The organism is Bacillus sp. JUb11 (assembly GCF_024807925.1).
GTDB classification, from domain to species: Bacteria; Bacillota; Bacilli; order Bacillales; family Bacillaceae; genus Bacillus; species Bacillus altitudinis.
On sequence record NZ_JANUEZ010000001.1, the window covers coordinates 173015 to 288357 of the forward strand.

113 protein-coding genes, 1 other RNA gene, 1 pseudogene, 1 riboswitch and 5 other annotated features (2 of these 121 running past the window's edge) are annotated in these 115343 nt (G+C 42.0%); of the genes and pseudogenes, 98 read left to right on the forward strand and 17 right to left on the reverse strand.

What is annotated here, in order from left to right:
- On the reverse strand, window positions 1-319 hold the 5' portion of the coding sequence (locus tag M2369_RS00840) for a cupin domain-containing protein (RefSeq protein WP_259253282.1). 227 nt of this gene lie to the left of the window's left edge; 319 of the gene's 546 nt are visible here — the first part of the coding sequence; its start codon is at window positions 317-319; its stop codon lies off the left edge, out of view.
- A 140-nt stretch (window positions 320-459) separates the two neighbouring features.
- Between M2369_RS00840 and M2369_RS00845 the strand changes: the two genes are divergently transcribed.
- The 10 genes and pseudogenes from M2369_RS00845 (at window position 460) to M2369_RS00890 (ending at window position 9288) form a co-directional block, all read left to right on the forward strand.
- The gene (locus tag M2369_RS00845) at window positions 460-1791 is read left to right on the forward strand and encodes a D-serine ammonia-lyase (protein ID WP_259253283.1); all 1332 of its coding nucleotides are present in this window, start codon (window positions 460-462) and stop codon (window positions 1789-1791) included.
- A 232-nt stretch (window positions 1792-2023) separates the two neighbouring features.
- Complete coding sequence (locus M2369_RS00850; RefSeq protein WP_259253284.1) at window positions 2024-2155, forward strand: hypothetical protein; 132 nt, start codon at window positions 2024-2026, stop codon at window positions 2153-2155.
- Window positions 2156-2388: 233 nt separating this feature from the next.
- Window positions 2389-2735: pseudogene (locus tag M2369_RS00855) on the forward strand (DUF4241 domain-containing protein).
- Window positions 2736-2981: 246 nt separating this feature from the next.
- A complete protein-coding gene (locus M2369_RS00860; protein WP_483861611.1) occupies window positions 2982-4241 on the forward strand; it encodes a Kelch repeat-containing protein in 1260 nt (419 codons plus the stop codon).
- A gap of 254 nt (window positions 4242-4495) precedes the next feature.
- Window positions 4496-4645, forward strand: coding sequence for a teichoic acid D-Ala incorporation-associated protein DltX (locus tag M2369_RS00865; RefSeq protein WP_024427820.1), 150 nt, complete (start codon window positions 4496-4498; stop codon window positions 4643-4645).
- A gap of 14 nt (window positions 4646-4659) precedes the next feature.
- A complete protein-coding gene (gene dltA / locus M2369_RS00870) occupies window positions 4660-6165 on the forward strand; it encodes a D-alanine--poly(phosphoribitol) ligase subunit DltA (protein ID WP_259253286.1) in 1506 nt (501 codons plus the stop codon).
- On the forward strand, window positions 6162-7346 hold the full coding sequence (gene dltB, locus M2369_RS00875) for a D-alanyl-lipoteichoic acid biosynthesis protein DltB (RefSeq protein ID WP_035391213.1): 1185 nt from the start codon (window positions 6162-6164) through the stop codon (window positions 7344-7346). Before dltA ends, dltB begins: the two co-directional genes overlap by 4 nt.
- A gap of 21 nt (window positions 7347-7367) precedes the next feature.
- Window positions 7368-7604 carry a D-alanine--poly(phosphoribitol) ligase subunit 2 gene (gene dltC, locus M2369_RS00880; RefSeq protein ID WP_003216498.1) on the forward strand — a complete coding sequence of 79 codons (237 nt, stop codon included), beginning with the start codon at window positions 7368-7370 and terminating at the stop codon, window positions 7602-7604.
- Window positions 7604-8770, forward strand: a complete 1167-nt coding sequence (dltD, locus tag M2369_RS00885) for a D-alanyl-lipoteichoic acid biosynthesis protein DltD (protein ID WP_259253287.1) — start codon at window positions 7604-7606, stop codon at window positions 8768-8770. The genes dltC and dltD overlap by 1 nt, the downstream gene beginning before the upstream one ends.
- A 98-nt stretch (window positions 8771-8868) precedes the next feature.
- Window positions 8869-9288: a YkvA family protein gene (locus tag M2369_RS00890; protein WP_008342863.1), complete on the forward strand. Its 420-nt coding sequence runs from the start codon at window positions 8869-8871 to the stop codon at window positions 9286-9288.
- Window positions 9289-9483: 195 nt separating this feature from the next.
- On the opposite strand, the gene M2369_RS00895 is transcribed toward M2369_RS00890, so the two are convergent.
- Window positions 9484-10527, reverse strand: a complete 1044-nt coding sequence (locus M2369_RS00895) for a lactonase family protein (protein WP_024718416.1) — start codon at window positions 10525-10527, stop codon at window positions 9484-9486.
- Between the two features lie 432 nt (window positions 10528-10959).
- Here M2369_RS00895 and ilvE point away from each other — a divergent pair, with 432 nt between their 5' ends.
- The 14 genes from ilvE to yihA all read left to right on the forward strand — a co-directional run bounded on the left by ilvE (window position 10960) and on the right by yihA (window position 29312).
- On the forward strand, window positions 10960-11874 hold the full coding sequence (gene ilvE, locus M2369_RS00900; protein ID WP_008342856.1) for a branched-chain-amino-acid transaminase: 915 nt from the start codon (window positions 10960-10962) through the stop codon (window positions 11872-11874).
- Between the two features lie 8 nt (window positions 11875-11882).
- Window positions 11883-12130, forward strand: a binding site (T-box leader).
- 122 nt (window positions 12131-12252) lie between these two features.
- Entirely contained in the window at window positions 12253-13977 is a 1725-nt protein-coding gene (gene ilvB, locus M2369_RS00905) for an acetolactate synthase large subunit (RefSeq protein WP_259253288.1), read from the forward strand.
- The gene (ilvN, locus tag M2369_RS00910; protein ID WP_007501584.1) at window positions 13974-14492 is read left to right on the forward strand and encodes an acetolactate synthase small subunit; all 519 of its coding nucleotides are present in this window, start codon (window positions 13974-13976) and stop codon (window positions 14490-14492) included. The genes ilvB and ilvN overlap by 4 nt, the downstream gene beginning before the upstream one ends.
- A gap of 18 nt (window positions 14493-14510) precedes the next feature.
- Entirely contained in the window at window positions 14511-15539 is a 1029-nt protein-coding gene (ilvC, locus tag M2369_RS00915) for a ketol-acid reductoisomerase (RefSeq protein WP_007501581.1), read from the forward strand.
- On the forward strand, window positions 15526-17079 hold the full coding sequence (locus M2369_RS00920) for a 2-isopropylmalate synthase (protein WP_008342850.1): 1554 nt from the start codon (window positions 15526-15528) through the stop codon (window positions 17077-17079). The genes ilvC and M2369_RS00920 overlap by 14 nt, the downstream gene beginning before the upstream one ends.
- An 18-nt stretch (window positions 17080-17097) precedes the next feature.
- Window positions 17098-18195, forward strand: a complete 1098-nt coding sequence (gene leuB / locus M2369_RS00925) for a 3-isopropylmalate dehydrogenase (protein WP_259253290.1) — start codon at window positions 17098-17100, stop codon at window positions 18193-18195.
- A 42-nt stretch (window positions 18196-18237) separates the two neighbouring features.
- Entirely contained in the window at window positions 18238-19653 is a 1416-nt protein-coding gene (gene leuC / locus M2369_RS00930; RefSeq protein ID WP_135009362.1) for a 3-isopropylmalate dehydratase large subunit, read from the forward strand.
- Window positions 19654-19668: 15 nt separating this feature from the next.
- The gene (gene leuD, locus M2369_RS00935) at window positions 19669-20268 is read left to right on the forward strand and encodes a 3-isopropylmalate dehydratase small subunit (protein ID WP_008342843.1); all 600 of its coding nucleotides are present in this window, start codon (window positions 19669-19671) and stop codon (window positions 20266-20268) included.
- Between the two features lie 123 nt (window positions 20269-20391).
- The gene (gene ddcA, locus M2369_RS00940) at window positions 20392-21399 is read left to right on the forward strand and encodes a DNA damage checkpoint antagonist DdcA (protein WP_007501571.1); all 1008 of its coding nucleotides are present in this window, start codon (window positions 20392-20394) and stop codon (window positions 21397-21399) included.
- A 240-nt stretch (window positions 21400-21639) separates the two neighbouring features.
- Window positions 21640-22914, forward strand: a complete 1275-nt coding sequence (gene tig, locus M2369_RS00945) for a trigger factor (RefSeq protein WP_017358146.1) — start codon at window positions 21640-21642, stop codon at window positions 22912-22914.
- A gap of 251 nt (window positions 22915-23165) precedes the next feature.
- Complete coding sequence (gene clpX, locus M2369_RS00950; RefSeq protein WP_017358145.1) at window positions 23166-24431, forward strand: ATP-dependent protease ATP-binding subunit ClpX; 1266 nt, start codon at window positions 23166-23168, stop codon at window positions 24429-24431.
- A 139-nt stretch (window positions 24432-24570) separates the two neighbouring features.
- Window positions 24571-26232: an ATP-dependent protease LonB gene (gene lonB / locus M2369_RS00955; protein ID WP_007501566.1), complete on the forward strand. Its 1662-nt coding sequence runs from the start codon at window positions 24571-24573 to the stop codon at window positions 26230-26232.
- A 171-nt stretch (window positions 26233-26403) separates the two neighbouring features.
- On the forward strand, window positions 26404-28728 hold the full coding sequence (gene lon / locus M2369_RS00960) for an endopeptidase La (protein ID WP_007501564.1): 2325 nt from the start codon (window positions 26404-26406) through the stop codon (window positions 28726-28728).
- Window positions 28725-29312: a ribosome biogenesis GTP-binding protein YihA/YsxC gene (gene yihA / locus M2369_RS00965; protein ID WP_007501562.1), complete on the forward strand. Its 588-nt coding sequence runs from the start codon at window positions 28725-28727 to the stop codon at window positions 29310-29312. The genes lon and yihA overlap by 4 nt, the downstream gene beginning before the upstream one ends.
- Window positions 29313-29556: 244 nt before the next feature.
- On the opposite strand, the gene M2369_RS00970 is transcribed toward yihA, so the two are convergent.
- On the reverse strand, window positions 29557-30042 hold the full coding sequence (locus M2369_RS00970) for a hypothetical protein (RefSeq protein ID WP_024718411.1): 486 nt from the start codon (window positions 30040-30042) through the stop codon (window positions 29557-29559).
- A gap of 240 nt (window positions 30043-30282) precedes the next feature.
- Here M2369_RS00970 and hemA point away from each other — a divergent pair, with 240 nt between their 5' ends.
- From hemA to ysxE, 8 genes are all read left to right on the forward strand, one after another.
- Window positions 30283-31650 carry a glutamyl-tRNA reductase gene (hemA, locus tag M2369_RS00975; protein ID WP_024718410.1) on the forward strand — a complete coding sequence of 456 codons (1368 nt, stop codon included), beginning with the start codon at window positions 30283-30285 and terminating at the stop codon, window positions 31648-31650.
- 7 nt (window positions 31651-31657) lie between these two features.
- On the forward strand, window positions 31658-32488 hold the full coding sequence (locus M2369_RS00980; protein WP_007501558.1) for a cytochrome c biogenesis protein: 831 nt from the start codon (window positions 31658-31660) through the stop codon (window positions 32486-32488).
- A gap of 37 nt (window positions 32489-32525) precedes the next feature.
- On the forward strand, window positions 32526-33461 hold the full coding sequence (gene hemC / locus M2369_RS00985; protein ID WP_024718409.1) for a hydroxymethylbilane synthase: 936 nt from the start codon (window positions 32526-32528) through the stop codon (window positions 33459-33461).
- On the forward strand, window positions 33458-34249 hold the full coding sequence (locus M2369_RS00990; protein WP_008342826.1) for a uroporphyrinogen-III synthase: 792 nt from the start codon (window positions 33458-33460) through the stop codon (window positions 34247-34249). Before hemC ends, M2369_RS00990 begins: the two co-directional genes overlap by 4 nt.
- A complete protein-coding gene (hemB, locus tag M2369_RS00995; protein ID WP_007501555.1) occupies window positions 34246-35217 on the forward strand; it encodes a porphobilinogen synthase in 972 nt (323 codons plus the stop codon). The genes M2369_RS00990 and hemB overlap by 4 nt, the downstream gene beginning before the upstream one ends.
- Before the next feature lie 27 nt (window positions 35218-35244).
- Entirely contained in the window at window positions 35245-36537 is a 1293-nt protein-coding gene (gene hemL / locus M2369_RS01000; RefSeq protein WP_041506785.1) for a glutamate-1-semialdehyde 2,1-aminomutase, read from the forward strand.
- 331 nt (window positions 36538-36868) lie between these two features.
- Window positions 36869-38113 carry a LysM peptidoglycan-binding domain-containing protein gene (locus tag M2369_RS01005; protein ID WP_259253291.1) on the forward strand — a complete coding sequence of 415 codons (1245 nt, stop codon included), beginning with the start codon at window positions 36869-36871 and terminating at the stop codon, window positions 38111-38113.
- 37 nt (window positions 38114-38150) lie between these two features.
- A complete protein-coding gene (gene ysxE, locus M2369_RS01010; protein ID WP_144667285.1) occupies window positions 38151-39182 on the forward strand; it encodes a spore coat protein YsxE in 1032 nt (343 codons plus the stop codon).
- A 79-nt stretch (window positions 39183-39261) separates the two neighbouring features.
- Here ysxE and M2369_RS01015 read toward each other — a convergent pair whose 3' ends face one another.
- On the reverse strand, window positions 39262-39450 hold the full coding sequence (locus M2369_RS01015) for a hypothetical protein (protein WP_003216497.1): 189 nt from the start codon (window positions 39448-39450) through the stop codon (window positions 39262-39264).
- Window positions 39451-39619: 169 nt separating this feature from the next.
- Window positions 39620-39849, forward strand: a binding site (T-box leader).
- 59 nt (window positions 39850-39908) lie between these two features.
- Between M2369_RS01015 and M2369_RS01020 the strand changes: the two genes are divergently transcribed.
- The 20 genes from M2369_RS01020 (at window position 39909) to pheA (ending at window position 57991) form a co-directional block, all read left to right on the forward strand.
- The gene (locus M2369_RS01020) at window positions 39909-42551 is read left to right on the forward strand and encodes a valine--tRNA ligase (RefSeq protein WP_024718405.1); all 2643 of its coding nucleotides are present in this window, start codon (window positions 39909-39911) and stop codon (window positions 42549-42551) included.
- A gap of 65 nt (window positions 42552-42616) precedes the next feature.
- Window positions 42617-43921, forward strand: a complete 1305-nt coding sequence (locus M2369_RS01025) for a bifunctional folylpolyglutamate synthase/dihydrofolate synthase (protein WP_277518853.1) — start codon at window positions 42617-42619, stop codon at window positions 43919-43921.
- Window positions 43922-44070: 149 nt separating this feature from the next.
- Window positions 44071-44802, forward strand: a complete 732-nt coding sequence (locus M2369_RS01030; protein ID WP_310503951.1) for a prepilin peptidase — start codon at window positions 44071-44073, stop codon at window positions 44800-44802.
- Complete coding sequence (locus M2369_RS01035) at window positions 44783-45976, forward strand: SPOR domain-containing protein (RefSeq protein WP_310503952.1); 1194 nt, start codon at window positions 44783-44785, stop codon at window positions 45974-45976. Before M2369_RS01030 ends, M2369_RS01035 begins: the two co-directional genes overlap by 20 nt.
- A 177-nt stretch (window positions 45977-46153) precedes the next feature.
- Window positions 46154-46723, forward strand: coding sequence for a Maf family protein (locus tag M2369_RS01040; RefSeq protein ID WP_259253293.1), 570 nt, complete (start codon window positions 46154-46156; stop codon window positions 46721-46723).
- A gap of 48 nt (window positions 46724-46771) precedes the next feature.
- The gene (radC, locus tag M2369_RS01045) at window positions 46772-47446 is read left to right on the forward strand and encodes a RadC family protein (RefSeq protein WP_026050121.1); all 675 of its coding nucleotides are present in this window, start codon (window positions 46772-46774) and stop codon (window positions 47444-47446) included.
- A 90-nt stretch (window positions 47447-47536) separates the two neighbouring features.
- The gene (locus M2369_RS01050) at window positions 47537-48556 is read left to right on the forward strand and encodes a rod shape-determining protein (RefSeq protein WP_007501538.1); all 1020 of its coding nucleotides are present in this window, start codon (window positions 47537-47539) and stop codon (window positions 48554-48556) included.
- 27 nt (window positions 48557-48583) lie between these two features.
- Window positions 48584-49483: a rod shape-determining protein MreC gene (gene mreC / locus M2369_RS01055; RefSeq protein WP_007501536.1), complete on the forward strand. Its 900-nt coding sequence runs from the start codon at window positions 48584-48586 to the stop codon at window positions 49481-49483.
- Window positions 49480-49998 (forward strand): rod shape-determining protein MreD, encoded by a 519-nt coding sequence (gene mreD / locus M2369_RS01060; protein WP_008342803.1) that lies wholly within the window; start codon window positions 49480-49482, stop codon window positions 49996-49998. Before mreC ends, mreD begins: the two co-directional genes overlap by 4 nt.
- A gap of 54 nt (window positions 49999-50052) precedes the next feature.
- Entirely contained in the window at window positions 50053-50736 is a 684-nt protein-coding gene (gene minC / locus M2369_RS01065) for a septum site-determining protein MinC (protein ID WP_259253294.1), read from the forward strand.
- 2 nt (window positions 50737-50738) lie between these two features.
- Window positions 50739-51542: a septum site-determining protein MinD gene (gene minD, locus M2369_RS01070; RefSeq protein WP_017358134.1), complete on the forward strand. Its 804-nt coding sequence runs from the start codon at window positions 50739-50741 to the stop codon at window positions 51540-51542.
- A gap of 109 nt (window positions 51543-51651) precedes the next feature.
- Entirely contained in the window at window positions 51652-52443 is a 792-nt protein-coding gene (locus M2369_RS01075) for a M23 family metallopeptidase (RefSeq protein WP_259253295.1), read from the forward strand.
- Window positions 52436-53305 (forward strand): M50 family metallopeptidase, encoded by an 870-nt coding sequence (locus M2369_RS01080; protein ID WP_259253296.1) that lies wholly within the window; start codon window positions 52436-52438, stop codon window positions 53303-53305. Before M2369_RS01075 ends, M2369_RS01080 begins: the two co-directional genes overlap by 8 nt.
- 66 nt (window positions 53306-53371) lie before the next feature.
- Window positions 53372-53445, forward strand: a sequence feature (ribosomal protein L21 leader region).
- Between the two features lie 12 nt (window positions 53446-53457).
- Window positions 53458-53766: a 50S ribosomal protein L21 gene (gene rplU / locus M2369_RS01085; RefSeq protein ID WP_041090936.1), complete on the forward strand. Its 309-nt coding sequence runs from the start codon at window positions 53458-53460 to the stop codon at window positions 53764-53766.
- A 14-nt stretch (window positions 53767-53780) separates the two neighbouring features.
- Entirely contained in the window at window positions 53781-54119 is a 339-nt protein-coding gene (locus M2369_RS01090; RefSeq protein ID WP_007501524.1) for a ribosomal-processing cysteine protease Prp, read from the forward strand.
- A 12-nt stretch (window positions 54120-54131) separates the two neighbouring features.
- On the forward strand, window positions 54132-54416 hold the full coding sequence (gene rpmA / locus M2369_RS01095) for a 50S ribosomal protein L27 (RefSeq protein WP_003216586.1): 285 nt from the start codon (window positions 54132-54134) through the stop codon (window positions 54414-54416).
- A gap of 277 nt (window positions 54417-54693) precedes the next feature.
- Window positions 54694-55287: a sporulation initiation phosphotransferase B gene (locus M2369_RS01100; RefSeq protein WP_007501522.1), complete on the forward strand. Its 594-nt coding sequence runs from the start codon at window positions 54694-54696 to the stop codon at window positions 55285-55287.
- Between the two features lie 21 nt (window positions 55288-55308).
- Entirely contained in the window at window positions 55309-56595 is a 1287-nt protein-coding gene (gene obgE / locus M2369_RS01105; RefSeq protein WP_007501521.1) for a GTPase ObgE, read from the forward strand.
- 55 nt (window positions 56596-56650) lie between these two features.
- Window positions 56651-57094, forward strand: a complete 444-nt coding sequence (locus tag M2369_RS01110) for an ACT domain-containing protein (RefSeq protein ID WP_008342790.1) — start codon at window positions 56651-56653, stop codon at window positions 57092-57094.
- Between the two features lie 18 nt (window positions 57095-57112).
- Complete coding sequence (pheA, locus tag M2369_RS01115; RefSeq protein WP_041506794.1) at window positions 57113-57991, forward strand: prephenate dehydratase; 879 nt, start codon at window positions 57113-57115, stop codon at window positions 57989-57991.
- 24 nt (window positions 57992-58015) lie between these two features.
- Here the strand turns inward: pheA and M2369_RS01120 are convergent, their stop codons facing one another.
- Together M2369_RS01120 and M2369_RS01125 are read right to left on the reverse strand one after the other, a co-directional pair.
- Window positions 58016-58555: a transcription repressor NadR gene (locus M2369_RS01120; RefSeq protein WP_017367723.1), complete on the reverse strand. Its 540-nt coding sequence runs from the start codon at window positions 58553-58555 to the stop codon at window positions 58016-58018.
- A 3-nt stretch (window positions 58556-58558) separates the two neighbouring features.
- Window positions 58559-59707 (reverse strand): IscS subfamily cysteine desulfurase, encoded by a 1149-nt coding sequence (locus tag M2369_RS01125; protein WP_041506795.1) that lies wholly within the window; start codon window positions 59705-59707, stop codon window positions 58559-58561.
- Between the two features lie 92 nt (window positions 59708-59799).
- On the opposite strand from M2369_RS01125, the gene nadB reads away from it, so the two are divergent.
- The 5 genes from nadB to M2369_RS01150 all read left to right on the forward strand — a co-directional run bounded on the left by nadB (window position 59800) and on the right by M2369_RS01150 (window position 65388).
- On the forward strand, window positions 59800-61371 hold the full coding sequence (gene nadB / locus M2369_RS01130; protein WP_081105441.1) for an L-aspartate oxidase: 1572 nt from the start codon (window positions 59800-59802) through the stop codon (window positions 61369-61371).
- Window positions 61353-62216: a carboxylating nicotinate-nucleotide diphosphorylase gene (gene nadC / locus M2369_RS01135; protein WP_024718392.1), complete on the forward strand. Its 864-nt coding sequence runs from the start codon at window positions 61353-61355 to the stop codon at window positions 62214-62216. Before nadB ends, nadC begins: the two co-directional genes overlap by 19 nt.
- Complete coding sequence (gene nadA / locus M2369_RS01140; RefSeq protein WP_047947110.1) at window positions 62203-63312, forward strand: quinolinate synthase NadA; 1110 nt, start codon at window positions 62203-62205, stop codon at window positions 63310-63312. The genes nadC and nadA overlap by 14 nt, the downstream gene beginning before the upstream one ends.
- Before the next feature lie 131 nt (window positions 63313-63443).
- Window positions 63444-64634, forward strand: a complete 1191-nt coding sequence (gene safA, locus M2369_RS19335) for a SafA/ExsA family spore coat assembly protein (RefSeq protein WP_035701736.1) — start codon at window positions 63444-63446, stop codon at window positions 64632-64634.
- Window positions 64635-64767: 133 nt separating this feature from the next.
- Window positions 64768-65388, forward strand: coding sequence for a YhcN/YlaJ family sporulation lipoprotein (locus M2369_RS01150; RefSeq protein ID WP_072367488.1), 621 nt, complete (start codon window positions 64768-64770; stop codon window positions 65386-65388).
- A gap of 46 nt (window positions 65389-65434) precedes the next feature.
- Here M2369_RS01150 and M2369_RS01155 read toward each other — a convergent pair whose 3' ends face one another.
- Complete coding sequence (locus M2369_RS01155; RefSeq protein WP_008342767.1) at window positions 65435-66067, reverse strand: LysE family transporter; 633 nt, start codon at window positions 66065-66067, stop codon at window positions 65435-65437.
- Between the two features lie 238 nt (window positions 66068-66305).
- Window positions 66306-66415: riboswitch (TPP riboswitch) on the forward strand.
- 126 nt (window positions 66416-66541) lie between these two features.
- Here M2369_RS01155 and thiC point away from each other — a divergent pair.
- Window positions 66542-68302: a phosphomethylpyrimidine synthase ThiC gene (thiC, locus tag M2369_RS01160; RefSeq protein WP_259253297.1), complete on the forward strand. Its 1761-nt coding sequence runs from the start codon at window positions 66542-66544 to the stop codon at window positions 68300-68302.
- A gap of 31 nt (window positions 68303-68333) precedes the next feature.
- Here the strand turns inward: thiC and M2369_RS01165 are convergent, their stop codons facing one another.
- Complete coding sequence (locus M2369_RS01165) at window positions 68334-68483, reverse strand: hypothetical protein (protein ID WP_162835670.1); 150 nt, start codon at window positions 68481-68483, stop codon at window positions 68334-68336.
- A 192-nt stretch (window positions 68484-68675) separates the two neighbouring features.
- Between M2369_RS01165 and M2369_RS01170 the strand changes: the two genes are divergently transcribed.
- A complete protein-coding gene (locus tag M2369_RS01170; protein WP_008342761.1) occupies window positions 68676-68858 on the forward strand; it encodes a hypothetical protein in 183 nt (60 codons plus the stop codon).
- A gap of 32 nt (window positions 68859-68890) precedes the next feature.
- Here M2369_RS01170 and M2369_RS01175 read toward each other — a convergent pair whose 3' ends face one another.
- On the reverse strand, window positions 68891-69535 hold the full coding sequence (locus M2369_RS01175; protein ID WP_017367714.1) for a serine/threonine protein kinase: 645 nt from the start codon (window positions 69533-69535) through the stop codon (window positions 68891-68893).
- Window positions 69536-69761: 226 nt separating this feature from the next.
- On the opposite strand from M2369_RS01175, the gene M2369_RS01180 reads away from it, so the two are divergent.
- The 7 genes from M2369_RS01180 to yajC all read left to right on the forward strand — a co-directional run bounded on the left by M2369_RS01180 (window position 69762) and on the right by yajC (window position 74790).
- On the forward strand, window positions 69762-70274 hold the full coding sequence (locus M2369_RS01180) for an intercompartmental signaling factor BofC (RefSeq protein WP_008342756.1): 513 nt from the start codon (window positions 69762-69764) through the stop codon (window positions 70272-70274).
- 147 nt (window positions 70275-70421) lie between these two features.
- Entirely contained in the window at window positions 70422-71027 is a 606-nt protein-coding gene (ruvA, locus tag M2369_RS01185) for a Holliday junction branch migration protein RuvA (RefSeq protein WP_047947106.1), read from the forward strand.
- Window positions 71028-71038: 11 nt separating this feature from the next.
- Complete coding sequence (gene ruvB, locus M2369_RS01190; protein ID WP_007501501.1) at window positions 71039-72043, forward strand: Holliday junction branch migration DNA helicase RuvB; 1005 nt, start codon at window positions 71039-71041, stop codon at window positions 72041-72043.
- Window positions 72036-72236, forward strand: coding sequence for a DUF2905 domain-containing protein (locus M2369_RS01195; protein ID WP_008342752.1), 201 nt, complete (start codon window positions 72036-72038; stop codon window positions 72234-72236). Before ruvB ends, M2369_RS01195 begins: the two co-directional genes overlap by 8 nt.
- Before the next feature lie 34 nt (window positions 72237-72270).
- Window positions 72271-73299, forward strand: coding sequence for a tRNA preQ1(34) S-adenosylmethionine ribosyltransferase-isomerase QueA (gene queA, locus M2369_RS01200; protein ID WP_039167059.1), 1029 nt, complete (start codon window positions 72271-72273; stop codon window positions 73297-73299).
- A gap of 31 nt (window positions 73300-73330) precedes the next feature.
- The gene (tgt, locus tag M2369_RS01205) at window positions 73331-74476 is read left to right on the forward strand and encodes a tRNA guanosine(34) transglycosylase Tgt (RefSeq protein ID WP_249855677.1); all 1146 of its coding nucleotides are present in this window, start codon (window positions 73331-73333) and stop codon (window positions 74474-74476) included.
- Window positions 74477-74523: 47 nt separating this feature from the next.
- The gene (gene yajC, locus M2369_RS01210) at window positions 74524-74790 is read left to right on the forward strand and encodes a preprotein translocase subunit YajC (RefSeq protein ID WP_003216659.1); all 267 of its coding nucleotides are present in this window, start codon (window positions 74524-74526) and stop codon (window positions 74788-74790) included.
- A gap of 49 nt (window positions 74791-74839) precedes the next feature.
- On the opposite strand, the gene M2369_RS01215 is transcribed toward yajC, so the two are convergent.
- Window positions 74840-75217: a TIGR04086 family membrane protein gene (locus M2369_RS01215; RefSeq protein ID WP_007501492.1), complete on the reverse strand. Its 378-nt coding sequence runs from the start codon at window positions 75215-75217 to the stop codon at window positions 74840-74842.
- 165 nt (window positions 75218-75382) lie between these two features.
- Between M2369_RS01215 and M2369_RS01220 the strand changes: the two genes are divergently transcribed.
- Entirely contained in the window at window positions 75383-76045 is a 663-nt protein-coding gene (locus tag M2369_RS01220; protein ID WP_061419800.1) for a DUF421 domain-containing protein, read from the forward strand.
- A gap of 1 nt (window position 76046) precedes the next feature.
- Here M2369_RS01220 and spoVB read toward each other — a convergent pair whose 3' ends face one another.
- Window positions 76047-77597: a stage V sporulation protein B gene (gene spoVB / locus M2369_RS01225; protein WP_259253298.1), complete on the reverse strand. Its 1551-nt coding sequence runs from the start codon at window positions 77595-77597 to the stop codon at window positions 76047-76049.
- A gap of 116 nt (window positions 77598-77713) precedes the next feature.
- On the opposite strand from spoVB, the gene M2369_RS01230 reads away from it, so the two are divergent.
- From M2369_RS01230 to dtd, 8 genes are all read left to right on the forward strand, one after another.
- A complete protein-coding gene (locus M2369_RS01230) occupies window positions 77714-78010 on the forward strand; it encodes a post-transcriptional regulator (RefSeq protein WP_003216788.1) in 297 nt (98 codons plus the stop codon).
- A gap of 41 nt (window positions 78011-78051) precedes the next feature.
- Window positions 78052-80280 (forward strand): protein translocase subunit SecDF, encoded by a 2229-nt coding sequence (gene secDF, locus M2369_RS01235; RefSeq protein ID WP_017358118.1) that lies wholly within the window; start codon window positions 78052-78054, stop codon window positions 80278-80280.
- 198 nt (window positions 80281-80478) lie between these two features.
- On the forward strand, window positions 80479-80967 hold the full coding sequence (locus M2369_RS01240; protein WP_259253299.1) for a cation:proton antiporter regulatory subunit: 489 nt from the start codon (window positions 80479-80481) through the stop codon (window positions 80965-80967).
- A 99-nt stretch (window positions 80968-81066) separates the two neighbouring features.
- Entirely contained in the window at window positions 81067-81423 is a 357-nt protein-coding gene (locus tag M2369_RS01245) for a LapA family protein (RefSeq protein WP_024718382.1), read from the forward strand.
- 81 nt (window positions 81424-81504) lie between these two features.
- Complete coding sequence (gene recJ / locus M2369_RS01250; protein WP_259253300.1) at window positions 81505-83838, forward strand: single-stranded-DNA-specific exonuclease RecJ; 2334 nt, start codon at window positions 81505-81507, stop codon at window positions 83836-83838.
- A 23-nt stretch (window positions 83839-83861) separates the two neighbouring features.
- The gene (locus M2369_RS01255) at window positions 83862-84374 is read left to right on the forward strand and encodes an adenine phosphoribosyltransferase (protein WP_008342729.1); all 513 of its coding nucleotides are present in this window, start codon (window positions 83862-83864) and stop codon (window positions 84372-84374) included.
- 142 nt (window positions 84375-84516) lie between these two features.
- A complete protein-coding gene (locus M2369_RS01260) occupies window positions 84517-86727 on the forward strand; it encodes a RelA/SpoT family protein (protein ID WP_008342726.1) in 2211 nt (736 codons plus the stop codon).
- Window positions 86728-86745: 18 nt separating this feature from the next.
- Window positions 86746-87189 (forward strand): D-aminoacyl-tRNA deacylase, encoded by a 444-nt coding sequence (gene dtd, locus M2369_RS01265; RefSeq protein WP_008342725.1) that lies wholly within the window; start codon window positions 86746-86748, stop codon window positions 87187-87189.
- A 97-nt stretch (window positions 87190-87286) separates the two neighbouring features.
- Here dtd and M2369_RS01270 read toward each other — a convergent pair whose 3' ends face one another.
- Window positions 87287-88867 carry an N-acetylmuramoyl-L-alanine amidase family protein gene (locus tag M2369_RS01270; RefSeq protein WP_259253301.1) on the reverse strand — a complete coding sequence of 527 codons (1581 nt, stop codon included), beginning with the start codon at window positions 88865-88867 and terminating at the stop codon, window positions 87287-87289.
- 137 nt (window positions 88868-89004) lie between these two features.
- Between M2369_RS01270 and M2369_RS01275 the strand changes: the two genes are divergently transcribed.
- From M2369_RS01275 to M2369_RS01295, 5 genes are all read left to right on the forward strand, one after another.
- Complete coding sequence (locus M2369_RS01275; RefSeq protein WP_003216250.1) at window positions 89005-89175, forward strand: YrzK family protein; 171 nt, start codon at window positions 89005-89007, stop codon at window positions 89173-89175.
- A gap of 58 nt (window positions 89176-89233) precedes the next feature.
- Window positions 89234-89473 (forward strand) — a binding site (T-box leader).
- 73 nt (window positions 89474-89546) lie between these two features.
- The gene (gene hisS, locus M2369_RS01280; protein WP_008342721.1) at window positions 89547-90821 is read left to right on the forward strand and encodes a histidine--tRNA ligase; all 1275 of its coding nucleotides are present in this window, start codon (window positions 89547-89549) and stop codon (window positions 90819-90821) included.
- An 18-nt stretch (window positions 90822-90839) separates the two neighbouring features.
- A complete protein-coding gene (aspS, locus tag M2369_RS01285) occupies window positions 90840-92618 on the forward strand; it encodes an aspartate--tRNA ligase (protein WP_026050119.1) in 1779 nt (592 codons plus the stop codon).
- 77 nt (window positions 92619-92695) lie between these two features.
- Window positions 92696-92876: non-coding RNA, 6S RNA (gene ssrS, locus M2369_RS01290), on the forward strand.
- A 92-nt stretch (window positions 92877-92968) separates the two neighbouring features.
- The gene (locus tag M2369_RS01295) at window positions 92969-93733 is read left to right on the forward strand and encodes a tRNA threonylcarbamoyladenosine dehydratase (protein ID WP_008342718.1); all 765 of its coding nucleotides are present in this window, start codon (window positions 92969-92971) and stop codon (window positions 93731-93733) included.
- A 32-nt stretch (window positions 93734-93765) separates the two neighbouring features.
- Here M2369_RS01295 and M2369_RS01300 read toward each other — a convergent pair whose 3' ends face one another.
- Complete coding sequence (locus M2369_RS01300; protein WP_008342715.1) at window positions 93766-95031, reverse strand: replication-associated recombination protein A; 1266 nt, start codon at window positions 95029-95031, stop codon at window positions 93766-93768.
- A gap of 207 nt (window positions 95032-95238) precedes the next feature.
- Between M2369_RS01300 and cymR the strand changes: the two genes are divergently transcribed.
- The 8 genes from cymR (at window position 95239) to M2369_RS01340 (ending at window position 102058) form a co-directional block, all read left to right on the forward strand.
- On the forward strand, window positions 95239-95658 hold the full coding sequence (gene cymR, locus M2369_RS01305) for a cysteine metabolism transcriptional regulator CymR (RefSeq protein ID WP_008342713.1): 420 nt from the start codon (window positions 95239-95241) through the stop codon (window positions 95656-95658).
- An 18-nt stretch (window positions 95659-95676) separates the two neighbouring features.
- A complete protein-coding gene (locus tag M2369_RS01310; protein ID WP_024718375.1) occupies window positions 95677-96819 on the forward strand; it encodes a cysteine desulfurase family protein in 1143 nt (380 codons plus the stop codon).
- Window positions 96820-96914: 95 nt separating this feature from the next.
- Window positions 96915-98033, forward strand: a complete 1119-nt coding sequence (gene mnmA / locus M2369_RS01315; RefSeq protein ID WP_008342709.1) for a tRNA 2-thiouridine(34) synthase MnmA — start codon at window positions 96915-96917, stop codon at window positions 98031-98033.
- A gap of 61 nt (window positions 98034-98094) precedes the next feature.
- Window positions 98095-98748, forward strand: coding sequence for a tetratricopeptide repeat protein (locus M2369_RS01320; protein WP_041506815.1), 654 nt, complete (start codon window positions 98095-98097; stop codon window positions 98746-98748).
- A 19-nt stretch (window positions 98749-98767) separates the two neighbouring features.
- Window positions 98768-101152: an SF1B family DNA helicase RecD2 gene (recD2, locus tag M2369_RS01325; RefSeq protein ID WP_041506816.1), complete on the forward strand. Its 2385-nt coding sequence runs from the start codon at window positions 98768-98770 to the stop codon at window positions 101150-101152.
- 90 nt (window positions 101153-101242) lie between these two features.
- Complete coding sequence (locus tag M2369_RS01330) at window positions 101243-101701, forward strand: PRC-barrel domain-containing protein (RefSeq protein WP_041506817.1); 459 nt, start codon at window positions 101243-101245, stop codon at window positions 101699-101701.
- A gap of 13 nt (window positions 101702-101714) precedes the next feature.
- Window positions 101715-101906, forward strand: a complete 192-nt coding sequence (locus M2369_RS01335) for a hypothetical protein (protein ID WP_003216308.1) — start codon at window positions 101715-101717, stop codon at window positions 101904-101906.
- A 20-nt stretch (window positions 101907-101926) separates the two neighbouring features.
- Window positions 101927-102058, forward strand: coding sequence for a YrzQ family protein (locus M2369_RS01340; RefSeq protein WP_008342695.1), 132 nt, complete (start codon window positions 101927-101929; stop codon window positions 102056-102058).
- Between the two features lie 38 nt (window positions 102059-102096).
- Here M2369_RS01340 and M2369_RS01345 read toward each other — a convergent pair whose 3' ends face one another.
- The 4 genes from M2369_RS01345 to M2369_RS01360 all read right to left on the reverse strand — a co-directional run bounded on the left by M2369_RS01345 (window position 102097) and on the right by M2369_RS01360 (window position 105049).
- A complete protein-coding gene (locus M2369_RS01345; protein WP_008342693.1) occupies window positions 102097-102747 on the reverse strand; it encodes an amino acid ABC transporter permease in 651 nt (216 codons plus the stop codon).
- A gap of 15 nt (window positions 102748-102762) precedes the next feature.
- Entirely contained in the window at window positions 102763-103416 is a 654-nt protein-coding gene (locus M2369_RS01350; RefSeq protein WP_007501460.1) for an amino acid ABC transporter permease, read from the reverse strand.
- Window positions 103417-103496: 80 nt separating this feature from the next.
- Window positions 103497-104306 carry a transporter substrate-binding domain-containing protein gene (locus M2369_RS01355; protein ID WP_041506818.1) on the reverse strand — a complete coding sequence of 270 codons (810 nt, stop codon included), beginning with the start codon at window positions 104304-104306 and terminating at the stop codon, window positions 103497-103499.
- Between the two features lie 14 nt (window positions 104307-104320).
- Entirely contained in the window at window positions 104321-105049 is a 729-nt protein-coding gene (locus M2369_RS01360; RefSeq protein WP_007501456.1) for an amino acid ABC transporter ATP-binding protein, read from the reverse strand.
- Between the two features lie 224 nt (window positions 105050-105273).
- Here M2369_RS01360 and M2369_RS01365 point away from each other — a divergent pair, with 224 nt between their 5' ends.
- The 10 genes from M2369_RS01365 to M2369_RS01410 form a co-directional block, all read left to right on the forward strand.
- On the forward strand, window positions 105274-106338 hold the full coding sequence (locus M2369_RS01365; RefSeq protein ID WP_017358104.1) for an AI-2E family transporter: 1065 nt from the start codon (window positions 105274-105276) through the stop codon (window positions 106336-106338).
- A 43-nt stretch (window positions 106339-106381) separates the two neighbouring features.
- Window positions 106382-106589 (forward strand) — a binding site (T-box leader).
- Between the two features lie 79 nt (window positions 106590-106668).
- Complete coding sequence (gene alaS, locus M2369_RS01370) at window positions 106669-109305, forward strand: alanine--tRNA ligase (RefSeq protein ID WP_041506819.1); 2637 nt, start codon at window positions 106669-106671, stop codon at window positions 109303-109305.
- Between the two features lie 89 nt (window positions 109306-109394).
- Window positions 109395-109661 carry an IreB family regulatory phosphoprotein gene (locus M2369_RS01375; RefSeq protein WP_024718370.1) on the forward strand — a complete coding sequence of 89 codons (267 nt, stop codon included), beginning with the start codon at window positions 109395-109397 and terminating at the stop codon, window positions 109659-109661.
- Between the two features lie 3 nt (window positions 109662-109664).
- Entirely contained in the window at window positions 109665-110081 is a 417-nt protein-coding gene (gene ruvX, locus M2369_RS01380) for a Holliday junction resolvase RuvX (protein WP_024718369.1), read from the forward strand.
- Window positions 110082-110096: 15 nt separating this feature from the next.
- Window positions 110097-110381 (forward strand): DUF1292 domain-containing protein, encoded by a 285-nt coding sequence (locus M2369_RS01385; RefSeq protein WP_017358102.1) that lies wholly within the window; start codon window positions 110097-110099, stop codon window positions 110379-110381.
- Between the two features lie 156 nt (window positions 110382-110537).
- Window positions 110538-111104: a biotin transporter BioY gene (locus tag M2369_RS01390; protein WP_024718368.1), complete on the forward strand. Its 567-nt coding sequence runs from the start codon at window positions 110538-110540 to the stop codon at window positions 111102-111104.
- The gene (locus M2369_RS01395; protein WP_041506820.1) at window positions 111104-112561 is read left to right on the forward strand and encodes an acyl-CoA synthetase; all 1458 of its coding nucleotides are present in this window, start codon (window positions 111104-111106) and stop codon (window positions 112559-112561) included. Before M2369_RS01390 ends, M2369_RS01395 begins: the two co-directional genes overlap by 1 nt.
- Window positions 112549-113637, forward strand: coding sequence for an acetyl-CoA C-acyltransferase (locus M2369_RS01400; RefSeq protein ID WP_041506821.1), 1089 nt, complete (start codon window positions 112549-112551; stop codon window positions 113635-113637). Before M2369_RS01395 ends, M2369_RS01400 begins: the two co-directional genes overlap by 13 nt.
- Window positions 113638-113710: 73 nt before the next feature.
- Window positions 113711-114793 (forward strand): endolytic transglycosylase MltG, encoded by a 1083-nt coding sequence (gene mltG, locus M2369_RS01405; RefSeq protein ID WP_041506822.1) that lies wholly within the window; start codon window positions 113711-113713, stop codon window positions 114791-114793.
- A gap of 212 nt (window positions 114794-115005) precedes the next feature.
- A protein-coding gene (locus M2369_RS01410; RefSeq protein ID WP_041506823.1) for an O-methyltransferase crosses the window boundary here: on the forward strand, window positions 115006-115343 show its 5' portion. Its footprint extends 328 nt past the window's final position; the window shows 338 of its 666 coding nt (coding positions 1-338); its start codon is at window positions 115006-115008; its stop codon lies beyond the right edge, outside the window.

Genomic DNA, 115343 nt, shown 5'->3' on the forward strand with positions numbered 1-115343 from the left:
TGATAACTGTTGCCATTTCCCCATTAAAGTCAGGTGTTAATAGTTCATATGATAAATTATCAACAATCATCTTCTTTCTCTCATTTGGCTTTATAATTAAATTTGAAGTTTCTGTGTCTTCCAAAAAAAACATAAATGTCGGTATATTAAGGTTTTTAGCTAATATTTTTAAAGTTTGAATGGAGGGATTTGCTAATCCTCTTTCAATTTGACTTAGCATAGAAGGTGTAATTCCAGATAAATTTGCTAGCTCTTTACTACTGAAACCTTTAGCTTTTCTATATTTGGCAATCTTTTTACCAATATCTATGTCGTTCATAAAATTCGTCTCCTTTTATTAAATGAAATTAAATTAGTTAAATGTGTTTTAACAGACAGTTTGTTTTGTGTTAAACTATACTTAATTTAATTTAATTATAATTTATTTAGAGAGTTACCACAATAAAATGAGGTGAGATAATGAATCAAAAATTCGTGAATGATTTGAAAGGGCAATTTCCTTTGGTACAGAAACTTATTGATTTAGAAGAAGCTTTTTGGATTAACCCCAATACAGAATTATTTGAATCAGGAATTAAAAGGTCTTCTATATCGAAAAAGGATGTAAAAGAAGCCGAAAAGAGATTAGAACGTTTCTCTTCATATATTTCCAGTGTATTTCCTGAAACAAAACCAACTAGGGGCATTATTGAATCTCCTTTAGTGAATATCCCCATAATGAAGGAGTCGCTAGAGATTGAATATAATCAGTCCATACTAGGTGAAATGCTTTTAAAATGTGACAGTCACTTGCCTATATCGGGGTCTATTAAAGCTAGAGGAGGCATTTATGAGGTTCTCAAGCATGCAGAAGATTTAGCCATTCAAAATAAATTATTAACACTCGAAGACGATTATTCTATTTTAGACAGCGATATGTTTCGACGCTTTTTCTCTCAGTACTCAATTGTAGTAGGATCAACTGGAAATTTAGGTCTTAGTATTGGCATTATGAGTGCAAAACTTGGTTTCAATGTGACAGTACATATGTCCTCAGATGCAAAACAGTGGAAGAAGGATTTGCTAAGAAGTAAAAATGTTGAGGTAATAGAACATGAATCAGACTACAGCAAAGCAGTAGAAGAAGGTCGAAAACAAGCTGCAGTTGATCCTGCTTGTTATTTCATAGATGATGAAAACTCTAAAGATTTATTCTTAGGTTATGCAGTTGCTGCTTCTCGTTTAGACAAACAATTGAAAGATTTAGAGATCACTGTTGATGAGAATCATCCGCTGTTTGTTTACCTTCCATGCGGGGTGGGCGGAGGTCCTGCTGGAATAGCCTTTGGTTTGAAATTGTTTTACAGAGACGATGTTCATTGTTTTTTCGCTGAGCCCACGCACTCTCCTAGTATGTTACTGGGCTTAATGACGGGAAGACATGATCAAATTTCTGTACAAGAAATTGGTATTGACAATCAAACAGATGCAGATGGACTTGCAGTTGGAAGGCCATCAAGATTTGCTGGAAAGGTTATAGAACCGTTTTTAAGCGGAAATTATACTGTCAGCGATATGCATTTGTATAAATTGTTAAAACAATTGGCAGATACTCAAAATATCTATTTAGAACCTTCTGCACTAGCTGGTATGATAGGACCAATTAAATTAACGCAGAATGGAGCAGAATATATACAAAAACATAATTTGAAAGAAAAAATGCCAAGTGGAACCCATATAATATGGGCTACAGGTGGTAATATGGTTCCTGAAAATATAAAAGAGGAGTATTATAAAAAAGGAGAATTTTAAAGAAAATCCTCTTGAAATTTGTTTGTATGGTCGTCTTAATTTGAATTATGTAGCCAGGGAGCACTTTAAATAAATAAGTCCAAGACAGAGAGCCTGCGGACACTGATCAACACCTTTTACGGTTGCTGGTTGGTGTCCGTTTTTTATTTATCTGAACGGAGGATGAACATGAAGAAAGAGAAACCAAAAAAACAGCCGCAGAAACTCACTGACAGAGATTTAAGAGAATAACATGCAGTGTTTAAAAAGAGCTAAAGGCGGGGCATGCGTAGAAAATAAATGGGGAATTATCATGAATCAAACAAGTTTAGACATCCCGCAGATCGAAGAGCAAAAACTAGAGCAAAGATGGAAAGAATGCTAGAAAAGTATAAAATGTTAAGGCTTCAAACGCCGGAGGACTTTCTCCCGATAATTACAAAAACATATACCATTACGCAGCCTAGCTTTTCCATCAGTTTCATTCATTGACCGAGGATGCAGCTCTTAAAAAGATGGATTGGGAGATTGAGCGTGAAAAATATATGAAGCGAATCGAAAGGGGGATTATCGTCTTACGCAAAAAGAGCGCCGGGAGACGAACGCGTAGCCTATGCAATGATCAAGTTTACAAACGAGCAAGCAATAGAGTGGGAGCTTGCTACAAGAGCGGGGCAGGAACTCAAACATTTGAAAGAAGACGAGTTTTACGGTTACGGTGTAAATACGGGTATGGGCTGTTTCATGGATGCTGAGGCTGCATTATATTTACAAGCTTATGAGGATAAGCGCTTGAGCAAAACTACAAGCACACTTGGGACTGGCTTGTCACCCGTTTTCATGACAAGGTGGACATTGCCATGTTTACAACAGGCTTCGATGATGGGATGTATTCAAGCTTTTGGGGGCTGGATGAAAACGGGGATCCTGCTTGTCTTGTGACGGATTTTCTTATAGTGGACTGATGAGAAACCCATGAAACTATGGGTTTTTTTATTTGTTTCTGAATATCGTGTCTTTATAGAAATCGTGAAGGAGATAAAGTTGAAATAAATAAAAGTTGAACGGAAGAAAAATAGATAAATATACAACGATTAGTGAATCGGTATTAGATAATAAAGTGTTAAATTATTAAAAATATAACAAAAGTATGAAGAAAGCCATAAAAAAACCGATAAATGTTGAGTACACAATTTTAAGGAGTGATTTTCTTGAAAAGATTAGGATTAATATTCTTCCTATTAATCTCGTCATTAATTTATCCGTTACATTCAGTAAAAGCAGACACAGTAGAATGGAAAGAACAAGCAGATTTGCCAGAGGCACGTGTTGGTGCTAGTAGTGGAGTAGTTGACGGCAAGATATATATCATAGGTGGTCAGGGGCCAACTCAACGACAAGGTTCAGATCAAACCTTTGTTTATGATCCAAAGAAAAATGAATGGTCAAGTAAAACTTCAATGCCAACTCCGAGATATGGGGCTGCTACGGCGATTTTAAATGACCAAATATATGTTATAGGTGGAATGTCTACAGATGGAGTAGTAAAGACAGTTGAAGTTTATAATACTAAAAATGATTCGTGGGAAAAGCTTGAAGATATTCCACTGGAAACAAAAGTTTCACCATATAGAATATATGCGAGCAGTGTAAAAGGGAAAATCTTAGTTGTCGCAAAAGAAGGTAACTATCAAATGAAAACATACAGCTATGACCCGGATACGAAAAAATGGGAAAAGAAAAGTTCTTTAGATTATAATGTGACTGCCGGAACGTTGAATGAGATAGATGGTAAGTTATATTTATCTGGGGGAACAGAGGGTTTAAATAAAATGATCGGTGAATACGATCCTGACACAGATACGTGGATGAAAAAGCAAGGTGGTTGGTCAGCGGGGTATTATGCGACAGCTGTTTACAATAATAAAGTTTTACTTACAGGTGGAACTGCTAGATTATCGGTACATGATGTAATGCTAGGGACCAGGTATAGCGTTCAAACACCTAAAACCTTTTATAGAAAGGGACACTCCGCTGCTATTGTCAATGATAATCTTTATATCATTGGGGGAGAAGAAAACACAAATGGTGATATGCCTCGTGCAAGAGAAAAATTTAAATCTGTCATATCACTTTCTCTAAAAGACGCATTACCTCAAGAAAACAACACCGAAACCCCAGGCGACAAAGACCCAGAACCAACAACACCACCAAAAGACGATGCAACAGATGAAGACGGCGATGCTCTACTTATCATCACAATGGTCAATGGCTTACAAAAAGAGTATGACCTTTCAATGAAAGAAGTCACCGCCTTTCTATCCTGGTACAAAAAACGTGATGCTGGCGAAGGTCCAGGGTTTTATGAAATTGACGAGCATGACAACAACAAAGGTCCTTTTGAAAGTAAAAAGGACTATGTGGTATTCAACAACATTCTCATGTTCGAGGTCAATAAATATAAGAAGTAATTGATATCAAAGCCATCTAGTCAAACTAGGTGGCTTTTGCGTTTGTTCGACAGTTTTCACCAATTTTAAGGCAAATTTAAGCTTCCATTTCATTTCAATTACATTAAATCTTTGTTACAATAAGACAGCTTTGCCCGAAGACACGTTCATACTTTGGACATCTTTTTTTCATCAATTCTTAAAATTTTTATGTTTTGATATGAAACTCTTTTGATGATCCATGCGTCTTTATAAGTGTCAAAAGAAAAGAGGTTATCAATATGCTATTCAAAAAGCTATCAGAAAATAAGTCTGTAAAATGGATAGGATATACAAGCTTTTACTTACTTATTTTGCTATTATTGTTCTTTATTTACGGATTCCATACAGCAAATACGGGATCATTCATTTACAACGATTTTTAATTGGAGATTAAACTATGAAACTATTACACACGATTCATGAATACCAACAAACGAAACCGACACAGCCAGCATTTGTTTCTCAACATGCTTCGATCACATATGATGAGCTTTGGCGTCTATCAGACCAAATGGCTGGTGCGATTGATACAGTCGCAACTGACAGTGCACCTGTCATTGTATACGGTCATATGGAGCCAGAGATGCTGATTTCTTTCTTAGGCACTGTGAAATCAGGCAGACCCTATATTCCGGTCGACATTTCAATACCTGCTGAACGTATCGTCTCAATTATTGAAAGCTCAAAAGCGAGTCTATTGATTTGTGCAAATGAGCAGAATGTATTAGATGTAGAAGAACACATTGAAGTAAAGAGTGCGGCATCGCTGTTATCGCTTGAAAAAGAAGCACCGCCATCCACGCAGTGGGTTCAACAAGATGATGTTTTCTACATTATTTATACGTCTGGCAGTACCGGAAAACCGAAAGGCGTTCAGGTAACAGCCAGCAATTTAGAAAGCTTTACAGGATGGATGTGCAGCGACTTCCCAATCGGCGAGGGGTGCATGTTCTTAAATCAAGCGCCGTTTTCTTTTGACTTATCAGTCATGGATCTCTATCCAGCGCTTCAATCAGGCGGCACGCTTTACTGTTTAGTGAAAGATCTTGTGAATAAGCCAAAGGATATGTTTGCAGCGCTTGGTCAATCTGACGTTGAAGTGTGGACATCAACACCTTCCTTTGTGCAAATGTGCTTAATGGATCCTTCCTTTACAGGGGAGCTTTTACCAGAGTTGAAAGTTTTCTTGTTCTGCGGAGAGGCACTTCCTGTCTCTGTAGCAAGCGCGCTTCTTGAGCGTTTTCCTAAGGCGCAGGTCTTTAATACGTATGGTCCGACTGAAGCAACTGTTGCGATCACATCGATTGAAGTCACCCAGGCCATTCTTGATCAGCACGATTCTTTACCAGTGGGTTATGCCAAACCGGATACAGAAATCGTCATATTAGATGAAGAAGGCAAGACACTCCCTGATGGGGAAAAAGGGGAAATTGTCATCGTGGGGCCAAGCGTCACAAAAGGCTACTTAGATGAAAAAGCCTTAACGGATAAAGTGTTTTTTGAACATGAAGGACGTCCTGCTTACCGCACAGGTGACGCAGGTGTGGCGCAGGATGGTTTGATTACGTGCCACGGTCGTCTGGACTATCAAATTAAGCTACATGGATACCGGATGGAGCTTGAAGAAATTGAATATCATGTGAGCGAGACAACGTATGTCAATGCTTGTGTGATTGTGCCGTTTCAGCCGAACGGTCATGTGGAGTACTTAATTGCAGCCATTGTTCCAGCAGCGCATTCCTTTGAAAAAGAATATCAGCTGACAAGTGCAATTAAGAAAGAAATGGCGGATTCACTGCCTGCGTACATGATTCCAAGAAAGTTTGTCTATCTTGAGCAGCTGTACATGACGCCAAACGGGAAGGTTGATCGTAAAAGAATCGCGAAAGAGGTTCTTCTATGATTCCGTTTAGTTCATTCTTTTTCTTCATTCTAATTGGTATTCTTCTTCTGCCGACGATGATTCTTGGTCTTCGCGGCAAAAGAATGCAAGGCTACAACATGTTTGCAACGGTTGTGGCACTCGCGCTTATTTTCTCAAAGGATGCACATGGCGCATTGCTGCTGTTCTTGTTTACAGTGTGGCAAGTCTTGATCATCCGCCTATACCTTGCGTACCGGCTGAAGGCGAACCGTGCGTCTGTCTTCTATATGGCAGTGGTGGCATCGATTTTGCCGCTTGTACTATCAAAGATTTTACCGTTCTTTTTAACTCATCAGCCGCATCAACCGCCGCCAATGAACTGGCTGAGCTTTTTGGGGATCTCGTACTTAACATTTAAAGGTGTTCAGTTAATTATCGAGACAAGAGACGGCTTGATTAAAAAGAAAATCCCGATTCACCGTTTGGTCTATTTCATCGTCTTTTTCCCGACGATTTCATCAGGCCCAATCGATCGTTATCGCCGGTTTGAAAAGGATATGGATACACCGCCTGAAAAAGAAGCGTACAGTGACCTTCTATATGCAGGGATTCATAAAATTTTTATTGGGTTCTTATATAAGTTCATTATTGGTTATCTCATTCACACATATATTCTCATGAATATTCATCACATTAGTAGCAGTCACTTTGTTCAACAGTTAACGTATATGTATGCGTACAGTATGTATTTGTTCTTTGACTTTGCTGGATATACAGCATTTGCTGTAGGTGTGAGTTATATCATGGGTATTAAATCACCAGAAAACTTTAATAAACCGTTTATCAGCCGTAATATTAAAGACTTCTGGAATCGCTGGCACATGTCGCTATCCTTCTGGTTCAGAGATTATGTGTTTATGAGATTTGTGTTCTTTATGACAAAGAAGAAGTGGATCAAGAACCGAATGGCTGTATCAAATATTGGGTACTTTGTCCTCTTTCTATTGATGGGTGCTTGGCATGGTCTCGCCCTTCAATACATTATTTACGGACTATACCATGCAGTTGTGATGTCCGGTTACAATTTATTTGAGAAGTGGAATAAAAAGCACAAGTGGTGGCCGGATAATAAGGTCACAATGGTAGTGTCGATCATTATTACATTCCATGTGATTTGTTTCGGATTTTATATTTTTTCAGGAAAACCATTTCATCATTAATGATTAAGGGAGTAGAGAATTATGGAATTTAAAAATCAAGTATACGGTATTATTGCAGAGGTTTGTCAGGACGACGTTGTGAAAGAAAATCCAGAGATTGCAATTTTTGACGAAGGTCTTCTAGATTCATTTGGTACAGTAGAACTACTTATGGCAATTGAAAGTCAACTTGGAATTACTGTTCCGATTACAGAGTTTGATCGTGATGTGTGGGATACACCGAATCACATTGCTGAGCAGCTGGCAGAGATGAAGTAATGAAAAAGCGTTTTTTTGGGCCGCTTATTTTAGCGGCTGTTCTATTCATTGGTGTTCTTCTTGTACCAAATGCATGGCTCTCACATCTGATCCCAAAAGACAAATTACAAAAGTCAGCCACAGAATTAGATCCAGGGATGTTCCAAGGGCTTTATTTACAAGATGAAATGCTAAAAGATCCAACTTATTTGCCGATCTATGGATCTTCTGAACTATCCCGTTTTGATCCATATCACCCTTCGAATTTCTTTCATGAAAATCCTCAAGGGTTTACACCTTATCTTGTTGGAAAAGGTGGATCGCAATCATTAATTCATGCCATGAACTTTGCGGCGCATATGGATGAATTAAAAGGGAAAAAGCTTGTGTTTATCGTGTCCCCGCAGTGGTTTGTCAAAGGGGGATCAGACGAGAATCACTTTGCTCCTAACTATTCAGCGCTTCAGGCGCTTGATCTTGCTTATAATAAAGAAATTGATCCAGCTGTGAAAAAAAAGCTCATCAAAAGGATCATGAAGTTTAAGGCAGTAAAGAACGACATGGTCATCACAGAGCTTTTTAAAGCAGAGCTTTCTGGGAACAAATTCGCTTATGGCGCGATTTCTCCTATTGCAAAAATGTATTATGGCATGCTTCAAAAGAAAGACATGTACTATACGATCGGATCTGGGCATGAGCGCAAGCTTCGTCCGTCTCCTTCAGTGAAAGGGAAAACATGGACTGAGCTTGAAAAAGAAGCGAGTGTCCTAGGATCTGAAAAAGCAGGGGACAACCCGTTTTATATTGATCAGAGACTGTTTGATCGTAAGCTGAAGCCGATCATGAAAAAGATGAAGGATTCTCGTCGTGACAATTCTTATGCAGCATCACCTGAATATAAAGATTTCCAGATCATGCTGGATATTTTAAAACAGGCAGGGGCGAAGCCTTTATTCGTGACGATTCCTGTCAACGGAAAATGGTATGATTACACTGGTTTTCCGAAAGAGGGACGTACAGATTATTATCAAAAAATCAATCGTCAAATTCGAGATAATGGGTATGAAGTCGCGGATTTGACTTCGCATGAGTATGACCCATATTTCTTTAAGGATACGATTCATGTGTCGTATAAAGGATGGGTATACATCGATAAGGCGATTGAAAAGTTCTACAAAGAGCAGTAGATTGCAGCAGCTTTCTGCTGCTTTTTGTTTGTTGTCGAATGAGTGGATTTCTTGTATAAATAAGGTGGAAGGGCTATGCTGAATATGGAGGCGATACGATGAATCGTTCTGAGAAAAAAGAACTATTAAAGCGTTCAAAGAAGCATTTTAATGATCATGCCTTTTGGGAAAAGTTAAAAAAGACGGCACAAAAAGCTGGAGTTTCTCTTGTCTATGCTGTGTTATTACTTTATTATACATTGCAAAAACCCGAAGTACCGGTTAAAGCGAAAACCCTCATCATTGGGGCGCTAGGGTACTTTATCCTTCCGATTGACCTGATCCCTGATACATTGGTGGGGATCGGCTACACAGATGATCTAGGCGCCATCACATTTGCTCTGCTTCAAGTCGCAATGTACATTGATGACGATGTCAAAGGAAAAGCAAAAGACAGGCTGGGAAAATGGTTCGGTGAAAAAAGCGATACGTCTTTCATTGATCAAAAGCTTGAAGATGGCGGTATGCCGTCTGCTTAAAGAAAAGCCTCCTAAACGGGGGCTTCAGCGTGTAGACAAACCCTCGCATTCTTTGTCAGTCCTGCGCTCCGGTGCTTGTTCTTCCTAGACTTCAAGGGTTTTCAACTACGCTGAAAAAAAGACAAAGGGCTAAAATAAAGGTCATTTTAGCCCTTTGTCAACAATCTATTGCCTCCTAAACGGAGGCTTTTTTCATTAACCTAAAAATTTCACACAAACCGGATGCGGAACGGTGATGTCTGATTGTAAGACAGTGAGTCGTCCCGTTTCTTTGTCACGTTTGTATAACACAAGGTTGCTAGATTCTTGGTTTGAGCCGACGAGAAATTCTTCTGTTGGATCAAGGACAAAGTCTCTAGGCCAATTTCCTTCAGATGAAGCAATGTCGACAAGGCTTAGTTTGCCATCATGATCTGCTTTGAAAATGGCAATGCTGTCATGTCCACGATTTCCTGCATACACAAAGTGACCGTCAGAAGACACATGAATGGCGCTGCCTTGATTATTCTCTGTGAAGTCATTAGGAATGGTTGCGATTGTTTGGATCTCTTCGAAATGACCATCTTCAAAGTAACGAAGTACAATGACCTCTGAGCTGAGCTCTGTCATCACATAGGCCACAGGTTTCGTTGGGTGGAATGTGATATGACGAGGGCCGCTTCCTGGTTTTGTTTCAAATGTATGGGCAAGCTCAAGTTTGCCGTTTTCTTTCTTATACGTATAAATTCCGTCTGTGCCAAGGTCAACAGCTACTGCAAATTGTTCATCAGGTGTCAAACCCATAAAGTGAGTGTGCGGTTTTTCTTGACGGTCTTCGTTTGGTCCAGTGCCTTCATGCTGCGCCTGTGACAGCGTGCGGATCACTGAGCCGTTTTCAGCATCAATTTCGTACATCTCTGCTGTTCCTTTATGATAGTTTGCTGTAAACGCTGTTTTCGTTTGGCTGTCCACGCTGACGTGACAAGGAGAAGCCCCATCGGCAAGCTCTTGGTTGATGAAACGAAGTGCGCCGGTGTCGGCATCAATTTGATACGCAGCAAGACCGCCCTGTGCTCCTTCTTTCACAACAGCATACACAAACTTTTGAGAATCTGAGACAGTTAAATATGTAGGATTTTCAAGTTCTGCAGCCACTTCTACTTGTTCAATCTGCTGCTTGTCCGTATTTAAAGTAAAAGAATAGATTCCTTTGCTGTCACCTTTTGTATACGTTCCGATATAACCTCTGATGTTAGCCATGTATTGCCCTCCTTCTATTAGATGCTCTCATTCTATCACAAATTCATAGGAAAACGCTTTAGAAAGGCATGCTGAAGAAAAAAACAAACGCAATGAAATCTCACAATATTCTTCAAAAACCGTGTGAAAAAATATTACAAAAGCTTGTTCAAAAGAAAACCGTTCATGTAGAGTAAATAAATTGAAGAAAAAATACAAAAAATTTTAAGTTTTTTCATTCCTTGTCTAGCAAAGGTGTAAGCGTATACATTTTATTTTGATTAGTCTAAATTGTCTAATAATTTTAAAAATGCTGTTGACACTGTATGGAAAGCGGCGTAAGATGGGTTCAACAAAAGCAAACAGACACGCAGAGTAAGCGTGAGACACTTCAATATAAAGTGTCTGAAAATTCAACTACTTTTTGTTTGAAAGAGAGGGTGCTCACTGAAGATGGAAGACCAAAAGGAACAGTGGATCTTTTTAAACGATGAACTCGTGAAAAAAGAGGATGCGAAAATTTCAGTTTATGATCATGGCTTCTTATATGGTGACGGTGTGTTCGAAGGAATACGTGTATATAACGGAAATATCTTTCGAATGAAAGAACATTTAGACCGCCTGTATGATTCCGCTAGATCCATTATGCTGAACATTCCATATTCACTTGAGGAGCTCACTGAAAAAATGATTCATACAGTTGAAAGGAACGGCCTAAAAGATGCCTATATCCGCCTTGTTGTCTCAAGAGGAGCCGGTGATCTTGGCTTAGATCCAAACAACTGTGGGAGAGCCAATACAGTGATCATTGTAGAGCCGCTGGCCATCTTTCCAAAGCACCTATATGAAACAGGTATTGATATTGTGACAGTACCAACGAGGCGAAATCGTCCTGACGTACTAAGTCCAAAAGTGAAATCATTAAACTATTTGAATAACATCCTTGTCCGAATCGAAGCCCATATGGCCGGTGTGAGTGAAGCGCTGATGCTGAACGATCAAGGGTATGTGGCAGAAGGTTCTGCAGACAATGTGTTTATTTATAAAAAAGGTAAGCTCTATACACCGCCAGGTTATATCGGCGCTCTTGAAGGCATCACAAGAAATGCCATCATGGAAATCGCAGAAGACTTAGGCTACGAAGTGAAAGAAGAACCTTTCACAAGACATGATGTGTATACAGCTGAAGAAGTCTTCCTGACAGGAACCGCTGCCGAAGTCATCGCTGTTGTAAAAGTTGATGGCCGTATCATTGGCGAAGGAAAACCAGGGTTCCACACAAACAAACTTCTTGAACAATTCCGCAAGCGAGTCGTTGAAGAAGGAGAAAAAGTAGTCTTTACCGATGAAAACATTCACGCAAGCTAAATAGATATCGATAAACGTTGAAGAGGACTAGTAGCTTTAGAGTCAGTATCTACAGAGAGCCGGTGCTAGCTGGAAACCGGTGTTACTTTCTAAAGTGAACTCACCTCTGAGTGTCTGCTTGAAATGATAGTAGGGCAGACCGAGTGACATTGCATCACTCGTTACCAAAATGGATGAAAGATGTCCATGAGACGGCAGCATGATTTGCCGTGAACAAGGGTGGTACCGCGAAAAACAAAGCTTTTTCGCCCCTTTGACCTAGTGAAAAGTAGTGTCATTGTGGGGTGAGAAGGCTTTTTTATATGGTCTCATATCTCTATCTTGAATGGAAAAGGGTGAAAGGACTTGACTGAAGCAAGACAAAGAGGAGGAAATCAAATGGGGACAAATGTACAAATGGAGACGGAAAAATCAAATGCACCACAAACGATGAGCGGTGCACTCATGTTAATTGAAGCACTCAAAAGAGAAAAAGTAGAAGTCATTTTTGGTTATCCTGGCGGAGCCGTTTTACCGATCTACGATAAAATTTACGATTCTGGTTTATTTCATGTCCTGCCAAGACATGAGCAAGGAGCGATTCACGCAGCGGAGGGATACGCAAGAGTATCTGGTAAACCAGGCGTTGTTATTGCCACATCAGGACCGGGGGCAACAAACCTAGTCACAGGAATTGCGGATGCGATGATTGATTCACTACCTATGGTTATCTTCACTGGACAGGTGGCAACCTCAGTCATTGGATCAGATGCTTTCCAAGAAGCAGATGTACTTGGTATCACAATGCCAATCACAAAACACAGCTATCAAGTGAGACGTCCAGAAGAGTTACCGGGTGTCATTAAAGAGGCATTTCACATCGCAACAACCGGCAGACCTGGTCCAGTCTTGATTGATATTCCAAAAGATGTTGCTGGCATTGAAGGGACATTTGAATACGATCAGCCAATCGACTTGCCTGGTTATCAGCCGAAAATTGAGCCGAATTATTTGCAAATTCGCAAGTTAGTAGAAGCTGTAAGCAGAGCAAAGAAACCAGTTATTCTAGCAGGAGCTGGCGTTCTTCACGGCAAAGCGTCGGAAGAATTAAGGCAATATGTAGAGCAGCAGCAAATCCCTGTCGCTCATACATTGCTTGGGCTTGGTGGATTCCCAGCGAAGCACCCTCTTTTCCTAGGAATGGCGGGTATGCACGGCACATATGCAGCGAACATGGCACTACATCAATGTGACTTACTCATTTCAATCGGAGCGAGATTTGATGACAGGGTAACCGGCAACCTCAATCATTTTGCAAAGCATGCGAAGGTGGCTCATATTGACATCGACCCAGCGGAAATTGGTAAAAACATTCACACCCATATCCCAGTTGTTGGTGACAGTAAGCTAGTGCTTCAAGAACTGATCAAGCAGGACGGGAAACAAGGTGAATCAGACGAGTGGAAGAGCCAGCTAAATCAGTGGAAGGAAGAATATCCACTCTGGTATGTCGAAAACGAAGCTGAAGGCTTTAAGCCTCAAAAGCTGATCGAATACATTCATCAATTTACAAAAGGTGAAGCCATTGTGGCAACTGATGTCGGACAGCACCAAATGTGGGCTGCACAGTTCTATCCATTCGAAAATGCCGATAAATGGGTGACATCTGGTGGGCTTGGCACAATGGGATTTGGTTTACCGGCAGCGATTGGCGCGCAGCTAGCTGATCAAGAGGCAACGGTTGTAGCGATTTTAGGAGACGGAGGTTTCCAAATGACCCTGCAAGAACTTGCCGTTATCCGTGAGCTGAACCTTCCAGTGAAAGTGATTGTTCTCAATAATCACAGTCTTGGAATGGTAAGACAATGGCAAGAAATTTTTTACGAAGAACGCTACTCACATTCTAAATTTTCAGAGCAGCCAGACTTCGTAAAATTATCTGAAGCTTATGGCATTAAAGGGATCAGAATCTCATCAGACGAAGAGGCGCAAGAAAAGCTAGAAGAAGCATTAACGTCTAGAGAGCCTGTTTTCATCGATGTCAATGTAGCGAGAGATGAGAAAGTATTCCCGATGGTAGCACCGGGGAAAGGACTTCATGAGATGGTGGGGGTGAAACCTTGAAAAGAATTATTGTGTTGACTGTATTAAATCGATCAGGCGTACTGAACAGAATCACAGGCCTTTTTACCAAAAGACACTACAATATTGAAAGCATTACGGTCGGCCATTCTGAGATTCAAGATGTATCACGCATCACGTTCGTCGTCCATGTAGACCAGGAGAAAGACATCGAACAGCTGACAAAACAGCTGAACAAACAAATCGATGTCCTCAAAGTAACGGATATTACAAACCAATCAATCGTTCAGCGAGAGCTGGCTTTGATAAAAGTCGTATCTGCACCAGCATCTAGAATGGAGATCACGGGGGTCATTGAACCTTTTAGGGCTTCTATTGTAGATGTGAGCAGAGAAAGTGTCGTCATTCAGGTGACAGGTGAGTCTTCAAAAATTGAAGCACTCATTGAATTACTTAAGCCATACGGCATTAAAGAAGTCGCCAGAACTGGCACCACGGCCTTTGCGAGAGATAATCAGCAAAAGCCGCAAACAAATAAAACAATTTCAATTGTCTAAACAAAAGGAGAGAGTCAAATGGTAAAAGTATATTATAACGGTGATATTCAAGAAAACGTATTAAACGGTCAAAAGGTAGCTATCATTGGTTACGGATCACAAGGTCATGCACATGCATTGAACTTAAAAGAGAGCGGCGTAGATGTCATTGTCGGCGTAAGAAAAGGCGGATCTTATACAAAAGCACAAGAAGACGGTCATCAAGTATTCACAGTAAAAGAAGCAGCAGCACAAGCAGATGTCGTCATGGTATTACTTCCAGATGAGCAGCAAAAGAAAGTATATGATGAAGAAATCAAAGATCAATTAGAAGCAGGGAATTCACTTGTATTCGCACACGGATTCAACGTTCACTTCCATCAAATTGTTCCTCCAAGTGACGTAGATGTGTATCTTGTGGCTCCAAAAGGTCCAGGACATCTTGTAAGAAGAACATATGAGCAAGGCGCTGGTGTACCTGCACTATTTGCTATCTATCAAGATGTATCAGGTCAAGCGAAAGACAAAGCACTTGCTTATGCAAAAGCAATCGGCGGAGCAAGAGCGGGCGTTCTTGAAACAACATTTAAAGAAGAAACAGAAACGGATCTATTCGGTGAGCAGGCAGTTCTTTGTGGAGGTCTTACTTCATTAGTAAAAGCAGGTTTTGAAACATTAACAGAAGCTGGTTATCAGCCGGAGCTTGCATACTTCGAGTGTCTGCATGAACTGAAATTGATCGTTGACCTTATGTATGAAGAAGGATTAGAAGGTATGAGATATTCAATCTCTGATACAGCGCAGTGGGGTGACTTCGTATCAGGACCACGCGTTGTGGATGCAAAAGTAAAAGAATCAATGAAAGCAGTCTTGACTGACATCCAAAACGGAACATTCGCGAAAGAATGGATTGTTGAAAACCAAGTGAATCGTCCACGTTTCAATGCGATCAATGCAAATGAAAATGAGCACCAAATTGAAATCGTCGGAAGAAAGCTTCGTGAAATGATGCCTTTCGTTAAACAAGGAAAGAAAAAGGAAGCGGTGAGCGTCGGTGCGAAAAATTAATTTTTTTGACACAACACTTCGAGATGGAGAGCAATCACCAGGAGTGAACTTAAATGCACAAGAAAAGCTAATCATTGCTAAACAGCTTGAGCGCCTTGGGGTTAATATCATTGAAGCGGGTTTTCCCGCTTCATCCCGAGGGGATTTCTTAGGCGTACAAGAAATTGCAAGAACGATTAAGAACTGTTCAGTTGCAGGACTTGCACGATGTGTGAAAGGTGACATTGATGCTGCATGGGACGCATTAAAAGATGGAGCTCAACCAAGAATACACGTTTTTATTGCGACTTCTGACATTCACCTCAAGCATAAACTAAAGAAAACACGTGAAGAAGTGGTTGAACAAGCTGTTTCAATGGTGAAATACGCGAAAGAGCGCTTCCCAGTTGTTCAGTGGTCAGCAGAAGATGCATGCCGGACAGATCTTTCTTTCCTAGCAGAAATTGTAGAAAAAGTGATCGACGCAGGCGCAAGTGTCATTAACTTGCCTGACACTGTTGGATATCTAGCGCCAAAAGAGTACGGAAATATCTTTAAATATATGAAGGAACACGTTCCAAATATCGATCAAGTCATCTTGTCAGCACACTGTCATGATGATTTAGGAATGGCTGTAGCGAACTCACTTGCCGCCATTGAAAATGGAGCAGATCAAATTGAAACAGCTGTCAACGGTATTGGAGAGCGCGCAGGAAATGCTGCTTTAGAAGAAATTGCAGTTGCCCTTCATATTCGCAAAGACTTTTACCAAGTCGAATCAACCATTCAGTTGAATGAAATTAAGCGCACAAGTGATGTAGTGAGCAAATACTCAGGTATGATTGTACCGCGTAATAAAGCAGTCGTTGGAAACAATGCATTTGCCCATGAATCAGGTATTCACCAAGATGGATTCCTCAAAGAAAAAACAACCTATGAAATTATCTCTCCAGAGCTTGTAGGCGTCACAACAGATGTGCTTGTCCTTGGTAAACACTCCGGAAGACACGCGTTTAAAGACCGCTTAAAAACACTCGGCTTTAAATTGACTGAAGAAGAAATCAATAAGTTCTTCGAAACGTTTAAGAACTTAACAGAGAAGAAGAAAGAAATCACAGATGATGATTTGATCTCTATTATATTAGAAGAAAAAGTAGCAGATCGTAAAATTGGCTATGAATTTGAAAGTCTTCAAGTTCACTATGGGACAGAGCAAATGCCGACAGCAACAGTCTCTCTTAAAAATCAAGAAACGCAGGAAGTCATTCAAGAAGCAGCTACAGGTGCAGGCAGTGTAGAAGCTGTGTACAACACGCTTGAGCGCTGTATGGAGGAAAGAATTCATTTGCTAGATTATCGTATTCAATCCAATGGAAAAGGCAGAGACGCACTAGCGGAAGTATATGTCACTGTTTCAATAGAAGGAAAAGAAACAGCAGGACGCGGTGTAGCGCAAGATGTGCTGGAAGCATCGGCTAAAGCTTACGTCAATGCAGTGAATAGACATTTAATCTTTAAATCAAACCTAATAGAAATTGAGAAACATCACGCCATCTCATAAGAAAGGAGGAAGGGACTCATGAAAAAGAAAATTGCACTTTTGCCCGGCGATGGAATCGGACCGGAAGTCGTCACATCAGCCGTCGCTGTCCTGAAAGAGACAGCGGCTCAATTTCAACACGAATTTGAATTCGAAACAGCTCTCATTGGCGGTATAGCGATAGATGAAAAAAACAATCCGCTCCCTAAAGAAACAGTAGAAGTGTGCAAAAGCGCAGATGCGATTTTATTAGGAGCCGTTGGCGGACCAAAGTGGGATCAAAACCCGCCAGAACTTCGCCCAGAAAAAGGCTTGCTCTCCATTCGCAAGCAGCTGGACTTATTTGCGAACATCCGCCCTGTCAAAGTATTTGATAGCTTGAGTGAGGCTTCACCGTTAAAACAAGATCACATTAACGGAGTAGATTTCGTCATCGTTCGTGAATTAACTGGAGGCCTCTACTTTGGCGAACCAAGTGAGCGCTACACGGATGATGAAGGAAAAGAAGCTGCGGTTGATACACTTCTTTATACAAAGGAAGAGATTGTTCGTGTATTAAAAGAAGCGTTCGACATGGCGTTAACGAGACGGAAAAAAGTAACGTCTGTGGATAAAGCGAATGTTCTCGCTTCGAGTAAACTATGGCGGGATGCGGTAGAAGAAGTTGCATCCCAGTATCCAGATGTCGCATATGAGCACATGCTCGTCGATAATGCCGCGATGCAGCTGATTTATAAGCCCGCTCAATTTGATGTCATCGTGACAGAGAATATGTTTGGTGACATTTTAAGTGACGAAGCCTCTATGATTACTGGCTCACTCGGCATGCTGCCATCTGCTAGTTTATCAAGCACCGGCCTTCATTTATATGAGCCGATTCATGGTTCAGCACCCGATATTGCGGGGCAAAATGTCGCAAACCCTCTGGCTACTATATTGTCAGCAGCCAGCTTGCTTAGAACATCCTTTGCTTTAGAAGAAGAAGCGGCTGCAATTGAAGCAGGTGTGGAAGCCGTTCTTGCCTCTGGCAAACGAACAAAGGACCTAGCAGCAAAAGAGGGAACGTATGAAACGACTGATGATATCACGAAAGCCGTTGTAGATGCACTCAAACAACGTACGAAAACCATTGTATAAATAGAAATCTTGTTGAATTAGGTAGAGGGAGGAAAAAGGGTTATGCCTCGAACAATCATCGAAAAAATATGGGATCAGCATGTTGTCAAAAATGGCGAGGGAAAACCAGACCTTTTATATATTGATCTGCACTTGGTGCATGAGGTGACGTCACCTCAAGCATTTGAAGGATTAAGACAAAAAGGGCGCAAGGTGCGAAGACCACAAAACACATTTGCGACGATGGATCATAACATTCCGACTGTGAATCGATTTGTGATCAAAGATGAGATTGCGAAGAAGCAAGTCAGTGCTCTAGAGCGTAACTGTGCTGAATTCGGGGTCCGTCTAGCTGACCTTCACAGTGTAGACCAAGGAATCGTTCATGTCGTTGGACCAGAGCTTGGTTTAACACTTCCGGGGAAAACAATCGTGTGTGGAGATAGTCATACATCTACTCATGGCGCATTTGGTGCACTTGCCTTTGGGATTGGCACAAGTGAGGTTGAGCATGTGCTTTCCACACAAACACTTTGGCAGCAGCGTCCGAAGACACTAGAAATTAGAGTAGACGGAACGCTTCAAAATGGGGTAACAGCCAAAGATGTCATTTTAGCAGTCATTGGCGCACATGGCGTGAAGTTCGGTTCAGGTTATGTCATTGAATACACTGGGGAAGTATTCAGAAACATGTCAATGGATGAGCGGATGACCGTTTGTAATATGTCAATTGAAGCAGGCGCAAGAGCAGGATTGATCGCACCTGATGAAGTGACCTTTGAATATTGCCGCGGACGCAAATACGCACCGCAGGGTGAAGATTTCGAAGCAGCGATAAAAGAATGGAAAGAACTAAGAACAGATCCGGGTGCGACCTATGATAAAACCATTGTTTTAGATGGAAATCATATTTCACCAATGGTCACGTGGGGAATTAACCCAGGAATGGTGCTCCCTGTGGATGCAGCAATTCCAGGACCTGAAGATTTTGCACAAGAAGATGACCAAAAAGAAGCAAAACGTGCTTATGAATACATGGGGGTTCACCCGCATCAGCGTATTGAAGATATTACGATTGAGCATGTGTTTATTGGCTCATGTACGAACTCAAGAATGACTGATTTACGCCAAGCCGCTTCTATGATTGAAGGACAAAAAGTAGCTGATCATGTCAGAGCGATTGTGGTTCCTGGCTCACAAAGTGTCAAACTGCAAGCAGAAGAAGAAGGTCTTCATGAAATTTTCCTAGAAGCAGGATTTGAATGGAGAGAATCTGGCTGTAGTATGTGCCTCAGTATGAATAACGATGTGGTGCCAGAAGGTGAACGCTGTGCATCTACATCAAACCGTAACTTTGAGGGACGTCAAGGGAAGGGTGCAAGAACGCATCTTGTCAGCCCGGCAATGGCTGCAATGGCTGCCATACATGGCCGATTTGTCGATGTCAGGAAGTTTAATCAAGAGAAAACAGTCGTGTAAGGAGTTGTGTCATAGATGGAGCCTTTAGTCACTCATAAAGGAAAAGCCGCTGTGCTTAACCGTATAAATGTAGATACAGATCAAATCATTCCGAAACAGTTTTTGAAAAGAATCGAACGAACAGGATATGGCCGATTTGCCTTTTTTGACTGGCGATATTTAGCAGATGGCAGTCCAAATCCAGATTTTGAACTCAATCAGCCGATTTATGAAGGAGCCTCTATTTTGATCGCAGGCGAAAACTTTGGCTGCGGGTCATCAAGGGAACATGCGCCTTGGGCACTTGATGATTATGGTTTCAAAATTGTCATTGCCCCATCTTTCGCCGATATTTTTCATCAAAACTGTTTTAAAAACGGGATGCTTCCAATCCGCCTTGATTATGATGTGTGGAAAACGTTTGCTGCATCATATGAAAACAAAGGATATGAAATGACAGTTGATCTGGAAAAACAACAGATTCAAGACCATGAAGGGAATGTTACTCCTTTCGATGTAGATCCACACTGGAGAGAAATGCTCCTGAATGGCTATGATGAGATTTCATTAACATTGTTACTAGAAGATGAGATTCAAGCATTTGAAGAAAAACGTAGCAGCTGGCTGCGTGCATAAACAACGAGAAGCCGTCCCCGTGGTGTGACGGCTTCTTTTTTGCATGAAAACCTCTCGTTACTTGTGTTTACTAACCTTCGTTGGTAAACTGATAAAAAATATGCGCCCGAAAGGAACGTAAGCATGAAACATGACAAGAAGAAAGATAATGTCATTTTGTTTCCTGGTCTGAAAGAAAGACTGATTGAAAAAGGAATGGCAGCATTAAAAGATAAACAGTATCAAGAGGCGCTTCACTTATTTTCAGAAGCGAAATCGTATGATGACGATGAAGAATCCGATATTCATCTCGGTATGGCGATTTGTTTTCTAGAGCTTGGTGAGCTGCAGGATGCAAAGCGAGTCTGTGAAAAGATGCTACATGAAGGATATGGACACTATTTCACTGTGCTTCAAGTATATATGACCATCTTAATTCAGCTGAAAGAGTACGAGGAAGTCAAACAAACAATTGAGGCTGTCCTTGAAGAAAATCACCTTCCAGCAGAAAGCGCGGAGCATTTTTATAAGCTGCTTGAATTTAGCAGAAAGATGATTGAATCACCAGAAGAGATTTTAGACGAAGACGAGGAAGGCAGCGGAGAAATCAATATAGATGAAATGCTCGAGCGGCCAGAAGAGCAGGTGCAGTTCATCCATTCGCTGAAAGACCGAAACATCACGCCGCATATGGGTCTATTAAATACGATCCTACAAAAGCCTGATGGCAACCCTTTGGTCAAATCATTGATCCTGCAACTTCTGTCAGATCATGATGTGGCAAAGCCGGTTCATGTGACGAAGTTCGGTGATTCTTTAACGCTTGTTCCTTCTGAGGCTGTCAAGCCAGAGCAAATGCCACTGCTTCAGCAAGTCCTTCGAAAGCTCGATGACACACTCGGCAATGAGAACCCAACCCTTTACCAAGGAGTTGAAGAGTTATGGCGCCGGCACTTATTTGTGCTATATCCATTTCTTCCTAAATATACGGATCCGAGTCTTTGGGCTGCGGCCCTTCATAAAGTCGGCTATGAAATGCATGGAATCGAGATTGACCTCGAAGAATTGCATTTATTGTATGATTTTAACGAACGAGAGCTGAGAGAAGCTTGTACAATGCTGAAAGATATTGAAGAAATTTCTTATTTGTAATTTGTCGATTTAGTTGAAAGACGGACTTGTTATGTTATAATATAATGGTTGTATTTGTGCATATATCGTGCGGTTGTAAGATTCCAACGGTTGAAAGACGTTATGTATAATCAAGTCAAATGTTGTATACATAAGACCGCTTCTTTAGCGGAGTGCGTGGTTTTTGATTGGACGAAGTCTTTATGATGCTTTAGAATGTAACAACGCACAATCTGAATAGATTTTTGGAGGGAAACACACATGTCAGTAAAATGGGAAAAACAAGAAGGTAACGAAGGTGTCTTAACAGTAGAAGTTGACGCTGAAACATTTAACAAAGCACTTGATGATGCATTTAAGAAAGTAGTTAAGCAAGTATCAATCCCTGGATTCCGTAAAGGGAAAGTACCACGTGGTCTTTTCGAGCAGCGTTTTGGAGTAGAATCTCTTTATCAAGATGCACTAGATATTCTTCTTCCAGTTGAATATCCGAAAGCAATCGACGAAGCTGGTATCGAGCCGGTTGACCGCCCTGAAATCGATGTTGAGAAAATCGAAAAAGGCGAAAGCTTAATCTTCACTGCAAAAGTAACAGTGAAGCCAGAAGTAAAACTTGGCGATTACAAAGGTCTTAACGTAGAAAAAGACGACACATCTGTATCTGATGAAGATGTCCAAGAAGAGTTAAAAGCTATGCAAAACCGTCAAGCTGAGCTTGTTGTCAAAGAAGAAGGCGCAATCGAAAACGGCGATACAGTTGTTCTTGATTTCGAAGGATTCGTTGATGGAGAAGCATTCGAAGGCGGAAAAGCTGAGAACTACTCTCTTGAAGTAGGTTCTGGTTCATTCATCCCTGGTTTCGAAGAGCAATTGGTTGGTCTTGAAGCAGGTGCAGAAAAAGACGTTGAAGTGACATTCCCAGAAGAATATCATGCTGAAGACCTTGCAGGTAAACCAGCTGTATTCAAAGTAAAAATTCATGAAATTAAAGCAAAAGAACTTCCAGCACTTGACGATGAGTTCGCTAAAGATGTTGATGAAGAAGTTGAAACGATTGCTGAATTAACTGAAAAAACGAAGAAACGTCTTGAAGAAGCAAAAGAAAACGAAGCAGAAGGCAAACTTCGTGAAGAGCTAGTAGCAAAAGCTTCTGAAAATGCGGAAGTTGACGTTCCTCAAGCGATGGTTGACACTGAGCTAGACCGCATGATGAAAGAATTCGAACAACGTCTTCAAATGCAAGGGATGAACCTTGAGCTTTACTTCCAGTTCTCTGGACAAGATGAAGATGCGCTAAAAGAGCAAATGAAAGAAGATGCTGCTAAACGCGTAAAATCTAATCTTACTCTTGAAGCAATTGCTGCTGCAGAAGACCTACAAGTTTCTGATGAAGAAGTGGAAGAAGAACTTTCAAAAATGGCTGAAGCATACAACATGCCAGTTGAAAATATCAAACAAGCGATCGGTTCTACTGAAGCAATGAAAGAAGATTTAAAAGTTCGTAAAGCAATTGATTTTCTTGTAGAAAACCGTTAATATGGTGCATAATAATAAAACAGGGCGCGAGTGACTCGTGCCTTGTTTTGTACAATTTTTGACTTATCATCGCTTCTTTTGGAAACGATAGTGTAAGTCGCATCTTTCTGTCATACATATCTCAATGTGCAGTGTTACAAACACATCATTACCGTCTTTTAGGAAAGTATGGTAAAATGCATACATACTGGACCCAGAAGGGTAGCTGACTGTTAGCTACAGGCAAGTGAAGAAGAATAAGGGGTGAAAGAATGTTTAAATTCAACGAGGAAAAAGGTCAATTAAAATGCTCGTTTTGCGGAAAAACGCAAGATCAAGTGCGTAAACTGGTCGCAGGACCTGGCGTATATATATGTGATGAATGTATCGAGCTTTGCACGGAAATAGTTGAAGAAGAGCTCGGTACTGAGGAAGAAGTTGAATTCAAGGATGTTCCGAAACCTCATGAAATCCGGGAAATTCTTGATGAATATGTCATCGGACAAGAGAATGCGAAGAAATCCTTAGCTGTAGCGGTTTATAACCATTACAAGCGGATTAATTCCAACAGTAAGATTGATGATGTTGAGCTTTCGAAAAGTAACATTTCTATGATTGGACCTACAGGAAGCGGTAAAACATTACTTGCTCAAACACTTGCACGTATTTTAAATGTTCCATTTGCGATTGCAGATGCGACGTCTTTAACAGAAGCAGGTTACGTTGGGGAAGACGTAGAGAATATTTTACTAAAGCTGATCCAAGCAGCAGATTATGATGTAGAAAAAGCTGAAAAAGGCATTATCTACATCGATGAGATCGATAAAGTAGCAAGAAAATCAGAAAACCCTTCTATCACTCGTGATGTATCTGGGGAAGGTGTACAGCAAGCCCTTTTGAAAATTCTTGAAGGAACAGTCGCTAGTGTACCGCCTCAAGGTGGACGTAAGCATCCTCATCAAGAATTCATTCAAATTGATACAACAAATATCCTCTTCATTTGTGGTGGAGCCTTTGACGGCATTGAGCAAATTATCAAACGCCGCCTAGGTCAAAAAGTGATTGGATTCGGTGCGGAAAATAAAATTGAAGATCTTGAAAAAGAAGTCCTTCTATCAAAAGTTCTGCCAGAAGACTTACTTCGCTTCGGTTTAATCCCAGAATTCATCGGTCGTCTTCCGGTTATTGCAAGCCTAGAGCCGTTAGATGAAAAAGCACTTGTAGAAATCTTGACGAAGCCTAAAAATGCGCTCGTTAAGCAATATACAAAAATGCTTGAGCTTGATGATGTTGAGCTTGAGTTTGAAGAAGATGCTCTTAGCGAAATTGCGAAAAAAGCAATTGAGCGTAAAACAGGAGCTCGTGGTCTTCGCTCCATCATTGAAGGCATCATGCTTGATGTGATGTTTGATCTTCCATCTCGTGATGATATTGAGAAATGTGTCATTACTGGTGAAACGGTTGCTGATGGTGAGCCGCCACGTCTTGTCTTAAAAGACGGTACAGTCGTGAATAAAGATACAAAAACATCAGCATAAGCCCATTTGAATGACTCCTGAATCTTTTGATTCAGGAGTTTTTTATTTATCGTGGAAGTTGTGTTTATTCCGTCCAGCTCTAGGAAATACTAGCAGACAGAAACCAATACATAACGATAGATGAAGGAGGGAGCACCGATTGAGCTGGACAGGAATCGTATTATTCATACAACTGTTCTTTGGTATCGTCATCGGGTTGTACTTTTGGAACTTACTGAAAAATCAGCGCACACAAAAGGTGACGATCGATAAAGAATCAAAGAAAGAAATGGAAGCACTCAGAAAGATGCGATCCATTAAACTGAGTGAACCTTTATCAGAGAGAGTCCGGCCAAAGGGGTTTCAAGATATTGTAGGGCAGGAAGACGGTATACGTGCACTTAAAGCTGCCCTGTGTGGACCGAACCCGCAACATGTCATCGTCTACGGGCCGCCTGGTGTTGGAAAAACAGCTGCTGCCCGTCTAGTGATGGAAGAGGCGAAGCGTCACGCTGATTCACCATTTAAAAAAGATGCAGTATTTGTTGAGCTTGATGCCACAACGGCAAGATTTGATGAACGAGGCATCGCAGACCCCTTGATTGGTTCCGTACATGATCCCATTTATCAAGGAGCAGGGGCAATGGGACAGGCAGGCATTCCGCAGCCGAAACAAGGAGCCGTCACACATGCTCATGGTGGCGTTCTCTTTATCGATGAAATTGGAGAACTGCATCCGATTCAAATGAACAAAATGCTCAAAGTGCTAGAAGATCGAAAAGTGTTTTTAGATAGTGCTTATTACAGTGAAGAAAATACGCAGATCCCGAATCACATCCATGATATTTTTCAAAATGGGTTGCCCGCTGATTTTCGACTGATTGGCGCCACGACAAGAACACCGGACGAAATTCCGCCGGCTATTCGATCAAGATGTTTGGAGATTTTCTTCAAGGATTTGGATCAGCATGAGCTGAAAATTGTGGCAGCTAAAGCAGTCGAGAAAATACAGAAGGAATTAAGTGACGAAGGACTGAACCTGTTAACATCCTATGTGAAAAATGGACGTGAAGCGGTCAACATGGTACAGATTGCCGCAGGTATGGCTGTCACTGAAAACCGAAAGGATATTACGATTGCCGATGTAGAATGGGTCATTCATTCAAGCCAGCTGACACCAAGATATGAACAAAAAGTACCGGAAAAGCCAAAGGTAGGAGTAGTAAATGGTCTTGCCGTGTATGGACCGAATAGCGGGGCTCTGCTTGAAATTGAAGTGAACATTTGTAAAGCGCTTGAAAAAGGCAGTATCAATATTACTGGTATTGCGGAAGAAGAAAGCATCGGCAATCAGTCGAAATCGATCAGACGGAAAAGTATGGCGAAGGGCTCAGTTGAAAATGTCTTAACCGTGCTTCGAAACTTAGGCATACGAACAAATGAATATGATATCCACATTAATTTTCCGGCTGGTGCCCCGATTGATGGGCCATCTGCTGGAATTGCGATGGCCACAGCCATTTTCTCAGCCATTCATCAAATTCCGATTGATCATTTAACGGCGATGACCGGTGAGATTGGATTACAAGGTCAGGTGAAGCCGATCGGCGGTGTCATACCAAAAATCAAGGCAGCCAAACAAGCGGGTGTCAAAACAGTGATCATCCCTTATGACAATCAGCAGTCGATCTTAAAAGAGATTGAAGGGGTTACGATTGTGCCTGTGAAGCACTTCCAAGAAGTGCTGGATCAGTGTTTGGTCAATCCGCCAGATGAGAAGAAAGATGGACTAGAAGAAGAAATGAAAAGGAAATCTGTTTAATCCCCATCTCATATGGGGATTTTTTAGTGAAATAGATCTTTTTTTCTTTTTCAAGATAAAAAGAAAGGGTATACTACGGTAAGATCATCATTTCTCAAGTCTTTTACATTGTACAAGACTGAAACAGGTATATTATAATGATTCATACTAGTGACGGAGGTGTCTATCAACATGGCAGATGAAATCAAAAAGAATGTTCCGCTCCTTCCGCTGCGAGGCTTGCTTGTTTATCCAACAATGGTCTTGCATTTGGACGTTGGGCGCGAAAAGTCTGTTCAAGCATTAGAACAGGCGATGATGAACGATCACATGATTTTTCTAGCAACACAGCGGGAAATTTCAATAGATGAACCAGGTGAAGAGGAAATTTTCAAAGTCGGCACCTACACAAAAATTAAACAAATGCTGAAGCTGCCAAATGGAACGATCCGTGTGCTCGTCGAAGGCTTAAATCGAGCGCAGATCGAATCCTACATGGAGCTAGAAGACTATACGTCAGTCGATATTAAAGAGTTGACAGAAGAAGAATTAAAGGACGCAGAAGCAGAAGCACTCATGCGCACTTTGTTAGATCACTTTGATCAGTACATAAAAATTTCAAAAAAAATCTCAGCTGAAACATATGCAACGGTGACGGATATTGAAGAACCTGGAAGAATGGCGGATATCGTCGCTTCCCACCTTCCTTTGAAATTAAAAGACAAGCAAGAAGTGCTGGAAACAGTCGATGTCAAAAAACGATTGAATCGGGTCATCAGTCTCATTCACAATGAAAAAGAAGTGCTAGAGATTGAAAAGAAAATTGGCCAGCGTGTCAAACGTTCAATGGAGCGAACGCAAAAAGAATATTATTTGCGCGAACAAATGAAAGCTATTCAAAAAGAGCTTGGAGACAAAGAGGGGAAAACAGGCGAAGTCAGTACGCTTATGGCTAAAATTGAAGAGTCCGGTATGCCAGATTCTGTTCGTGAAACGGCTTTAAAAGAACTGAACCGTTATGAAAAAATCCCTTCAAGCTCTGCTGAGAGTTCTGTCATTCGCAATTATATTGATTGGCTGATCAATCTGCCGTGGGGCACTTATACAGAAGATCGTCTAGATTTAAAGCTTGCAAGCGAAATTTTAGATGACGAGCACCACGGGCTTGAAAAAGTAAAAGAGCGGGTACTCGAATATCTTGCTGTTCAGAAACTGACAAATTCATTAAAGGGACCGATTCTTTGCTTGGCAGGACCTCCTGGGGTAGGGAAGACGTCACTTGCTAAATCCATTGCCAAATCACTCGATCGAAAGTTTATCCGTATCTCTCTTGGTGGTGTACGTGATGAATCTGAGATCCGTGGTCATCGAAGAACTTATGTAGGTGCGATGCCTGGCCGTATCATTCGCGGGATGAGCAAGGCGGGCACAATGAATCCGGTCTTTCTTTTAGATGAAATTGATAAAATGTCTTCTGACTTTAGGGGAGATCCGTCTTCTGCGATGCTTGAAGTGTTAGATCCAGAGCAAAATCATAACTTTAGCGATCATTATATTGAAGAGACATTTGATTTGTCTCAAGTCTTATTTATCGCAACTGCCAACAATTTAGCAACCATTCCAGGTCCACTTCGTGATAGAATGGAGATTATCACGATTGCAGGGTATACGGAAGTTGAAAAAGCAGAAATTGTGAAAGATCACCTTCTGCCGAAGCAGCTAAAGGAGCACGGATTAAAGAAAGGGAACTTGCAGCTTCGTGAAGCAGCGATTTACGATATGATTCGCTATTACACGAGAGAAGCAGGAGTCCGCGGATTAGAGCGTCAGCTTGCGGCGATTTGCCGAAAAGCGGCAAGAGCAATTGTGGCTGAAGACCGCAAACGCATCACAGTGACGGAAAAGAACTTATCTGAATTCCTCGGAAAAAGACTTTACCGTTATGGTCAGGCGGAAACGACAGATCAGGTCGGCGTTGTCACAGGCCTTGCATATACCACAGTTGGCGGAGACACCTTGTCCATCGAGGTCTCACTCTCGCCGGGTAAAGGCAAGCTTTTGCTAACAGGTAAGCTCGGTGATGTCATGAGAGAATCTGCGCAGGCGGCATTCAGTTATATTCGTTCAAAAGCAGATGAACTGAACATTGATCCTCAATTTAATGAAAAGCACGATATTCATATCCATGTTCCAGAGGGTGCGGTTCCAAAGGACGGGCCATCAGCTGGTATTACCATTGCGACGGCTCTTGTATCAGCACTCACAGGACGTCCTGTTTCAAAAGAGGTTGGCATGACAGGAGAAATTACGTTAAGAGGAAGAGTGCTTCCGATTGGCGGATTAAAAGAAAAAGCATTAGGCGCACATCGTGCAGGACTGAAAACGATTATTCTTCCAAAGGACAATGAGAAGGATATTGATGATATTCCTGAAAGTGTGAGAGAAGGATTAACTTTTATTCCGGTTTCACATTTAGATGAGGTGCTTGAGAAAGCGTTAGTAGGAGAGGGAAGATGAAAGTAACAAAATCAGATATCGTCATTAGTGCGGTGAAACCAGAGCAGTACCCGAGCGGGGGACTGCCTGAGATCGCACTTGCTGGACGATCAAATGTTGGAAAGTCCTCGTTCATTAACTCATTGATTAATCGGAAAAATTTAGCGCGTACGTCTTCTAAACCAGGAAAGACCCAGACGCTTAATTTTTACATTATTAATGATATGCTCCATTTTGTGGACGTCCCAGGTTATGGCTTTGCAAAAGTATCAAAAACAGAGCGCGAAGCATGGGGGAGAATGATTGAAACGTATATTACAATGCGTGAAGAGTTAAAAGCAGTCGTCCAAATTGTGGATCTGCGTCATAAGCCATCCGCAGATGATGTGAACATGTATGAATTCCTTAAATATTATGGAGTTCCTGTGATCATTATTGCGACAAAGGCCGATAAAATTCCAAAAGGCAAATGGGAAAAGCATGCGAAAGTCGTCAAACAGACACTCGACATTGACCCATCAGATGAATTAATCCTTTTCTCTTCTGAAACAAAAAAGGGAAAAGATGAAGCCTGGAATGCGATCCTTGCGAAGATTAACAGTTAAAAGAAAGGCATCTGCACATAGCAGATGCCTCAGCGTGAAGACAAACCCTCGCATTCGTTGTCAGTCCTGCGCGCTGGTGCTCACGAATGTCAAATTCGCTCCGCGCCAGTACTCGTCCTTCCTAGACTGCAAAGGTTTTCTATCACGCTGAAAAGAAGACAAATGGCTAAAATCAAGTTCATTTTAGCCATTTGTCAACATTCTAAGGCATCTGCACAAAGCAGATGCCTTTTTATTGTATAAGTTATTTCCTTTTTAAAAATAATAAGAGGAGACTGACGGCAATCAATACATATGGCCAGTACAATTCAAAACCGGAAGTAGGGATCGAAAGTGTGCTAAGTTGCTTCGTAATTTGTTGAAAGAAATAAAGGAATAGACCGAGTGCAATGAGAACAACACTTTCTATTCGATATTCCTTTTTCTGTGATGATTTCATCAAAAGTGCGAGGCCGACGATGAACACAATCATCGTAAATGTATCTGGCCAGTGTTCTAATTTCGGCTGAAGGATAAAGTGTAGCGCAAGGCCTGTCATGAGCATACCGATAAACACATGAGAGGTTTCCTGCTCCTTCTTTCCTTGATATAAGAAAGCAAGGCCAAAAAGCAGTACAAGTGTATACCATTTCTCCTGATCTTTCCAAATGTCAAATTGATCTCCTGAGAGAATGGCATATAGTGCTACAGCCAGCAAAGTGAGCGGCAGCAAAATAGATTTCTTCTTCAAAGATGTCACCTTCTTATAAGCAGATCATTTGTCCGCACGCGCCAAATCTGGTAAATTGCTTGAAGTGATGATATGGCATTCGATGTCGAACATTTTTCTACTATATCACAACATTTTTGAAATCTGTTCACAATTTTTATCCAGTTAAAAATGAATATATGTTATAATCATTATAAATAATAAATTCTATATTGTAATTATTATAAATTAGACAGGGCGTTGGGGGTGCAAGCTGAAGTTATGCATATTCTTGTTGTGGGTTTAGATTATAAAACAGCCCCTGTTGAGATACGGGAACAGCTGAGCTTTGAACCGAGCGAGCTCGGAACAGCGATGTCCAAGCTTAAAGAAGAAAAAAGCATTCTAGAGAATATCGTCATCTCAACATGTAATCGAACAGAGATCTACGCAGTTGTAGATCAGCTTCATACTGGTCGGTTTTATATAAAAAGATTTTTAGCAGATTGGTTCGGTTTAGAAAAAGAAGATGTCTCTCCATATTTGAAGTTTTATGAAAATGATGGAGCGGTTGAGCATTTATTCCGGGTTGCCTGTGGACTTGATTCTATGGTCATTGGTGAAACACAAATACTCGGTCAAGTGCGCTCAAGCTTTAAAGTCGCTCAAGAGGAGAAGACCATTGGTACCGTTTTCAATTATTTGTTTAAGCAGGCGGTAACAGTTGCGAAGCGCTCTCATGCGGAAACAGATATTGCGTCTAATGCTGTATCTGTCAGTTATGCGGCAGTGGAACTTGCCAAAAAAATCTTTGGACGTCTTTCTGATAAACATGTCCTTATTCTTGGTGCGGGTAAAATGGGCGAGCTGGCGGCTCAAAACCTTCAAGGTCAAGGGATTGGCCAGGTAACAGTCATCAATCGAACGTTTGAAAAGGCCAAAGAACTGGCCGGCCGCTTTTCAGGAGAGCCTAAGAGCTTGAATCAATTAGAAAAAACTTTATCTGAAGCGGATATTTTAATTAGCTCTACTGGGGCTAAACAATTTGTGATCACAAAGGAAATGGTCGAAAAAGCGAACAAACAGAGAAAAGGCAGACCTCTATTCATGGTGGATATTGCAGTACCACGTGATTTAGATCCAGCTATTTCTGAAGTAGAAGGTGCTTTTTTGTATGACATTGATGACCTTGAGGGCATTGTGGCAGCTAACCTGAAAGAGCGCCGTGCAGTAGCTGAAGAGGTGGAGCTTCTCATCGAAGCTGAAATTGTGGAATTTAAGCAATGGCTTAATACGCTCGGAGTGGTTCCTGTGATTTCTGCTTTAAGAGAAAAAGCACTCTCGATTCAAGCGGATACGATGCAAAGCATCGAACGAAAGCTTCCAAACCTCACAAATCGTGAAATGAAGCTGTTAAATAAACATACGAAAAGCATCATCAATCAAATGCTGAAAGATCCTATCTTAAAGGCCAAAGAAATTGCCGGGGAGCCGAATGCAGAGGAAAAACTTTTACTCTTTAAAGAAATCTTTGATTTACAGGTTGAAGATGAAGAGCAAAAGGCAGAGCCGATGCAGGTGGAGCAAGGGGCGTTTCAGCTGTTTAAAACAAATATGGCACAAGGCCTTGCTACAGTTGCCAGTGAGTGATTAGGCGATGATGGAATCCATTGTAGCGAGACTAGGTGAAGCGACGACCTTGATCTATGCACTCAGTGTCTTGTTCTATTTCATAGATTTTCTTCAACACAACCGGAAGGCTGGAAAAATGGCTTTCTGGTTGCTTTCTATTGTCTGGCTGCTGCAAACAGTCTACATGTTTTATATTATGATGGAAACAGACCGATTCCCTGTGTTGAATGTAGCAGAGGGGTTATATTTTTATACGTGGGTGCTTGTGACATTGTCACTTGTTTTGACAAAAGTATTACGCGTTGAATTTATTGTCTTTTTTACAAATGTGATTGGTTTTTCCATGATGGCGATTCACACCTTTACACCATCTGATCTTCATTCTGCCGAACTGACGGGAAAGCTGACGAGTGAGCTGCTCGTCATTCATATTACGATGGCCATTTTATCATACGGCGCTTTTTCACTTTCATTTGCTTTTTCACTACTCTACCTATTTCAATATCGTTTGCTGAAAAAGAAAAAATGGGGAAAATGGCTTTTAAGAATTGAAGATTTATCAAAGCTTGATCATATGGCGTATGTCTTAAATATTATTGGCGTGCCGATGCTCTTGCTTAGTTTAATTCTTGGCATTATATGGGCATATATTTCGTATGATACGTTGTACTGGACAGATGCAAAGGTGCTCGGTTCGTTTATTATGCTGTTTTTATACGGCTTTTACTTATACATTAGACTGGTGAGAAATATGCAGGGCAAAATCGTGGCGCGATGGAATGTCGCTTCATTTCTTGTGCTGATGATCAATTATTTTCTGCTTGGTAGCTTATCAACCTTTCATTGGTTTCAATAATGATGAGTCTTAAGGGCATTGTCGGGAGGAAGACGTAATGCGTACAATTAAAGTAGGTTCTAGACGAAGCAAACTTGCGATTACACAAACAAAATGGGTCATTCAAAAGTTGTCTGAACTAAACCCTTCTTATTCTTTTGAAATTAAAGAGATTGTGACAAAGGGTGATCAAATTTTAGATGTGACCTTATCAAAGGTTGGCGGAAAAGGTCTGTTTGTTAAAGAGATTGAACAGGCAATGCTGAACCATGACATTGACATGGCGGTACACAGCATGAAAGATATGCCGGCCTCTCTTCCGGAAGGTTTAGTCATCGGCTGTATTCCTGAGCGTGAAGATGTGCGGGATGCATTGATTTCAAAGGATCATCTCCGTCTTCATGAATTGCCAAAGGGAGCGGTTGTGGGAACGAGCAGCTTACGGCGCAGTGCCCAGCTTCTTCAGGAGAGACCAGATCTTGAGATTAAATGGATCCGTGGAAACATTGATACGAGACTTGAAAAACTGAAAAATGAAGAATATGATGCGATTATTCTAGCGGCTGCCGGATTGTCTAGAATGGGCTGGAGTCAAGAAGTCGTGTCGGAATTTTTATCTCCTGATACTTGCCTTCCTGCTGTAGGGCAGGGCGCATTGTCGATAGAATGCCGGGGAGATGACGAAGAGCTATTGCAGCTGTTAGCTCAATTCACAAATGAGTATACAAAGAAAACGGTCCTTGCTGAAAGAGCTTTCCTTCAACAAATGGATGGAAGCTGTCAAGTGCCGATTGCTGGTTACGCAACGATGAATGAGCGTGATGAAATTGAATTGACAGGTCTTGTGGCATCTGCGGATGGGCATACGATTATTCGAGAAACCGTAACAGGTACTGACCCTGAGGCAATTGGAACAGCATGTGCGAAGCAGATGGCTGATAAGGGAGCAAAGGATTTGATCGACAAGGTGAAAAAGGATCTGTCTTCCCAATGACGATAGCCAAATCGCTTTACGGACAGACGGTGCTTGTCACTCGAAATGAACGTCAAGCGGGTGCGTTTCAGCAGAAAATTGAAGCGCTGAACGGCCATGCTGTTTTAACCTCTCTTATCAGGTTTGAGCCAACGCTGACAAAAGAAAAAGCGAAGGCATTTTTAGAAGACTTAGAAGCAAGCCATTGGCTTGTGTTTACGAGTGTAAATGGTGCGTCTTTTTTTCTCAGTTATATAGAGAAGCATCAATTACATCAAAGCTTATCCCACTTGAAAGTGGCGGCCGTAGGTGAAAAAACATCTGCCTATCTGATGCAGCACGGCTTAAAAGTGGATGTGGTTCCAGAACGTTTTATAGCAGAAGAACTGGCAGATGCTTTAATTGAACATGTACACCCAGAAGAATGTGTCTTTGTAGCAAAAGGTCACCTGTCACGAGATGTGGTGAAGAATACCCTCGTTCCGCTTGGCATTGACGTAAAAGAGTGGATTATATATGAAACAGTGAAGGATGAGGACGGAATTATCGCACTCAAGTCGGCAATGATGGAGCAATCATTTGATTTTATTACATTTACAAGCTCCTCCACTGTTCATTCTTTTATGCATGCCATGGAGGCTGATATCGATAGATTAGCTGCATCAGACACATGTTTTGTGAGCATCGGTCCTCTTACACAAGAGGCACTGCTTCAATACGGGATTTCTTCTGAAACCCCAGATACTTATACGATAGACGGGATGCTTGATTTGATGTGCCGTTTATCTGAAAGGAAGTTGAACCAATGATGAAATTTAACAGACACCGCAGATTGCGTACAAGCGCAGGAATGAGAGAATTGGTGAGAGAAACATTTTTAAGACCCTCTGATTTCATTTATCCCATCTTTTTTGTAGAGGGAGAGAATGTCCGGAAAGAAGTCCCTTCAATGCCGGGTGTCTATCACATTTCAGTTGATCTTGTGAAAGAAGAAGTCCAAGAGCTTGTTGACCTTGGGATTAAATCTATCATTGTTTTTGGGGTACCAGACCATAAAGACCATGTAGGCAGTGAAGCTTATCACGATCATGGGATTGTTCAAAGAGCAACGCTTGAAATCAAAAAGCATTTCCCTGAGCTTGTGGTCATTGCTGATACTTGCTTATGTCAATATACAGATCACGGACATTGCGGAATCGTTGAAGATGGAGAAATTTTAAATGATGAATCTCTTCAGCTCTTAGCGAAAACCGCTGTCAGTCAGGCTCGTGCAGGTGCAGATATCATTGCTCCATCAAACATGATGGATGGCTTTGTTATCGCAATTCGTGAGGCGCTTGATGAGGCCGGCTTTGTTCATGTGCCTGTGATGTCATATGCTGTGAAATATGCAAGTGCTTTTTACGGTCCGTTTCGTGATGCGGCGCATAGCACACCGCAGTTTGGAGATCGTAAAACGTATCAAATGGACCCTGCAAACCGCTTAGAAGCACTGAGAGAAGCGCAGTCTGATGTAGAAGAAGGCGCTGACTTCCTGATCGTGAAGCCGTCACTTTCATACTTAGATATCATGCGTGATGTGAAAAATGAATTTACACTTCCTGTTGTTGCGTACAATGTGAGCGGAGAGTATGCAATGGTGAAAGCAGCAGCTCAAAATGGCTGGATTTCTGAAAAAGAGCTTGTTCTTGAAATGCTGACTAGCATGAAACGTGCGGGCGCAGAATTAATCATTACGTATCATGCAAAAGATGCAGCGAAATGGCTCTCAGAATAAAGAACGGATAGACAGGAGGACATTGAAATGGGACGTAGCTATGAAAAGTCAAAGCAAGCATTTAAAGAAGCGCAGCAGTTAATGCCGGGTGGTGTGAACAGCCCTGTGCGCGCATTTAAATCAGTCAATACAGACCCGATTTTTATGGAACGAGGCAAAGGCGCAAAAATATACGATATTGACGGAAATGAATATATTGATTACGTCTTATCGTGGGGACCGCTTATTTTAGGGCATACGAATGACCGTGTGGTTGAAAGTATTCAGCGAGTAGCTGAACATGGTACAAGCTTCGGTGCTTCTACTTTAGTTGAAAATGAATTAGCTAAGCTTGTATCAGAACGAGTTCCTTCTATTGAGGTCATTCGTATGGTCAGCTCTGGAACAGAGGCGACGATGAGTGCGCTTCGTCTGGCACGTGGTTTTACAGGCAGAAACAAAATTGTGAAATTTGAAGGCTGTTATCATGGCCACGGTGATTCTTTGCTCATTAAAGCTGGTTCGGGTGTGGCAACGCTTGGACTTCCGGATAGCCCTGGTGTCCCTGAAGGTACAGCAAGCAATACGATCACCGTTCCATACAATGATTTAGAAAGCATCAAAGTCGCTTTTAAAGAATTTGGAGACGACATTGCAGGTGTCATTGTAGAACCAGTTGCAGGAAATATGGGGGTTGTCCCTCCGCAAGAAGGTTTCTTGCAAGGATTGAGAGACATCACTGAGCAATATGGCTCTTTACTCATTTTTGATGAGGTCATGACAGGCTTCCGTGTGGATTATCATTGTGCACAAGGCTATTTTGGCATTACGCCTGATCTGACATGTCTTGGTAAAGTCATCGGAGGCGGCTTGCCAGTTGGTGCTTATGGCGGTAGAGCGGACATTATGAGACAAATTGCGCCAAGCGGCCCGATTTATCAAGCAGGAACGTTATCCGGTAACCCGCTTGCGATGACAGCAGGTCTTGAAACATTAAAACAGCTGACACCTGAGTCTTATGAAGAGTTTAGACGCAAAGGAGATCGTTTGGAAGAAGGCATTTCAAAAGCGGCGAAAGCACATGGGATTCCATTAACATTTAACCGTGCCGGTTCCATGATCGGATTCTTCTTTACAAACGAACAAGTCGTCAATTACGATACAGCGAAAACAGCTGACCTCGCTTTATTCGCTGAATTCTACAAGGAAATGGCTGATCACGGCATCTTCCTTCCACCTTCACAATTCGAAGGGCTGTTCCTCTCAACTGCTCATACGGATGAAGACATCGAGTATACAATTGAGACAGTTGAAAAGGTATTTCAAAAATTAGCTCAGTAACCAAAAGCCGATATGGAGACATATCGGCTTAGATCGTTGACAAAGGGTTAAAATGAACTTTATTTTAGCCCTTTGTCTTCTTTTCAGCGTGAAAGAAAACCTTTGCAGTCTAGGAAGGACGAGTACTGGAGCGGAGCGAATTTGACATTCGTGAGCACCAGCGCGCAGGACTGACACCGAATGCGAGGGTTTGTCTACACGCTGAGCCGATATGGAGACATATCGGCTTTTTGCTTTGCATAAAACCAATCATATTTTCACTGCCTCCTTCATACACCTGTATTGACATCTAATTTTATTTTGAAGGATTAGATGAAAGGAGGACACCGACTTGTCTCAAAACAATCGATTACAGTTTTCGGTAGAAGAGTCCATTTATTTCAAAAACGGACAGGAAGTCAGTGAGCTACTGTCAATTTCTCTCGATCCTGACATTCTCGTTCAAGAAGTGAATGATTATGTATCAATTAGAGGTTCACTCGAGCTAACAGGAGAATACAACATAAATCAAGAGGAGCTAATGGGTGAATCCAGTTCCTATGCATCATACAGGCAGGCTGATGAGGTGAAGGTAAGAGAGGACGGAACGGCGGAGCTGCTGCATCAATTTCCGGTGGATATCACGATCCCCAAGAACAAAATTAGTCATTTAAATGATGTATTTGTGTTTATTGATGCATTTGATTACCAGCTGACAGAAAGCCGTTTGCTCACGATTCAGGCTGATTTGGCCATTGAAGGTCTTTTAGATGAAGGAACGCCTGAACCACTTGTAGAAGAGCCATATGAATTTGTCCATCGTGCTGAAGAGGAATATGGCGATGTCACTTATGAATATCAGGCGCAGCCTGAATATGAAGAGCAAGAAATGCTGCCACGTGAAGAGCATGAAGAAAATGCAGAACAGCAGGCCGCTTTGCAACATGAAGCGCGAACTGAACAAGAAGAGGATGAAATAGACATCGAGACGGTGATGGTGGAAGAAGCAGAAGAAGAGGAGGAATACGAGGAAGAAGAAGCCGTGGCGCTTGGGTATCGTTCCTTCCCAGAAGCTCAAGTACAAGAGCCGCCATTCTTTGACCCGCCTAAGCTGCTAGAAGAAGAGGAGCGGGATGATACGTTCTTTGAGGTGGAAGTGAGGAAAGACCCTGAAGCAGAGAGCAAGGAAGAAGAAGAGCCGCCAGTTTATCCAGCCTTTGAATCACCTACTTATCAGATGGAACAGACGCAGGAAGAGCGGGATGACAGCTATCAGTTCGAACGATTATATGAACGTGAAGCACCAAAGGTGTATGAATCAGCTCAAGAAGCTGAGGAGTTTGAACATGACCAGAGAGAAGCGTCTGGCAGTGAGAATTCTCTTTATTTAACGAAGCTGTTCGCTAAGCAGGAGGAGGAAGATTTTTCTCGCATGAAAATATGTATAGTTCAGCAAGAAGATACGGTCGATCGTATTTGTGAGCGATATCAGTTGAATGTGCAGCAGCTCCTTCGAACGAATTCATTGTCGGTGGATGCAGAGCTTGAAGAAGGGCAGATTCTTTATATTCCTGAATATCAAAAAAGCAACGCATAGTATGAGATGATGGACCGAGAAAATGTGGTGAGAGAACGTGGATGAAATCCAATCTGTCCTATACGAATACGGGCTTGAGGCTGAATATATCGAACCTGTCAGTCCAGCTGTCGTTAGAGTGTATACAAAGCAGGGCGTATTTGCACTAAAGCGGGTAAAGCCCCATCGACACATGCAGTTTACAGAGCAAATGCTTGAACTAGAATCAAAAGGCTATCGCTCGTTTGTGCCGATTTATCGCACGAAGAGCGGTTCCTTTTTCTCTAATCATCGGGAAAGCCAGTACACGTATTATCTCATGCCATGGCTGACCAATGAAAAGAGAGAAGAGCAGGACGATAAACATGAATATTTATTTCAAGAGATTGCAAGACTTCATAAACGAACAGAAGTCATGATGGACATTACTGAGCAGGAAATAGAGGCTCACTACACCCAAATGAAAAGCAAATGGGAAACAGAGAAAGACATGTATGAACGATTTATCGAGCGGGCAGAACAAACATGGTATATGTCGCCATTTGAGCTGGCTGCTGCTATGTATTTTTCAGAAGCGATGTCTGCAAGTGAATTTGCACTTGAACGTTTAGATGATTGGCATGAGGAAATGAAAGACCAAGAGACGACACGTATTGTGTTAAACCATGGGCAATTGTCGATCCATCACTTTTTGTACAATGATGTAGGTACAGGACATTTCACCAATTTTGAGCGGTCCAAAAAGGCTGCCCCCATTTATGACCTTTTGACCTTTTACTATCGCACATTCAAAACCTACCCTACTCCTTGTCCTGAATGCACATCTTTGTTTTATACGTATCAAAAGGGAAATAAACTTCGTGAGGAAGAGATTCATTTGTTCTTGAGCTACCTCGCTTATCCGCAGGGTTTGTTTGATACGGTGAAAGCCTATGAAGCAGGCGGACAGGATGAGATGGAAAGTTGTCAGGAGCTGTTAAGGGCGTATTGGCAAATGAAAAATTCTGAGCCGACCGTCATGAAAATACACGAAATTGAGCAGGCTAGACGCCTTGAAGAAGAACAAAACGCCTCGTCATCAGAAGAGTGACGAGGTTGTTTGCTGTTGCGTTATGAAATGTCTAACGAGGGACCTATACATAAGAGTGAGCCTGCAACTTTCAGCTCTCTTAAAACCAATCAAGGTGAAAGGCACAGGCGAGAAATATAAGAATTCCTAAGATGAGGACGTCAAATGTTGTGGGAAAAATGATCGTGCGAAAGCCTTGAAATATGGCAATCGGGAGAACGACTTGGGAGGCAACTGCCCGAATTTGTCTAAGCCATGGGGGGAGTGTGTAAGGATTGATCTTTTTCAAAATAAAACGCCCTCCTTCTTTATTTTGTTATTATCATATGGGCAAAGAGGCAAAGGGTGCCTGCCCAATTTGTATAAAGAAGAAGAAAAGCGGAAAAGATGATTGACGAAAACAAAAGGCATTTAGTAATATTAATAAAAGATGAGTATAAGCTGATGAACGTGATATATCGTAAGCGTGGATCAGGAAGAGTACGAGCAAGCCCCTAAAGAGAGGGAAACCAATAGCTGAAAGGTTTTCTAGGATGCACTTGTTTGGAAGGTCGCCTGTGAGCTTAATTTCTTGAAACATGTAGTAGAGAAATTCGGGAGATCCCCGTTATCCTTTAGAGAGTACGGGACACGTCTAAGTGTTTCGTGAAAAAAGGTGGTACCGCGAAAAAGCTTTTTCGTCCTTTTATAAGGATGAAAAGGCTTTTTTTATGTTTCATCAGCCGAAAAAATGTGGAGGTAACACAAATGGGAACAAATAATCAAGAAATGCCAACAAAGTACGATCCAAATGCGATTGAAAAAGACCGCTATACGTACTGGCTTGAAGGGAAATTCTTCGAAGCACAAAATGACAAAACGAAAGATCCATATACAGTCGTCATTCCTCCACCAAACGTGACAGGAAAATTACACTTAGGGCATGCTTGGGATTCAACTCTTCAAGACATCGTGACTCGTATGAAACGGATGCAGGGCTATGATGTTTTATGGCTACCAGGAATGGACCATGCGGGTATTGCAACACAAGCAAAGGTAGAGGCGAAGCTTCGCGAAGAAGGTGTGAGCCGCTATGATCTCGGACGTGAAAAATTTGTAGAAGAAACGTGGAAGTGGAAAGAAGAGTATGCCGATTTTATTCGTAGCCAGTGGGCGAAAATGGGTCTAGGTCTAGACTATTCGCGTGAGCGTTTCACATTAGATGAAGGCTTGAATAAAGCAGTCCGCCAAGTGTTTGTTCAATTGTATGAAAAAGGATTGATCTATCGCGGAGAATACATCATTAACTGGGACCCAGCAACAAAAACGGCCCTTTCTGATATTGAAGTCATCTACAAGGATGTGCAAGGTGCGTTTTATCACTTGAGATATCCGCTTGCAGATGGATCAGGTTCGATTGAAATTGCGACAACAAGACCTGAAACGATGCTGGGAGATACGGCAGTCGCTGTACATCCTGAAGATGAACGCTATCAGCATTTGATTGGGAAAACAGTTGTTTTACCAATTACAGGCCGAGAGATTCCAATCGTTGGGGATGACTATGTCGATATGGAATTTGGATCAGGAGCTGTAAAAATAACGCCGGCTCATGACCCGAATGACTTCGAGCTTGGAAACCGTCATAACCTAGAGCGCATTCTTGTGATGAATGAAGATGGCACAATGAATGGAAACGCACTTCAATACAAAGGAATGGACCGCTTCGAATGTCGTAAACAGCTTGTGAAAGATCTTCAAGAAGAAGGCATTTTGTTCAAAATTGAGGACCACATGCATTCAGTTGGTCACAGTGAGCGCAGTGGAGCTGTAGTGGAGCCATATTTATCAACACAATGGTTTGTGAAAATGCAGCCGCTCGCAGATGAAGCCATCAATCTGCAAAAAGGTGATGAGCAAGTTCAATTTGTTCCAGACCGATTTGAAAAGACGTATTTACACTGGATGGAAAATATCCGTGACTGGTGTATTTCTCGTCAACTATGGTGGGGACACCGCATCCCGGCTTGGTATCATAAAGAAACGAAGGAAGTATACGTGGGACTTGATGCGCCAGAAGATATTGAAAACTGGGAGCAAGATAACGATGTACTTGATACATGGTTTAGTTCAGCGCTTTGGCCTTTCTCTACAATGGGCTGGCCAGATGCAGACAGTGAAGACTTCAAGCGCTACTACCCAACCAATCTGCTTGTAACAGGCTATGACATCATCTTCTTCTGGGTATCTCGTATGATCTTCCAAGGTCTTGAATTCACAGGAGAAAAACCATTTAAAGATGTACTCATTCATGGTCTTATCCGCGATGAACAAGGGCGTAAAATGAGTAAGTCACTTGGCAACGGAATTGATCCAATGGAGGTTATCGACAAGTACGGAGCGGATTCACTGAGATATTTCTTAGCGACAGGAAGCTCTCCAGGTCAAGATTTACGTTTTAGCTTTGAAAAGGTTGAATCCACTTGGAACTTTGCGAACAAAATTTGGAACGCATCCCGTTTTGCTCTCATGAATATGGATGGTTTAACGTATGATGAGCTTGATTTGACAGGAGAAAAATCAGTTGCTGATCAATGGATTTTGACACGCTTAAATGAAACAATTGAAAGTGTCACACAGCTTGCTGACAAGTATGAATTCGGTGAAGTAGGCAGACATTTATACAACTTCATTTGGGATGATTTCTGTGATTGGTACATTGAAATGGCGAAACTTCCGCTTTATGGAGAAGATGAAGCAGCGAAGAAAACGACTCGTTCGATCCTTGCGTATGTATTAGATCAAACGATGAGACTTCTTCATCCGTTTATGCCGTTCTTAACAGAAGAAATCTGGCAGCATCTACCTCATGAAGGTGAGTCCATTACTGTAGCGGCATGGCCTGAAGTGAAGCCGGAGCTTTCCAACGAACAAGCTTCTGCTGATATGAAACTGCTTGTTGAACTGATTCGTTCTGTTCGTAACATTCGCAGTGAAGTGAACACGCCAATGAGCAAACAAGTTGAGCTTTACATTAAAGCATCTACGTCTGATGTTCAGGAACGTTTAGAGAAAAATCGTTCATATATTGAGCGCTTCACGAACCCAAGTGTTCTTGAAATTGGCACAGATGTCCCAGCTAGTGATAAAGCGATGACGGCTGTTATTTCTGGAGCAGAACTCATTCTGCCGCTTGAAGGCTTAATCAACTTAGATGAAGAAATTGCTCGTCTGCAAAAAGAGCTTGATAAACTGACAAAAGAAGTGGAACGAGTTCAGAAAAAGCTTGGCAATGAAGGCTTTATGAAAAAAGCGCCTGAAAGTGTCGTAGAAGAAGAGCGTGCGAAAGAACGTGATTATGTCGCAAAACGCGAAGCTGTTCAAAAGCGTATTGAAGAGCTGAAAGCATAAGAGTGAAAAGACGGCTCCTAATGAATTGGAGTCGTCTTTTTTGAAAATTTCGTATGAAATGAGAGATGACATTGTTTACAACCTATCATGAAGCCATTGAATGGATTCATAGCAGACTCGCTTTCGGTGTCAAACCGGGACTTGAACGAATGAAATGGCTGATGGACAGACTAGACCATCCTGAACAAAAAATAAAAGCGGTGCATGTAGCTGGAACAAATGGAAAAGGATCAACGATTGCATTTACTCGATCCATTTTACAGTCAGCGGGCTATTCAGTTGGAACCTTCACCTCGCCATTTATTTTAACGTTCAATGAACGAATTAGTGTTAATGGGGAGCCGATTTTGGACGAAGTGTGGCTGAGTTTGGTGAACGAAATCAAGCCTTTAGTTGAAGAATTAGATGATACAGAGCTTGGTGCAGCAACAGAGTTTGAGATCATTACAGCATGTGCGTTTGCTTATTTTGCCCATGTGCACCAAGTAGACTTTGTCCTCTTGGAAACAGGACTTGGCGGAAGACTTGATTCTACAAATGTGGCAGCGCCCATCTTAACAGCAATTACGTCGATTGGACACGATCATATGGCCATTTTAGGCGACACACTTGATCAGATTGCAGCAGAAAAAGCTGGCATTATTAAAGCTGGGGTTCCGATGATCACGGCCGTTCATCAAGCGGAAGCTCTTACTGTGATTCAACACAAAGCCGAAGAAAAGAATGCGCCGTTTATCTCGTTACATGATACTTGTACCTTTAAGGACCAGCAGCCGACGGAAACAGGTGAACGCTTCACATTCACTACCCCAAAAAGGGAGTACTGGCAGCTAGAGACAGGGTTAATCGGAACGCATCAAATGCAGAACGCCTCCCTTGCCATTCTACTGATCGAATGGCTGGAGCAAGAAGGATATATCCATGTGCTAAATGAGCAAGTGTATGAAGGAATTCGGCAGGCGGTGTGGGCTGGAAGATTTGAAAAGATCCAAGATCAGCCTCTTGTTTATTTAGATGGTGCTCATAACGAAGAAGGAATGGACCGTTTAATCGAAACTGTACAAGCTCATTTTTCTAGTAAACAGGTTCATGTATGTTTTAGTGCGTTAAAAGATAAACCTTACAAACAAATGATCGAAAAGCTTGAAAGGATTAGTTCATCGATTCATTTTGTTTCCTTTGACTTTTCAAGAGCTGAGTCAGCGGAAAAGCTTTATGATTGCAGTCATTTAGAAGCAAAATCGTTTGATGAAGACCCTCGTGCAGTGCTTGACTTCATTCAGAAGAAAAGAGATGACCCTTCAGCAATGATTCTGGTGACAGGTTCCCTTTATTTTATCTCAGATGTACGAAGTCGTATTTTACAGTAAGGAAAAGACGCAAATTGCTTCTATGCAATGTGCGTCTTTTTTCTTTTGATATGTAGGAGAGGGGGAAAATCACTTTTTCGCAAGGTGATCAAAGGTGAATCGCTATGGTACAATCCGGTCTATTCTATTTCCGGAAGGAGTCACCTAATTTGATTGATTTTTTTATGTTTTTCACAGGCATGGTCATGGGGTCATTTTTTCATCTAGTTGGTGAGAGGCTTCCAATGAAGCGGTCTATTCTTTTTCCTCGTTCACACTGCGGAGCTTGTAAAGAGCCGCTTTCTTTTCACGACATGCTCCCGCTTTTTTCTTATATTGTATTGAAAGGGTCATGTAAGCATTGTGGAACCCGGCTCTCTTTGCTTTATCCAATGGTTGAGCTGTTGACAGGCGGCCTTTTTTTCCTCGTTTATAAACATGCTGGTTTCTCTTTTGAGGGCCTTTTTCTTGTGAGTCTATGTAGTTTATTCGTGATTGCTGTCGTGAGCGATCTTTTTTATATGAGAGTACCCATCGAGCTCTTTCTCTTCTTTTTTCCTCTTTTCGTCATATACCGCACGCTAGAACCGCTTTTTATTTGGTGGGAAGGAGCGGCATCTCTTCTTATTTGTCTTCTTTTGTTTTATAGTTTAGAACATTTCAAGCCAAATAGTATGGGGGGAGCGGATGTCAAACTATTTGGTGTGCTTGCATTTTGCTTCGGATTTAAGCCGTTTCTGATCATTCTTTTTCTTTCGTCTGTCACGGGAATGGTTTACGCAAATGTGTTTTCTTACAAGGCAAATGAACCCTTTCCTTTTGTTCCTGCCATCGCTTGTTCTTTCTGGTTTTATCTTTTTTGTGGTGATCTGTTAAACCCAATTGGTGATTTTTTTGGATGAGAAAATTGGCGAACACTTTTTGAACCTGCCGACAAAAGTCTTGTTCTTTTTTTTATTGGCTATGTTAAAGTGTGAAACAGAAAGAAGGACGGGTTACATTCGCGCTATTTCATTGGACAGAAAGGTCTTTCTTACAAACAATGTCAGAAAGCGGGGAATGACAGTGAAAAAAAGGCAGGCAAAAAAACAAGGGTTAAAGGTCAATATTAATGGCAAGGAAGAAATGCTCCATGAAGAAGAGCATCAGCCTCAAAAACAGCAAGAGGATCAAGTGACGTTTTCGAACTGGGAGGAAAAGAGGCAGTCGGAACAGGAGACAGCCGCTTCCGAGGAAGAACCGTCTAAACCGAAAGAAGAAGATTTTCAATGGGACGATGCAGCGGATCACATTTATCATTCGGATCCAAAGGTCGTCACACCTTATCAAAAGAAAAAAGGTTCTTTTGACCAGAAGTTCAGTAAAAACCGCGGTCCCTTCAAACGAGTGGTGACAACGATTGTGTTTGCAGTCGTTCTAGGGACAGGCCTCGGTGTATTTGCACTAAGTTTAAGTAAAGATGGATCTGCCAATCCATCAGGAGGCGATCATATCAGCGTCTCAGCATCTGGAAGCGGGCCGTCGGCGAAAGCTGGGGGAGATGCACCACCGGCTGATCTTGCAGATACGTCAAAGGACAATGAAGGTGAAAAAAGTGCATCAGGTCATTTTTCAACCTTTGTGGTGCAGGCTGGAAAGTTTTCTTCTGAAAAAGGAGCAGATGACTTAGTTGACAGTTTAAAAGAGGCAGGATATGCAGGTAAAAAGGTATCAATGGATGATGGCTATTATGTTATTGCCGGACTTGCCACAGAACAAGGCATGACAAGTGCCGTTGGGAAAAAATTGATCGATCAGCATTTTGAAGCATGGGGAGGAAAAGAGCTCTCATTTCAAGTGCCGGATGAGCTGACAGGTTTAATAGAGAAGGCATCTGTCTTATCCTCTAAGGTGATTGCAGGAGAAGATGTGGATCAAAAAGAAGTCACTCAGTTGATTTCTGAGCTTGAAAATGCCAAAACAACCGATGCACCAGCCAAAAGCAGTTTGCTGAAAGCTGTACAGCTTTTAAATGACCCATCTGCTGAAAATGGCTGGAAATCTCAGCAAGCGCTATTAGATCAACTAAATACGTAAAATCATGTTTTTAACAGCCAAACTAGTCTAAAAATGACTAGTTTTTTTCTTTTGCTTCCAACATAATGATGTAGGAACATGAAAATGGCATTTTCGTTAATTGTCGGTAAGATGTTCATTTGATAGGATGAATGGGTATCTTACTTCTTAGGCTAAACCCTGAAAGGATGAACAAACATGAACCAGTTAATACTCGCATCTCAATCACCTAGAAGAAAAGAATTGCTTGATTTAGCAGGGTTTTCTTATGACATTCAAGGAAGTGATTTAAAAGAAGAAATAAATCGAAACCTTTCTCCTGCTGAGAACGTCCAATGGTTGGCAGAACAAAAAGCAAATGATATTCAAAAAATACATCCCAAAGCTGTGATCATTGGTGCAGATACAATTGTTGCAATTGATGGCAAATGTCTTGGAAAGCCAAAAGACAAGGAAGATGCAGCCTCAATGCTTCAATTATTGTCAGGTAAGACACATCAAGTCTTGACTGGTGTCACGATTCAATCAGAGAATAGAAAAGAAACATTTTATGAACAGACAGACGTGACATTTTGGCCGCTTTCACAAGGTGAAATAGACTGCTATATTGAAACCGGTGAGCCTCTTGATAAAGCTGGAAGCTACGGCATTCAAGGAAAAGGTGCCCTGTTTGTACAAAAAATAGACGGTGATTATTTTTCCGTTGTAGGACTCCCTATTGCTAAAACAGTCAGAGTGCTTGAAACATTTGGTATCACCCCTTTTTGATGACGGGAAGGAATCAAAAAAGGAGTGTAGATCTTGAATCATTTCCCTATGCTGCTGAAGCATTTTCCTCATGATGAAAAGCCGCGCGAACGATTTGTCAAATATGGCCCAAGCAGCTTATCAAACCATGAACTTGTCGCGATTCTTTTGAGAACAGGCACAAAAAAGGAATCAGTTCTTCAAGTGTCCGCAAGACTTTTGCAAACATTTGGTGGTCTTCGTTCTGTGAAGGAAGCTTCAATTGAAGAACTGTCAAAGATTCGAGGAGTTGGAAAAGCGAAGGCGATCTCTCTTTTAGCTGCTTTAGAACTCGGCACTAGATTACACCATCAAACGACGGACAATCGTTATGTGATCCGCACGCCGGAAGATGGTGCGAATTTTGTGATGGAAGATATGAGATTTTTGACTCAGGAGAATTTCGTTTGTCTTTATCTCAATACCAAAAATCAAGTTCTTCATAAACATACTGTGTTTATCGGAAGTCTAAATTCGTCGATTGTTCACCCGCGCGAAATTTTTAAAGAGGCTTTTAAACGTTCGGCCGCTTCATTTATATGTGTGCACAACCATCCATCTGGAGATCCGACGCCCAGCAGGGAAGATATTGAAGTCACACAGCGACTTTTTGAATGTGGGAAGCTGATTGGAATACAGCTGCTTGATCATCTAGTGATCGGTGATCAAAAATTTGTGAGTTTGAAGGAAAAAGGGTATTTGTAACACTTTTTTTTTCAATGTTTTACGATATAATAGAGTTTATGAGTTTTTCCCTAAAGGGAATTTTGGTTTAAGAAAGGAAGATACATACATATGTTTGGAATTGGTACAAAAGACCTTGGAATAGATCTTGGAACAGCGAATACGCTTGTTTTTATTAAAGGAAAAGGCATTGTTGTGAGAGAACCTTCGGTCGTAGCTTTGGAAACTGATACGAAGTCTATAGTGGCGGTTGGAAATGACGCTAGAAACATGATCGGTCGTACACCTGGTAATGTTGTGGCACTGCGCCCAATGAAAGACGGAGTCATTGCAGACTACGAGACGACAGCAACAATGATGAAATATTACATTAATCAAGCATTAAAAGGTAAAGGGCTTTTTGCTCGTAAACCGTACGTGATGGTGTGTGTACCATCTGGTATTACAGCAGTAGAAGAGCGTGCTGTCATTGATGCAACAAGACAAGCTGGTGCTCGTGACGCATACCCTATTGAAGAGCCATTTGCTGCGGCAATCGGTGCTAACCTTCCTGTATGGGAGCCAACTGGAAGCATGGTTGTAGATATTGGCGGCGGTACAACAGAAGTAGCCATTATTTCACTTGGCGGTATTGTGACATCTCAATCGATCCGTGTGGCAGGAGACGAGATGGATGATGCGATCAGCAGCTACATTCGTAAAACGTATAATCTTATGATTGGTGATCGCACGTCAGAAGCGATTAAAATGGAAATCGGTTCTGCGCAGCCTGACGTACATGATGAGATGGACATTCGCGGCCGTGACCTTTTAACAGGTCTGCCAAAAACGATCTCTATTACGGCAGAAGAAATTGCAAAAGCGCTTCGCGATACGGTGGAAACAATTGTCGATGCGGTCAAAATGACACTTGAAAAAACGCCACCTGAGCTGGCAGCAGATATTATGGACCGTGGAATCGTTTTAACAGGCGGTGGTGCATTGCTGCGTAATCTTGACAAAGTCATTAGTGATGAAACAAAAATGCCGGTCATTATTGCTGAAGATCCGCTTGACTGTGTGGCGATCGGAACAGGGAAAGCACTAGAACATATTCACTTGTTCAAAGGAAAATCTAAAGATAATCGATAATTGGGCGTAAATAAAGAGGTGTAAGACATGCCGCAGTTTTTTATGAATAAAAGATTAATGTTGCTCCTTGTCTGTGTCATCGTACTGGTGGCCATGATTGGTTTTTCAGTGAAAAGCGGCAGAGGTGCTTCATGGCCGGAAAAATTAGTGGGGGATACGACAGGCTTTTTTCAAGGTGTCTTTCATAAACCATCACAATTTATTGCCGGTATTTATGGAAACGTACAAGATTTAAAGAACACATATGATGAAAACGAGCGTCTTCGAAAAAAACTTGATGGACAAACCCAATATGAGGCGAAACTTCAAGAACTAGAAGATGAGAACAAAAAGCTTCGCAAGCAGCTCGGATATGTGAACTCTATTCGTGACTACACGCCCATTCTTTCAACAGTCATTGCGAGAAACCCGTCCCTTTGGGATAGTTTTGTCATGATTGATAAAGGGAAAAAGCAAGGCGTTGAAAAAGATATGGCGGTCACCAATGAGAGTGGTGCGTTAATTGGGAAAATTGAAAGTGATAAGCTCAACAATTTTACGTCGACTGTAAGGTTGCTAAGCTCTACAGATCAAAATAATAGAATTTCAACGAAAATTTTTGCGAAAAAGGGCAAAGAAGAACTCAATGGAATTATTAACGGTTATGACAGCAAGAAAAAAATGCTGACAATGAACATTTTAAAATCCGATGCTGATGGGGATGTCAAAAAAGGAGATCTTGTTGAAACATCTGGAGCAGGGGGCGTATTCCCGCAGGGCTTGACGATTGGAAAGGTAAGCGAAATTGAGCCGGACCATTACGGACTGACGAAAATTATTTATGTAGAACCAGCTGCTGAACTCAATAATTTAGACCGCGTGATTGTTGTGAATCGCAGCACAAGTACGGCAGATGCATCTCAATTAACGAAGGAGGAAGGCTCGTGAAACGTGTCCTTCTTGCTTTCGTCATGTTGTTTATTTTCGTATTTGACAGTATTTTTGTCGATTTAGTGAAGCTCCCATTTGTTTCAGATAATCAAATTTTAGCACCTCATTTCATCTTACTCGCACTTGTATTTATGACAGCTTTTGTGAATCAAAAATATGGTGTGATTTATGGATTTATCTTTGGACTTTTATATGATATTTCGTATACAGGTATTCTTGGTGTTCATATGTTTGGCTTTGGTGCGCTCTGCTATTTGTTAGCAAAAGCCTTCAAAGTTCTCCAAACGAATATGTTAGTCGTTGTCTTTCTATCGATGATTGCTGTTGCAGTGATGGAGTTTTATGTGTACGGCGTTCAAGCGACGATTCAACCAGGTATTATGCCTTTTAATACGTATGTCATCGAACGCTTTATTCCAACGATTCTTTTAAATACTGCTGCGTCTCTCATACTTGTTGTGCCGCTTAGGCTCTTTTTCATCAATGTGAAACAAGGACTGATCGACGAATAAAAGCAGGAGTTTGTCCAATTACGGCGAAATGAGTATGTTGTTGAGGTGAGCATCTTGAAAACTCAAAAACAGCAGTATGTGACAATAAAAGGTACAAAAAACGGATTAACATTACAGTTAAATGATGACTGTTCGTTTGAAGACCTTCTTTCTGGCTTGCGAGAGGTTCTTTTACTTGAGCAATATACAGATGGAAGAGAAGGACATAAAGTCAATGTGCATATTAAACTTGGTTTTCGATATTTAACAGAGGATCAAGAGACGCGTTTAACTGAAGCGGTGTCTGAAAATGAACATCTCGTCATTCACTCTATTGAAAGTGACGTCATGTCAACTGAAGAAGCGAGACGTTTAAAAGCAGAGGCTGAGATTACTTCTGTAGCAAAAATTGTACGCTCTGGACAGGTGCTTTATGTCGAAGGAGATCTCTTATTAATAGGAGATGTCAACCCTGGCGGAACCATTCGTGCAGGGGGGAATATTTTTGTGCTTGGTGCGTTAAAAGGTGTAGCGCATGCTGGATGTAATGGAAACAAACAAGCTGTGATTGCGGCATCTCATATGATTCCAACTCAGCTCCGCATCGCACAGGTGTTTAACCGTGCACCGGATCAAAAAGAAGATGGAAATGAAATGGAATGTGCTTATTTAGATATAGATGGCAATATGATCATTGAACGCCTGCAGCAATTGGCTCATATAAGACCTAATCTGACAAGGCTTGAGGGAGGAATGTGAAATTGGGCGAGGCTATTGTGATTACCTCAGGAAAAGGCGGCGTTGGCAAAACAACAACATCTGCAAACTTAGGCACAGCACTAGCAATTCAAGGAAAAAAAGTGTGTCTAGTTGATACCGACATCGGCCTTCGGAATTTAGATGTCGTGATGGGGCTTGAAAACCGCATTATTTATGATCTAGTCGATGTAGTAGAAGGAAGATGCAAGATTCACCAAGCGCTTGTGAAGGATAAGCGGTTCGAGGATCTGTTGTATCTTTTACCTGCTGCTCAAACAAGCGATAAAACGGCGGTAGAGCCGGAGCAGATCAAAGAATTAATTCAATCATTGAAACAAGACTTTGATTATGTTGTCATTGATTGCCCTGCTGGAATTGAGCAAGGCTTTAAAAATGCTGTATCAGGTGCTGACAAAGCGATTGTGGTCACGACACCTGAAATCTCAGCTGTGAGAGATGCAGACCGAATTATCGGCTTGCTAGAACAAGAGGATATTGAACCGCCTCGTTTGATTGTGAACCGCATTCGTACACACATGGCGAAAAATGGCGATTCGATGGATGTGGATGAAGTTGTTCATCATTTATCAATTGATCTTCTCGGCATTGTAGCCGATGATGATGATGTCATTAAGGCTTCAAACAATGGTGAACCGATTGTCATGGATGCTAAAAATAAAGTTTCCATTGCGTATCGCAATATTGCTCGCCGCGTACTAGGTGAATCTGTTCCTCTTCAATCCTTTGAAGAAGAAAACAAAGGGATGTTTGCAAAGCTGAAAGCATTTTTCGGTGTAAGAGCATAATGATTCACGTGAGATGAGACCGATTCGATGAGAATCGGTCTTTTTGGTGCATATCATATGAGGTCGCCACATAAAATGTACAAACTGTTTGTATGTAAAGGGTGATCTTATGAAAAGAGTGGACGAGTATCGAAAGAAAATAGCGCAGCGCCGCAAAATGAAGCAGCCAGCTGTAGCCCCTAAGAAGGCAGCTTTCAAGAAGAAAGATGATATTCCGCCATGGGTCATGTTAACAGAAGAAGAAAAGCATTCTGGCTCGGCTTCCTACGAGTCAACTTCTCATCAGCCGAAAAAATTTCGCCATCCGTTATTTCATTCAAATACATTTGTGCTTAAATGTTTACTTTCTGCCTCTCTTGTACTGATTGCCGCTATTTCATTTAAAGGACAGGCGGGGCCTTTTCAGCAGCTGAAGCCGATGATCAGTCAAACCTTTGAACAAGATTTTCAATTTGCCGCCGCCAACCGGTGGTTTGAGAAGACTGTCGGAAACCCACTTGCCTTTTTAACCGATAAAAAAGAAGGACAAAAGGACGTACAAGCCAATCAAGAGCTGGCTGTCCCTGCCTCTGGAAAAGTGCAGGAATCCTTTACGCAAAATGGTGCCGGAGTGAAAGTTGAAACATCTGCTGAAGCCATCGATAGTATGAAAGAAGGCTATGTCGTAGAAGTGAAAAAGAAAAGTGATACGGGGCTCACAGTCGTGGTGCAGCATGCAGATAACAGCTACAGCTGGTACGGCCAACTAAAAGAAGCTGATGTGGCTTTATACGATTTTGTCGATAAAGGGGAAAAAATTGGTCAAATTGCGCTTGATGAACAAGGCAAGGGGACATATTACTTCGCCATTAAGCAAAATGAACAGTTTATTGATCCCATTCAGGTGATGACCTTTGAATAGATGGCTGCTCATGCTGACAAAGGTCCATGTTCACCCGCTCCTTTGGGTAGTCATGGCATTTGCCATGCTATCAGGTCAAATTAAACCGCTGCTTTGTCTGCTCATCATCGTCTGTGTCCATGAGCTTGGACATGCAGCGGCTGCTTGTTATTATCACTGGCGGATTCGGCGGATTTTTTTACTGCCATTTGGCGGGGCGGTAGAAGTAGAAGAGCATGGGAACCGTCCGCTAAAAGAAGAGCTGGCGGTCATTTTATGCGGACCGCTTCAGCATGTTCCGCTCCAGCTCGTCGCCTGGCTTCTCATGGAAGCCTCACTTATCTCATATGACGTCTTTACGATGTTTACTTTTTATAATGTAGCGATTTTTCTAGTGAACCTTTTGCCCATTTGGCCACTTGATGGCGGGAAATTATTCTTTTTGCTCTTATCTGTTTTTTTCCCTTTCCAACAGGCACATGCCCTTGCAATAAAAGGCTCTCTCATTTTTTTCGGTCTTTTGACAGCAGGGTTACTCTGTTTTGCTCCGCTGCAATTCAACGGCTGGATCCTACTCACTTTTTTAGCCTACTCGCTTGTGATGGAGCACCGGCAGCGGCATTATATCAGGGTACGTTTTTTACTAGAACGTTATTACGGTAAAAAAGAGCAAAAAGTAGAGAAACTCATTCCGCTGAGAGCGGGTGCTGAGGAGAAAATATATGAAGTGATGGCGCGATTCCAAAGGGGCTGTAAGCATCCCATTATTATCGAACGGAATGGTGTGAAAATGAGCCAGCTCGATGAAAATGAATTGCTCCATGCTTATTTTTCAGATCGAAGAACCACCTCTTCCATGGAAGATCTTCTTTTACCGTACTAATGGTGAAAATACATTGACATTCAGCGTCTAATTTGATATATTTTTTAATGTTATGGATATGTAGCACCCGTGCTACAACCGCGCGGAGCAGGTGTGAAGTGCCTATTGGCCCCCTGTATTCGGCGAGTCTGAGTTTATTAGGAGGTGCAGAGATGTACGCAATTATCGAAACTGGTGGTAAACAAGTAAAAGTTGAAGAAGGTCAAACTGTTTATGTTGAAAAACTAACTGCTGAAGCAGGTGAAACAGTTACTTTCGAAAACGTATTGTTTGTCGGCGGAGACACTGTCAAAGTGGGTAACCCTTCAGTTGCTGGAGCAACAGTAACGGCTAAAGTTGAAAAACAAGGTCGCGGTAAGAAAATTACTGTGTTCAAGTACAAACCGAAGAAAAACAACCACAAAAAACAAGGTCATCGTCAACCTTACACTAAAGTTGTTATCGAAAAAATCAACGCTTAAGGCGTGTGAGTGATATGATCAAAGCAACCATTACTCGGTCGCCAGCAGATGAAAGCATTACGTCTTTTCAGATGACTGGACATGCCGAGTTTGCTGAAAAAGGTCAGGATCTCGTTTGTGCAGGTGTATCTGCTGTTGTTTTCGGATCAGTCAATTCAATTATTGCACTGACAGGAATGGATCCACTGCTTGATATTGGAGATGAAGGCGGGTATTTCTCTTTTGAACTGCCAGCTGATACAGATCCAGTCACCTTTGAAAAAGCCCAGTTGCTTTTAGAAGGCATGGTCGTTTCCTTAGAAACAATTGAACGAGATTATCACGATTATGTGAGAATATCTACAAAAAAATAGGAGGTGAACTTCATGCTTAGATTAGATCTTCAATTTTTCGCATCTAAAAAAGGGGTAGGTTCTACAAAGAACGGACGTGACTCTGAGTCTAAACGTTTAGGCGCTAAACGTGCTGATGGTCAATTCGTAACTGGTGGTTCTATCCTTTATCGTCAACGTGGAACGAAAATCTATCCAGGTGAAAACGTTGGACGCGGAGGCGACGACACTCTTTTCGCTAAAATCGACGGAACAGTTAAATTCGAACGTTTCGGTCGTGACCGTAAAAAAGTGAGCGTATATCCTGCGGCACAATAATTGCTAAAAACTCCGGTCATTGACTGGAGTTTTTTTCACTATTCAGGGAGCTTTTGCGCTTTTTACAAGTAGTACCGAAGATGATAAAAGAAGATGCACTCCATAAATATCAAAGAATGTTTGCTGACTTTGCCTCATTTTCTCCTATACGATCAGAAAAAACAACCTTTCCTCACATAACTAGTGTTTTTCTATGCTGTCTTCTCTGTTATAATTCAGGGAGACATATTGATGATAAGACTCCTAAAAGAGAGACCAAACGATTGGGAGTGCGATAATGGAAGAGATACCAAGTAAACAAAACGAAAAATTAACTCACGTTGCATTAACGAATGAATTGATCCATCTGCTTAGTCGTTCAAGACACGACTGGATGAATAAATTGCAGTTAATCAAAGGCAACTTGACATTAGAAAAATATGACCGAGTGTTCGAAATAATAGAAGAAATGGTCATTGAAGCACAGCATGAATCCAAACTCTCAAATTTAAAAATTCCCCAATTGGCCTATTACTTTCTAACCTTTAATTGGGAGTCGCATTTTATCACCCTAGAATATGAAGTGCTTGGTGAAACCCGAGACTTATCAGCATATGAATCGCAGCTGCTAACGGTATCACGGGAGTTGTTTTCGATATTCGATCAATCAGTTTGCCAAAAAACTGAAAATCATTTAACGGTCACTTTCCAAACAGATCATGAAGAGAATGATGTGATCTTATATTTTGATTTCAAAGGAAAATTAACAAGTTTGGATGCGTTAAATGCGTTTCATGACGCAAACTATCCATGTATGAGTATAACGCAATTTCATGTGACGAATCACGAGTCCATGATTGAGCTTTGTTTGAGGCAAGAACGAGATATGTGATGCAGAGAAACGGAGGAAGTTATGTTTGTAGATCAGGTTAAAGTGTATGTTAAAGGCGGTGACGGCGGAAACGGTATGGTGGCGTTCCGTCGTGAAAAATATGTGCCAAAAGGCGGGCCAGCAGGCGGCGACGGCGGAAATGGTGCAGATGTAGTATTTGAAGTAGACGAAGGGCTTAGAACGTTAATGGACTTTCGTTATAAGCGTCATTTCAAGGCGGACCGCGGTGAGCATGGAATGAGTAAAAACCAGCATGGCCGAAATGCTGAAGAAATGATTGTTAAAGTTCCGCCGGGTACAGTGGTGACAGATGCCGAGACGGAACAAGTACTAGCTGACTTGACTGAGCATGGACAGCGGGCTGTGATTGCCAAAGGTGGACGTGGCGGACGTGGAAATTCACGCTTTGCAACACCAGCAAACCCTGCACCACAGCTGTCTGAAAACGGTGAGCCAGGTAAAGAACGTGACGTCATCTTAGAATTAAAAGTACTTGCAGATGTTGGACTTGTTGGTTTCCCAAGTGTCGGGAAGTCAACGCTGCTTTCGATTGTCTCTTCTGCGAAACCAAAAATTGCGGATTATCATTTTACAACGCTTGTGCCAAACCTCGGAGTTGTTGAAACAGACGATAACCGAAGCTTTGTCATGGCGGATCTGCCAGGACTGATCGAAGGAGCGCACGAAGGTGTTGGCTTAGGTCATCAATTTTTACGCCACATTGAACGTACACGTGTCATTGTCCATGTCATTGATATGTCTGGACTTGAAGGGCGTGACCCATACGAAGATTACGTGACGATCAATGAAGAGCTTGAGCAATACAATATGAGATTGACAGAGCGTCCGCAAATCATTGTAGCGAACAAAATGGACATGCCGGATGCAGCTGACAATCTAGCGGCATTTAAAGAAAAATTAACAGATGACTATAAAGTGTTCCCAATTAGTGCGATCACAAGAGAAGGGCTTCGTGAGCTCTTATTTGAAATCGCCAATCAGCTTGAAACAACACCGGAATTCCCTCTCTACAATGAAGAAGAGCTCTCTGATAACCGTGTGATGTACAAGTTTGATGAAGGAGAAGCAGCATTTGAGATCTCAAGAGATCCTGATGGTACGTTTGTCTTAACTGGTAAAGCACTTGAGCGACTGTTTAAGATGACAGATTTCTCAAGAGATGAGTCAGTGAAACGATTCTCTAGACAGCTGCGCGGAATGGGCGTTGATGATGCCCTGCGTGAACGTGGTGCAAAAGATGGAGACATCATTCGTCTGCTTGAATTTGAATTTGAATTTATCGATTGATCAAAAGGAGGGTCCAGTTCATGGGCTCTCCCGTTTTTAAAAGGGGAGAAAACAGGTGAAAGAAGAAACGTTCTATTTAGTAAGAGAGGATGTACTTCCGGATGCGATGCGAAAAACGCTTGAAGTCAAAAAGCTTCTCGATCGCAAAAAAGCGGATTCAGTTGCCGATGCTGTTCAAAAAGCGGATTTAAGCCGCAGTGCTTTTTATAAATATCGAGATGCTGTTTTTCCATTTTATACAATGGTCAAGGAGCAGATCATCACATTGTTTTTCCACCTGGAGGATCGGTCTGGGGCTTTGTCTAGGCTGCTGCAAATTGTGGCTGACTCTGGCTGTAATGTGTTATCCATTCACCAAACGATTCCGCTGCAAGGAAGAGCGAATGTCACCCTGTCGATCAGTACGGCCGGCATGGCAGATGATATCAATACAGTCATGAATCAATTAAGAAAACTCGAATTTGTCGAAAAAGTTGAAATTCTAGGTTCTGGGGCGTAAAAGGAGAGATCATAGCAGATGAAGCAATTAACGGTAGGTTACTTTGGACCAGAGGCCACATTTACTCATTTGGCTGTCTGTTCTTGTTTTCCAAAAGAAGCAGAGCAACGGGCTTATACAACCATTCCGCAATGTATGGATGCCGTGTCAAAGGGAGAAGTAGATTTGGCGGTCGTTCCACTTGAAAATGCACTCGAAGGATCTGTGAACTTAACGATTGATTATTTAATTCATGAGGACGCTTTGTCCATTGTGGGCGAAATGACAGCACCGATTCGCCAGCACCTGCTTGTCCATCCATCGAGAGCGGAGAGCTGGGAGACATTAGATGTGATTCAGTCACATCCGCACGCCATTGCGCAGTGTCATCAATTTTTGAAGAGACAGTTCCCTGATATTCCGCATCGGCCAGTGGAATCAACAGGCTATGCAGCAAAATACATCAGTGAGCATCCAGATGAAGCTGTTGGTGCGATTGCAAATGAAATCGCCGCAAAAACGTACGGATTGACGATTGCGAAAAAAGACATTCATGATTATCCGCACAATCATACACGCTTTGTTATTTTACATAAAGAGGCGAAGGCATCGTTCCCAATGAATTCTGGTTTTTCTTCAAAGCCAAAAACGACCATTGTTGTCAGCCTGCCAAAGGATGATCAGTCTGGTGCATTGCACCGCGTGTTATCAGCTTTTTCATGGCGGAATCTCAATTTGTCCAAAATTGAATCGCGTCCGACAAAAACAGGCCTTGGACACTATTTATTTATCATTGATATCGAAAAAGAGATGGATGATGTACTTGTCCCTGGCGCCATTCAAGAATTAGAAGCGATTGGCTGTGAAGTGAAACTACTCGGCAGCTATCAAACATATGAATTAACGAATGAAAAATAGTGTCCTGCAGGGGACACTATTTTTTTAGTCTTTAATGAGAAATCCAGCGTCATCAAGCGCTTGAATGGCTTGGTCAAGCTGCTTTTGGCTGTATGAAGTAAGGGTATGTAAGTGTACGCCGTCTGTCAGCTCTGATAAGTAGGAGGCGCCCGTATTAGAAATATGATGAACGAAGTCAGCCACTTGTTTGCGCGTACTCACTCGAATAGAGGCCGTTAGCTCCCCGTAGACAGGGTGCTCAATGATCACGTCTTTCACCGTTACACCGTAGTCTACAATCAGTGTCAGCTCCTCTTCTGTACGATGAGGATCGTGCTTGCAAGCGATAATCTGTTCAATTTCAGTTTCCGGTGTATGCTGCGCCATATACACATAGCCTTGGCTTGTGGCAATAATGGGTTCGTTTTTTGCTTTTAGTAATGAAATATCTTGTACAATGACTTGTCGTGAGACAGCGGCTTTTTTGGCTAAAAAACTTCCGGTGAGTGGTGTATCTGTCTCTTTCAGCCACTTTAAAATGGCGTTTCTTCTTTCTTCGCCAATGAGTTTTCTCTCTTGTTCCACGTTTTATGCTCCTTTCTTCTCCTTTTGCAAGCGCTCAAATGTATGCAAAAGCTGATCGATGTCATCCTTTGATGATCCTCGTCCAAATGATAGTCGAATAAATTGAAGGGCATCACGATCTGATACATGTAATGCCTTTACAGCAGGGGAAGGGTGATGATAACCAGAAGCGCATGCACTTCCAGTAGATATACAAATTCCCTGCCGATTACAAGCTAACATTACATATTGTCCTTCAAACCCTTCAAAAAAACAACCAATAATATGAGGGAGCGTGTGACGCTGGTCACTTTCTTGCAGCATGCGGACAGGCAGCTGCCTTTTTTTTAGCTGCTGAAGAAAATAATCACGAAGCTGAATATCTAGCTGTTGCTGTTGATCTATTTTCAGCATGATTTGCTCGCTCGCGGCCACAAAAGCACCAATGCAAGGTACGTTCACTGTCCCTGGGCGTAGACCATTTTCCTGTACAGTATGTTGATATATAGGCTTCCAAGGGACATGTGCTCCCATATAGACAGCACCGGCGCCCTTAGGTGCATACACTTTATGACTCGAAATGGAGAGGGCATCAACCCCAAGTTCTTTAATCGACACATGCATTTTTCCGAATGTCTGCACTGCATCTGTATGAAAAAGAATATCTCTTTCTTTTAAGACCGTCGCTAATTCAGCTAATGGCTGAATAATCCCAGTTTCTGAGTTGGCATGCTGGATGGATACTAGTCCGGTTTCAGGCAATAGAGCCTGTTTGAGAATCTCCTTTGTGATAATTCCTTCTTGATTCGGGTCTATGACCGTCACCTTCACACCGAGACGCTGCAAGGCATTGACCGCATGATGAACAGAAGGGTGCTCTACTGATGTGGTAATGACATGCTGTTTATGTGGAGGTAGCCCATTTATGATCGATTGAATCGCAAGGATATTGGATTCAGTTCCGCCACTTGTAAAGTAAATGCCATCAGGTTCGCCCCCTAGAATCGCTGCAAGTGATTGTCTGCTGTAAGCCAAGATTTCATTTGCTCTTCCTCCTGCATCATGCAGGCTGCTCGCATTTCCGTAACATTCTTTGCTCAACTGCTGAAATACATGCAGTGATTCCTCAGAAACAGGTGTAGAAGCTGCATAATCTAAATAAATCAAATCCATCCATCTCCTGTGTGAAAATTTTTTCTTGTATTTATTGTAGTGTTGTGTAATGATATGTGTCAAGACAGGTGTAAATGACAGGAGGGGCAATTGTGTCATCTATCAAAAAAGTCATTGTGGTGGGGTCGGGCATTGCGGCTCTTTCCTTTGTGAATACGATCTCAGAGAACTGCCAAGTCATCATGATGACAAAAAAACAATTTTCCTCTAGTAATTCCATGCTCGCACAAGGGGGAATCGCTGCAGCCTTTTCCGCACATGATTCTGTCGATCAGCATGTGCAAGACACTTTAGCTGCGGGGTGTGGTCACAATGATGACAAAACTGTACAGGAGATCGTCCGTCATGGAAAAGATCTTGTAAAGAAGCTCGTAGAAGAGGGCTGCCCATTTGATCGAGATGAAACGGGAATCCCGCAGTTAGGTAAAGAGGGAGCCCATACGACCCATCGTATTCTGCATGCAGGAGGAGATCAAACGGGAAAAACCCTCGTGCAGTTTTTGAAAGGGAAGCTCGGCTCACACATTCAAGTATACGAAAACCATCATGTCATCGATCTATTGGTTCATGAAGGGGTATGTACAGGTGTTGTGTGGAAAGACGAAAAAGGTCATGTACATACAATGACCGCAGATGCAGTTGTATTATCCACTGGCGGCTGTGGATCCTTATATGAGACAAACACAAATGATCCGTCTGTGACAGGAGATGGTCTGATGATGGCCTATCGCGCAGGGGCACAGCTAGTAGATCTCGAATTTGTGCAATTCCATCCGACCCTTTTGACCACTTCAGGTAAAGCGATCGGGCTCGTATCAGAGGCAGTCAGAGGAGAGGGCGCCTATTTAGAAGATGAATCAGGCAGGCGGATCATGAAAGGAATCCACCCACAGAGCGATTTAGCGCCTAGAGATGTGGTGGCAAGGACCATTTTCCATGAGCAGCAACTCGGTCATTCCATTTATCTGAACATCCGTGATATTCCGCATTTTTCTGCACGTTTTCCTGCGATTGCTTCGATGTGTCAGCGTGCGGGAGTTGATATGGCAAGCGGAAGGCTGCCAGTTTCACCCGGTATGCACTTTTTAATGGGTGGAATTAAGGTGAATGAACATGGAGAAACAACAGTTCCATCACTTTTCGCCATTGGTGAAGCTGCTTGTACAGGTTTACACGGCGCCAATCGACTGGCAAGTAATTCGCTCTTAGAAGGTCTCGTTCTAGGAAACAACGCAGCACGGTATATTGAGCGGTTGCAAACCTGGCAAGATAAAAACCTTGCTCCTTCCATTCAAGAAGTATGGTCTGTCCCAACGGTGTCACTGGCTCAGCTCAGAAAATGGATGACAGCATATGCCGCAATTGTGAGAGATGAGAAAGGCTTACAGACTTTGCTCGATCATTTAGAACAAGTCTCTTTTCAGCAAATCAATGTGAAGGATATCACAAATGAACAGATCGAAATAACTAATCAATGGGCTTTAGCCATATGCCTTGTCAAATCCGCATTACTCCGAACAGAAAGCAGGGGAGGTCATTATCGCACAGATTATCCTAATCGGCATGATGCTTCGTGGCGAGCAAAACAGATTGTACATGAACAGGGCCATATTTATATCGTAAAAAATGAAAGGATTGGTGCCAAATGGAACGTTTACAGTTAAAGCAAATGCTCACTCATTTTTTAAAAGAAGATATTGGGTTTGGAGATGTATCCGCTGATGCCATCTTTGGAGACAAGAAAGGAACAGCTTACATCATGGCGAAACAATCAGGCGTATTGGCCGGGACGCAAGTCATTGATATGGGATACAAACTGCTGAATGAACAAGTTCAAACTGAGCTGTTTTTCCAGGAAGGTGATTGGATTCAGGAAGGGGCTGTACTGGCACAAATAACTGGCCCCGTCAACGACTTGCTGAAAGGGGAGCGGGTGGTGTTGAATATCCTGCAAAGAATGACAGGGATTGCTACACTAACGCATGAAGCAGTAGAGCGATTAGCTGATCCATCTATTACGATTTGTGATACGAGAAAGACGACACCCGGTTTGCGCATGCTGGAGAAGTACGCAGTAAAAGTCGGAGGCGGAAAGAATCATCGTTTCGGCTTATCCGATGGGGTGATGATTAAAGATAATCATATTGCGGCTTGTGGTTCTATCAGGGAAGCTGTGGAGAAAGCAAGAGCATACGCCGGTCATATGGTGAAAATTGAAGTGGAAATTGAATCAGAAGCACAGCTGATGGAAGCCATTGATGCCAAAGCAGATGTCATCATGTTTGACAACTGCTCTCCAGACGAAGTGAAGCGCTTTAAACAAATGACCCCTGAAACCATATTGACAGAGGCATCAGGCGGCATCACGTTAGAGAATGTGGCTAACTACCGGGGGACAGGTGTAGACCTTATTTCACTTGGATTCCTCACACATTCTGCTCCATCATTCGATTTTAGTATGAATATGGAATTCAGCCATAAAGGGGGAACGACTCATGTCCATGCTTGATGTGTTAGCAGCGCAGCATACAGCCATGATGCCAGATGAATATAAACAGCGCTCTTATGATGAAATGAAAGAGAGAGTATTAGAGATTAAACGCGCCTTTGGATCAAAGCTTTTTATACCGGGTCATCATTATCAAAAAGATGAAGTCATCCAATTTGCTGATGTGACAGGTGATTCATTGCAGCTTGCACAAATTGCTGCTGACAATCACGAAGCAGAATACATTGTATTTTGCGGGGTTCATTTTATGGCAGAAACGGCCGATATGCTATCAAAAAAGAATCAGCACGTCTTTTTGCCAGATATGAGAGCTGGCTGTTCAATGGCAGATATGGCGAATATGAAACAAACAGACAGGGCGTGGGATAAGCTCACTGAGCTGTTTGGAGATACGATCCTTCCGCTGACTTATGTAAACTCAACGGCTGATATTAAAGCATTTGTCGGCAAACATGGCGGATCGACTGTCACATCTTCAAACGCTAAAAAAGTATTGGAGTGGGCGCTGACCCAAAAAGAGCGGATTCTTTTTCTTCCTGATCAGCATTTAGGGCGTAACACGGCCTATGATTTAGGGATTCCGCTAGAGGAAATGGCTGTCTGGGATCAAATAGAAGAAAAGCTCATCACCGACCAACCGCTTCATCGAATCAAAATGATTTTATGGAAAGGTCATTGCTCTGTTCATGAGAAATTTACCATTGAGAATATTGAACAAACGAGAAAACGAGACCGTGACATACAGATTCTTGTTCATCCAGAGTGTACGCATGAAGTCGTAAAGGCATCTGATCTAGCTGGTTCAACGAAATTTATTATTGATACGATCAAGCAGGCACCAGCAGGAAGCAAGTGGGCCATTGGAACAGAAATGAATTTAGTGAAACGCATCATTGACCAGCACCCTGACAAACAAATCGAATCCCTCAATCCAGATATGTGTCCATGTTTGACAATGAACCGTATTGATCTGCCTCATCTACTATGGTCACTTGAAAGCATTGAAAAAGGGGAGCCAGTTGGTTTGATTCAAGTAAATGAAGAGACGACAAAAGAGGCATTGCTCGCTTTAAATAAGATGCTCACCATTAAATAATGAAGTGTCCCCTCCTATCAGAAAACAAGTTTTTATCATATCGGCTTGTAAATAGGCATAAATTTATGTTGAAACATATTGTACTTCTGACATAACCGCTACGTTCACGTTTTGCATAGGAGGGGAAAACGTTGAAAATTCATATTGTGCAAAAAGGAGACTCCCTTTGGAAAATTTCAAAGAAGTACGGAGTCGACTTTCAAGAATTGAAAAAATTAAATTCGCAGCTCAGTAATCCAGATTTGATCATGCCAGGAATGAAAATCAAAATTCCATCTAGTGGTGTTCCTGTGAAAACCGATCATCACAAAGCAAAAGAAATGCCAAAAGCAAAAGAACACCCGTATGTAAAAGAAAAGCCAAAGGATGTCGTGCAAGTTCAAGATACGAAGCCGAAGGAAAAGCCGAATGAACCGGTACCTTATGTGCCACCAGTACCAAAGATTGAACAGCCAGTTTTTCCACAAGTTGATGTAAACTATTATCAGACGAATCTCTACCAGCCATTCACGCCTCCTCCCAAAAAAGAACATCATGAGAAAAAAGATCACGTTCATGAAAAGAAAGATCATGTTCATGAGAAAAAGGATCATAAAGATCACAAGGACCATTTTCATCATGAAAATAAGGATCATTTCAAAGATGAAGTGGCAAAGGGATATGATCCATTCATTCATATCCCACATCAAAAAGAGGAGGGAAAAGATATGGAACATAGTAATTACCCAAACCTTCCTAATTTCCCGCAAATGCCGAATGTTGGAGGGGCAGCAGTAGGGGGCATGGCTGAAAATAAAGAGCATCACCACCATCATCAAGAGTCATATGATCCTTATTATGGTTATGGTCATTACATGCCAGCAATGTATCCATATCCGCAGCAAATGGTACCCGCTTCTCCTATTTTACCGGGATCAGGCCTTTGTTATCCGGTACAGCCGTATTATCACCATCACATGATGCCGTATCCTTACCCGGCGGCTCAGCCTTATTATCCTGCGTATCAAGCACCGGCTTATTATGGTGAACATCATGAGCATCATGCAAACGATGGGCATCACTGGCACCACCATATGCATCCAAATGCAGGAGCGAATGCGAATGCCAATCAAGGCTTTTATCCAAACGCTCCAAATGAAGCATATGGCAAGGAAGACTGCGGATGCGATGATGGTATGAAGCATCATCAGCCATGGCCTGGACATTATCCAAACCCTGTTCCATATGGTCAAATGGGTGCTTATCCAGCTCAGCCTTATATGCAGCAGCCTTATCAAAACCCATCTGTCTTTGCAAGACCAGAAGAAGACGAAGAAGATTAATGACACAAGGGACGATCTCAATCGTTCCTTTTTTTGTTTATAACTGACAGCTTGTTTTTGTCCTCAACTGTACATGCTAAAACAGAGCCTGTTTTGCGCTCATGAGATTCAATTTGTACAGGGGGTTTTTCGTTTGAGACAAAAATGGCAAAAAACAATCGCCTTAGTGCTTCTACCTATTGGATTAACGGCATGTGGTACAAATAACAATGCGGGTGTAGATACACGTCATAATCAATCAGGCCAGCCAGTTGGATACCACTCCAATCAACAGGCAACAGACAACAATCAAGATCATCAAGGACCGGTTTCTGAGCTTATGGAGGGAATGAACGGAAGAAATACAACGAATGTTGATGATCGTTCACGCCCTACACAGGATCAAGTGAGAATGCCGCTTACTGGTGGAGATGGACGCTACAGTCATGGAGATATGAACTATCATAACCAAATGTCGTTCTCTGGCTACGATAAACAAGAGAACATCCAGCGTTCAAGAAAAATCGCCAACCGAGTGAACAAAATGAACCATGTGACAGACTCACAAGTCATGGTGACGGATGAAAATGTGTATATTGCTCTTAAAACAGATGGGCGCTTGACATCAGAGGGTGTATCACAAGTAGAAGAAGCAGCGACTCGTTATGCAGATGGAAGAGCTGTCCAAGTCATTAAAGACGAAGGCGTATTTACACGCTTCAGAGATATGAGAAAAACGCAATTTGAAACAGGTCAGACAGGCATGACCCGCTAGGCGGGAATAAAAAAGGCTAAAGTTCATGACGAACTTTAGCCTTTCTTTAAAAATACACTTTGATCCCGATATAAAATTCATAAAAGAAATAACAGCCAAACCCAAGTAATAAAATACCGGCAATAATGGATGTCCACTTGATCATTGTTCGATTCATCACTTTTCTTGTTAGGGAAACAATCGTGAGAAGACCGATGTCATGAAGAAGAATCCCTGCCAAAATACCCGCAGCAGCCAATATAAATTCAGATGAATTTGTATTCGTATAAGCATCTGCCAGTACAGCACCAAACACAGATACCCAGAACACAAGGTTTCCAGGTGATACCGCGACGAGCAGCCCATTTCGGTATGTTTTAGCGAATGATTTATTCACTTTTTCTCCTGCTAAATGGATGTCTTGATCCGCATTTTTAATCGAATCGTAGGCAAGAATCATTAAAAAGATGGCACCGATCAGCCAGAGCGGAATTTGGATAAAGGGCAAAGATAAAAATTGAGCAAATCCAGCATATAAAGCCAAGATGAGCAATATATCGATGGTCATACCACCAGCACCTACAGTTAATCCATGAAAGAATCCGTTTTTTAATCCCTGCTTTGTCATTTCAACCGTGATCGCTCCAACAGGTAGAGCAATTGAGAATCCAACGACGATAAATGTAAGAAATGTTTGCAATCGACTAGAACTTCCTTTGAATCATGTTCGTATAAAAATTCTCCGTTTAGATTAATTATACATATTAGGAGAAAAGGATCAATGATTATTTCTGATTTAATCGAAATGAGAGAGATAGATCGTGTATAGAAAGATGTATATCGTGACGATCGTGTATTCATTGTAGGGGAAAGGAACTATTTTCCTGAAACTTCTTTTTTTCATTTCTCAGCTATGCTACACTGTTGTGGAAATCAATATAAGTGACTAGGGGTGCCCGGAAATGCGGGCTGAGAGAGAAGACAAGCTTCTTAACCCTTTGGACCTGATCTGGCTCGTACCAGCGTGGGGAAGTTGAAGATGATACATGTGCCATATGAATGGCATACATGTTTTTTTCTGACGACGAAACCAGGTTCTTTACATAGAATCTGGTTTTTTGCTGGTGCTGATTCCATCCTGTCCGGTGACACGAAAAGAAGGAGAGAACAGCAAATGAATGAAAAGACAAATGTTCCATCAACGCAATCTTTATTATCAAACTTTGAAGGCAGTCGAAAGGTATATGAACAAGGCTCAAGACCTGACATTTTGGTGCCAAAAAGAGAAATTGTGCTCACAAATACAGTGACACAAGCAGGTGATATCCCAAATGAACCGATTCGTGTGTATGATACAAGTGGACCGTATACAGATGAGGAGGCTCATATTGATGTCACAAAGGGATTAAAGCGCCTGAGATCAGCATGGATTAAAGAAAGAGAAGATACTGAAAGCTATGAAGGGCGTCAAGTAAAGCCAGAAGATAATGGATATCGCTTGAACGGGAAAGAATCCTTTCAAGCTGCCCATACAGAATTTCATCATGTGCCGCTCCGCGGGAAACAAGGTGCTTGTGTGACGCAAATGCATTATGCAAAAAAGGGCATCATTACGCCTGAAATGGAGTTTATCGCTTTGAGAGAACAGCTAAGTCCTGAGTTTGTTAGAGAGGAAGTGGCTAGTGGGAGAGCGGTCATTCCAGCGAATATCAACCATCCTGAAAGTGAGCCGATGATCATCGGAAAGAATTTTCACGTGAAAATTAATGCGAATATTGGCAATTCAGCTGTGACATCGTCCATTGAAGAAGAGGTGGAGAAGATGACATGGGCAATTAGATGGGGGGCAGATACGATGATGGACCTGTCTACAGGAAAGGACATTCATACAACGAGAGAATGGATTATCCGCAATTGCCCAGTCCCAGTAGGAACTGTCCCGATTTATCAAGCACTTGAAAAAGTGAATGGAATCGCAGAAAATTTGACGTGGGAAGTATACCGAGACACATTAATTGAACAGGCAGAGCAAGGGGTTGACTACTTCACCATTCATGCGGGCGTCCTGTTAAGGTATATTCCGCTCACAGTCGACCGGGTCACAGGAATTGTTTCCAGAGGCGGAGCCATTATGGCAAGATGGTGTCTCGCTCATCATCAAGAGAACTTTCTGTATACCCATTTTGAAGAAATTTGTGAAATCATGAAAACATATGACATTGCCTTTTCGCTTGGGGACGGGCTCAGACCGGGATCCATTGCGGACGCAAATGACGAAGCGCAGTTTGCAGAACTCGAAACGTTAGGGGAATTGACAGAGATCGCTTGGAAACATGATGTACAGGTCATGATTGAAGGACCTGGTCATGTTCCAATGGATAAAATCAAAGAGAATGTCGATAAGCAGATGGAGATATGCAAAGAGGCACCTTTTTATACGTTAGGTCCTCTAACAACAGATATTGCACCGGGATATGATCATATTACATCCGCGATCGGTGCGGCGATGATTGGCTGGTACGGAACCGCCATGCTGTGCTATGTGACACCAAAAGAGCATTTAGGTCTGCCGAACAAAGAAGATGTAAGAGAAGGCGTCATCGCTTATAAAATTGCTGCACATGCAGCTGATGTAGCAAAAGGACATCCTGCTGCTCAAAAGCGTGATGATGCCTTATCGAAAGCGAGATTTGAATTCAGATGGCGGGATCAATTTCACCTGTCACTTGATCCAGAACGAGCGCTGGCATTCCATGATGAAACATTGCCTGCTGAAGGTGCTAAAACTGCTCACTTCTGTTCCATGTGTGGACCAAAGTTTTGCAGTATGAAAATATCTCATGACATCCGCAACCAATCAGAAGAAGTGAAAAGAGAGATGGAGAAGAAGGCAAAAGAGTTTATCAGTCAAGGAAGTCAAATCTATCAATCCTAAAAAAAACCTCGCACTCCTCTAGTGCGGGGTTTTATAAAACGGCTGAAATGGCTTTTCTCACGAGGTGGAAAAATGCTCTTACTGCAATCGCCATCGTTTCAATACTTGGGATGAGGGCATCTGTTAAATGAAACAGGACTGTTTGTCTCTCTGGAGATGTTCGTTTTTTCTTTTGTTTCATAAAGGCAGCCTCCTTTTCATTCAATATACATCTTTTGAACAGTATATAGATAGATATGTTGTGCGAATTTAAACAAAATTTAAACTTCTTGTGTTTAGAAGGAAAGAAGCAGGGGAAACGGATTGAATAGAGAATGAATGAAAAGAGCTGACCTATTTGGTTAGTGAACAAGACAGAGTGGAAGGTGATCTTATGATGAAAGTATTTAAGGTAACATTTCATATGAACAATGGGGAAGTGCTCGATTTCGAGCTGAAACGTCCAGCTACCTATGATGTGTATAAAAAAATTGAGGAAGCCAATCATTGGTTTAAGCTGAATAATGAAATCATTAACCTATTAAATGTGAATAGTATCCATGTAGAAACAGAATAAAACAGAAAGCCGCTCTTTTCGAGCGGCTTTCATTATGCAGTAAAATCATTTCGGTTGTTCAGCTGACCTCGAGACAGCCAGTTTTTCTTATACAAATAGGCAATCACTTCAAGCCACAGACGCGGCGCTTTTTTAGGAAAAAAAGGTTTTTGATAATAGGCGTATGCAGCTTTTAAATCATCCCATTGATGACATGTTTTCGTTTGCGTGAAGCGGGCGACGTCAATGACCCTGACGCGGCCATCCTTTGTTAAAATTAAATTTCGCAGATGAATATCAGAAGGATTTAAACCTTTCGCGCGTGCTTCTTCCAATGCATCATCTACTTGTTCAATCATTTGTTTTTTGATCGGAATTCCTTTTGTTAGGCATTCATAGAAAGTATAACCTTTAATATATTCCATTAAAATATACTGATCCCCAGACTCGTAAATCTCAGGATAATAGGAGGAGCCGGAAAGTTTTTCATAAATTGCAGCCTCTTTGCGGGCGATGTTTCGATAAGAAGGAAAAAAGACTTTTAACGCCATTTTCTTGCCGTCTTTTTTGTATGAAAATACATAGGCACTTCTTCCTTTGCCGCACAGCTCAAGCTCAGCCGGTTTAAAGACGAGCTTATTAAAACGCTTTTCTTCTTGATACTGAATCGATTCGGCTAATCTTTTGACATCTGACATTGACTTCACCTTCTTTGGTTTCAGTTTATGCGGCTGAAAAACGAATGATGAAAAAACCATGTAATTCGGTAGAGCAATGGATTGTATAAAACATAACATTTACGCACGAAGGATACAACGAAAGACTCTCAATATGTGTCAAGACATCGATTTGGTTAATGTGTAGCAAAATGGGTCAAACTACATATGTCATGCATCGATCTTATGTTCTAAAGAGGTGTAAATAGTGAAAGTGAAAATAAAGTATTTCGTTACAGGACTTATCATGACAAGTGTACTCTTTTTCGCTGTTGATATGGAAGCAGCAGAACACTTGCAAAAAGAGTCAAAAACCATCAACGTTCAGCTTGAAAAGGTCTATCTAGACGGCGATGTAAGTATTGAAAGACAGCGGGCATCATTAGAAGACAAAGACACATTTTGGGCCCAGTATAAGGGCTGGACATTGGTAGAACAGCGAGAGGATTTTGCCCTTTTTAGAAAACAAATTGACGATATATCGCCTTTGAGTAAAGCAAATGGATATATCGGATTATCAGAAGACGGCGTGATTTCTACGTTTCATGGAAGGCCTGACGGGTGGGCGGAGCCTATTCATCTCTTTTTTCAAATTGATACGTCCCGCTTGGAAAGTCATGTAGAGCAGCAGCTTGCACAAGGCATTCCGTTTCGAACAAAAGATGAATTTGAGCATGTGCTTGAAGTCATGAAACCTTACCGAAATGAACAATCGTTTTAATCGTATGACAGCTTGCTGGTGTGAAGACCGCAAGCTCTTTTTCATGGGTTGACTATGAAAAAAGGCTGAGCGAACGTATGTTAACTTTTATTACGGTTTTCTCTTCGATTTATGTTACAATGGAGAACAGTCAAAGAGGTGAAAACGGTGATAGAGTTTGTAAAAGGGACCATTGATTATGTGTGCCCGCAATATGTTGTCATTGAAAACGGCGGAGTGGGATATCAAGTCTATACCCCAAATCCGTTTATCTATCGAGTAACAAAACAAGAAACGATTTATACGTATCATTACATAAAGGAAGACGCTTTTTCGTTATATGGATTCCAAACACGAGAAGAAAAAGCGTTGTTCACAAAACTGTTAAATGTCACAGGGATTGGACCGAAGGGTGCGCTTGCGATTCTTGCTTCCGGTGACCCTGGCGCTGTCATTTCAGCGATCGAACGAGAGGATGAAGCTTTCCTCATTAAATTCCCGGGTGTTGGCAAAAAAACAGCACGTCAGATCATTCTAGATCTGAAAGGGAAGCTCGCAGATGTGGTGCCTGAAATGATAGGAAACTTATTTAACCACGAGGATCATATTCAGGTTGAAACACAGCAAAGCGCTTTAGATGAAGCGGTTGAAGCCTTAAGTGTCCTTGGGTATGGTGATCGTGAAATCAAAAAGGTTCTTCCTTTATTAAAAGAAGAGAAGAATCTTACAACCGATCAATATGTGAAAAAAGCTTTACAAAAAATGTTGAAATAGGGTGATGTCTCATGGATGAACGGCTCGTCTCAACTGAAGCAGACAACCATGAATCAGCCATTGAGCAAAGTCTGCGTCCACAGACGCTTAGTCAATATATTGGCCAGCAGAAAGTAAAGGATAATCTCAGCGTATTTATTGAAGCTGCCCGAATGAGGCAGGAAACACTGGATCACGTCCTTTTATATGGACCGCCGGGACTTGGGAAAACAACGCTTGCGTCGATTATTGCCAATGAAATGAATGTTCAGCTGCGTACAACGTCTGGACCGGCGATTGAACGCCCTGGCGATTTGGCGGCGATCTTAACATCTCTTGAACCTGGCGATGTTCTGTTTATTGATGAAATTCATCGCTTGCAGCGTTCAATAGAGGAAGTGCTATATCCAGCGATGGAGGACTTTTGTCTAGATATCGTGATTGGAAAAGGAGATACAGCACGCTCTGTGCGGCTTGATTTACCGCCATTTACGCTTGTAGGTGCTACAACCCGTGTTGGGCTTTTAACAGCGCCGCTTCGTGATAGGTTTGGGGTTCATGCAAGATTGGAATACTATGAGCAAAGAGATTTGGCTCACATTGTAGCAAGAACAGCCGAGCTGTTTGAGATTGGGATCGACATTCGTTCAGCTGAAGAGATTGCAAGAAGATCTAGAGGCACACCGAGGGTCGCCAATCGTTTGCTCAGAAGAGTAAGAGATTTTGCGCAGGTGCTTGGAAATCATGCGATCACACAAGACATTGCAGAAGATGCTCTTGAGCGTCTGCAAGTTGACAGACTCGGACTTGATCATATCGATCATAAGCTGCTTTTAAGTATGATTGAAAAATTTAGAGGCGGTCCTGTTGGACTTGATACGATCTCAGCGACAATTGGAGAAGAATCACATACGATTGAAGATGTGTACGAACCGTATTTACTGCAAATTGGTTTTCTGCAAAGAACACCAAGAGGGCGGGTCGTCACAAGAGAAGCGTATGAACATTTTCATATGGAGGTTCCGATTCGTGACTGAATTCCCTAAAATGTTGATGATTTTAGGTGGTGTCCTTTTTGCCGCAGGTTTAGTGTTTCAATTGGTTGGGAAACTTCCAGGCGATATTTTCGTGAAAAAAGGGAACGTAACGTTCTTTTTTCCTGTGATTACATGCATTGTCATTAGCATCGTCCTAACCATTTTACTCAATGTCTTCGGACGGATGAAATAACGTTAACTAGTTAACTACAGAATAGGTGAAGGAAATGAAGTTAGAACTATTTGATTTTGATTTACCAGAAAGATTGATTGCACAAGTGCCGCTTGAAAAACGAGATGCATCAAGACTGATGGTCTTACATAAACAAACAGGTGACATCACACATGATACATTCTCGCAAATCACAGATTACTTTCAAAAGGGTGATTGTCTCGTTTTAAACAATACACGTGTATTGCCTGCACGTCTGTTTGGAACGAAAGAGGATACGGGTGCTAAAGTGGAGCTGCTTCTTTTGAAACAAGAAGAAGGAGACAAATGGGAAACGCTCGTGAAACCAGCAAAACGTGTGAAAAACGGAACAGTCATTACATTTGGTGATGGACGATTAAAAGCGGTATGTACAGAAGAACTGGAACATGGCGGAAGAAAAGTTGAGTTTCAGTATACAGGCATTTTTTATGAAGTACTTGAATCCTTAGGTGAAATGCCGCTGCCTCCGTACATTAAAGAGCAGCTTGATGATCGTGAGCGTTATCAAACCGTTTATTCCAAAGAGGTTGGTTCGGCTGCTGCGCCTACTGCCGGCCTTCACTTTACAAATGAACTGCTGGATGCACTGAAAGCAAAAGGAGTGCATATTGCGTTTATTACGCTCCATGTAGGGCTTGGCACATTTCGACCGGTCAGTGCTGAACGCATTGAAGAACATGAAATGCACGCAGAGTTTTACGAAATGAATGAAGAAACGGCAGAAGAGCTTAATCGCGTGCGCAAAGAAGGCGGGCGGATTATTTCAGTCGGAACAACTTCGACAAGAACGCTTGAAACCATTGCAAGTGCTTATGATGGTGAATTCAAAGCGTCAAGCGGCTGGACGTCGATTTTTATTTATCCAGGCTATACATTTAAGGCAATTGATGGCATGATCACGAATTTCCACTTGCCAAAATCGTCTTTAATTATGCTTGTCAGTGCATTAGCTGGACGAGAACACGTCCTAAAAGCGTACAATGAGGCTGTAAAAGAGGAATACCGATTCTTCAGTTTTGGCGATGCCATGCTGATTCAATAACATCATACAACAAAGACAGGAGGGCTCATTTTTGTCGCAATTACCGATACGTTATGAGTTCATTAAATCATGCAAACAAACAGGTGCACGTCTTGGGCGCGTTCATACACCGCACGGCTCCTTTGAAACACCTGTATTTATGCCAGTTGGTACACTGGCTACAGTGAAAACAATGGCGCCTGAAGAGTTAAAAGCAATGGAAGCAGGCATCATTTTAAGCAATACGTATCATCTATGGCTGCGCCCGGGGCATGACATTGTCAAAGAAGCAGGCGGCCTGCACAAATTTATGAACTGGGATCGAGCGATTCTCACTGATTCAGGCGGTTTCCAAGTGTTTTCTTTAAGTGAATTTAGAAAAATTGAAGAAGAAGGCGTTCACTTCCGTAATCACTTAAATGGAGATAAGTTGTTCCTTTCTCCTGAAAAAGCGATGGAGATTCAAAATGCGCTCGGCTCAGATATTATGATGGCATTTGACGAATGTCCTCCGTACCCAGCAGAGTACGATTATATGAAACGTTCTGTAGAGCGGACAAGCAGATGGGCAGAGCGCTGCTTAACAGCGCACCAGCGTCCAGAGGATCAAGGACTGTTTGGCATTGTACAGGGCGGAGAGTACGAAGAGCTTCGTAAACAAAGTGCAAAAGATCTTGTTTCACTTGATTTCCCAGGCTATGCCATCGGAGGTTTATCTGTTGGTGAACCAAAAGATGTGATGAACCGTGTGTTGGAGTTTACAACGCCATTTTTACCGGATGACAAGCCAAGATACTTAATGGGTGTTGGCTCACCAGATTCATTAATTGACGGTGCGATTCGCGGTGTCGATATGTTTGACTGTGTACTGCCAACGCGAATTGCAAGAAATGGTACGCTCATGACAAGTGAAGGACGCCTTGTTGTGAAAAATGCTAAATATGAGCGTGATTTCAGACCAATCGATGAAAACTGTGACTGCTACACATGTAAAAATTACACACGCGCTTATATTAGACATTTGATCCGTACAAATGAGACGTTCGGAATTCGATTAACAACTTATCATAATCTTCATTTTCTGTTAAAATTAATGGAGCAAGTGAGAGAAGCTATCCGTGAGGATCGTTTAGGTGATTTAAGAGAAGAGTTTTTTGAGCGTTATGGCTTTAACAAACCGAATGCGAAAAACTTTTAACGCATAAACGAAAAGCTTTACAATGCTTTAGAAAGGGGTGAGATAGAATGGATGGTGGTATGGGTTCAATCATTATGATTGTTGTCATGTTTGCTGTGCTTTACTTCTTGTTAATCCGTCCACAGCAAAAGCAACAAAAAGCTGTGCGTCAGATGCAGCAATCTTTATCAAAAGGCGATAAAATCGTCACAATCGGTGGTTTACACGGTGAAATCGACTACATTGATGAATCAAAAGTGGTCATTAAAACAAGCGAAAACAACCGTTTAACTTTCGACCGACGTGCTATTAGAGAATTAGCTGACAAAGGTTAATCCTCCAATACATAGCGATAAAAAAAGAGCGATATCATTCGCTCTTTTTTTATTTGCCCCGAAGATTAACGCCAATCATTCCCCCTAGCATACAAATTCCCAAAAAGGCTGCATGATAGATGAATTGTTCTGGTGAAAAGGTTTCTCCAAACCCTAAATATTGAAATAAAAAAACAGTGAGTGAAAAGATAAAAGAGGTCATGGCGCCAATGAGCCAGCCCCGTTCCTTTGCTTTCCCTCCAGAAATCATTCCTCCTAGAAAAAGTGCCGCAAAGGACAAGATCATGATCATCCATTTAAACGATGATTCCTGCATACTTGTGAAGGTAAGCATCAGTGATACAAGTAAGCTTGTGACAATCATCACGACAAAAATAGCAATTAAGCCAGATAAAATGCCTTTTCCTATTTGTTTCGTTTCCTGCATGTGATTCGTCTCCTCTCCAATTGACCGAAGCTTGTCTTTTACTAAAATGTATTCACGGAGAAGAAAAAATAGACATGTTTCTCGTGATAAAAACCGAGGCTTTCTTTTCTACATAAATAAAGTGTTTTGACACAAGCTATGGTGGAGAAGGAGGGTTTACATCATATGCAGGACATCTTAATTATCTCCATGAGAACAATCATTTTATATTTTCTCATTTGGTTTATCTTTCGTTTAATGGGCAAAAGGGAGATTGGGGAACTGAGTATTTTAGATCTTGTTATTTTTATGATGATCGCTGAAATTGCGGTGCTCGCCATAGAAGAAGTAGAGGATCACATGTTACATACAGTATGGCCGATCCTGCTGTTAACCTTCATTCAAATCACCCTTGCCTATTTGTCACTAAAATTCCAAGGTGTCCGTCGTTTTCTCGACGGTAAGCCGGCCCTGCTCATCATCAACGGAAAAATAGACGAGGGTGCGATGAGAAAACAGCGATACAATTTTGATGATTTGCTGATTCAATTAAGAGAAAATAACATCGATAGTATCCAGGATGTCTCATATGCCATCTTAGAGCCTTCAGGAAAGCTCGCCGTTGTTGAAAAAGAAAACAAGCGCAAACATGCAGCGCTTGAGCTCCCGCTTATTGCAGACGGTGTGGTTCAGCATGATCATCTCAAGCAGATCAACCATGATGAACAGTGGCTGATAAAGGAGCTTGCCAAAAGAGGCTATCATGATATCGAGCAAATCTCTTACTGCAGCTTTAATCAGAAGGATTTTTATATTGATTTGAAAGATGAAATTATAAAGAAAAGGTGAGCTACAGCACCTTCCCAATAAACGGGATGCGGCGCAGCTCTTCTCGTTTCACTAGCCCAAGACAGATTAATAGAATGACATATAGCACGCACGTCAAAAAGATCATCATGACAAGCTCTAAAGGTGCGGAAAAGAGTCCGCTCGCTTGATGTTTCATCCATAAGCTGACCGCCCCAGTGCCGATGATCACGAGGACGCAAAGTCCATATTCTTTTAATGGTAAATGAATAGGCAGCACTTTACCGACAGTTGCCGCATGGAGCAACGTGACAAGAACGATGCCAATGAGGATCGCAAGCGCTGCGCCCATAATGCCAAAGCTTGGCTGTGAAGCAAGAACAAAGATCATGCCTGTTTTCACAACAGCTCCTATCAAACTGTTGGTCATCGCTGCCCCCGCTAAATTTAATGCTTGCAGGACAGCCTGCAGCGGCCCTTGAAAGTAATAGAGCAAAAAGAAGGGCGCCATGAATTTTACATAGACAGCGGCATGAGATGAACCATACATGAAGAGGGTTAAATTTTCTGCATACGCGAAAAGGATAATACATGAAATGCCCCCGCTTAATAAACAAAGGCGCATCGCCTGCTTGAGCCGGTATTCGACCGTTTTGCGTTTGTTCTGTTCCATCCCCTCACTAATCGCTGGAACTAGTGCGGTGGAGAGAGAATACGTGATAAAACTAGGAAGTGTCAAAAGGGTGAGTGCAAGTCCCGTCAATTCTCCATACTGCCTTGTTGCTTCCACAGCTGCATAACCGGCAATCGCAAGGCTTTGTGCGACTACAATCGGTTCTAAAAACCAAGAGATATTGCCGATGAAACGGCTGCCTGTCGTTGGCAGAGCAATACTCATGAGCTGCTTAAACGTGTCCTTTCCATCATGAATTGCCTTAAAAAAACGTTTTCGGATACGGATGGTCTTTTTATAACGAAAGGCAATCAGTAAGTAAGCAAGTGAAATCATTTCGCCGATGACAGATGAAACCATAGCGCCTGCTGCTGCATATTCAATTCCATAAGGCAGGAACGCTGTTGTACATACTGCCACGAGTGAAATTCTTGCGACCTGTTCTAGTACTTGCGACATCGCAAGCGGGCTCATTTGCTGTCTTCCTTGGAAATAGCCCCTTAACACACTAGAGATCGCAATAACGGGTACGACTGGTGTAATGGCAAGCAGAGGATAGACCGTTCTAGGATCTGTCAGCATATTTTCCGCCATAATAGGGGCAAACCATAAAAAGAGCGGCGTGAAAATCAGGCTGAGTGTTCCTGTTATCGCAAGGGACATCACTAGAATGCGTTTTGTTTTCTGTTTGTCACCACGGGCTTCTGCTTCTGCGACTAGCTTACTAATAGCAACAGGAAGTCCGAATTGTGTCAGCGTCACGGCGAGAAAAAAGGTAGGCGCTGCCATCATATAAAGCCCTACGCCTTCTTCACCAATGAACCTTGCAATCACAATTCGATTGACAAAACCCAATATTCTTGTAATAAAACCTGCTAAAATTAAAATAATCGTCCCTTTTAAAAACGTTTGCTTCGTCAAATCACAGATCACCTGCCTTCTCAAACGACATAGAATCATATACAATAAGATATGCGTGTATATCGTCCAAGCATGACAAGTCTCTCGATAAAAAACTGAAAAGGGGGAGCCTCACATTGACACAACATCCGGCTGCTATATACAAAGACCATCTAAAGCCTTTTCTGTTCAGTAAGCTTGAAGAATTCATCGTTTTGGGCTATAAAGATGTAGATTTAGAGGAATTATGGTCATACTTAGAGAATAAGAAGTGGAAGAAAAAACAAGAGTATCCGATTCATGAAATGGTTGCAGATATTTTATCTGTGAAAATTGGCGAATTTATGAACTATGCAACCGTTCAGTCGTTCAAAACGTCTGCTTTTTTGGACAGTGAAGATGGCAAGAATATGCTGGACGAACTGTTGAAATAAGCCATCTAAATGGATTCAGGTGTTTAAGGAGGAAATACATAATGAAAAAAGGGCGCATACTTGCGTTTTTCTTAGTGGTTCTGTTAATCGGAACTGGTGTGGGCTTATTAACGAAGCCTGTTGCGAAAGATATGACGCTAGGGCTGGACTTACAGGGTGGATTTGAGGTTCTGTATGATGTACACCCAGTGAAAAAAGAAGACAAGATCACAAATGGTGTTCTCGTCAGTACAGTAGAGGCTTTAAACCGAAGAGCCAACGTGCTTGGGGTCAGTGAGCCGAACATTTCGATTGAAGGAAACAACCGTATTCGCGTACAGCTTGCGGGTGTAAAAGATCAAAACAGAGCACGGGAGATTCTATCGACTGAAGCACAGCTTTCCTTCAGAGATACGAATGACAAAGAGCTTCTAAACGGATCTGATCTTGTTGAAAATGGTGCAAAACAAACATTCAATCAAACGAATGAGCCGATTGTGACGGTCAAACTAAAGGATGCGAAAAAGTTTGGTGACGTGACTAAAAAAGTAGCGGCGATGGCACCAAACAATCAGCTTGTCATTTGGCTTGATTATCATAAGGGAGATTCCTTCAAAAAAGAAGTCTCTAAATCAAATCATAAGTATGTATCTGCGCCGAATGTAAACCAAGAAATTAACAGCAGTGACGTACAAATCGAAGGAAACTTTACGGTTCAAGAGGCAAAAGACCTTGCGAGCATTTTAAATGCCGGCGCATTGCCAGTAAAATTAACCGAAAAATATTCAACATCTGTGAGTGCACAGTTTGGTGAGCAAGCACTAAACGAAACAGTCTTCGCAGGAATTGTAGGAATAGCATTTATCTTCTTATTCATGCTGTTTTATTACCGATTACCAGGTCTTGTTGCTGTCATTACACTGTCAGCTTATATCTATATCACACTGCAAGTCTTTGACTGGATGGGTGCGGTCATGACACTGCCTGGAATCGCTGCATTGATTCTTGGGGTAGGGATGGCTGTCGATGCCAATATTATTACGTATGAGCGGATTAAAGAAGAGCTCAAGCTTGGTAAATCTGTCCGTTCTGCTTTCAGATCGGGTAACCGCAGATCGTTTGCCACGATCTTTGATGCAAACTTAACAAGTATTATTGCCGGCGGGGTTCTATTCTTCTTTGGAACAAGCTCTGTCAAAGGGTTTGCAACCATGCTTATCCTATCAATTTTGACAAGCTTTATCACGGCTGTCTTCCTATCAAGATTCCTTCTTGGCTTACTTGTAGAAAGCCGTTATCTCGATCGCAGAAAAGGCTGGTTTGGTGTTCGTCAGAAAGACATCATTGATATTCATGAAACAACTGAAAATACTGAACCGAAAACACCATTTGATAAATGGGATTTCGTCAGCAAACGTAAAGGCTTTATGATTTTCTCAGCAGCCATTACCATTGCTGGAATCATTGTGCTGTCGATCTTCAAGCTCAATGCAGGTATTGACTTTGCAAGTGGTACTAGAGTTGATATTCAAAGTGACCATAAACTGTCAACAGAACAGGTGGAGCAAGATTTTAAAAAGCTAGACCTTGAGACAGACAGTGTTGTGTTATCGGGGCAAAAAGAAAATCAAGCAGCAGCTCGATTTGTCGGTGTTCCGAATAAAGAAAAAATTGCTGAAGTGAAAGATTACTTCAAAGATAAATACGGAACGGAGCCTAACGTAAGTACAGTGTCTCCGACAGTCGGAAAAGAGCTTGCGCGTAACGCATTATACGCTGTCATCATTGCTTCGATCGGGATTATCTTATATGTATCCGTCCGATTTGAGTATAAAATGGCGATTGCAGCGATTGTCTCTCTGCTTTACGATGCATTCTTTATCGTTGCCTTCTTTAGTATTACGCGCTTAGAGGTGGATGTCACCTTCATTGCAGCGATACTCACAGTCATTGGGTACTCAATCAATGACACGATTGTCACCTTCGACAGGGTGCGTGAGCAAATGAAGAAACGCAAACCGAAAACGATCGAAGATTTATCGTACATTGTGAATTTAAGTTTACAGCAAACCTTTACGCGTTCTGTGAACACCGTGCTTACCGTACTTGTAGTGGTGATTGCACTTCTCATTTTCGGTTCAGCATCTATTACAAACTTCTCCATCGCCTTACTTGTCGGCCTATTAACAGGGGTGTATTCATCCCTTTATATTGCGGCACAAATTTGGCTGATATGGAAAGGTCGTGAGCTGAAAAAGCCGGCTAAAATCGACACAGAACAAGATATTTAAACAAGAAAGACTGCCAGCTTGGCAGTCTTTTTTTCATGCATCATACTTCATCGTCACAACAATAAGATGATATGTAAAAACATTTCGGGTTTCATTGATCTTGAAATGGTCTTTTGCTATAATGACATACGTTTAGATCAGTATAGAAAGCAAGTGTCCGTTTGGGGCATTTCGCTTTTATTCATTGGAGGGGCTGTTATGAAGGTTCGGGAAACTGAACTGCCAGGTATCGGTCACAAAGCCGAAATGATCACAAGAAATAATGAGAAGCTTGCCATTATCACACATGATGACGGCAGAAGAGAGATGTATTATTTTCAAGAAGATGATCACGAAGAATGTATTTCTGGTATCTTGCTGAGCGATGAAGAAGCAAGACAAATCTCGGCTATTTTAGGCGGCATGGTCTATAAACCTAAAGCGCTTGAGACAGTGGAGGTGGCCATTGATGAACTCATCATTGAATGGTTTAAGATTGAAAAGAACGCACCGGCTGTTAACCAGACGATCGGAGACCTGAGTGTTCGCCAAAACTATCAAGTAACAGTCATCGCCATTGTGAGAAAATCACATGAGAAAATTTTAAATCCAGGACCAGATACGGTGATTGAAGAAGGAGACACCCTTGTCATCTCTGGAGAAAGAAAAGAATTAAAGAGCCTCATTAAAGAAAAACTCAGCAGCTAAACGCCCATGCTGATAGAAAACCTTCCGCCATGTTCTTTCGGTGTTTAAAAAGGACAAGAAAGAGGGAAGAATAAAAGAAAAAGCTTGGGGGATTTGTAGATGAATAAACAACAATGGACCATCATACTCGCATTTATTTTCGTATTAATTGTCTCAGTATTTGCTGTTATTAACGTGCGGCCTGTACAGGTAGACTACTTATTTGGAACGGCTGAATGGCCGCTGATCCTTGTCATTATCGGTTCTGTTCTGATGGGCGGACTCATTGTGGCTTTTGCGGGGATTTTCCAAATTGTGAAACTAAAACGTGAATTAAAAGCATTAAAAGCTGAACGTGCAGCCGCTGTGACTGCCCCTACTGCTTCTCCAAAAAAGGTAGACAAAGACGTTCAAAAGAAAACGAATGTCACACCTTTAAAAGAACAGCCAGCGTCTTTTGACCGGAAGGAAAAATAATCTTCCAGTACAATTTCATAAAATAAAAATTGAAACCCCTCAGTCCACTCTAGTATAATAGTGTGGTTGAGGGGTGAATTTATGTTATTATCCAAAATGCGTTGGGAATATGAACATCCTAGCGAAGAAAAAGTGAAATCACTCTCTGAAAATCTGAATATTTCAGCGCTGACTGCATCACTTCTTGTACAAAGAGGGCTCGAAGAAGTAGAAGAAGCGAGGTCTTTTTTATTTGATCAAAAAGCCGAATTTCATGATCCATTCTTATTAAAAGGAATGAAAGAAGCAGTAGAGCGCATCAACAAAGCGATCGAAGAGCAGGAATCGATTGTGATCTTCGGAGATTATGATGCAGATGGTGTGACAAGTACTTCTGTACTTTTACATACACTTAAAGAACGATCTGCGAAGGTAGACTTTTATATTCCAGATCGATTTAAAGAAGGATATGGGCCAAACGAACAGGCTTTCCGATATATCAAAGAGCAAGGAGCATCGCTTGTCATCACCGTGGATACAGGGATCGCTGCTGTAAATGAAGCACGTATTGCAAAAGAAATAGGATTAGACCTGATCATCACAGATCACCATGAACCAAGCGAGGAACTGCCTGAGGCACTTGCGATTGTACATCCTAAGCAGCCAGGGTGTGAGTATCCGTTTAAAGAGCTGGCGGGTGTCGGTGTGGCGTTTAAAGTGGCACATGCACTCCTCGATAAACTCCCAGTAGAATTATTAGATCTTGCTGCAATCGGTACAATTGCGGATCTTGTCCCGCTGCATGATGAAAATAGATGGATTGCCAAAAAAGGTCTTATGCAGCTTCGACAGTCTAGACGGCCTGGGTTAAAAGCGTTATTAAAAGAAGCAGGCGCCACTCTTGAAGAAGCAAATGAGGAAACGGTCGGCTTTCAAATTGCGCCAAGGCTGAATGCTGTTGGACGAATTGAGCAGGCAGATCCGGCTGTTCATCTTCTCATGACTGAGGATATGGATGAAGCAGAAGAACTCGCTCGTTTTGTACAAGAATTGAACAAAGAACGGCAGAAAATTGTGAGTACGATCACGGAAGAAGCCATTCAAATGGTCGAAGAGACAGGTGCTGACCAGTCTGCTATCGTCGTAGCAAAAGCTGGCTGGAATCCAGGCGTTGTCGGCATTGTTGCCTCAAAATTGACGGATACATTTTCTCGTCCGGCGATTGTGCTTGGAATAGACGAAGAAACGCAGATGGCGAAAGGGTCAGCACGAAGTATTCCTGGCTTTGATTTATTTTTCCATTTGAGCAAGTGCCGTGACATCCTGCCGCATTTCGGTGGACACCCGATGGCAGCAGGAATGACACTTCAAGCGGATGATGTTCCTTTACTTAGGGAAAGATTGAATCAATATGCAAATGAAACGTTGACAGAAGAAGATTTCATTCCAATTCAACGGGTCGATGCAGTATGTAAAGTGGACGAAATGACGGTGCAAGCCATTGAAGAAGTGGGGCTGCTGTCCCCGTTTGGCATGCAGAATCCTAAGCCGTTCATTATGATTGAAGACGCCCAGCTTGAAGACATCCGAACGATCGGGGCCAATCAAAATCACATTAAAATGTCACTAAAAGACGAAGACAAGCTGCTCGACTGTGTCGGTTTTCACCAAGGCAAACTAAAAGAAGAACTTGTCCCAGGGAGTCAAATTTCTGTCGTTGGCGAGGTCTCGATTAATGAATGGAATAACCGAAAGAAACCTCAGCTCATGCTAAAAGACGCTAGAGTCGATGAATGGCAGCTGTTTGATTTACGCGGGAAAAAAGATTGGGAAAAGAAAGTATCAACACTTGATCCCGCAAAAACAATGGTCTTCTGTTTTGACGAAGAAACAAAAAAGCAATCGGAGCTGGTGGATATTCCGATTCACCTTATTGATGCAGAAAATGTATCCACGTTTGATGTGCAGGAAAAGTATGTGATCTTTGCCGATGTTCCTGCAGACGAACACTTGCTCAAGCTGCTTTTAGAAAATCAACAACCAGCAAGAATTTATACGGTGTTTCAGCGGAAAGAAGATCACTTTATGTCCTCATTCCCGAGCCGTGATCAATTCAAATGGTTTTATGGGTTCTTGTTCAAACGGGGAAGTTTTCCTATTAAAGAACAAGGCATGGAGCTTGCCAAACATAGAGGTTGGACAAAAGATACAATCATTTTTATGACAAAGGTGTTTTTTGAACTCGGTTTTGTTAAAATAGAGAATGGTGTGCTGTCAATAGTGCGTGATGCCCCTAAAAAAGATTTAACCGCATCATCGTCTTATACAGCAAAACAACGATTGATGGAACTCGATCAAACACTAACATATTCCTCAGCCAAAGAGCTGAAGGAATGGCTGAATAGCATGATGAGCGAAGTCTCACCTGTGCTTTGACGTACGAGGAGGAAAAGGAAAAGATGGATTTAAAACAATATGTGACAGTTGTACCTGACTACCCAAAGGAAGGTGTACAATTTAAAGATATTACAACGTTAATGGATAAAGGCGAAGTGTACCGTTATGCAACGGATCAAATCGTTGAATACGCGAAGGAAAGAGATATTGATCTCATTGTTGGACCTGAAGCGCGTGGATTCATTATTGGCTGCCCTGTAGCATACGCACTTGGTGTAGGTTTTGCCCCAGTTCGTAAAGAAGGAAAGCTTCCTCGTGAAGTCATCAAAGTCGATTACGGTTTGGAATACGGTAAAGATGTATTAACGATTCATAAAGATGCAATTCGTCCTGGTCAGCGTGTACTGATCACAGATGATTTGCTTGCGACAGGTGGAACGATTGAAGCATCCATCAAGCTGGTTGAGGAATTAGGCGGCGTTGTGGCAGGGATTGCATTTTTAATTGAGCTGACGTATCTTGATGGCAGAAAGAAGCTTGACGGTTACGACATCTTGACGTTAATGCAATACTAATGGAGTTTTACGAAAAAAGCACTCAGTAAGAAGGGTGCTTTTTTCCTATCAAAAATCTTTTAGCGGACTTCTTCTCTTTACATCTATCGAATTTTTCTTGATAATAAACTACAATACAGTTTTCATTTAAAAAGGTGATTCCATGGCGAACGAACAAGTTTTAACGGCGCAGCAGGTCATTGATAAGGCAAGAGAATACCTGTCCGCTGAACATATTCAATTTATAGAGCGTGCATACGAATATGCTGAAAATGCTCACAAGGAGCAATACCGGAAATCCGGTGAGCCCTATATTATCCATCCTATTCAAGTGGCGGGAATTCTTGTTGATCTTGAAATGGACCCTTCGACCATTGCTGGCGGCTTCTTGCATGATGTTGTCGAAGACACGGATGTGACATTAGAAGATTTAAAAGAGCATTTTAACGAAGAAGTAGCCATGCTTGTTGATGGTGTGACAAAGCTCGGAAAGATTAAATATAAATCACAAGAAGAACAACAGGCTGAAAACCATCGTAAAATGTTTGTTGCAATGGCGCAGGATATTCGCGTCATCTTAATTAAGCTGGCAGACCGTCTTCACAATATGAGAACACTCAAACACCTTCCGCAGGAAAAGCAGCGAAGAATTTCAAATGAAACCCTTGAGATCTTTGCACCGCTTGCGCACAGATTAGGGATTTCAAAGATTAAGTGGGAGCTTGAAGATACAGCCCTCCGCTATTTAAATCCGCAGCAATACTACCGGATTGTGAATCTCATGAAGCGCAAACGAGCGGAACGTGAGGAATACTTGGACGAGGTTGTTAATGAAGTAAAAGACCGCGTGTCTGAGGTGAACATTAAGGCTGAATTCTCCGGCAGACCGAAACATATTTATAGTATTTATCGAAAAATGGTCATGCAAAATAAGCAATTTAATGAAATATATGATTTGCTGGCTGTACGTATTTTGGTTGACAGCATTAAAGACTGCTATGCGGTACTTGGTATTATTCATACATGCTGGAAGCCGATGCCAGGCAGATTTAAGGATTATATTGCGATGCCAAAGCCGAACATGTATCAGTCTCTTCATACAACGGTGATTGGTCCAAAAGGGGACCCGCTTGAAGTTCAGATTCGTACAGTGGAAATGCACGAAATTGCGGAATACGGAATTGCCGCACACTGGGCGTATAAAGAAGGCAAAGAGTCAGCAGAATCGACGGAAGAAGCCGTTTTCCAGAAGAAGCTGTCTTGGTTTAGAGAAATCCTTGAATTCCAAAATGAATCCACAGATGCGGAAGAATTTATGGAATCGTTAAAAATTGATCTTTTCTCTGATATGGTGTTTGTATTTACACCAAAAGGAGACGTCATCGAGCTACCGTCTGGTTCCGTACCAATTGATTTCTCATACCGGATTCATTCGGAAATTGGGAATAAAACAATCGGAGCCAAAGTCAACGGTAAAATGGTCACACTTGATCATAAGCTAAAAACAGGTGATATTATTGAAATTCTGACTTCTAAGCATAGCTATGGACCAAGCCAGGATTGGGTCAAACTTGCCCAAACCTCTCAAGCGAAGCACAAGATCAGACAGTTTTTCAAGAAACAGCGCCGTGAAGAAAATGTCGAAAAAGGCCGAGAACTTGTGGAGAAAGAAATCAAAAACCTTGAGTTCGATGTCAAAGACATTTTGACCGCTGAAAATCTGCAAAAAGTGGCCGATAAATTTAATTTCTCAAATGAAGAGGACATGTATGCAGCTGTCGGTTATAACGGAATTACGGCACTCCAAGTGGCGAATCGTTTAACGGAAAAAGAAAGAAAACAAAGAGATCAGGAAGAACAAGAGAAAACCGTTCAAGAAGTGTCTGTAGAGTCAAAACCATATCACGGGAAAAAACGAGAAGCTGGCGTGCGAGTGAAAGGCATTGATAACTTGCTTGTCCGTTTATCTAAGTGTTGTAATCCTGTTCCTGGTGATAGCATTGTTGGCTTTATTACAAAAGGCCGTGGCGTATCTGTTCACCGTGATGACTGTCCGAACGTAAAGACAGGAGAAGCGCAGGAACGGTTAATCCCGGTTGAGTGGGAGCATGAACAGCCTGCTCGAAACCGTAAAGAATACAATGTGGAAATCGAAATATTAGGATATGACAGACGCGGCTTACTTAATGAGGTGCTTCAAGCAGTCAACGAAACCAAAACGAACATCTCATCGGTTTCTGGTAAGTCTGATCGTAACAAAGTGGCGACGATCCATATGGCGATCTTTATCCAAAATATTAACCATTTGCACAAAGTGGTAGAACGCATTAAACAAATCAAAGACATTTACTCTGTTCGCCGATTCATGAATTAGAAAGGAAGTATATCGTCTATGAGGCTTGTTGTTCAGCGTGTGACGAGTGCATCTGTGAAAGTAGAAGAAGAGATCACAGGTGCCATCAATGAAGGCTATATGGTGCTCGTTGGGGTTACACATGAAGACACAGAAGAAGATGTGCATTACTTAGCTGAAAAGCTCGCACACTTGCGTATTTTTGAAGATGAAAACGGGAAAATGAATCATTCTTTGTTAGATGTAAAAGGAAGTGTACTGTCTGTATCTCAATTTACTCTTTATGGTGATACGAGAAAAGGCAGACGGCCGAACTTTATGAAAGCTGCCAAACCGGATGTGGCGAATTCACTTTACGAATGCTTCAATGAAACGCTTAGAGAAAAAGGCATCCATGTTGAAACTGGACGTTTTGGGGCGATGATGGACGTCTCATTGACCAATTCGGGGCCTGTCACCATGTTGATGGACAGCAAAGAATAGAAAGACATTAGACTGTAGATAAACTCTTGCTGAGAGTTTGTTTAGAGTCTTTTTCTTTTGCGATCAAACAAAAAAGAGGCGCAGCGGCCTCTTTTTTCTATCGGAAATATTGTTTTAATCCTTCTGTCATTCCTTCTGTCACTCGTTCTTGGTAAGAGGCGCTATAAATGATCGCTTCTTCTTGAGGATTGCTTAAATAGCCGAGTTCATATAAAAGGGAAGGGCGCTTGTTTTCTCTTAAAACAAAATAATCTCCAAATTTGACTCCTTTATCAGGGATCTGTGATCGTTTTGCGACTTCCGTATGAACGCTTGTCGCCAAACGTTGATCTTTGGATGCTTGATAATAATATGCGGTGCTCCCTCTGATACTTTGGTCCATAAAACTATCATAATGAAGACTAATAAATGCATCTGCATTTCGGTAATGTGAAGTGGCAACCCTCGATTGAAGGCTGATGAATGTATCATCACTTCTTGTTAAATAGACATTTGCTCCAGAAGCTCTTAACTTACCCGCCAGCAAATGAGCGGTTTTGATCGTGATATTCTTTTCAAATGCACCGTCTGCGCCGATCGTGCCGCTGTCTTTTCCGCCATGCCCAGGATCAAGAACAATTGTTTTGCCTTTTAAAGATCCAGTGCCAGACGATGAATCCTGCTGAGGTCTTGGTGCTTCGCTGCTATTTTTCTTTGTTTGAACGACCCAGCTCGCCACGTAGCCTGTTCCGCCGTTTGATAATGTCACCTCGTACCAGTCACCTTGCGTACGAACAATTTGATAAGCAGCTCCTTTTGTTGCTCTTTCTGCAATTCCAGCAGAGGTAGAAGCGCTTTTTCTAATATTCGTTCCATCATAAACGATGTACGCTTTCTGATGAGATGACGAAGAGGATGAATTCTTTTCAGGTGCTGCACTTGTTCCTTGGTTTGAGACAATATAATAACTTGCAACCCAGCCTTTAACGCCTTTTGCTTCGATTTCATACCAGCCATTTTGCTCCCGTAAAATGGTGACTTGAGTGTTGCGGGAAAGTGAAGCGGCCACTTGTGCGTTTGGTGCCGCCGATTTTCGAACATTCAAGCTTGATACGCCAACTGTGCCGGACTGTTTAGAACGAGCGGGCTCAGCTGAACTGGATGAAGAAGCGTTTTGTCCGCCAGAAATATAATCAGAGTGGACCCAGCCTTCCGCTTGTTTGTACGATATTTTTGTCCATTCGCCGCTTGTGTCCAGCTTTTTAGCGGAAGCGCCCTGCGGGAAAGTGCCAATGACTTGATAGGAAGTCCCTGGGCCTGTCCGAATGCGAAGGTCAGAGGCTGTTGACGTAATTGAACTGCTTCCTTGCGTACTTTGACCTTGCGTCTTTTGCTTAGCAGGCTTTTGTGCATCAGATGACTTGGTAATCAGCCATGAGACGACCCAGCCTTTTTGTCCGTTCGATAGACCGATCTGTACCCATTCTCCTTGTTCAGTGAGAATCGGGTAGCTTTCTCCTCGTTTCACAACTGCTGCGACCCCGTAGCTTAAACCAGGTCCGGTTCGCACATTGATTTCATCTGTTGCAACGACAGCTTGATCTGTTTGAGCCGTCGCATGTGTCATTGGCCAAGTGCTGGCAATGAGGACAAAACAGGTGAGCAGCAACATCATGTGATGGTGTGTTTTCAGATTCAAAACGGTGTTTTCCCCTCCCTTGTAAAACCGATGAATGTTAATTCGTTATGTAATGGATGAATTCCTTGCAGTTTCCCTAATAAAATTGAATCAATCTGTTTATACTAGATAAAAATGTGATAAAAGGATGTACAAACATGAGATTAAGCAGAAAATTAGGACGAGTGCAATATAATGGACATCGTGATATCGACCGCTGGCAGCACGACGAAATGGATCAACCAGGCTTCCTTGAAGAAACGGCATCTGAATACGGATGCACGTCAAAAGAAGAGCTGGAAAAGAAAAAGAGACACGGCAAGGGTTGACAGAGTGGCAGCACCGACCTTATTATAATATAAATCAACACACTTGAAAATTTAAAATGTGGAACTGATGATAGAGAATAGTAGGGTAAATTGCGTGAGCAGAGAGGAATCGCCTTAGGCTGAAAGCGAATCCGCATGGCATTTATCACGAAAGAACACTCTGTAGGTTTCCTGCTGAACACTCAAAAAATGAGTCATTAGGCGGAGAACGTGAATCTGCGTTAAGGATTTGAGCGGGAACATGGCTAGATCATGTTCCAACTAGGGTGGCACCACGGGTATAACTCTCGTCCCTACTATACACATAGTAGAGGCGGGGGTTTTTTATATGTCCACATAAAAAATGAATGATGGTCGTAGGAGGACGAAAAATGAGTTTTAATATTCCAAGAGGCACACAGGATATTTTACCGGGAGAATCAGAACGCTGGCAGTATGTTGAACAAATTGCGAGAGATACATGTGCAGCCTTTCAATACAAAGAAATCCGCACACCGATTTTTGAGCATACAGAACTGTTTGCACGAGGAGTAGGCGAGTCAACAGATATCGTTCAAAAAGAGATGTACACATTTGAAGACAAAAAAGGACGTAGCATCACACTTCGCCCAGAAGGAACAGCTTCAACTGTCCGTTCTTATGTTGAAAATAAACTGTTTGCACAGCCTGCACAGCCTACAAAGCTGTACTACATTGGACCAATGTTCCGCTATGAGCGTCCGCAAACGGGAAGATATCGTCAATTTTATCAATTCGGAATTGAAGCGATCGGTTCAAAAGATCCTGCCATTGATGCAGAGGTCATTTCATTAGCGATGAGTGTGTATGAGAAAGCAGGTCTTTCCAACTTAAAACTCGTCATTAACAGCCTTGGTGACAAAGAAAGCCGTGCAGATTACCGTCAAGCACTTGTCGAGCATTTTGAACCAAGAATTGATGAATTCTGTCACGACTGCCAAATTCGTTTACATCAAAATCCATTACGTATTCTTGATTGTAAAAAGGACCGCGATCACGAACTGATGGCAACGGCACCATCCATTCAAGATTACTTAAATGAAGAATCACGGACTTATTTTGAAAAAGTAAAACAATACTTAACCGATCTAGGCATTGAATATGTCGTCGATCCGAACTTAGTGCGCGGTCTTGATTATTACAATCACACTGCCTTTGAGATTATGAGTAATGCAGAAGGCTTTGGCGCGATCACAACATTAGCCGGCGGCGGCCGTTATGATGGACTTGTTGAAGGAATTGGCGGTCCTGAATCACCAGGTATCGGCTTTGCGATGAGTATTGAACGTTTCCTATCAGCGATTGATGCAGAGAAGATTGAGCTTCCTGTTCAAGACGGCATTGATTTATATATTGCGGCATTAGGAGATCAAGCAAAAGATTATGCTGTTGGCTTATTGAATCGCCTAAGAAAAGAAGGCATTTCAAGTGAAATGGACTATACAGGGAAAAAGCTAAAAGCACAATTTAAAGCGGCAGACCGCTTGAAAGCCAAGTTTATTGCAGTTCTTGGTGAAGATGAGCTGGCGCAGCAAATTGTAAACGTAAAAGATACGACAACGGGTGAACAAATTGAAGTGAAGCTTGATGAGCTGATTCAAATGATGAAAGCCCACCAGAAAGCGTAAAGAAGGAGTGGAATGTTTGTGTTTGGTAGAACTTTTTATTGTGGAGAAGTAACAGAAGACCAAATCGGTCAAACAGTTGTATTAAAAGGATGGGTACAAAAACGTCGTGACCTTGGCGGATTAATCTTTATTGACCTGCGTGATCGTACAGGCATTGTGCAAGTTGTCTTTCATCCAGACCAATCAAAAGAGGCTCTTGAGACAGCAGAATCGATTCGGAATGAATATGTCCTTGATATTAAAGGGACAGTGGTCGCAAGAGAAGAAGCCACGATCAATCCAAATTTAAAAACAGGCAAAATTGAAATTCAAGTCGACACAGTCACTGTTTTAAATGAAGCCAAGACGCCTCCATTTGTGATTTCTGATCAAGCAGATGAGGTATCAGAAGATGTGCGCTTAAAATACCGCTACCTAGATCTTCGCCGTCCTGCGATGTTTGAAACGATGAAAATGCGACATGAAGTCACAAAAGCATTCCGCCATTTCTTAGATGATCACGGCTTTCTAGACATTGAAACGCCAATTTTAACAAAAAGTACGCCAGAAGGTGCGCGTGACTATCTTGTGCCAAGCCGTGTACACGAAGGAGAATTCTATGCGCTGCCGCAGTCTCCGCAATTATTTAAGCAATTGCTCATGGTGTCTGGGATGGACCGCTACTATCAAATCGCTCGCTGCTTTAGAGATGAAGACTTGCGTGCTGACCGTCAGCCGGAATTTACACAAGTCGATATTGAAATGTCCTTTATGAGCCAAGAAGACATCATGACGCTTGCTGAAGAGATGATGGCAAAGGTGATGAAAGATGTCAAAGGTGTTGACCTGACATTGCCATTACCTCGTATGACGTACGATGAAGCGATGAATTCCTATGGTTCTGACAAGCCAGATACCCGATTTGACATGAAGCTTGTCAACATTTCAGACACGGTAAAAGACTCAGATTTCAAAGTCTTCAGCGGTGCTGTAAACAATGGCGGAGCTGTCAAAGCGATTAATGTCAAAGGGGCTGCAGCAAACTACTCAAGAAAAGACATCGATGCACTTGGTGCATTTGCAGCGAACTATGGTGCAAAAGGTCTTGCTTGGCTAAAAGCTGAAGGGACAGAGTTAAAAGGACCAATCGCTAAATTCTTTGATGAGTCAAAACAAGCAGAATTAAAAGAACAGCTTCAAGTTGAAGAGGGAGACCTTTTACTTTTTGTCGCTGACAAAACGTCTGTTGTCCATGATGCGCTTGGCGCACTTCGTTTAAAACTTGGCAAAGAGCTTAAACTCATCGATGAGTCTGTCTTCAATTTCTTATGGGTAGTCGATTGGCCGCTGCTTGAAAAAGATGAAGAAGAAGGCCGCTTCTATGCTGCTCATCATCCTTTCACAATGCCAGTTCGTGATGATCTTGAATTAATTGAAACAAGTCCAGAAGATATGAAAGCTCAAGCGTATGATCTTGTGCTGAACGGCTATGAGCTTGGCGGAGGTTCTATTCGTATTTTTGAAAAGGACATTCAAGAGAAAATGTTTGGTTTACTTGGCTTTTCTAAAGAAGAAGCGTACGATCAGTTCGGCTTCCTTCTTGATGCATTTGAGCATGGTGTGCCTCCGCACGGCGGAATTGCGCTTGGACTTGACCGCTTAGTGATGCTGCTTGCCGGCCGATCTAACCTAAGAGATACCATTGCGTTCCCGAAAACGGCAAGTGCAAGTTGTGTTCTCACAGATGCTCCTGGCACTGTAAGCGCAGCGCAGCTAGATGAACTGAGTTTGGCTATTAAAACAAAAGTAAAACAGTAAAATAGGCGCATGTTTATAGGCATGTAAACGCTTGAAAAAGGGACATGCCTATGATATGCTTTCATCAACCAATAAATAAAGTCCTGATACGTACGGTGGTTACCTAGTTTTGACCGAACATTTTTTTCTACGGGAGCTTGCCTTTCCTTTCTGCATAAATGCCTCTTCTGAGGACTTATAAAGTGAGGAAGAAAGCACCCACCTGCATGGTGCGGGGTTCAAAACGAAGGAAAAGCTGGCGGCGTGATCGGGACTTTTTTGTGTTTTTTTCTATTTGAGAAGGATGACGGAGAACTCTGAATATGATATGATTCTTTCGATTCATTTTAAATAAAGGTGGAGTGAGGCACTTGTTACATCAGTTTTCAAGAAACGAGCTTGCCATTGGCAAGGAAGGCTTAAATATATTAAAAAACAGTACAGTTGCAGTGCTTGGAGTAGGCGGCGTAGGTTCTTTTGCAGTAGAAGCTCTTGCTCGTTCAGGTGTTGGCCGTATTGTTCTTGTTGATAAAGATGATATTGATATTACAAATGTAAACCGGCAGCTGCCAGCTCTGCTATCAACGGTTGGTCAGCCTAAAGTTGACTTAATGCAGGCAAGAATTGCTGACATCAACCCAGAATGTGAAGTTGTTGCGCTCAAAATGTTTTATACAGAAGAAACATATGAACAATTCTTTGAGTATCCACTTGATTATGTCATTGATGCATCAGATACAATTCATTATAAAATTCATTTAATGAAAGAGTGCCTGAAACGCGATGTTAACATTATTTCGAGTATGGGTGCTGCAAATAAAACAGATCCGACACGGTTTAAAATTGATGACATCTCAAAAACACATACAGACCCAATTGCGAAAGTCGTCAGAACACGCCTGCGGAAGGAAGGCATTCGTAAGGGAATTGAAGTTATTTTCTCTGATGAAAGTCCGATTGTCATTCGTGAAGATGTGAGAAAAGAAGTTGGAAATGATGAAGCGAAAATTCGTAAGGCACAAATGCCGCCATCATCCAATGCATTTGTTCCATCTGTGGCTGGACTGATCATGGGTGGTCATGTCATTATGAAACTGTTAAAAGACATTCCGATTACACGTGTGAAAGATAAATAAATAGCCCGCCTGCTTAGAGCAGGGGGCTTTTTTTATTTTTGCCGTCTTAAATTTTCATACACTTGCTTTAGTGCACCTTCAAATTTTCCAGTTTGCTTTGGTTCATAATATTGCTTGTTTTTCAGCGGGTCAGGTAAATATTGCTGCTTCACCCAGCCATTTTCATAATCGTGCGGATATAAGTAATCGGCGCCCCTTCCAAGTGCTGCTGCTCCTTTATAGTGGGCATCTTTTAAATGAACGGGAACTTCACCAATTTTCCCCGTGCGAATATCATGCAGTGCCGCATCAATCGCTTGGTAAGCGGAGTTTGACTTTGGAGAAAGACACAGTTCAATCACGGCATTAGCGAGTGGAATTCGTGCTTCTGGAAAACCAACTCTCTCAGCTGTTTGAACAGCGCTTAACACACGTGGCCCTGCCTGCGGACTGGCTAGGCCAATATCTTCATAAGCCATCACAAGTAATCGTCTCGAAATGCTTTCGAGATCTCCCGCTTCAATCAGTCTTGCAAGGTAATGAAGCGCAGCATCTGCGTCAGATCCTCTAATGGATTTTTGAAAAGCCGAGAGGACATCATAATGGGCATCACCGTTTTTATCATGCGAGAAGCTCTTTTTTTGTAAACATTCTTCTGCTGCAGCTAGAGTGATCGTGATCTGTCCAGATTCATCCGCTTTTGTCGATAAGACGGCTAGTTCAAGTGCATTTAAAGCGGAACGCACATCTCCTCCGCATCCATTTGCAAAATGATTCATTGCCTCCTCATCAACTTTGACGGAATAACCGCCAAGCCCGCGATGTTCATCCTGTAAAGCTCGAGATAATGCAGCTTTAATTTGCTCTGTTTCCAGCGGCTTCAGCTCAAATATTTGTGTCCGGCTGCGGATGGCTGGGTTAATCGCATGATACGGATTAGCTGTTGTCGCGCCAATTAAAATGATCATGCCATTTTCTAAATACGGAAGAAGAAAATCCTGCTTCCCTTTATCGAGTCTGTGGACTTCGTCTAAAATCAAGATGACCTGACCACTCATTTTCGCTTCAGCGGCGACAGCTTCCATATCTTTTTTGTTATGAATCACCGCATTCAATGTACGGAAGGCAATGCTTGTACTGCCAGCGATTGCAGTTGCAATGGATGTTTTGCCGATTCCCGGCGGTCCGTATAAAATCATCGAGGACAAATGTTTTGCCTCGACCATTCGTCTAATAATTTGACCTTCCCCAACGAGATGCTCCTGCCCAATAATGTCTCCAATATGACTTGGGCGCATCCGATACGCTAAAGGTTTCATGATTATCTCTCCTAAAGCAATGTCTTGTTTGTATAGAGTACCGAAATTTCTTCAAATAGAAAAGGGATGCGTCCTCGTTTTGAGCTCAGAACCCGCAAATGAAAGTTGGCTAAAAGTATGATATAATTGCTTTTGGTCTATATAAGCGTATATGAAATCAGAAAAATAATTGATGACATAGAAATAGAAAACGCAGAGGTGTTTAACTTGAAAATTTCTACTAAAGGCAGATATGGTCTGACGATCATGATCGAATTAGCCAAAAAACATGGCGAAGGCCCTACATCATTAAAATCAATCGCTCAAAACAATGATTTGTCTGAGCATTATTTAGAGCAGCTTGTATCACCACTTCGCAATGCACGTCTTGTGAAAAGTATCCGCGGAGCGTATGGCGGCTATGTGCTTGCCCATGAGCCAAACGAGATTACAGCCGGTGATATTATTCGTGTATTAGAAGGACCTATTAGTCCTGTTGAAGTGATTGAAAACGAAGAACCAGCAAAGCGTGCACTTTGGATTCGTATTCGTGATGCAGTAAAAGACGTACTGGACAATACAACTCTTGAAGACTTGGCAAGCTATAAAGATGACGAGGATCAAGAGGCGTATATGTTCTATATTTAGATCAGAGGTGTACCGTAAATGGAACGTATCTATTTAGATCATGCAGCCACAACGCCGATGGATCAACGGATTGTGGACAAGATGATGCCTTACTTTACAGAGATATTTGGCAATCCCTCTAGTATTCATTCATATGGGCGCGAGGCAAGAAAGTGGCTCGATGAAGCAAGGGAAGTCATTGCAGGAGAATTACACTGTAAGCAGCAGGAGATCATCCTCACAAGCGGAGGAACAGAGGCAGACAACTTGGCCATTACAGGTGTGGCAATGGCAAGGCAGCATGAAGGAAAACATATCATCACAACAAAAACTGAGCATCATGCAGTGCTGCATACATGCGAACGCTTAGAGAAGCTTGGTTTTGATGTGACGTATTTAGATGTGGATCACACTGGATTGATTCATCTTGATCAATTAAAACAAGCACTAAGAGACGATACAATTCTTGTGACCATCATGTATGGCAATAATGAAACGGGTGTGATCCAGCCAATTAAAGAAATTGGTCAACTTTTACACGAACACACTGCTTATTTTCATACAGACGCTGTACAGGCATTTGGGACAATATCAATTGATGTCACAGAACTTCATATCGACCTCTTATCTGCGTCCGGTCATAAACTAAATGGCCCGATGGGAACAGGCTTTTTATACGTGAATGAGCGTGTGAAACTTTCACCGCAGCTATTCGGAGGAGAACAAGAAAGAAAACGCCGTGCTGGCACTGAAAATGTGGCGGGAATCATTGGGCTTGCAGAAGCAGTTCAATTAACAAAGCAAAATAGAAGAGAAAAAGCAGTGCATTATGGTAAGCTCAAAGAAGCGATGCTGCAAGTATTCGAAGAGGAATCACTCAATTTCTCTATCAATGGACATCCGAAAGAGACATTGCCGCATATTTTAAATGTCCACTTCCCGGGCGTTTCTATTGAATCGTTACTTGTAAACTTAGATATGGAAGGGATTGCTGTTTCGAGCGGGTCAGCATGTACGGCTGGATCTGTCCTTCCTTCGCACGTATTAAGCGCCATGTATGGTGAAGAAGCAAAAGAGCTGACATCCTCAGTCAGAATTAGCTTCGGTCTTGGTAATGAAGAGGAACATGTAAAGCAGGCGGCGTATAAGATAGCGGCTGTCGTCAAACGCCTAGCCAAATAAATGCTCCCCTTTTGTTCGTGTGTGAAAAATGAAACAGCTAGGCACCTGAAGAACGAAACGCGCACGTTGTTTCATTGAAATTGGAGTTGATGAAGATGACAAAAAGACCTGAAGACACAAGAGTTGTGGTCGGTATGTCCGGAGGCGTCGATTCATCAGTTGCTGCGCTCATGCTAAAGGAGCAAGGCTATGATGTGATCGGCATATTTATGAAAAACTGGGATGACACAGATGAAAATGGTGTATGTACAGCAACGGAGGACTATGAGGATGTCATTCGTGTTTGTAACCAGATTGGAATCCCATATTATGCAGTGAATTTCGAGAAACAGTATTGGGACAAAGTGTTTCAATATTTTCTTGATGAATATAAAGCAGGCAGAACGCCGAATCCAGATGTCATGTGTAATAAAGAAATTAAGTTCAAAGCATTTCTTGAGCATGCATTGTCGCTTGGAGCGGATTATTTGGCAACAGGCCACTATGCCCGTGTCGACAGAACAGGCGATGAAGTGAAAATGCTAAGAGGTCTTGATACAAACAAAGACCAAACTTATTTCTTGAATCAGCTGACTCAAGAACAACTTGATAAAGTATTGTTCCCAATCGGCGATTTAGAGAAAAAAAGAGTGCGTGAATTAGCGAAAGAAGCAGAGCTCGCAACAGCAACGAAAAAAGATTCTACGGGCATCTGCTTTATTGGGGAAAGAAACTTTAAAACGTTCCTTAGCCAATATTTGCCTGCACAGCCCGGTGTGATGCAGACAATGGACGGAGAAGTAAAAGGTGAACATGATGGACTCATGTATTACACGATCGGTCAACGCCAAGGACTTGGCATTGGCGGAAGCGGTGATCCGTGGTTCGTTGTTGGGAAGGACTTAGAGAAAAATATCTTATTTGTTGAACAAGGCTTCCACAATCCGCTTTTATACTCTGAAAGTATTTCAGCTGTTAACATCAGCTGGACGCGTCCTCATATTGTCGGCGAAAACGGTGAACTCACATGCACAGCGAAATTCCGATACCGTCAAGAAGACCATCATGTAAAAGTCAAAATGACAGGTGAGCAGGAAGCAATGGTGATCTTTGATGAACCCGTTCGTGCTGTCACTCCAGGACAAGCTGTTGTTTTTTATGATGGCGAAGAATGTCTTGGCGGCGGGACCATTGACGATGTCTTTAAAGATGGCCAAAAGCTGTCGTATGTGTAACATGTGTTAAAAACCTCAACGTCGCTGTTGAGGTTTTTTAATGAAAGGATGAAGAGAGCGAATGAATCATAACGAAATCGGTATTGAAGCTTTAAATCAAGGGAACATCGAACAGGCAGCTGAAGCTTTTACGAAAGCCATTGAAGAAAGCCCAAAGGACCCGGTTCCATATATCAACTTTGCGAATTTACTTTCAAGTGTTCATGAATTTGAACGTGCTTTGAACTTCTTTCAAAAAGCCATTGAACTTGATCATACAGCAGCTGCAGCCTATTACGGAGCAGGAAATGTTTACACGATGAAAGAAGACTTTATGAAAGCGAAAGACTATTTTGAGCAAGCGCTACAAGCTGGAATGGAAAACAGTGATTTGTTTTATATGTTAGGGCAGACACTGATGAAATTAGAGCAGCCAAAGCTTGCGATGCCTTATCTTCAGCGTGCAGTTGAGCTAAACGAAGAAGATAACGAAGCAAGATTTCAATTTGGCATGTGCTTAGCGAATGAACATCTGCTGGAGGAAGCGGTCGCAGTCTTTACTGAAGTGATTATGCGAGATCCGCAGCATGCAGACGCCTTTTATAATGCAGGCGTTGCGTATGCGTATTTAGAGAAAAAGGACGAAGCGCTTGAAATGCTAGGAAAAGCCATTGACGTGCAGCCTGATCATATGCTTGCATTGCATGCGCAAAAGCTGATTCAAGAGGCAGAATAACCGGAAGGAGGGAAGACCTGTGCAGGAACATCCAGATCAAATGAAGCTTGAAGATGAACCGTTTTTAAAAGGGACGGTTCAAGCCGTTATTTTCCATAACGAAAGTAATTTATACTCTGTGTTAAAAGTAAAAGTCATTGAAACATCAGAGAATTTAGAGGAAAAAACAGCATCTGTCACAGGCTACTTCCCAGCACTTCATGAGGATGAAACCTACACCTTCTATGGCAAAGTCACAAGTCATCCGAAGTTTGGCGAGCAGTTTCAAGCCACTCATTTTCAAAAGGAAGTCCCTACAACAAAGCAAGGCATCATTCATTATCTCTCTAGTGACTTGTTTGAAGGGATTGGAAAAAAGACGGCGGAAGAAATCGTCGGCAAGCTTGGCAATCAGACGCTTCATCAAATTATGCGTGATCCGTCTGTGTTGTATGACGTCCCTCGCCTGTCAAAAAAGAAGGCAGATAAGCTGGCTGCCGCACTTCAAGAGCATCAAGGGCTTGAGCAAATCATGATTAGCCTGAATCAATATGGTTTTGGTCCTCAGCTTAGCATGAAGATTTACCAAGTATACGAGAGTGAAACCTTGCAGAAAATTGAAGAAAACCCTTATCAGCTCGTCAAAGACGTCGAGGGGATTGGATTTATTAAAGCAGATGAACTCGGCGCTAGAACAGGGATATCTGGAAATGATCCAGACCGCATTCGTGCAGCCCTTTTGTATACCGTTGAGACAGCAAGCCTGCAGGACGGTCATACGTACATACAAACGAAAGATCTGATTGTCGAGACCCGTAAACTGCTGAATCAAACCGGTAATGACTACAAAGTGACTGAAATGGACGTTGCCAATCAGATCATTGCACTTGGTGAAGGGAAAGACATGATTATTGAAGATGAGCGCTGTTATCATCCGTCGCTCTTTTATGCGGAGCAAAGTGTGGCAAAACGCATTCAAAAAATTGTCGCTCAAACGGAATATGCAGATCAATTTCCTGAATCAGAATTTCTGCTTGCACTCGGTGAACTGGAGGAACGGCTTGGTGTCCAGTATGCACCAACCCAAAAAGAAGCCATTCAAAAGGCACTCATGTCTCCAATGCTGCTTTTAACAGGCGGACCGGGTACAGGGAAAACGACGGTCATTAAAGGGATTGTCGAGCTTTACAGCGATCTTCACGGCGTATCTCTTGACCCGGGTGATTATAAAAAAGATGAAGCATTTCCGTTCGTGCTTGCCGCACCAACTGGACGTGCTGCGAAACGAATGACAGAATCCACTGGACTTCCTGCTGTGACCATTCACCGGTTGCTAGGCTGGAATGGATCAGAAGGCTTCTCACATGATGAAGACCAGCCGATTGAAGGGAAGCTTGTCATCATTGATGAATCGAGTATGCTGGATATTTGGCTGGCGAACCATTTGTTTAAGGCGATCCCAGATCATATTCAAGTCATTATGGTTGGAGACGAACATCAACTTCCATCTGTCGGACCTGGTCAAGTGTTAAGAGACCTGCTTGCGTCACAAGCTATACCGGCAGTGACACTAACTGATATTTACCGGCAGGCAGACGGTTCAACAATTGTTGAGCTTGCGCATGATATGAAAAATGGTGTTTTGCCAAAGGATATTACTGCACGCTCGAAGGATCGATCCTTTATTCAATGCTCTAGTGACCAAATGAAAGAAGTCATCGAGAAAGTGGTCAGCAATGCTGCTCAAAAGGGTTATTCAGCAAAGGACATTCAAGTGCTTGCCCCGATGTATAAAGGAAAAGCAGGTATTAATGAACTGAATAAAATGCTTCAGCAAATTTTGAATCCTAAAAAGCCAAAAGGAAGAGAAATTCCTTTTGGTGATGTCGTCTACCGGACAGGTGATAAGGTACTTCAGCTTGTCAATCAGCCCGAGAATAACATTTTTAATGGAGATATTGGCGAAATTGTCTCGATCTTTTATGCGAAAGAAAACACGGAAAAAGAAGATATGGCGGTCATCTCCTTTGATGGAAATGAAATCACGTTTACGAAAAAAGATTTTCATCAATTTACACACGCTTATTGTTGCTCGATTCATAAATCCCAGGGCAGTGAATTCCCAATCGTGGTGCTGCCAGTCGTAAGAAGTTATTATCGAATGCTTCGAAGAAATTTGCTTTACACGGCCATTACACGAAGTAAAAAGTTTTTAATTTTGTGCGGGGAGGAATCAGCATTAGAGTGGGGCGTGAAAAATAATGAAGACTCCCTCAGACAAACATCTTTAACCATGCGTCTTACTGAAAAGGGAGAAATCATGGACGCTGAGCTAGCAGCCCTCCAAAAAGAACTTCCTTTCAGCGTACACGATGCCAATATTGGCATGGAGGGAATCACCCCGTTTGATTTTATGCAAGAGTAAATGGCTTCCTTCATGGAAGCCATTTCTTCGTATGAGTCATAGAGGAAACGCACACGATAAGACTGTTCCGAAAAGGTGGTTGATCACATTTTGAGAACATGTCGAGAGCTTGAAGGACTGACGATCTATACAGACGAGCTGTCTCATTCACTTGGGGCGATCAAAGATATTTGCTTTTTAGCCGGCGGCAGCTGCGGGGGATATGTTTTAGATGGGAAAAAGAAAGACTGTGCTTTCATCCCATTCTCAGCTGGCGACAAACTGACAGACAAAGGTCTATATGTGAGCTGCCAGAAGGGCATCGAGATAGATACCTCCGCCCCATCCTTCTTCTTTTCGAAATTAAAAAAGAAAATGATCCGTACGCCAGATGGTGAAACATTAGGTGTTTTGGAAGATGTATACTTTTGTACAAATTCGGGCACAATCGTAGCATATGAACTCTCGGACGGCTTCTTTACAGAGCTATCAGGGATTCGAAAGCAGCTGCATGCTGCCGGAACCTTGATGGATGTTCAAAAGGAAGCACTTGTTCTAAACCGAACGTAAAGAGGTGCTGAGTATGCTCATTTGCCCAAATTGCAAATGTAAAGACATCGGAAAAATTGGGGTCAATCAATATTATTGCTGGGGCTGTTTTATTGAATTGACACTGTCAAAAGGCAAAATATCTACTCACCAAGTGGAGGAAGACGGTACACTAAGCAGTTTAGACGACCTGTTTAGTGACGATGAACGTTCAATTCAACTATAAGTGTTAAGGGGGAATTTCGAATGGGCAAAATGACTTCTTCACTATTAACGCTTGGTGCAGGTGCACTCGCATATCACTTTGCAAGTCGATATGATATGCCATCTAAGCGGGATATGAAAAAGATGAGAAAACGAGTTATGCGAATGCTTTAAACAAAAAGGGACATCCACCATGAGCGGATGTCCTTTTTTTATGCCTGCCTGTACTCTAATCTCCGTGCAAGTATAGACAAGCTGAAGTTCACAACAAAATACATCATGGCCGCCAAGAGGAAAATAGGAAGTAAATAAGATTGGCTTTGACCATTTAAAATCTGCGCGTGATGCAATAACTCTGGAAGGGCAATCACAACGGCAAGCGATGTATCTTTTAAAAGAGAAATAAATTGACTGACAATCGGCGGTACCATTCGGCGTAACGCCTGTGGCATGATAATCATTTTTAATGTTTGAATATAGGTTAAACCAGAGGATCTAGCCGCTTCGATTTGTCCTTTATCAATTGATTTTAATCCGCTGCGAATGATTTCTGACAGCATGGCAGATTCAAACACGGTTAAAGCCGCAATGGCAGAGGCTGTAATACTCAGCTTAATGCCGATTTCAGGCAGAGCGAAATACGTAAAAAAGATGATCAGCAAAAGCGGCAGGTTCCGAACGGTTTCCACAATGACCGCAAGCACCTTTGATAAAATAGGGATTTGTGCGAACCTCAATGTGCCAACGACTAATCCGATGATAAAGCTTAAAATGATGGAGATAAAAGCCACTTTTAAGGTGACAGCAAATCCTTCAAGTAAAAAGGCGAGATGATCGGGCTGGTAGGCACCTATAAAATCCATTGTGTTTCCTCCTTTCTAGTGGCTTCGGGCTAATCTTTTTTCTAAATAACCAACGCCTAGACTAAGCGGAATGGTCAATAGAAGATAGAACATGGCAACAAAGATGTATACATCAAATGTCACAAATGTTCTCGAAGCGATAAGGTCTCCTTGGTACATCAGATCAAACCCTGCAATGACACCTAAAATAGACGAGTTTTTCACAAGGTTGATAAATTGATTCCCAAGTGGTGGAATGACAATTTTGATTGCCTGCGGCAGAATAATATATCGCATCGTTCCGCCATATGACAGACCAGAAGCTCTAGCTGCTTCCATTTGTCCAAGCGGTACAGCTTGTATACCTGCACGAATGGCTTCAGCGATAAAAGCAGACGTATAAATGGAGAGGGCAATGGTTCCTGCTGTAAAGCCATCTGCCACAATGCCAAGTACCGGTAAACCAAAAAAGAACACAAAGGTGATCAATAATAACGGAATATTCCGAATAAATTCCACGTAAGCCGTCCCTAACCAGTTGAGCGGCCTTAGTGGCGCAATTCTCATAATGGCAATGAGTGTACCGATGAAAAAGCTTCCAATCAACGCAATGACACTTGCACCAATCGTATATTTAAACCCTTCTAAATAAAGATGGAAGTTCTCAGTTAAAATGGAAAACCGCAGCAATCAGTTCACTTCCTTCCTAATCAACAGAGGAGCCGGCAAGCGGCTCTCCTGAGGGTGTTGAGATTGATCGAGTCAATTGATTATTCTTTGATCCATTTTTTATGAATCTTGTCATACTCTCCATTATCTTTTAATGCCTTTAACGCTTTATTAATGGCTTCTGTCAATTTTTCATCGCCTTTTTTCACAGCGATGCCATAAGGCTCATCGGTAAATGTTCCGCCAACGACTTCATAATTTGAATCTTCGTCTGCCATGCCAAATAAAATTGCATTATCAGTTGTCAGAACTTGCCCTTGATTTGATTTTAAGGCTGTAAAGGCTTCTTGGTAATTTTCAAATTCTAAAACGGATGCTTCTGGTGCTTTTTCGCGAATGTTTTGAGAAGAAGTGGACCCTTTCACTGCAAGCACCTTCGTACCTTTTTTAAGATCATCAATCGATTGAATGTCGCTGCCTTTTTTCACAAGCAGTGATTGTCCTGCTTCAAAGTAAACATCTGAGAAATTGACCTCTTTTTTACGCTCTTCTGTGATCGTCATTGTGGCAACAATGGCATGAATATCTCCTTTTTGCAGTAAAGGAATCCTTGTTTTAGATGTTACTTCTTTAAATTCTGCTTTTCCTTCATCACCGAGCATTTCTTTAGTGATCGCTTTTGCGATATCAATATCAAACCCTTCAATATCCCCGCTACTAGGATTTTTTAGACCGAATAAACGAGTATCGTTTTTCACACCGAAAACGATTTTTTTGTCTTTCTTAATGGCTTCTAATGAGCTGCCTTGTTTTGCATCGGTTGAGCCTTTCTCGGCAGATCCGCAAGCAGCGAGAGCGATCATACAGCAAGTCATCAACAGTAATAGGCCAAAGCGTTTCATTTTTTTCATCAAATTCATTCCCCCTAGTGATTTAAAATACGGCTTAAAAAGAGCTGAGCGCGTTTCTCGCGCGGTTTTTCATAAAAGGCAGCTGGTGTAGATTCTTCAAGAATTCTTCCTTCATCAATAAACACAATACGGTCTGCGACTTCACGGGCAAACCCCATCTCGTGCGTGACAACGACCATTGTCATTCCTTCCCTTGCCAGCTGTTTCATCACATCTAGCACCTCACCAATCATCTCTGGATCAAGAGCTGATGTTGGTTCATCGAAAAGCATGACCTCAGGTTTCATTGCAAGTCCCCTTGCGATTGCCACACGCTGCTGCTGTCCTCCTGAGAGTCTAGAAGGGTAGGTGTCTGCTTTTTCAGGAATGCCAACTTTATTTAAATAAAATTCAGCTGTTTCCTTTGCTTCTTCTTTGCTCACTTTTTTAACCTTCATCGGTGCAAGCATAATGTTTTCAAGCACCGTCTTATGCGGATAAAGATGGAAGTGCTGAAACACCATCCCGATATTTTGCCTGATGAGATTGATGTTGGTTTTCGGATGCTGAACAGACACTTGATTGACAAGGACTTTTCCTTCATCAATGCTTTCAAGACGATTGATACATCTGAGCATCGTGCTTTTTCCAGACCCTGAAGGACCGATGATCACAACAACCTCACCTTTTTGAATATGTAGGTTAATGTCCTTAAGTACATGGAACTGGCCGTAATGCTTGTTGACTTCTTCGAATGTGATCATGAAGAACCTCCTCTTCTAATGATTGAGCTAAAGCGGATTCTAGCATAAATGAGGCAAAAATAAGAAAATAATGGAATGTTTTCTAACGAGATTTTACAGCAAACAGTGACTTTGGATGGAGCCGTATGTTTCATGTGTATTCATTTTTAACAAAGTTAGGACAAATTTTATTTACATGGATAATTGCAGAAGTTGGTTAAACAATAAGAAGAGAGGTGAAAAAGGTGAAGAAACGTCCGATCGAGTTTCTAATATATGCTGCAGGTGTACTGCTTGTCCTTGCGTCTTTACTCATTTTGGTTCAGCTCGACGAGTTATGGATGCCTATTTTTTTATTGCTCAAAGCGGTTTTGATCCCGCTTCTTATCGCTATTTTTATTTCTTATCTTCTTTATCCCATTGTTGAAAGACTACATAAGCGAGGTTTGCCAAGGACGGTCAGTCTCTTATTGATATATGTGCTGTTTTTTGGCGGCATTGGTTTGGCTGTGTATAAAGGGGCACCGGTTTTAATCGCTCAGTTAAATGAATTGTCGGAGCAAATTCCCATGCTTGCCGAAACGTATAATGGTGCTTTATCACATGTTCATCGTCATACAAGCCACTGGCCTGATGGACTACATGAACGACTGGATCGTTTTATTGTCCAATCTGAGACGTATGCCGCAAATGGGGCAGAGCGGATGATTCTTAGCTGTAAAGTACTGCTTGATTACGCCTTAGTTGCTGCACTTATTCCTTTTCTTGTCTTTTATATGGTGAAAGATATGAACACGATGAAGCGGGCAGCATGGTATTTAACCCCGCCAAGCTTCCGAAAAAGGGGACATGCCTTTGTGAAAGCAGTGGATGACTCACTTGGGGATTATATTAGAGGGCAATTGCTTGTCTGTTCTTTAATTGGGGGAGCTGCTGCCATTGTTCTTTGGCTGTTTCATATTCCATATCCGCTTGTACTAGGTATGTTAATCGGTGCAACGAATGTCATTCCGTATTTTGGCCCGATTATTGGAGCGATTCCAGCTGTCTTTATCGCTTTTACCATCTCAGTGAAGTCAGTGATCATTGTGCTAATTACAGTAGCCGTGCTTCAATTTTTAGAAAGCAATGTACTGAGTCCGATCATTGTCGGGAGAAGCCTGCATATGCATCCTGTCGTAATCATGCTGGTGTTACTCGCTGGAGGTGAGCTGTTTGGCTTGATTGGAATGATTTTAGCCGTGCCGTCCGCAGCCATTATGAGGGTCATCATTGTGCAATATATTCACATGAGACGAAGCGTTCATTGACAAGACGAGCCGAGTTGTCTATAATAATTTCGATTCATACATATTGAATTCAATGACGGACCCGAGTACGTTAAAAAGCTGTTGCAGAGAGAGGCTTTGTTTGCTGAGAAAAGCCTTATCAGACCTTTAACGGAAGCTAGTCCCGAGTGCAGATAAACACTGCCGCTCTCTTCCGGCGTTATCGGATGTGAAGGTGATAGACGCATATGTCTATAATCAGGGTGGTACCGCGAGAGCATCTCGTCCCTGTGTAAGTAGTTTTTTGCTTGCATAGGGCGGGATGTTTTTTCGTTTGTGTGAAGATTGAGAATAAAAAAGGGAGGATTTATGATGAAAACTTTAACTTCAGCTCAAGTACGTCAAATGTTTTTAGATTTTTTTAAAGAAAAAGGACATGCTGTCGAACCGAGTGCGTCCCTCGTACCGCATGACGATCCAACACTTTTATGGATTAACAGCGGGGTGGCAACATTAAAGAAATACTTCGATGGCCGCGTCGTGCCTGAGAATCCGCGTATTTGCAACGCACAAAAATCAATTCGTACAAATGACATTGAAAATGTAGGGAAAACAGCACGCCATCATACGTTTTTTGAAATGCTGGGCAACTTCTCTATTGGAGACTATTTCAAAGAAGAGGCAATCGAATGGGCTTGGGAATTCCTCACAAGTGACGAGTGGATTGGCTTTGATCCGAATCTGTTATCTGTAACGGTACATCCAGAGGATGAAGAAGCGTATGTTCTTTGGAGAGATAAAATTGGTGTCCCTGAGGAACGAATTATTCGTCTAGAGGGCAACTTCTGGGATATTGGCGAGGGGCCAAGTGGTCCGAATACAGAAATTTTCTATGATCGTGGCGAAACATATGGCAACGACATGAACGACCCTGAATTATATCCAGGCGGAGAAAATGAACGTTATCTAGAAGTATGGAATCTTGTTTTTTCTGAATTTAACCATAATCCAGATGGTACATACACACCGCTTCCGAAGAAAAACATTGATACAGGAATGGGTCTTGAGCGTATGGTCTCTGTGATTCAAAACGTACCGACGAACTTTGATACAGACCTGTTCATGCCGATTATTCGTGCAGTAGAAACGATTTCTGGAGAAAGCTATGGGGAGTCAAAAGAAAAAGACACAGCATTTAAAGTCATTGCTGACCATATTCGTACTGTTGCCTTTGCCGTCAGTGACGGAGCACTTCCTTCTAATGAAGGCCGAGGTTATGTGTTAAGACGTTTGCTACGCCGTGCTGTGCGTTATGCAAAAACGATCCATATCCACCGTCCATTTATGTATGACCTAGTTCCAGTTGTTGCGGAGATCATGAAGGATTTCTATCCAGATGTTCAAGCAAAAGAAGAATTTATTGCAAAAGTGATCAAAAATGAAGAAGAGCGTTTCCATGAGACACTGAATGAAGGGTTAGCCATTTTATCAGAAGTGATCAAAAAAGAACGTGACAATGGCAGCTCACAAATTTCCGGTAAAGATGTGTTTAAGCTTTATGACACATATGGATTCCCGGTCGAACTCACGGAAGAATATGCAGAAGATGAGAACATGACAGTTGATCGTGAAGGCTTCCAGCTAGAAATGGAGAAGCAGCGTGAACGTGCAAGAAATGCCAGACAAGATGTAGGCAGTATGCAGGTTCAAGGCGGGGCTTTAGGCGATATTAAAGCAGAAAGTACGTTTGTGGGCTATGAAAATTTAACTGCAGATGCTCGTATTATCGAATTGCTTCAAAACGGTGAAATTGTCACAGAAGCTCACGAAGGGGAAACGGTGCAAATTTTATTAGATGAAACACCTTTCTATGCGGAAAGCGGCGGACAAGTGGCGGATAAAGGAACGTTAAAAAGTGCCGAAGCGATCATTGATATCAAAGATGTGAAAAAGGCGCCAAACGGCCAGCATGTCCACGAAGGAGTCGTCGTAAGTGGTACGGTTCAAAAAGGCATTGAAGTCACTGCAGAAGTCGAATCAGCGCTTCGAAAAGGCATTGTGAAAAATCACACAGCGACACATCTTTTGCACCAAGCGCTAAAAGATGTATTGGGCAGCCACGTTAACCAAGCGGGTTCACTTGTGAATGAAAACAGACTTCGCTTTGACTTTTCTCACTTTGGACAAGTAACAAAAGAAGAATTGTCACAAATTGAAAAAATCGTCAACGAAAAGATTTGGGAAGGCATTTCGGTTGCCATTGACCTGAAACCAATTGCTGAAGCAAAAGAAATGGGCGCAATGGCGCTGTTTGGCGAGAAGTATGGCGATATTGTCCGTGTTGTGCAAGTGGGTGATTACAGCATCGAGTTATGCGGAGGCTGTCACGTTCAAAACACTGCGGAGATCGGATTGTTTAAAATTGCATCTGAATCGGGTATTGGTGCTGGAACACGCCGTATTGAGGCTGTAACAGGTAAAGGTGCTTATGAAGAATTAAATGATCAGCTTGCGATTTTAGAAAAGGCAGCTAATGAACTGAAATCAAATACAAAAGATGTACCAAAACGCATCGCTTCCTTGCAGGCTGATTTAAAAGAAGTTCAAAGAGAAAACGAATCACTTCTTGCGAAATTAAGTCAAGCAGAAGCTGGCTCTATTTTAGAAAAAGTCATCGAAGTTGGCGGAGTGAACGTGTTAACTGAAAAAGTAAACGCCAAAGACATGAACCATTTAAGAACGATGGTTGATGACTTAAAAGCGAAATTAGGTTCAGCTGTCATCGTACTTGGTGCCGTTCAAAATGGAAAAGTCAACATTTCAGCCGGTGTGACGAAAGACGTCATTGAAAAAGGTCTTCATGCAGGAAAACTTGTGAAGCAGGCAGCTGAAATTTGCGGCGGAGGCGGAGGCGGACGCCCAGATATGGCACAAGCAGGCGGGAAACAGCCAGAAAAGCTTGAAGAAGCACTGGCAACTGTCGAAGAATCTGTCAAATCCGTTTTATAATCAGTCAATGTAGTGTAGAATAATGGTATTAGATGAGCGGTTAGAAAAAAGCTTGCTAGTAGAATGTTGGAAGAGAGGTGCAAGAAGCAGTGAGTTCATTTGATAAGACAATGAAGTTTAACTTCTCTGATGATTCAGCTGAAACCAATGTGAATGAAGTGCTCATAACAGTTTATGACGCACTCCAAGAAAAAGGATACAACCCGATCAATCAAATTGTCGGATACTTGCTGTCAGGCGACCCTGCTTATATTCCAAGACATCAGGATGCACGCAACCTAATTCGTAAACTAGAACGAGACGAATTAATTGAGGAATTGGTTAAATCGTACTTAGAGACACATAAAGAGGCGTAAAACATGAGAATTTTAGGCTTAGATTTAGGCACGAAAACCCTTGGTGTGGCAATCAGTGATGAAATGGGATGGACAGCTCAAGGGATTGAAACCATTAAAATTGATGAAGCAGGCGGAGACTTTGGTCTCAGCCGCCTGTCTGAGATCGTCACGCAATATGGAACTGATAAAATTGTACTTGGTTTTCCAAAAAATATGAACGGTACGGTCGGTCCAAGAGGCGAGGCCAGCCAATCATTTGCGAAAGTGTTAGAAAACACGTACAATGTTCCTGTTGTGCTTTGGGACGAGCGTCTGTCAACGATGGCAGCAGAAAAAATGCTCATCTCTGCAGATGTGAGCAGACAAAAGCGTAAAAAAGTCATTGATAAAATGGCGGCTGTTATGATCCTTCAAGGATACTTAGACAGCTTAAATTAAAATGAGGTGAATCAAATGGAACACGGAGAAAAGCAAATTACAATCGTTGATGATAATGGAAATGAGCAGCTTTGCGAAGTACTATTTACTTTTGAAAGCGACCATTTTAACAAATCATATGTTCTTTACTACCCAATTTCTGAACAAGATAACGAAGAAATTGAAATTCATGCATCAAGCTTCACACCAAACGAAGACGGTGAAGATGGCGAATTAGAGCCAATTGAAACGGATGAAGAGTGGGACATGATTGAAGAAACGTTAAATACGTTCTTAGATCAAGAAGACGAAGAAGAATAGAACGAATAAAAGGCCTGTGAACATGATCTCTGTGATCTTTCTTCACAGGTCTTTTTTTACATTCTATATGTAAACTATTATTGAAATTTAGTTGACATATATCACTCGACCTTTTACGCTATTTTTATCAAAAACATCGAGTGAGGGGTATGAAAATTGAAAATTCACGATATGATGCAAATGGCATTCATGACAGCAGTTATTGGGATGTTAGGATTGATTCCGCCTATTTTTCTTGCGTTTACACCTGTACCAATCACCTTACAAACCGCAGGTCTTTTGCTTGCTGGAGGGCTGTTAAAACCAAAGCAAGCGCTGATTAGTTTACTTCTGTTTCTTCTAATAGTGGCAGCAGGCGCACCTCTTTTATCTGGAGGGAGAGGCGGAATAGGGGTCTTTTTTGGGCCAAGCGGTGGTTTTTTACTTGCTTATCCAGTGGCTGCCTTTATGATCAGTCTGTGGCTGAACCGGCTGAAGAAAGTGACGGCCTTACGACTATTTTTAATCTATGCGGTATGCAGTATCGGGATATTATATATAGGCGGAATTCCCTTTCAAGCCATGATGATGCATATAAAGATCACGCAAGCAGCTCTGTTCAGCGTCATTTATTTACCGGGTGATCTGATCAAAGCAGGGATATGTGCCGTCTTCACGGTGAAAATCATTCAAGCGATGTCATATCGAAAAAGGGACTTACATAGAGGGAGGCGAGCAGTTTGATGAGAATAACGGAAAGCTATGCAGCTCATGCAAAAGTGAAGCCAGATCAGATGGCGATCAGAGATGAAAAAGAGAAGATCACTTATGAAGAATGGCATGAGCGTGTGAAGTCATCTGCACAATGGTTAAAAGAAACGCCTCATCAGCAAAAAAGAGTCGCTTTTTTAGTATCAAATGGTGTTCCGTTTCTCCAACTATTTGCTGGCGCAGCTTCTGCAGGATGGACAGCGGTGCCTCTTGATCCGCGGTGGAGTGACAAGGAATGCGCGGAAAAGCTCTTATTAAGCGAGGCAGACCTTGTCATTGTGGAAGATCGATATATCAAAAGGGTTGAAAAGTACAAGCTGGATATGCCAGTGCTCTCTTTATCTGAATGGAAAGAAAGAATCAGCCTCAGCATAAATGTTCAATCGAACAAAAGTGATACGGAGGAAGATCCTGCTTTTTATATGGGATTTACTTCAGGATCAACGGGATCGCCCAAAGCCTTTATAAGACGCCAGCAGTCATGGATCGAGAGCTTTCAAATGACAACATCCGTCTTTGGGATCACACATAAAGATCATGTACTGATTTTGGGCACACTTTTATCCTCTCATTTTTTATACGGTGCGATCAGCACACTTTATTTCGGGGGCACCGTGACATTGTTAGAAAAATTTGTGCCAGAGAAAGCAAAGAAAACCTTAGAGAAAGGAGACATCACGGCTATTTATACGGTTCCGACCATGACAGAATCGTTATTGCAAATGGATGCTTTCGGAAAGAATCCGCTTCTTGTCCTGTCGTCTGGTGCAGATTGGGGAAACTATTCAAAAAAACAGCTCGTCAACCGCAATCCCCACATCACATTTTTTGATTTTTATGGAACATCAGAATTGAGTTTTGTCTCCTATTTATCTTCAGATGACTTTTTGCAAAAGCCTACTTCTGTCGGAAAGCCTTTTCCTTCTATTCAGGTTGAAGTCAGGAGGGCAGATCAAACCGTTTGCAAGCCAAATGAAATAGGGAGAATTTATGTGAAAAGCCCAATGTCTTTTTCAGGCTATTTACAAGATGAAAAGCCGCCCGAAGAGTGGCTGACCGTATATGACATGGGGTGGCTCGACGAAGATGGTTACTTGTATATGAGCGGCCGCGAGAATGGCATGATTGTCTATGGGGGACTGAATATTTTTCCAGAGGAAATTGAGCGTGTGCTGAATGAACAGCCAGAGGTGAATCGGTCAATCGTGATTGGACTTCCTGATCCATATTGGGGCGAAATCCCTGTTGCCATTATTGAGAATGTACAGCAAACAAAAACCATTCGGCAAGCTGTAAAAGAAACATTAGCGGCATACAAAGTACCAAAAAAATGGCTCGTCACGGACAAAATGATCGAAACATCAGGAGGGAAAATCGCTCGTGCCAGTATGAAAAAGTGGGCGGAGGAACAATTATCATGCAAGCCGTGATCGTACAAGCGAAGCGGACGCCCTTCGGTGAGAAAAATGGAATGTTGAAGGATTACCGGCCAGAGCATCTAGCTGCGCCCTTGATCCAGCATTTTTCAAACGTGACCAAGCCAGATGACATCATTTTAGGCAATGTCGTCGGGGGTGGTGGCAACATTGCCCGTCTGTCCTCGTTAGAAGCAGGGCTTTCATTACATATTCCGGGTATGACCATTGATAGGCAGTGTGCTTCCGGTCTTGAAGCCATTAGAACGGCGTGTATCATGATTCAGTCGGGGGAGGGATCAATGTATATCGCTGGTGGAACGGAAAGCATTTCTCGGTCACCAATGAAAGAAAGGGCCCGCTTTTCTCCAGAGTGGATAGGGGACCCTCATATGGGGGAAGCGGCAGAGCTGACGGCGTCGAGATTTTCAGTTGCGAGACAAGAGCAAGATGACTATGCACTTTTAAGCTGGGAACGAAGTATAACCGCATTCAAGCAAGGAACGTATTCAGAAGAAATTGTTCCGATTAGCGGGATGAGTACAGATGAAGCGGCAGCTAAAATAAGACCGATTGCAAGCTTGATAAAGCGGGCAAAACCTGTCTTTTTACCAGGCAAAGGTACTGTGACTGTGACCAATAGCTGTAAAGAAGCAGATGGTGCAGCTGCCGTCGTTGTGATGGAAAGAGCGGAAGCGGAGGCAAAAGGCTTCAGCCCTATGCTGCGGTATATCGGGAGTGCCGTGACCGCTATGGACCCGCATTATCCTGCTGCTTCACCAATTGATGCAATCAAGAAACTTTTACATAAGGAACAGGTGAAGATAGAAGATGTTGCACTTTTTGAAATCAATGAAGCGTTTGCGCTCAAAGTAGTGCTCATTGCCCGGACACTAGGTATTCCTTATGACCGTATCAATAAAAGAGGCGGTGCGCTTTGTCTTGGGCATCCATATAGCGCCTCGGGAGCTGCTATGATGGTGAGACTGTTTTACGAAGCCCGCGCCTTACCGAATGGAAGTTATGTCATGGCTGCAATTGGCAGTGGAGGCGGTGTCGGTTTAGCCGCACTATGGCAAGTTCTGTCATGACATGCATGAGCAAGTAATTGCCGAACTCCGTCGAATCATGTACTATAAAAGCTAGATGTGAGGAGGGCCATGCATGTTTTCAGAACAAAAGAAACGACCATTTTTTAAACGAAAAATGGGGATCGTCCTGTTATCTGTACTTGCTGTGATCATCATTGTAGCATTATCAGGTTTTTTATATGTAAAATCAGCACTCGGGCCGGTCGATCAAAAAAGCAAACAAACCATTAATATTCATATTCCAAATGGGACATCTGTCAGTGGAATTGCGAGCATTTTAAAAGAAAATGAGCTGATTTCAAATGACACGATTTTCACTTACTATGCAAAGTACAAAAAAGCGTCAGGCTTTAAAGCGGGCTATTTTCATCTCAAACAAACAATGGATGCGGATCAGCTAATTCAAAAGCTGACATCTGGCGGGACAGATTACGCATTTCAGCTTGTGATACCTGAAGGGAAACAGTTGTCTGATATTGCAACTATTATCGCAAACCAGACGAATTTTTCAGCGAAGGAAGTTGAAGCGAAGCTGGATGATCCAGCCTTTATTAAAAAATTGATGAAAAAATACCCGAAAACGGTGACATCACAAGTGAACGGGAAACAGGTCAAGCATCCGTTAGAGGGATATTTATTCCCGGCGACGTATCCGTTTTATCGTGAGGATGAATCACTTGAAACCATCATTGACACGATGATTAAACAAACAGATCAATATGTGAAAACGTATGAAAAGGACATGAAAAAGAGAAAGATGTCCATCCATGATGTCCTAACGATGGCATCCCTGATAGAAATGGAAGCAACCGAAAAAACAGACCGGTCAAAAATCTCAAGTGTGTTTTATAACCGGTTGAAAAAGGACATGCCGCTTCAAACAGATCCAACCGTTCTTTATGCGCTTGGCGAGCATAAGTCCCGTGTTTATTACAAAGATTTAAAAGTGAAATCACCTTATAATACGTATACAAACAAAGGACTGCCGCCTGGACCTATTGCCAATGCTGGAGAATCTTCTTGGAAAGCAGCACTCCATCCAGAGAAAACAGATTTTGTTTACTTCCTAGCAAAGAAAAATGGGGAAGTCGTCTTTACGAAAACGTTAAATGAGCACAACAAAGCGAAAGCGAAATACATCACAGGCAGCAACTAGCGCTCATGTGAAAGGAAAAAGACTGTAGACAATGGTGAAATTGCCTGCAGTTTTTTTCGTTGTTATATCCATTTTATAGGTTCGCAATTACCACATCTTTGTGGTAAAATATATCGGGTTGTTTTTACTTAGATGAACGAAAGATTGACGAGAAAGAGAGCTGCAGCAGGCAGGACTCTTCTTTTTCAGGTCATGAAGGAGCTAGACATATAATGACAATCGAAGATGATCAAATAAATGATTATATTGAAGGTTTAATTGAGCCAAGTCCTAATGACATCGCTCAATTAGAGGAGTATGCGAAAGAGCATCATGTGCCAATCATGGAAAAGGTGAGCATTGAACTGTTATTGCAGCTGCTTTCTTTGAAAAAACCAAAGAAGATTCTTGAGGTTGGGACAGCGATTGGCTATTCAGCGATTCGAATGGCAGAAGCTCTGCCAGATGCTGAAATCTATACGATTGAGCGAAATGCGAAACGTTATGAGGAAGCGACTCGGAATATTGAAGAATTACATTTCAAAGATAGAATTCACGTATTTTTTGGCGA

Coding starts and splice junctions, on each gene's coding strand:
- ilvC (WP_007501581.1), top strand. CDS start 14,511: ATGGTAAAAGTATATTATAACGGTGATATTCAAGAAAACGTATTAAAC.
- obgE (WP_007501521.1), top strand. CDS start 55,309: ATGTTTGTAGATCAGGTTAAAGTGTATGTTAAAGGCGGTGACGGCGGA.
- M2369_RS01300 (WP_008342715.1), bottom strand. CDS start 95,031: ATGAAACCTTTAGCGTATCGGATGCGCCCAAGTCATATTGGAGACATT.
- M2369_RS01050 (WP_007501538.1), top strand. CDS start 47,537: ATGTTTGGAATTGGTACAAAAGACCTTGGAATAGATCTTGGAACAGCG.
- leuB (WP_259253290.1), top strand. CDS start 17,098: ATGAAAAAGAAAATTGCACTTTTGCCCGGCGATGGAATCGGACCGGAA.
- M2369_RS01240 (WP_259253299.1), top strand. CDS start 80,479: ATGAAGGTTCGGGAAACTGAACTGCCAGGTATCGGTCACAAAGCCGAA.
- M2369_RS01400 (WP_041506821.1), top strand. CDS start 112,549: ATGCAAGCCGTGATCGTACAAGCGAAGCGGACGCCCTTCGGTGAGAAA.
- dltA (WP_259253286.1), top strand. CDS start 4,660: ATGAAACTATTACACACGATTCATGAATACCAACAAACGAAACCGACA.
- leuD (WP_008342843.1), top strand. CDS start 19,669: ATGGAGCCTTTAGTCACTCATAAAGGAAAAGCCGCTGTGCTTAACCGT.
- M2369_RS01340 (WP_008342695.1), top strand. CDS start 101,927: ATGGGCAAAATGACTTCTTCACTATTAACGCTTGGTGCAGGTGCACTC.
- clpX (WP_017358145.1), top strand. CDS start 23,166: ATGTTTAAATTCAACGAGGAAAAAGGTCAATTAAAATGCTCGTTTTGC.
- mltG (WP_041506822.1), top strand. CDS start 113,711: ATGTTTTCAGAACAAAAGAAACGACCATTTTTTAAACGAAAAATGGGG.
- ilvB (WP_259253288.1), top strand. CDS start 12,253: ATGGGGACAAATGTACAAATGGAGACGGAAAAATCAAATGCACCACAA.
- leuC (WP_135009362.1), top strand. CDS start 18,238: ATGCCTCGAACAATCATCGAAAAAATATGGGATCAGCATGTTGTCAAA.
- M2369_RS01245 (WP_024718382.1), top strand. CDS start 81,067: ATGAATAAACAACAATGGACCATCATACTCGCATTTATTTTCGTATTA.
- rplU (WP_041090936.1), top strand. CDS start 53,458: ATGTACGCAATTATCGAAACTGGTGGTAAACAAGTAAAAGTTGAAGAA.
- radC (WP_026050121.1), top strand. CDS start 46,772: ATGCTGCTGAAGCATTTTCCTCATGATGAAAAGCCGCGCGAACGATTT.
- M2369_RS01345 (WP_008342693.1), bottom strand. CDS start 102,747: ATGGATTTTATAGGTGCCTACCAGCCCGATCATCTCGCCTTTTTACTT.
- M2369_RS01220 (WP_061419800.1), top strand. CDS start 75,383: ATGCAGGACATCTTAATTATCTCCATGAGAACAATCATTTTATATTTT.
- M2369_RS01075 (WP_259253295.1), top strand. CDS start 51,652: ATGAAAAGAGTGGACGAGTATCGAAAGAAAATAGCGCAGCGCCGCAAA.
- nadA (WP_047947110.1), top strand. CDS start 62,203: ATGTCCATGCTTGATGTGTTAGCAGCGCAGCATACAGCCATGATGCCA.
- dtd (WP_008342725.1), top strand. CDS start 86,746: ATGAGGCTTGTTGTTCAGCGTGTGACGAGTGCATCTGTGAAAGTAGAA.
- M2369_RS01360 (WP_007501456.1), bottom strand. CDS start 105,049: ATGATCACATTCGAAGAAGTCAACAAGCATTACGGCCAGTTCCATGTA.
- pheA (WP_041506794.1), top strand. CDS start 57,113: ATGAAGCAATTAACGGTAGGTTACTTTGGACCAGAGGCCACATTTACT.
- M2369_RS00895 (WP_024718416.1), bottom strand. CDS start 10,527: ATGGCTAACATCAGAGGTTATATCGGAACGTATACAAAAGGTGACAGC.
- M2369_RS01175 (WP_017367714.1), bottom strand. CDS start 69,535: ATGTCAGATGTCAAAAGATTAGCCGAATCGATTCAGTATCAAGAAGAA.
- M2369_RS01385 (WP_017358102.1), top strand. CDS start 110,097: ATGGAACACGGAGAAAAGCAAATTACAATCGTTGATGATAATGGAAAT.
- ruvX (WP_024718369.1), top strand. CDS start 109,665: ATGAGAATTTTAGGCTTAGATTTAGGCACGAAAACCCTTGGTGTGGCA.
- mnmA (WP_008342709.1), top strand. CDS start 96,915: ATGACAAAAAGACCTGAAGACACAAGAGTTGTGGTCGGTATGTCCGGA.
- yajC (WP_003216659.1), top strand. CDS start 74,524: ATGGATGGTGGTATGGGTTCAATCATTATGATTGTTGTCATGTTTGCT.
- M2369_RS01320 (WP_041506815.1), top strand. CDS start 98,095: ATGAATCATAACGAAATCGGTATTGAAGCTTTAAATCAAGGGAACATC.
- thiC (WP_259253297.1), top strand. CDS start 66,542: ATGAATGAAAAGACAAATGTTCCATCAACGCAATCTTTATTATCAAAC.
- dltC (WP_003216498.1), top strand. CDS start 7,368: ATGGAATTTAAAAATCAAGTATACGGTATTATTGCAGAGGTTTGTCAG.
- M2369_RS01215 (WP_007501492.1), bottom strand. CDS start 75,217: ATGCAGGAAACGAAACAAATAGGAAAAGGCATTTTATCTGGCTTAATT.
- M2369_RS01040 (WP_259253293.1), top strand. CDS start 46,154: ATGAACCAGTTAATACTCGCATCTCAATCACCTAGAAGAAAAGAATTG.
- hemC (WP_024718409.1), top strand. CDS start 32,526: ATGCGTACAATTAAAGTAGGTTCTAGACGAAGCAAACTTGCGATTACA.
- M2369_RS01100 (WP_007501522.1), top strand. CDS start 54,694: ATGGAAGAGATACCAAGTAAACAAAACGAAAAATTAACTCACGTTGCA.
- M2369_RS01395 (WP_041506820.1), top strand. CDS start 111,104: ATGAGAATAACGGAAAGCTATGCAGCTCATGCAAAAGTGAAGCCAGAT.
- mreC (WP_007501536.1), top strand. CDS start 48,584: ATGCCGCAGTTTTTTATGAATAAAAGATTAATGTTGCTCCTTGTCTGT.
- tig (WP_017358146.1), top strand. CDS start 21,640: ATGTCAGTAAAATGGGAAAAACAAGAAGGTAACGAAGGTGTCTTAACA.
- yihA (WP_007501562.1), top strand. CDS start 28,725: ATGAAAGTAACAAAATCAGATATCGTCATTAGTGCGGTGAAACCAGAG.
- rpmA (WP_003216586.1), top strand. CDS start 54,132: ATGCTTAGATTAGATCTTCAATTTTTCGCATCTAAAAAAGGGGTAGGT.
- M2369_RS01170 (WP_008342761.1), top strand. CDS start 68,676: ATGATGAAAGTATTTAAGGTAACATTTCATATGAACAATGGGGAAGTG.
- M2369_RS01125 (WP_041506795.1), bottom strand. CDS start 59,707: ATGGATTTGATTTATTTAGATTATGCAGCTTCTACACCTGTTTCTGAG.
- M2369_RS01090 (WP_007501524.1), top strand. CDS start 53,781: ATGATCAAAGCAACCATTACTCGGTCGCCAGCAGATGAAAGCATTACG.
- nadC (WP_024718392.1), top strand. CDS start 61,353: ATGGAACGTTTACAGTTAAAGCAAATGCTCACTCATTTTTTAAAAGAA.
- M2369_RS00890 (WP_008342863.1), top strand. CDS start 8,869: ATGAATCGTTCTGAGAAAAAAGAACTATTAAAGCGTTCAAAGAAGCAT.
- ilvE (WP_008342856.1), top strand. CDS start 10,960: ATGGAAGACCAAAAGGAACAGTGGATCTTTTTAAACGATGAACTCGTG.
- M2369_RS01255 (WP_008342729.1), top strand. CDS start 83,862: ATGGATTTAAAACAATATGTGACAGTTGTACCTGACTACCCAAAGGAA.
- hemL (WP_041506785.1), top strand. CDS start 35,245: ATGGGACGTAGCTATGAAAAGTCAAAGCAAGCATTTAAAGAAGCGCAG.
- lon (WP_007501564.1), top strand. CDS start 26,404: ATGGCAGATGAAATCAAAAAGAATGTTCCGCTCCTTCCGCTGCGAGGC.
- hisS (WP_008342721.1), top strand. CDS start 89,547: ATGAGTTTTAATATTCCAAGAGGCACACAGGATATTTTACCGGGAGAA.
- M2369_RS01310 (WP_024718375.1), top strand. CDS start 95,677: ATGGAACGTATCTATTTAGATCATGCAGCCACAACGCCGATGGATCAA.
- M2369_RS01025 (WP_277518853.1), top strand. CDS start 42,617: ATGACATTGTTTACAACCTATCATGAAGCCATTGAATGGATTCATAGC.
- ruvB (WP_007501501.1), top strand. CDS start 71,039: ATGGATGAACGGCTCGTCTCAACTGAAGCAGACAACCATGAATCAGCC.
- alaS (WP_041506819.1), top strand. CDS start 106,669: ATGAAAACTTTAACTTCAGCTCAAGTACGTCAAATGTTTTTAGATTTT.
- M2369_RS01355 (WP_041506818.1), bottom strand. CDS start 104,306: ATGAAAAAAATGAAACGCTTTGGCCTATTACTGTTGATGACTTGCTGT.
- recJ (WP_259253300.1), top strand. CDS start 81,505: ATGTTATTATCCAAAATGCGTTGGGAATATGAACATCCTAGCGAAGAA.
- M2369_RS00850 (WP_259253284.1), top strand. CDS start 2,024: ATGCAGTGTTTAAAAAGAGCTAAAGGCGGGGCATGCGTAGAAAATAAA.
- M2369_RS01275 (WP_003216250.1), top strand. CDS start 89,005: ATGAGATTAAGCAGAAAATTAGGACGAGTGCAATATAATGGACATCGT.
- M2369_RS00845 (WP_259253283.1), top strand. CDS start 460: ATGAATCAAAAATTCGTGAATGATTTGAAAGGGCAATTTCCTTTGGTA.
- hemB (WP_007501555.1), top strand. CDS start 34,246: ATGATGAAATTTAACAGACACCGCAGATTGCGTACAAGCGCAGGAATG.
- dltD (WP_259253287.1), top strand. CDS start 7,604: ATGAAAAAGCGTTTTTTTGGGCCGCTTATTTTAGCGGCTGTTCTATTC.
- ddcA (WP_007501571.1), top strand. CDS start 20,392: ATGAAACATGACAAGAAGAAAGATAATGTCATTTTGTTTCCTGGTCTG.
- hemA (WP_024718410.1), top strand. CDS start 30,283: ATGCATATTCTTGTTGTGGGTTTAGATTATAAAACAGCCCCTGTTGAG.
- M2369_RS01335 (WP_003216308.1), top strand. CDS start 101,715: ATGCTCATTTGCCCAAATTGCAAATGTAAAGACATCGGAAAAATTGGG.
- M2369_RS01165 (WP_162835670.1), bottom strand. CDS start 68,483: ATGAAACAAAAGAAAAAACGAACATCTCCAGAGAGACAAACAGTCCTG.
- secDF (WP_017358118.1), top strand. CDS start 78,052: ATGAAAAAAGGGCGCATACTTGCGTTTTTCTTAGTGGTTCTGTTAATC.
- M2369_RS01020 (WP_024718405.1), top strand. CDS start 39,909: ATGGGAACAAATAATCAAGAAATGCCAACAAAGTACGATCCAAATGCG.
- queA (WP_039167059.1), top strand. CDS start 72,271: ATGAAGTTAGAACTATTTGATTTTGATTTACCAGAAAGATTGATTGCA.
- M2369_RS00990 (WP_008342826.1), top strand. CDS start 33,458: ATGACGATAGCCAAATCGCTTTACGGACAGACGGTGCTTGTCACTCGA.
- M2369_RS01260 (WP_008342726.1), top strand. CDS start 84,517: ATGGCGAACGAACAAGTTTTAACGGCGCAGCAGGTCATTGATAAGGCA.
- M2369_RS00980 (WP_007501558.1), top strand. CDS start 31,658: ATGATGGAATCCATTGTAGCGAGACTAGGTGAAGCGACGACCTTGATC.
- dltB (WP_035391213.1), top strand. CDS start 6,162: ATGATTCCGTTTAGTTCATTCTTTTTCTTCATTCTAATTGGTATTCTT.